Consider the following 98890-nt stretch of genomic DNA (forward strand, 5'->3'; position numbering starts at 1 on the left):
TGGAAAGCTCCGGATTTAGCAATGCTGTTGTCGGCAGTCTGCTTCATCAGTTTGGTGATGGTTTCTTTGGCTGCTTCTGTCTGAGAAGCTCTGTTGGCGGAGATAATGATTGCAGTGGTTTCATTGAAAGCAAGCAAATTTCCGTTCAGGGTAGTGAAGCTATATCCGTCTGCTTCGCTCACTGGTTGGCAGATTTGTTCTTTTGCCATTACGTCAAGCGATGCGTGCAAGTCATCTTCATTGCTGACTTTGGCAACGAATACGCCACCGGAAATCTGGGGAGAGCTAAAGATATAGATCGGTGCTTCCGGATCTAAACCGGATGCTCCCGGGTTGTTTATCACTTTCTCCAGTTGTTGGAAAGTTGCGGCATTCATTCCGCTCTTCAGTGCTTCCAGCAGTTTCTGTTTAGCAGCTTCATTCTCTTTGTCATTCATCCCCGCCTTATTGGCCAGCGATTTCAAATCAATAGAGGCAACAGCCGTAGCATCTGCCGGTATTACGTTCGTATATTCCGTTTGTTTGGAACATGCTGCCAAAAACACCATCAGTACTGCCAGTACCGAGAGCCGTGAAATCATTTTCTTTGCCATACTCATACTATTTAAAAGTTATTATTGATTCAATAAGTTGATTGTGTGGCAAGCCACCAACGCTGCTGTCTCTGTTCGAAGCCGTGATTTTCCCAAGCTAATGGGAGTGAATCCGCATTCGATAGCTTTTTTCACTTCCTCTTCACTGAAGTCTCCTTCGGGACCGATCAGAACGAGAGCGTCTTCTCCTGCTTTCAGTATATTTTTCAGCAGAGGTTTTTCACCTTCATAACAGTGTGCAATGAATTTCTGTCCTTTGAACTCTTGTGTGATGAATTTGTCGAAATCCGTCATTTCGTTGAGCTTAGGCAGGCGGGCCTTGAGCGACTGTTTGATGGCCGATATCAGAATCTTTTCGATTCGTTCGGCTTTAATCACTTTGCGTTCGGAGAAACGGCAGTTGAGAAATGTCAGTTCATCAAATCCGATTTCTGTAGCTTTCTCTGCAAACCATTCATTGCGATCCATATTTTTGGTTGGTGCCATAGCAATGTGCAGATGGCATGGCCAAAGCGGTTCCTGAAATATTGTTTCTTTGATGGCTACAAGGCAACGCTTGTTGGTTGCAACCGTGATTTCGGCTTGATAGAAATACCCCTTACCGTCAGTGAGAGTGATTTCGTCTCCGATACCCAACCGCAGTACACGGGTACAGTGTTGTGCTTCCTCTTCCGGAAGTTCGTTGCTTATCTGTATATCGGGAGTATAAAATACGTGCATAATTGATTACTGGTTTTGATTTCTGGAATTGATCCGGTCGCGTATTTTGGCGGCCAGTTCATAATTCTCGTCTTTTATCGCTTGCTCCAAGGCTTCTTCGAGTGACATGGAAGTGACGTTGCGAGGCAGGTTCCGCTTTTTTTCATCTTCCGGTTCTCCCTCATCGTCTTCATCGTCAAATTCCTCCGGGTGCCTTCTTTCTTCGTTTGAGATGTGCAGACATTCCTGTTCAAGAATAGACTCATAAATGAGGATTGGGCATTCGGCACGGACAGCCAGAGCTACAGCATCTGAGGTACGCGTGTCAATACGTATAATTTCTTCGTCTTTTTTTAAGTAGATGTAAGAGTAGAAAATACCATCTTTTGCCTTGTAAATCAATACGCGAAGCAAACTGGCTCCCAGCACACCAAGAGTTGTCATAAACAGATCGTGTGTCAGGGGGCGGGGAGTTTTAATTCTTTTCAGATACAAGGCGGTTGCCTGAGCTTCGGCGGGACCGATGATGATAGGCAATTGCCGTTCACCGTCCACTTCGCCCAACAGCATGGCAAAGGCACCTACTTGCGCTTGGCTATTTGTGATATTTAAAACTTGTAATTCTACTTTTTTGTCCATTGTTCTTTATTACTTAATTTACTTTACTCTCTCGTTGGTGTTTGTACTTGAATACCAGAGCAAACAGGATGCCGATCACCAGTGCATATGCTGCAAAGATAAACCAGATGTCCGGCCATTCACGACTTATCAGTTTACCATCAGCATATACTGAGAAAGCGTCTACGACAGCACCGCTGGCATATCCTCCGATGATAGCGCCCAGTCCGTTGGTCATCATAAAGAATAATCCCTGAGCACTGGCACGTATGGAGGAGCTGGTTTCTTGTTCAACAAACAACGAACCGGAAATGTTGAAGAAGTCGAACGCCATTCCATACACGATCATGGAAAGAATCAGCATCCACAGACCGGAGCCCGGATCACCGAAGCCGAACAGTCCGAAACGGAATACCCAGGCAAACATACTGATCAGCATCACTTGCTTGATACCAAAATGTCTCAGGAAGAATGGTATAGCGAGAATAAATAATGTTTCAGACATTTGTGAGATGGACAATAGGATCACCGAATGTTTCACTCCGAAGGAATCTGCAAACTCCGGAATATTGGCAAAACTGCCCAGGAAAAGGTCACCATATGTATTGGTGATTTGCAATGCTGCTCCTAAAAGCATGGAGAACAGGAAGAAAATAGCCATTTTCTTTCTTTTGAATAATACGAAAGCATCCAGCCCGAAGGAAGAGAGCAATGTTTTCTTTTCTGTTTTGGCAGGCTTGCATGCTGGCAGGGTAAAAGCATACAATCCCAGTAATAGTGCCGACGCACCGCCTACATAGAGTTGTGCGCTGGAGTTCTTGAATCCGGTAAGGTCTACTGCCCACATGGCGCAGATGAAACCGATGGTTCCCCATACGCGGATGGGAGGGAAGTCCTTGATCAGGTCACATTTATATTGTTCCAGTGCATTATACGAAACGGTATTAGCTAACGATAAGGTAGGCATATATACCAATAAGTTGAGCAGCATCGCCCAATACATCTGGTCGTAACTTGTAGCGGTGGAGGCGTAGAAAAGGCAGGCAGCCCCTGCGATGTGGCAAAGTCCGTATAAACGTTCAGCATTGAACCACTTATCGGCGATGATACCAATGATGCCGGGCATAACTAAAGAGGCAATACCCATGGTGGCGAAGATGGCACCGATCTGCCCTCCTTCGAAGTGGAGTTCTCGTCCCATGTAACCTCCCAGTGAAATTAACCATGAACCCCATACAAAGAATTGCAGGAAGTTCATAATAATCAAACGAACTTTTATACTCATGACTTTTCTAATTTGTGTTTCTCTTTTTCGTTAATAATAGATGCAAATATAATATTTTCGTTGATTGGGTGAGCAAGTTAATCGATAAAAAGGGGATAAAAAAGCCATAAATGCGAAGAATGATGAGGAATTGCCGGTAAAAAGTGGAAAGGGAGTAGGTATATAAAAAAAAGAAGGCTATCTATCCCAGACAGCCAATCTTTATTAACCTTAAATCTAATACCATGAAAAACACAGTGCAAATATAGAGCATTTTATGTTATAAAACATAATGAATTGCCGGAAATCTTCTATTTGTTAACTCTAATTAACTTTGAAGCTATTCTTTTTCTGTTATTCGCTCCTGAATAAGTAAGTTTCATGGCATTTATATCTGCATTACTCTACATAGAGTACCAGTCCCTTCAGGTATTCTCCTTCCGGGTGGTATATGTTAACCGGATGGTCGGCAGGTTGTGTGAGTTGGTGCAGGATACGTACGCTACGTCCTGACATGGCAGCGGCAGTAAATACTGCTGTGCGGAAATTGTCCTTGGTCACTACCTGTGAACAGGAGAATGTAAACAGGATGCCGCCCGGTTTGATTTTCTCGAATGCTTTGGCATTCAGTTTCCGGTAACCTTGCAAGGCATTCCGCAAAGCATCTTTATGCTTGGCAAATGCAGGAGGGTCGAGAATTATCAAATCATATTGGTCGCCCATACGGTCGAGATACTTGAAGGCATCTTCGGCAAAAGCTTCGTGGCGAAGATCACCGGGGAAGTTCAGCTCTACGTTCTTGTTAGTCAGATCGATTGCTTTGGCGGAGCTGTCCACGGAATGTACCAGTTTCGCGCCTCCACGCATGGCGTAGAAAGAAAAGCCACCGGTATAGCAGAACATATTCAGTACTGAACGGTCTTTAGCATAATGCTCCAGCAGTGAGCGGTTTTCGCGTTGGTCTACGAAGAATCCCGTTTTCTGCCCTTTCAGCCAGTCTACGTGGAATTTCAAACCATACTCTTGTGCGATATTATCACTGCTTCCTCCTTTAAGGAAACCGTTTTCGGGGAAAAGGTCTGCCTTGAAAGGTAGTGTGGTTTCTGATTTATAATAGATATTCTCAATCTTGTCACCCATTACTTCCGACAGGGCTTCGGCGATAGTCATGCGGTCTACATGCATTCCTGCGGAGTGCGCTTGCATGACGGCAGTCCGGGCATAAATGTCGATGACCAGTCCGGGCAGGTTATCTCCTTCACCATGTACGAGACGATAGGTGTTATTGGTCGGATTGACTGCGATACCGATACTGCAGCGCATCTCGTAGGCGATCTGTAGTTTACGTTTCCAGAAATCGTGGTCGATAGGTTCCTGACGGAAAGAAAGCACACGTACGGCAATACTTCCGATCTGAAAATGTCCTTCGGCTATAAATTCCTTTTTTGAAGTGTATACTTCTACAACTTCACCTTCTTCAGGTTCTCCATCGAAACGAGCGATTGCTCCGGAGAAAATCCAGGGGTGAAATCTTTTTAAAGACTCTTCTTTGCCGGGTTTGAGGTATACTTTATGCATGTTATTAAAATTTCAGTTTTCTCTCCGGTCCTCGAAAAAAAGGAGTGGAGATAGTGCTATTTGATCAGTTATTAATTACTCTTCTATCGGTTATTTATCAGCGATTGGCGAGGGAGCTTGCGTTAACCTCTTCTTCTGCAGGGAGGCTTTCGACCTCATAGTTGCCGGTTCGTTTCAGTTCCTGCAGCAGATTATAGATATTGAGGCAGGCCCAGGCGTCGGTCGCTGCATATTGTTTCTGTCCGTCACTTAGTACGTCTGCTTCCCAGTTGGACAGCCGTTGTGATTTGGAAATCTTTTCTTTAAACAGGATTGCGTAAATCTTTTGCAGGCTTTTGTCCTGTATGCCGAACTGGCGGACATAGTCCTGCAGTTCGATGCAGCTCTGTTGGGTGAAAGGCGCACGTTTGTGCAGCATCATAAAATCATCTTTGAGTGACAATCCTACTTTAATGACAGCCGGATTCTCCAGCAGGTCAACCAAAGGTTGGGTAAGTCCCGTCATGTTGAGGCGGAACAGGAAACAGCATTCGTCCGAGGAAATCTGGAGGAGTGCTACCTTATGACTTTGTCCTTTGGTGAAGGATGGACGCGTTTCGCTATCGATGCCCAGTATTGGTTGGGATTTCAGGTAGGCTACCGCTTTTTCTGTTTCCGCTTCCGACTGGATAACATGGATCCGTCCCGGAAAAACAGTTTTCGGGAGTTCCTTTAGTTCGTCTTTATTTATACTTCTTCTTACTATCATTTTCGTTTATTCGTCATCACGACAATGGTAGCCGTCGTCATGACAGTGGCATTCGTCGTCGTGGCGGTGACAACCGTCTTCGTGGTTGTGGTCGTGACAATGACATCCGTCTTCTTCACAACAATAGTCGTCATCGCTTAGTTCGTTATTCTCTTCTTCGTTGTCCTCTTCGTCATTCTCATCCTGCTGGTTATATTTCACATCGTGAAGGGCGCGCAGGGTGTTTACCAGTTTCTGTCCCCACAGCAGACCGAAGTTTTCCTGGCAGATGGCCAACGAGTCGTTCATGGTTTCGTTCAGTCCCAGTTGGAAGACGAAAATAAAATCTTTGATATCCTGATAGATATCTGCCAAATCTTCCGAGATGGATTTCTTGATAGGCTGGTCGCTATATACCATATCCTGTACGAAAACATCCAGATAATCATCCTTCTCCCCCATCAGTCCTGCCAGATTAATGCGTAGAATCTCATACGTTTCCTCCGTTACATACGTTTCGGGTGCCTCGTCTCCGATTGTTTCACACTTCGGAAGCAAGGATGCTTTGAGATAGAGCAGGGGAAGTATTTTTAAAGACGTGTCGACAAAAGCTTTGCGCTTCATGTGTTCGGCACGTTCGAGGAATGCGCAAAATTCGGCGGCTACCGTTACGAACTCGATCACATTCTTTTCAAATATCGTTTGGCTTTCTTTTTCCATAATCAGATTGATTTGAATCGCAAAGGTAAGAAAAAGGATTGAATGAGAGTAGCGCTCGTTATTTTTTTATTATTTTTGCGGCTTATAATACGGATTCCAATTTATTAAAGAATAAAGACTCATGGCAAAAAAGAAAATAGATAAGGAGGCTGAACGCACTCCGTCTTCTCCAGGAAAGATTGTATCAATTTTTAAGAATGAAACCATTCATTTCGTAATTGGATTGATGCTGGTGATCTTTTCTGTTTATCTTTTGTTGGCTTTTTCTTCCTTCTTCTTTACGGGGGCAGCCGACCAAAGTATTATCGACAGCGGCAATTCAGCAGACCTGGCAGCTGTTAATAACAATGTAAAAAACTATGCCGGATCTCGTGGCGCACAGTTAGCTAGTTATCTGATCAATGACTGCTTTGGCATATCTTCATTCTTTATCCTTGTCTTTCTGGCAGTGGCAGGATTGAAGTTGATGCGGGTACGCATTGTCCGCTTATGGAAATGGTTTATCGGTTGTACATTATTATTAGTGTGGTTCTCCGTGTTTTTCGGGTTCGCCCTGATGGATCATTATCAGGATTCTTTCATCTATCTGGGAGGTATGCACGGTTATAATGTAAGCCGTTGGTTGGTTTCGCAGGTAGGAGTTCCCGGTGTGTGGATGATTTTGCTGATAACGGCAGTCTGCTTCTTTATATATGTAAGTGCACGAACGGTTATCTGGCTGCGCAAGCTCTTTGCTTTGAGTTTCTTGAAACGTCAGAAGAAAGAAGAGGAAAAAGTGGCAGCGACAGAAGGAACGCAGGAATTTACAACCTCGCAACCGCAGGAAGTTGAATTCAATCTGAAACGTACTTATAAACAAACACCTCCTCCTGCTCCTGTGATGGACATACAGGCAGAGGAACCGAAAGAAGAATCTCCGGTGAACGAACCGGAACCGGACGAGGAACTTCCTTCTGCTGATGAAGGGGAAGGAGTGACTATGGTCTTTGAACCGACTGTGGCTGATACGGTTACTCCTGCGCCTCAGGACGAATTGCCGGGTGAGGATGAACCCGGGTTTCAGGTAGAGACGGCTGCGACCGAAGAAGAATATCAGGGACCGGAACAGGAACCTTATAATCCGATGAAGGATCTGGAAAACTATCGTTTCCCGACAATCGATCTGATGAAGCATTTTGAGAATGACGATCCGACGATTGATATGGACGAACAGAATGCGAATAAAGACCGTATCATTAATACTTTGCGCAGCTTTGGTATTGAAATCAGTACGATCAAGGCAACGGTAGGGCCTACGGTGACTCTGTATGAAATTACCCCCGAACAAGGAGTACGTATTTCGAAGATTCGTGGTCTGGAAGATGATATCGCGTTGAGTCTGTCGGCAGATGGCATTCGTATCATTGCTCCGATACCGGGTAAGGGAACCATCGGTATTGAAGTTCCGAACAAGAATCCGAAGATCGTATCCGGTCAAAGCGTGATCGGAAGCAAGAAGTTTCAGGAATCCAAGTTCGATTTGCCGATTGTACTGGGTAAGACGATTACAAACGAAGTCTTTATGTTCGATCTTTGCAAGATGCCGCATGTATTGGTGGCAGGTGCTACCGGTCAGGGTAAGTCTGTTGGTTTGAATGCAATCATTACCTCCTTATTATATAAGAAGCATCCGGCTGAACTGAAATTTGTCCTGGTCGATCCGAAGAAGGTGGAGTTCAGCATTTACTCTGTCATTGAAAATCATTTCCTGGCCAAACTTCCCGATGGCGGTGAGCCGATTATTACAGACGTGACGAAGGTAGTGCAAACGCTGAATTCGGTTTGTGTGGAGATGGATACACGCTATGACCTCTTGAAGATGGCTCATGTGCGTAATGTCAAGGAATATAATGAGAAGTTTATCAATCGTCGCCTGAATCCGGAGAAAGGACATAAGTTTATGCCATATATCGTAGTGGTAATTGACGAGTTCGGAGATTTGATTATGACTGCCGGTAAGGAAGTCGAACTTCCGATTGCACGTATCGCTCAGTTAGCACGTGCGGTCGGCATTCACATGATCATCGCTACGCAGCGTCCGACGACGAATATCATTACGGGTACGATCAAGGCGAACTTCCCGGCACGTATTGCGTTCCGTGTATCTGCCATGATGGATTCCCGTACGATTCTTGACCGTCCGGGTGCGAACCGCCTGATTGGTAAGGGCGATATGCTCTTCCTGCAAGGTGCCGATCCGGTGCGTGTGCAGTGTGCCTTTATCGATACACCGGAAGTGGAGGAGATCACGAAGTTTATTGCCCGTCAGCAGAGCTATCCTACTCCGTTCTTCCTGCCCGAATATGTGACCGAAGACAGTGGCAGTGAAGTGGGGGATATTGATATGGGACGTCTCGACCCGTTGTTTGAAGATGCGGCTCGTCTGGTGGTCATCCATCAGCAAGGTTCCACTTCGTTAATTCAACGTAAATTTGCTATCGGCTACAATCGCGCCGGACGTATCATGGATCAGCTTGAAAAAGCCGGAATTGTCGGGCCTACCCAGGGGAGCAAGGCGCGTGATGTACTGTGTATCGACGAGAATGACCTCGAAATGCGTTTGAACAATTTACAATAACAGATCGTTTATTAATCAAATGAGAAAATACATTTTTAGTGTTTTAATAGCTTTACTGTCACTGCCTGTGATTGCTCAACAACAGCAGTCGCAGGCTAAAGCTGTTCTTGAGAAGACAGCCGAAGCATTTAAGAAAGCCGGTGGTGTTAGAGCTGATTTTACATTGAAGGCACTCAATGATGGTCGTCTGGAAGGACGGGAGAACGGTGTTATCCAGTTGAAAGGCGAGAAATTCATGTTGAAGACTTCCGAAACGACCACTTGGTTTGATGGAAAAACGCAGTGGAGTTATATGGTAAGGAATGATGAAGTGAATGTCAGTACCCCTACTCAGGAAGAGTTGCAGCAGATCAATCCGTATACATTTCTTTATATGTATCAGAAAGGATTCTCTTATAAGCTGGGAACAGTGAAGACGTTTCAGGGAAAAGCTGTCTGGGAAGTGGTTCTGACTGCTAATGATAAGAAGCAAGAGTTGGAAAGTATTACTCTTTATGTGACGAAGAATGCGTATGAACCTGTTTGCATCCAACTTCAGCAACGTGGCCAGAAGACACGTAATGAGATTACCGTGACGGCTTATCAGACCGGACTGGATTATGCAGACGATGTTTTCACTTTCGACAGAAAAGCGTATCCGACTGCGGAAGTGATAGACTTGAGATAATATGTTTTTTGAACAGGAGATAAGATATCTGGAATAATAAAACGATAATATAACAATAAAATGGCAGAAATAGAAAAAGTAAAATGCCTGATTATAGGCTCGGGACCTGCCGGCTATACGGCAGCGATCTATGCAGGACGTGCTAACCTTTGTCCGGTGCTTTATGAAGGATTGCAGCCCGGCGGTCAGTTGACAACTACTACGGACGTGGAGAACTTCCCCGGTTATCCGGAAGGAATCAGTGGTCCGCAGTTGATGGAAGATTTGCGTGCACAAGCCAGCCGTTTCGGAACAGATGTTCGTTTTGGTATTGCGACGGCGGCAGATTTAAGCAAAGCTCCTTATAAAATAACGATTGATGGTGACAAGGTGATTGAGACAGAAGCATTGATCATCTCCACCGGCGCTACGGCTAAATATCTGGGACTGGAAGATGAAAAGAAATATGCCGGCATGGGAGTCAGTGCTTGTGCTACGTGTGACGGATTTTTCTATCGTAAGAAAGTCGTTGCAGTCGTTGGCGGTGGCGATACAGCTTGTGAGGAAGCTATTTATCTGGCCGGTCTGGCATCCAAAGTTTATCTGGTGGTCCGCAAACCTTATTTGCGCGCATCGAAGATTATGCAGGAACGTGTGCAGAAGCACGAAAAGATTGAAGTACTTTTCGAACATAATGTAGTCGGCCTGTTTGGTGACAATGGAGTGGAAGGTATGAATGTTGTGAAGCGCTGGGGTGAAGCGGACGAAGAACGTTACAGTTTGCCTATCGACGGATTCTTCCTGGCTATTGGGCACAAACCGAATTCAGATATATTCAAAGAATACATTGATACCGATGAGGTAGGTTACATTATTACGGACGGCGACAGCCCCCGTACAAAAGTTCCCGGAGTATTTGCTGCGGGAGATGTGGCTGATCCGCATTATCGTCAGGCTATTACAGCGGCAGGAAGTGGCTGTAAGGCTGCTATTGAAGCAGAACGTTATCTTTCTGCAAAAGGAATCATCTAAAGATATCACAGGCGGAACGCGGAATGCGTTGCACTGTATAAATAAGCACTGAATAAATAAAAAAACGGTGGACATTAGCAATAAGCTGAATGTCCACCGTTTTTTTATATCATTTTATATCACAAGCATTAATATGCTTCGATTTCATCTATCCACAATTCGGCAGGGATAACTTCCGGACCGTTGTTCTTTTCGAAATTGACGCCATTGCGTAACGTACCGCCATTCTTGATCTTTACTTTCAGGAAAGTGGCTTGTGCCGGTTCAAATTCAATAGAGTCGGTGAATGCGATTCTTCCTGTTTCCGGACAATCATGTTTCAAGGTCTTTTCTGCTATTTGTGTATATTGCTGGCCGTCGGCAGATACTTCTACAGCGATTCCTCCGGCAGGGAGCATTCTCATGGCAGGATTGAACAAAGAACCGAAGATGACTTTGCTTACCTCTGTCGGCTTGTCCAGATTGACGATAAATTCAAGGTCTTTTCCTTCGACGATAGCAAAGCTGGACCAAGGAGTATAAGAGGCATTGTTCCCTCTTTTTCCATTCGTCAGACCGAAAGTGGTCGGGTCGGCTCCTAATACATCGTTTTCGCCGAATATATCTCCCGTCCATCCCATTGCATAATTAACGGTAAATGGTTTTCCAGCCAGCAGATTGCCATACAATGGTTTGTGGGTTACTTTGCCCAACATCTTGCCGTCTTTGAAGGCAGCGGCTTTCAAGTCAATGTTTCCTTCAAGCACGAAAGGCTGTTCATACAGTGCAGAGCCGTTTGTCGGTTCGCTGCCGTCTGTGGTATATCTGATTTCCGCATTCGGATAGAATGTTTCCAGCAATACCATCAGAGGACCGTTTTTATCCGCATGTGTATTTACGTTTACATCGAAAAAGTTGAGACAAGGCTTGGTATCCATTACTTCCAGACGTTCAAACTCCGTGACCATACGTTCGCAGAAGCTCTTCCAGTTTTTGTTGGCATCCAGTGTCCATCCTGTCTCTGCGATAGCCATTGCACGTGGGAATGCCTGGTAATCTACACGGTCCGAGGTCTTCATGTATTCTCTCCAGAGGTTACCTTGCATACCGATGATATGCTTCTTTACCAGTTCGTCGGCATCATCCGGAACCGGATTGTAGCTATAAGTCTTTTTCAGCGTAGTGTATCCGCCGATAGTAGTCGGGGCGATTTCCGGGTCTTCCTGATAGAAGTCCAGATAAGCATAAGGCATAGGGGCCATGATTGCATTGTGTCCTGCTTTGGCAGCATTCATTCCGCCTTCCACACCACGCCATGACAAAACGGTGGCGTTCGGTGCCAGACCACCTTCCAGAATTTCATCCCAGCCGATGATATTTCGTCCTTTACCGTTCAGGTATTTCTCCATCCGGGTGACGAAGTAACTTTGCAGTTTATCTTCTTTGCTGTGTTTCACTCCATCCACTTTGCTGGGAGTCACATCATCTTTCAATCCCAACTGGCGAATCAGCTGCTGGCAGAAAGCACTGTTCTTCCAAGCCGTCTTGGGGCATTCGTCCCCTCCGATATGAATGTACTCACTTGGGAATAATTCGACTACCTCATCCATTACTCCTTCGAAGAATTTGAAAGTAGTCTCGCTCGGACAGAATACCTGTTCGAACACGCCCCATGTAGGACATACCTTGTAGGTCTGTGTAGAGTCGCATGACAATTCCGGATAAGCAGCGAGAGCTGCCAGTGCATGTCCCGGCATTTCTATTTCGGGAATTACATTGATATATTTGTTGGCCGCATAAGCTACGACCTCTTTAATCTGCTCCTGTGTATAATACCCTCCATGCTCTATACCGTCAAATACTTGCGGGTAGTTTACATAATAATAGTCTACCAGCGTCTTTTCCCGCTTGGAGCCGATTTCTGTCAGTTTCGGATATTTCTTGATTTCGATTCTCCATCCCTGATCGTCCGTCAGATGCCAGTGGAAGACGTTCATTTTGTTCATAGCCAACAGGTCGATAAACTTGTAGATATATTCTATCGGTGCGTAATGACGGCAGACGTCCAGCATCAGTCCGCGGTGTACAAAGCGCGGGGCGTCTTCGATTTCTACAGCAGGGACAGACCAGTCGGCCTTCTTGTTCAGTTTCTTTCCGTAGACGGCAGGAGGAAGAAGCTGATAAATAGTCTGCACACCATAGAAAAAGCCATTTGGCTGTGAAGCGGTGACCGTAATGAGGGTAGGGGTGACCGAAAGCCTGTAAGCTTCTTTGGGCATATCTTCCTGTACTACAAAGCTGATGGCAGGCTTTCCGTCTGCACTTTCCGCTTCCGTCAGAGAGATTCCGGCAGTCTGTTTCAACTGTTCGGCAAAACCGTCAGCTACCTTTTTCACTTCCGGGGCATCGGACGGTGTGACCAGCCGGACTTGCTTGTTCAGCTCAAAACGGCCTTCCTTGGGGACAAGCTGATTGGGTTGCGGAATGATGTTGTACTCGTTCGTGATTTCTTTTGGCTTCTGACAACTGGGGGCAATCATGAGTAAGGATAAAAGAAGAAGGGAAATGCTTTTCTTCATGGTCTGAAATTTGTGTTAAGTTATTAATATATTGACAGGGCAAATGTACTTGTTTAATTGATAAGTTCCAATAATATATAAATAAAAAAGCCGGTGTGATGAACGCCGGCTTCCAGTTAAAGTTTCAGATAACTTTTATTATCGTATCAGGTTTGTTTTATCCTATTTTGCTTATTTTCTTGAGCTTTTCTTCTTCGATGATTTTGATTTTTCTTCCGTCGATGGTGATCAGGCGTTCTGTTGCAAACTGTGACAAGGTACGGATGGCGTTTGAGGTAGTCATGTTCGACAGATTGGCAAGGTCTTCACGGGAAAGATAAATACTCAGTGTCGATCCGTCTTCTTCCAGGCCATAGCTTTCTTTGAGGAAAATCAGTGATTCTGCCAGGCGTCCGCGGATATGTTTCTGTGTCAGGCTGACGGTACGTTCGTCGGAGATGCCCAGATCAATAGAAAGCTGGCGGATAAAAAACATGGCTAAATCATTGTTCTGAGCGACTAGCGTGGTAATGGCAGTCATGGGGATGAGACAGACAACAGAGGGTTCAAAAGCGGCGGCGGCAGTGACGAAGTCTTCCTTTGCGAAGTAGGCACGGTACGCAAAGTACTCCCGCTGTTTGATCATGCGGATAATCTGGCTTCTACCTCCTACACCATCTTTGAAAATTTTGACTTTGCCGGTAATGAGGCACATCAAATGAGAGGGAGTTTCCCCTTCGCAATAAATGGTTTCGTTCTTTTTGTAGGTCTGTATCGTATAATTGTTCATCAGAAACTCCCTTTGTTCATTATTCAAAGGAGCTAACAGATCGGATAACGGTTCCGAAATATCGATGTCTGACATGTTCATTTTTACCATGGGTGCTACAAAACTGTGTTATACAGCACAAAAGTAGAAAGAAAAAATGAGAAAATGAACGAAACTATAAAAAGATTGCACAAAAGCAGGTTCTTTCGTGCAATCTTGAGGACTTTTTTATTTGGTGAACAATAGTTCTCTGTACTTAGGCAGCGGCCATATTTCGTCATCTACTTCCATTTCCAGATGATCGATGTGATCGCGGATTTTATCAAGGTAAGGACGTACCTTTTCTTCGTATTCGAATGCCCTTTCTTTGTAGTTGTCTTTGTGGTTGGCTACTTTCCGGGCTTCGGTCATTTCTCGTACCAGTACTTTGATAGAAGTCACACGGTGCGAGATTTCGCGGATCAGTTCTTTGCGGTCGGCGCTCAGTACTTCAAATTCTTCGGGAGAGAAGATTTCTTTCATTTTGCACAGATTTTCGAGCAGCCGGTTCTGGTAGGTGACAGCAGTCGGTACGATGTGGTTGATGGCAAGGTCGCCCAATACACGTCCCTCGATTTGTACCTTCATGGTGTATTTTTCCAATTCCACTTCCAGTCGGCTGTTGAGTTCGGTTTCGTTGAAGATACGTTCGCCGATCAGTACAGATTTCGATTGGTTGTCTACGTAGTGCATCAAGGCTTCCGGCACGTGGCAGATGTTGGTCAGTCCGCGACGGGCGGCTTCCTGTTTCCATTCTTCGGAGTAGCCGTCGCCCTCAAAGCGGATGGCTTCGGAGGCGATGATCGTTTCTTTCAGCAGGCGGAAGATAGCCTCGTCTTTTCCTACCCCTTCTTCCATCAGTTTCTCTACTGATGCGCGGAATTCGTTCAGCTGGTTTGCCATGGCAGCGTTGATGGCGATCATGGCTGCGGCACAGTTGGAGGAAGAGCCGGCGGCACGGAACTCAAAGCGGTTTCCGGTGAAGGCAAAAGGAGAAGTACGGTTACGGTCGGTGGTATCGAGCAGAATTTCCGGGATACGTCCGATTCCCAGTTTCAGCGTTGTCTTTTCTTCCGGTGTCATCTTCTCGTTGCCTACCTGACGCACGATTTCGTCGAGTGTTGCTGAGAGTTGTGAGCCCAAGAAGCAGGAAAGGATGGCGGGAGGAGCTTCGTTGGCTCCCAGGCGGTAGCTGTTGCTGGCGCTCATGATGGAGGCGCGAAGTAAATCTTGGTTCTTATATACCATCATCAGTACATTCACCAGGAAGGTGAGGAACAGCATGTTTCCTTTCGGGTTCTTTCCGGGAGCAAACAGGTTGATGCCGGTGTCTGTGCAGAGCGACCAGTTGTTATGTTTGCCTGAGCCGTTTACGCTGCTATAAGGCTTTTCGTGCAGTAGTACGTTGAAATGATGTTTGCGTGCGATACGCTTCATCAGATCCATGACAAGCTGGTTATGGTCGTTTGCCAGGTTACAGTTTTCGAAGATAGGGGCCAGTTCGAACTGGTTGGGAGCTACTTCGTTGTGACGGGTTTTGGCAGGAATACCCAGTTTGTGGCATTCGATTTCGAGTTCCTTCATGAATGCCGTGACCCGTGGAGGAATAGAGCCGAAATAGTGGTCTTCCAGCTGTTGGTCTTTGGCAGAAGAGTGTCCCATTAAAGTACGTCCGGTCAGGCAAAGGTCGGGACGTGCGTTATATAAGGAGGAGTCTACGAGAAAATATTCCTGTTCCCATCCTAAGTTGGTAAATACGCGTGTTACGTTCTTGTCGAATAGCTGGCAGACTTCCGTAGCGGCTTTGTCTACAGCGGCAAGTGCTTTCAGAAGCGGAGTTTTGTAGTCTAGTGCTTCGCCCGTATAAGAGATAAAAATCGTGGGAATACAAAGTGTGGTATCTACCACGAATGCCGGAGAAGAAACGTCCCATGCAGTGTATCCGCGAGCTTCGAAGGTATTACGGATACCGCCGTTAGGGAAAGAAGAGGCATCCGGTTCTTGCTGAATCAGCAGTTTTCCGGAGAATCGTTCGATCACTCCGCCGTCTTCGCCAAACTCGATAAATCCATCATGTTTTTCAGCTGTTCCGTCTGTCAGAGGCTGGAACCAGTGGGTGTAGTGTGTGACGTTGAGCGACTTAGCCCAGCTCTTCATGCCGTTGGCAATCAGGTCGGCTATTTCACGGCTGATCGGTGTACCTTTTTCGATCGCATCGGTAACTGCCTTATAGGCTTCTTTCGGAAGATACTCTTGCATCTTCTTGCGGTCGAATACATGGCTACCATAATAATCTGAGAGTTTGTTGGAAGGGGCACTGACTTCCAACGGCTTCCGGTTGGAAAGTTCTTGTAAAGCGTAAAATCTCATTTTTGACATAAATAGTCCTCTTTTTATCGGTTGATGGCGCAAAATTATATGTTTTTTCTGAAAGTACCCCTATATTTAAGGGGGTATTTTCAGAAAACAGACTGTTTTCTGAAAGACACCCCCTCTTTATTGGGTTGGTTTATCTCTGAATCACCTTTTGCTCATCACGGTTTTTTTGATTATGGCCCATTAAGGGATGGTTTTCATTATTTCTTGTTGTCCATTCTCCTTTTTCTGTCGTTCGATTTCTGTAGCCATCTGTTTGACTAAAATTTCTACCTGCATATAATGCTTGTTCATGTTTCTGTATAGTAGCTTCATTGCAGGACTGTCCATAGCCATTTGGGTGAGGAATTGTAAATGCTTTCCCATCGAGGCGTTCATTTGCATACGTGTTTTTTTGTTTAAGTCGTCTTGTAGGGAGTAAGCACCGCATGAGAGCAGGATTTCCGGTATACCATCATCCCAGGCATGCATGGTGAGGTGAGTGAGTGCTCCCACAATTTTTTTCAAGTCTTTCAGAAGAATGTTTAAGAGTTCGAATTCGGTACGGTTTGCGGAGCAGGAATTCGGGTTCAGAAGGAGGGCGAATTTGAGGTAGAAGTCCTTTAATTCTCCGTTAGGAACAACAAATGCATTTTGGGGAGTTTGTGCGATGCTTCCCACCGTTGGTTGAACGGCAACTTGTTCTGTTTCCATAATAATGATTATGAGTATGTGGTAGGCGAAGATTTTCTAAAATAATAAGAGCGGTTCCGCCTTTCCCGTTGCATTTCACCAGAAGGCAGTAGATGCATTAACATTCTACACGGGGGTACGGAACCGCCATATAGAATGAACGTAAACGGACATAAAAATGCCCGCCACGGAAATTGGCAGGTTTACCCGCCTTCTGGTATGAAATGCATTACAAAGGTACTATATTTTTCTTTTTTGGCAAGAATAAAGTGAAAAATAAGAGACAAGTAAGAGTAACTTTAATACAATGTAGTTCCAAGACTAGTTTCAACCGATGAAACAAAGTGTTTCATGCCTTGGAACAAAGTGTTTCAAGCAATGAAACAAAGTGTTTCGTACGGTGAAACAAAGTGTTTCAAGCGTTTGAAACTATTTGAAACACCTGTCGAAGTTCTCTGAAGCACCTATCTACCTGATTAACTTGACCATAGCTACTGTTTTGCTTAACCTGTTCTTTCAGGAAGTACTAAATCATTTTTCAGTCAAGAATACATGAGTCATCAGCTATTAACGCCTGATTTTTCGATTGTTAATAACTGACATGTCAATCATTAATAGTTGACACATCAAGCGTTAACATGCTGTCAATCAATAGATAATGTAAGAAACATGTTATAAAATGTGATGGTAGCAGAGTGAGAGCAACTGCTTGCTCTCACTCTGCTACCATCGGATCTCTCATAACTGAAATACCGATGAATAAAGGAATGTAGAGCGATAGTTAGAGCATGAGAGCAAAACTCATGTTAAATTGATTGGGAGAGAAATCTGATATTTTCTCCGCTAACTCTTTTTTGCAGCTTAATTCCCTTGCTTTTCGATATTCTTTTTTATATTTGCCTACAATAAACAGGAGATACGACGATTGAAATATAAGATATTGATAGGATGTATGTTGTGCTTGTTCTCTTTTATTCCGAAGGGGGCAGCTAATCTTGTTCTCAATCCTTATACCAGTCAGGAGATATCTGCTGATTCCATCATCGAACGTGTCATGACTTTTGCCCCTTCTTATGAAAGTATCGTGAGTGACTATCGCGCGAACCTATATATAAAGGGCAAGATGAATATTCAGAAGAAGAATTTCATTCTCCGGTATGTACCTTCGATGTTTCGCTTGCAGAAAGGAGTACGCGAGTATCTGCTTGAAACGTACAGCGACCTGCATTATACAGCCCCCAATATCTATGATCAGAAAGTAAAGGCGTCGCAAGGTACCGTGAGAGGGAACAGGGGCTTGCCGGGACTGCTCGAATATTTTAATGTCAATATCTATTCGTCCTCCCTCCTCAACGATGAACGCTTGCTGTCACCGCTTGCCAAAAACGGAAAGAAGTATTATAAATACCGGATTGACAGCGTGATGGGTGACCCTAATAATCTCGATTACCGGATACGCTTCATTCCCCGTACCAAGAGCGATCAGCTGGTGGGCGGCTATATGATTGTCAGCAGCAATGTATGGAGCGTGCGGGAAATACGCTTTTCGGGACGGTCGGAACTGATCACGTTCACTTGTTGGATCAAGATGGGGGAAGTGGGAAAGAAAGACGAGTTTCTTCCGGTGCGTTATGATGTCGAAGCCCTTTTTAAGTTTCTGGGAAACAAGGTAGACGGCAACTATACCGCTTCGCTGGACTATAAATCTATCGAACTGAAAGAAAGAAAAGTACGGAAGAAAGAAAAGAAGAAGTATAATCTGTCGGAGTCGTTTTCCCTGCAATGCGATACAAATGCTTATAAGACAGATGCTTCTACATTCGGAGTGTTGCGTCCCATCCCTTTGAGTGAGGGCGAAAAGCAACTTTATAAAGACTATACGTACAGACGCGATACCGTGTCGGTACAGCGGAAATCCAAGAGTCAGGCTTTCTGGGGAACAATGGGGGACCTGATGGTGGAAGATTATAAATTCAATCTGTCCAATATCGGGAGTGTCCGTTTCTCGCCGTTTATCAATCCGCTGTTGTTCAGTTATAGCGGAAGCAATGGATTATCTTACCGGCAAGACTTCCGTTACAACCGGATTTTCAGAGGAGACAAGTGGCTCCGTATCGTGCCCAAGCTGGGTTATAACTTTACACGGAAAGAATTCTACTGGTCGTTGAATGCCGACTTCGAATACTGGCCGCAGAAGCGGGGCTTCTTCCGGCTGAGTGTAGGTAATGGTAACCGCATCTATAGCAGTAAGATGCTGGATGAACTGAAAGCGATGCCGGATAGTATTTTTAATTTCGACCTCATTCATCTGGACTATTTCAAAGACTTGTATTTCAACTTCCGTCATAGTTTTGAAATAATCAACGGACTGGATATCAGTCTCGGTTTTTCGGCACATAAGAGAACAGCCGTCGAGAAGTCCCGCTTCGTGATTACGGGAGACTATCCGATGCCTCCTCCGGAATTTATGGAACGGTTCAGAAATACCTATATCAGTTTCGCCCCGCGCATCCGTGTAGAATGGACTCCGGCGCTTTATTACTATATGAACGGAAAACGTAAAATCAATCTGCGTTCTGACTATCCGACATTTTCGGTAGATTACGAACGGGGAATAGAGGGAGTATTCAAGAGTACCGGAGAGTATGAACGGGTGGAGTTCGACCTTCAACATAAGATTCAGCTGGGATTGATGCGAAATATTTATTACCGTTTCGGATTCGGAGCATTCACCAATCAGGATGAACTGTATTTTGTCGACTTTGCCAATTTTGCCCGGCACAACCTTCCTGTGGGGTGGAATGATGAAATCGGCGGTGTGTTTCAGGTGCTCGACGGACGCTGGTATAACTCCTCCCGCCGTTACGTACGCGGACACTTCACTTATGAAGCCCCTTTTCTGATTCTCCGCCATCTGATGAAATATACCCGCTATGTGCAGAACGAACGTCTTTATATCAGTGCGCTGTCTATGCCGCATCTCCAGCCCTATCTGGAAGTGGGGTATGGTATCGGTACGCATATCTTTGATGTAGGAGTTTTCGTCAGCAGTGAGAACTGGAAATTCAGCGGGATAGGATGTAAATTTACTTTCGAGTTGTTCAACCGATAGTTTTTCCTCTCAACTATTGCATAATGTGCAGAAAATACATATCTTTGTAAGGAAGAGGATGAGGAAAAATTTAGCAGAAAAGAGGTGTAGTCGCCTCGCAGGCACAGGTATTTTCCTGGAAAATAAATCTCTGGTATAAATACCTCTATTTATTTTAGTAAAATCTCATCCTCTTCCTCTCCTTTTTATATATGCAGCAACAAGATGGACGGACTTCTAATTACGATACTGATTGTGACCGGTTTTCTGGTTTATAAAATGATTTCTTCGAGCCGGAAACAGGAAGGATACAAGAGATGGAAAGCAACAGGCAGCGGTGATACTGCAAACGAAGAAACTGCCGGAAACAAATGGAAACATGGTGCATGGCTCAGGCATGCTTTGGGAGTAACCACTCCTAAAGCGAGAACGTATCCTGTATTTGATGAAGAGGCGGTGGTGTGGTGTGCCGGTTTGCTGGGAGTAGAGGCGGTGAGATTGAAGGAAATACTGCAAGATGTCTCTTCCCATTATCGGGAATTCTGGATAAGAAAGCGGAAAGGGGGATACCGTATGATCTCTGCTCCGGACAAAGAACTGAAATCTATTCAGGATACTATTTATCACCGTATATTGCTGCCCGTCAATGTGCATCCCGTCGCTACCGGATTCCGGCGTCAGCATTCCATTGTCGATAATGTCCGCCCCCATCTGGGGAAACGATGTGTCCTGAAGACGGATATTCACGATTTCTTTCTTTCTATACGCAGTCCGAGGGTGAAGCAAACCTTCGAAAATATAGGTTATCCTAAGAATATATCGAAGGTGTTGGGTGAGTTGTGCTGCAGGCGCCGGCATCTGCCGCAAGGAGCGTCCACCAGTCCGGCATTGAGTAATATCATTGCTTATGAGATGGATCGGAAACTGGCGGTGATGGCAGAGGAATTCGGGCTGGCTTATACTCGCTATGCCGACGACCTTACCTTTTCGGGCGATGTTTTTCCGAAAGAACAGGTGCTTGTCCGGGTCAAAGAAATCATCAGGGAAGAGAAGTTTGAGCCGAATCACGAGAAAACCCGTTTCCTGAATGAGTATGACAGGAAGATTATCACAGGTATCTCTGTCAGTTCGGGTGTGAAGCTGACCATCCCTAAAGCCAGAAAACGGGAGATTCGCAAGAATGTCTATTTCATTCTGACAAAAGGGCTGGCAGAACATCAGCGAAGAATCGGCTCTCATGATCCTGCCTATCTGAAGCGGTTGATAGGAACGCTTTGCTATTGGCGTTCCATAGAACCGGACAATACTTATGTATCCGATTCTATTGCTGCTTTGAAACGCTTGCAAAAGGGGGATTGACAGATGGCGACGATCGGTTGTGTTTCACATGCTGTGCTGTCTTAACCGATGATTGTTATCCGTCCGCTTTCCACTTTAGCGTACTTTCTTTTCACTGCCTCCTGAATGCCTCTTTGCATGGATGCTTCGATGTTTGATCCCATACGGGGGAATCCGAATAGTTTGGCACAGGCTTTGGCCAGGTCCGGAAGGGGCAGGCTGACGGAGTCGGTCAGTACGTATTTCACTGCATTTGCGATTTCTTCCGGGGGCAGGTCTGTAGCTGCACGATTGGAATCGGTACGAAACTGTGAATAAGTTCGGTACTGTGCTTCGTCCAGCCACAGGAAGTCGATCCCGTTATGTCTGCTACGGTAAAAGTTCAGCCTGCGTATAAGGGCATCCAGGTGAGAACCGGTTTGGGACATGCGTGATATTCCCCATGCAGCGTTTATCTTTTGGCAGATCAGGGATTGGCTGATCGGGGCTTCGTTTTCCATGATTCTTTTGATTTGAGAGAGGAGTATAGGGATACTTCTTTCAAAAAAGAAATCTGTTGCTTGGTATTGCCCTGCGGTTAATGCAGTTTCCTGATACACAACTTTTCGTTTTTTGTATCTGTCTTCTTTGATGGCGGCGGCAAGACTGAATGCGAGTTGTTTTTTGGAGATGGCAGGATATGCCGCTTTGAGAATCTCCGGTTTCGCCGTGTCTTTTTGTTCTTCCGTCCGGACAGTTTCTTCTTCGTTCTCCTGATTGCTGTCCGCATGCTGTGAGATTCTTCTTCGTAGGGTTGCAATTACTTCATCTGGTTTTTCCCACCAGTCCATCGTCCATATACGGCAGATGTCCCATCCAAGCGCTTTCAGTACATTGTTTTGAACAATTTCCCGGTCGCGCGCTGTTTTGGTACGTTTGTAGTTCTTTCCGTCACAAATGATACCTAACCGGTAACTGGACGGATTTTGAGGATCGACAATACCTATATCGATCTTATATCCGGAGCAACCTATATCCGTATGCACGGTATATCCTAAAGAACGCAGCTTGTCGGCAATAATCTTCTCGATGGAAGTCTCTTCATCCGGGAGATAGATATTGCTGGAGGTATTCAGCGGGTGTTTCATCCCTTTCTCCGCATATTCAAGAAAACGTTTTAGTCCGGCTACTCCGATGGAGGAGGTCCGGTTTAAATCAATCATATCCGATCTCAGTGTGGAGAAGATGATCATTTCATATCGGGCACGGGAGACGGCTACGTTCAGTCGTCTTTCACCTCCCGCCCGGTTCAACGGACCGAAGTTCATGCTGACGCGCCCTTCGGCATCCGGGCCATAACCGACAGAGAACAGTATTACATCCCGTTCGTCTCCCTGCACATTTTCGAGGTTTTTGATAAACAGAGGCTCTTCACATTCCAGTGCAAAGGTTTCCAGTTCGGGGTGGAAGATGAAGAGATCGGATAATAAATCTTCAATCAATGCCTGCTGGACTACGCTGAAAGTGACTACGCCTATACTCTTCTTTCTTAACTCTTCGCTTCTTAGCCTCCTTGCTATTTCGTCTACTACGGCTTGTGCTTCCGCTTGGTTCTGGCGTGATTTTCCTTTGTCATAATAACCGTCGACAGCAATCCTTCTTACTTTCGACTCGATATTGTCCGGAGACGGGAAAGTCATAAGTTTATTGTCGTAGTATTCGGAGTTACTGAAAGCAATCAGGCTTTCGTGTTTGCTCCGATAATGCCACAGCAGGTATTTGGAAGGGATTGACAGGGCGAGGCAGTCGTCAAGAATACTTTCCAGATCCTCCATCTCGATATTGTCTTCGTCAACGGTATTGACGGAGAAGAAGCTGGTGGGCGGCATCTGCTTGGGGTCGCCTACGATGACCACATTCTTTCCCCGGGCGATGGCGCCTACTGCTTCGTAAGTCGGCATCTGTGAAGCTTCGTCGAAGACGATCAGATCGAACTTCTCTGCATCGGTGTCAATATATTGGGCAACAGATATGGGACTCATCAACATGCAGGGACACATACGTGGCAATAAGGTCGGAATCTGGTCGAATAGTTTCCGGATGGATATGCCGCGCGCATTGTTGCGTATGTTCTTTTGCAATATTCCGACCTCTGAGCTCTGGATAGCTTCGTGGGTAAAGGATGGAATGTTGGACGCCAGTTTGGCAAACAACTCCTTCTTGGTAATGTTCTCAAAGTTGGCGGATACTTGTTTGTATTTGGCTATAATATCGTTGAATATCTTGCCGTTGAATAATTCCAGTGTCGGTTCTTTGCCAATGATATAGCGAGTGGCGGTTTGGTAGAAACTTTTGCGGAAGCCACTCAGGAGCAGGTTTGTAGGGATATTCTTTTCCTTATACTTTTCTGCGATAAATCCGAGGCCCAGTTCGTTCAGTTTGCCTGAAGCTTGCTGCCATTGATACCAGTCTTTGAGTTTATCCAGATTCTCTTTCCATGTTCCGGCTTTCTGCAAAGCGATGTTTGTCCAGTCGGCAGAGTTTGCGTAAAGTGACTCTGCGGCTATACCCAAAGTGCCGGAGAGCTGTTGCTCGGTGGCTGTAAGCGCTTCGGACAGCTGATACAATTCATTGAGGGAGTGGGAATGAATATCTTTGAATGTCCGGATACCTTCCGTCAGTTGCAACGCTAAGTTCTGTTTGATCCGGGATGTTTTTGCCACATCTTTCGAATAACTTAGCAACAGGGAATGGAGGGAAGACATTTCACAGATAATCTGATTGATCGTTTCCCATTCTTCGTCCCTCCCGAATCTTCCGAACAGAGAAGGTAGCTTGGCGACGTATTTGTCTGTAAATTCCAGTTCTTCCCGATAACGGATGACCTGATGGAGCAGAGGGTTGACGGCTTCCCGCTTTACCGGTCTCAGAGCATACGCACGAAGCTCCTTGATAATCTTCCTTTGTCCGAAATATCTAGGGAGGAACCATTGGGCGGATACACGATTCCATTCGGCCAACATAGGACCGGCATTTATTTTTAGGATATCTTTGGTGAATCCGTTTTCTATTGCTGCTTTGACTTCGTCGCGTTTCTTGCCGTGTTCCGCGACTTTCCGGTACTCTTCCAGTGTTTCATTCAATAAAGGAGTGGTCAGCAGTTCGGGCGTGAGTTCCGGAATATCGAGTATCTTTCGGATAATGGCGGCGATTATTTCGAAATCCTTGCGGGTAGGATGAATATCCGTGTCTTTCAGTAAAACGGAAAAGACGGATAGTTTCAATTGTATGGCAGTCAGCAAGCCGATGAAAGTCGTGAGCGTTTGTGCCGCTTCTTCTTTGAGGGCAGACGAATATTCGTGAATAGTGATTCCTGTCAGCGGATGAAGATACGGGTGTCCGCAGGCATTGGCAGTTCTTACCAAAGACTCGACGGCATCTTCCCAATGTGAGAATTTATCTTTATCCAATGTATTCAGATAAGATAATGGAATATGGAAGTAAGGCTCGGTATCTATGGACTGGTAATGGATGATAGCATCATACAGCGAAAGTCCGAAAGGATATTCCTTGTGTAAGGCTTCGATATACTTATTGAGTTCTGTCCGTAACAGAAGCAGACGTTCGGCCTCTTTCCGGAACTCTTCGGGAGCGGTTTGCCGGATGATTTCACTTGTTGCTTTGAGTTGCGAGATAACGGTGGACTTCTTCGTCTTGTTGGAGTGAATTTCCAGACAGAACGGGGCAAGTCCTATGGCTGCCAGCCTGTTTTGGACGACGGAGAGGGCTGCCATCTTTTCGGCAACAAACAATACGCGTTTCCCTTTATAAAGTGCATTGGCGATAATGTTCGTGATTGTCTGGGACTTTCCGGTTCCCGGAGGTCCGTGCAGGATAAAAGTCTTGTCGTGTACAGCCTCGTAGATTGCTTCCAGCTGAGACGAATCGGCAATGATGGGCAGTACGATATCTGCCGGAGATAACTGTCGGTCCAAGTAGGTGGCATCCATCTCCTCCGTGACTGCATCCCATTCGATCTTTCCGTTGATGAGGCTGGAGACGATTTTGTTTTGGACCAGTTTGGGAGCATTGTTGTGGATGTCGTTCCACATGATGAACTTGTTGAACGAGAAGATACCCAGAATAGCCTGTTCTTCCACATCCCATTTACGCTGATTCTTGATGCAATGCCGGATGATGGAGTAAATCAGCTTGACGTTGACTCCACTTTCGTCAGCCGGAAGCGGATCGAGTCCCGGCACGGAGATACCGAAGTTTTGGCGAAGCATTTCCAATAAGGTAATGTTCATCATCGTTTCCTCTTCCCGCGAACGAATCACATACCCTTTGGCGGCTGACTTGCGAATGATTTCAACCGGCAGCAGCAATATCGGTGCATAGCGGGGACGTTCGCTGGAGGGAGTTTCGTACCATTTCAGAAGACCGAGAGCCAGGTAAAGCGTGTTGGCCCCGTTCTCTTCGATAGAGGTACGGGACGAACGGTACAGGTGGGTCAGTGCCTTACCTAAATCATTCTCCGGTAAATAAAAACGTAACCTTTTCTGTGAAAGCTCCGAATTTACAAAATCGGTAATCGGATCAGATGCCGGTATGGATGAGTAGATGCCAAATTCCATTACCGGGTTTTCCCATTCGGCTGGACGGTGGAGGATACGAAATTCATCCCCTTCCGCTAACGCATCTTCCAGACAGGCAAGGTTTGCCGGAATCAGCTGAAGCGTGTTTTTGGTAATCCGGATGTTCAGCAAGTTGTTGCGCAAACTTAGATCCAGTAGACTTCTTTCCCAAAGCAGTTGCTTGGTGAGAACCGGTTGGGTTTCGCTGCCCGACAAGTCATACGGATTCACGCTTTGCGGGGTAGCATGCGTTGTATTCCTATAAAGATCCTCTTCCTTTTCTTCTTTTATTTCCCAGATTTGTCCGTTTAACACCCGCTGGGGGATAGGGCGGATTCCCGAATGTCTGGCTCTTCTGACATCGATTGCAAGGATGAAATTTCCCGAATCGCTTAGTTTGCCGTCGGCACTTTTCACAGCATTGTCGAAACCGGTATTGTACCCCATACTCATGCAGGTGGTTTCTACCAGAGTGATGTCATAGATTCCTTCGGCTGTCCGTTTAGTCAGTAAAGATACATCATCGATGGTAGCGTCCGGAAAGGTTTCCGACACCAGCCAGCCACCAGCAAAAGCATGTCCTTTGGTGATGACGATGAGAGCATTCAGTCCTATGGATTCGAGACAGGAAGCGTATAGCAATGCCATGTCGAGACAGGTTCCGAGCTTTTGTGACAGTATGGAATCTGTCAGGCGGACACGCTGCCCGTGTTCTTCAAAACTGGCAGGAACAGTACTGTAGATAATCTGCTGTTCGGTGAGGGCGGTGTAGATAGCTGCCATTTGCTTTCTCATACGGTCCGGGTTACGGCTTTGATATTCGTCCAGCGACGGTGTTCCGGTCCATTGTTCCAGAATGGCGGCGGCCCTTTTGATAACAGGAGCAAGCACGGCATGATTGGGCGTGATGAATGCAGCCAGCATTTCGGGGAATATATTGATTCCGCCCCATTGGTCGTATGCCAGTATGTCGATAGGATATGTCTGGGTAAAGATCAGTTCCGCTTCGGAGCGGATTTCTATTTTCAGGCTTCCGGACATACGCTCGGTCAGTTGGGCGAAATAATTGGCGGACAGGACAAGGCTGAATGACTGCAGGCACACGGAATCATTGGCAGGAATTGCTTCTACAGCCACAGGGGTGATATTGCCGAAGTCGGGTTCGGCAGTTATTAGCACCTGAATGTCTCTGAATGGCTCGGACGTCATGTTTTCAATCGAAAGCCGGTGGATGACCGATACTTTATTTTGCTGCATCGCGAAGTTTATAAGTGGCAGATAATCAAACTGCACCTTGATTTTGTCCAATGTTCCGTTCATGTCCGTAGTAATATAATGTTAGATTTGCAATATTACAAAAAATACGAATATGTTCCTCTTTTCTTTTGCTATTCTTTTGTCGGTCAAGAAAATATTTCTACCTTTGCGCCCGATTTATAGATAATATAATGTCTTATTCAATTAAAGTATTAAACAATTTATTTATTAATGGAAAACTTAAAGAACGTAGCTCCTATTGAAGACTTCAACTGGGATGCTTATGAAAACGGTGAAGCTGTAACAAGCGCAAGCCACGAAGAACTTGAAAAAGCTTACGACGGTACGCTTAACAAGGTGAACGACCGTGAGGTTGTTGACGGAACCGTAATCGCAATGAACAAGCGTGAAGTAGTTGTGAACATCGGTTACAAATCAGACGGTATCATTCCTTTGAATGAGTTCCGTTACAATCCGGATCTGAAGGTGGGTGATACTGTAGAAGTATACATCGAAAACCAGGAAGACAAAAAAGGACAACTCGTTCTGTCACACAGAAAAGCCCGCGCTACTCGTTCTTGGGATCGCGTTAACGCTGCTCTGGAAAATGAAGAAATTATCAAGGGATTCATCAAGTGCCGCACAAAGGGTGGTATGATCGTAGACGTATTCGGAATCGAAGCATTCTTGCCGGGTTCTCAGATCGACGTTAAACCGATCCGTGACTATGATGTATTCGTTGGCAAAACAATGGAATTCAAAGTGGTTAAGATCAACCAGGAATTCAAAAACGTTGTTGTATCTCACAAAGCTCTTATCGAAGCTGAACTGGAACAACAGAAGAAAGAAATTATCGGCAAGCTCGAAAAAGGACAGGTTCTTGAAGGAACTGTTAAGAATATCACCTCTTACGGTGTGTTCATCGACTTGGGTGGCGTAGACGGTTTGATCCACATCACAGACCTTTCCTGGGGCCGCGTTAGCGATCCGAAAGAAGTGGTTGAACTGGATCAGAAGCTCAACGTTGTTATCCTTGACTTCGATGACGAAAAGAAACGTATCGCTCTTGGCTTGAAGCAATTGACTCCGCACCCATGGGATGCACTTGACACTGACTTGAAGGTAGGTGACAAGGTGAAAGGTAAAGTTGTTGTGATGGCTGACTACGGTGCATTCATCGAAATTGCTCCAGGCGTAGAAGGTCTGATCCACGTATCAGAAATGTCTTGGAGCCAGCACCTGCGTTCTGCTCAGGACTTCATGAAGGTGGGCGACGAAGTAGAAGCTGTAGTCTTGACTTTGGACCGCGAAGAACGTAAGATGTCTTTGGGTATCAAACAACTGAAACAAGATCCATGGGAAACGATCGAAGAGAAGTATCCTGTAGGTTCCAAGCATACTGCAAAAGTACGTAACTTCACTAACTTCGGTGTATTCGTAGAAATCGAAGAAGGTGTTGACGGCTTGATCCACATCTCTGACCTTTCTTGGACTAAGAAAGTGAAACACCCGTCAGAATTTACTCAGATCGGTGCTGACATCGAAGTTCAGGTACTGGAAATCGACAAAGAAAACCGTCGTTTGAGCTTGGGTCACAAACAACTCGAAGAAAATCCTTGGGATGTATTCGAAACAGTATTCACTGTAGGCTCTGTACACGAAGGTACTATCATCGAAATGTTGGATAAGGGTGCTGTTGTAGCTCTTCCTTACGGTGTAGAAGGTTTCGCAACTCCGAAACACCTTGTAAAAGAAGACGGTTCACAAGCTCAGTTGGATGAGAAACTTGAATTCAAAGTAATCGAGTTCAACAAAGACGCTAAGAGAATCATCCTGTCTCACAGCCGTATCTTCGAAGATGTAGCTAAGGCTGAAGAAAGAGCAGAAAAGAAAGCTGCTTCTGGTGCTAAGAAGTCTTCTAACAAGAGAGAAGATGCTCCGATGATCCAGAACCAGGCTGCTTCAACTACGCTGGGCGACATCGACGCTTTGGCTGCTTTGAAGGAACAGTTGGAAGGAAAGAAATAATTCTTATTTCTATATAATGGAAAAGCGCTCCGGTGATCGGGGCGCTTTTTTTTGTTTGCCCCATGATAGCGCAAATATCAAAAAACTTGTGTACATTTGTGCCGCTATGGAGAAATTTGAACTACATATACTTGGATGCGGTTCTGCTTTGCCCACCACTCGCCATTTTGCGACATCGCAGGTTGTGAACTTGCGTGAAAAGCTTTTTATGATTGACTGTGGGGAAGGGGCTCAGATGCAGTTGCGCCGTTCTCGCCTGAAGTTTTCCCGTCTGAATCATATCTTTATTTCTCATCTTCATGGCGATCATTGTTTTGGTTTGCCGGGACTGATCTCTACCTTCGGACTGTTGGGACGAACGGCAGATTTACATATTCATTCACCTAAAGGACTGGAAGAACTGTTTGCCCCATTACTCTCTTTCTTTTGCAAAACACTGGCCTATAAAGTCTTTTTTCATGAGTTTGAGACAAAGCAACCGGCACTGATTTATGACGACCGTTCGGTGAGTGTGACTACCATCCCTCTGAAGCACCGCATTCCTTGTTGCGGCTTTCTTTTTGAGGAAAAGCAACGTCCCAATCATATAATCAGAGATATGGTAGACTTCTACAAGGTACCTGTCTACGAACTGAACCGAATTAAAAACGGAGCTGATTTTGTGACTCCCGAAGGAGAAGTCATTCCGAATCACCGCTTGACCCGTCCGTCTGCTCCCGCACGAAAATATGCGTATTGCTCCGACACAATTTACCGACCTGAGATTGTGGATCAGATAAAGGGGGTAGACCTTCTTTTTCACGAAGCAACTTTTGCGCAGACTGAGCAGGCACGGGCGAAGGAAACCCACCATACAACGGCTGCGCAAGCTGCACAGATGGCATTGAATGCCGAAGTGAAACAATTAGTAATCGGACATTTTTCCGCACGCTATGAGGATGAAACTGTGTTGTTGAATGAAGCAGCGGCCATCTTTCCCCAAACAATTTTAGCAAGAGAAAATATGTGTATTGAACTCGAAGGAGGAGCGGTACATGAGAAGTAAAAGAAAAACCATAAATAAACATACAGATACGAGAGATTATGACCCCTTATAACGAACGTGAAGTTCTGAAACTCCTTCAGGAGGAGAGTACGCAGCGGAAAGGATTTGAGTTGATTGTGGCGCAATACAGCGAGCAGTTATACTGGCAAATCCGCCGGATGGTACTATCGCATGAAGATGCGAACGATCTTCTGCAAAATACCTTCATTAAGGCATGGACGAATATTGATTATTTCCGTGCCGAGGCGAAGCTGTCTACGTGGCTCTACCGTATCGCGCTGAATGAATGTCTTACTTTTCTGAACAGGCAGCGTGCTACAACGATGGTGGCTATTGACGACCCCGAGGCAGTAGTTGTGCAGAAGCTGGAGAGTGATCCGTACTATTCGGGCGACCAGGTGCAGATGCTATTGCAGAAAGCATTGCTGACTTTGCCCGAGAAACAGCGGATGGTGTTCAACCTGAAGTATTATCAGGAAATGAAGTACGAGGATATGTCAGAGATCTTCGGGACTTCGGTCGGAGCCCTGAAAGCCTCCTATCACCATGCCGTGAAGAAAATAGAGAAGTTTTTGGAAGAAGTAGATTAAACCTTTTAAAGCAGACATTGTCTAATCAAAAGAGAGGAGAAAAACGTATGAAAGAAGAAGATACCCTATTGAAGAAAATCGGAAAGGAGCATTCCTTCAAAGTGCCCGACGGTTACTTTGAAAATCTGACTTCAGAGGTGATGAACAAACTTCCTGAAAAAGAGAAAGTCGTTTTCAAGGAAGAGCCTGTTTCGACATGGACGAGATTGAAACCATTATTCTATATGGCGGCTATGTTTGTAGGAGCTGCCCTGATTATCCGGGTGGCGTCGTCAGACCATAAACCGGCAGCAGATGATATAACGGTGGCAGTAACGGCTATGGAGACGGATACGGAACAAGTATCCGACGAGATGATTGATGTAGCGTTGGACCGTGCGATGTTGGATGATTATTCGTTATACGTCTATCTGAGTGACGCGAGTGTAGAATGATTTATTAAAACAGATTGAATAATAGAAAATGAGAAAACTAATCACTTTAATCGTTTTGTTATGTGGCTTTATGCCTGTTCTTTGGGCTGCCGATGGATGTGACCAGCATTTGTCCCGTGAGGAATTCCGGAATAAACAGAAAGCGTTTATTATTGGGCAGGCCGGATTAACAAAGGAAGAGGCTGCCAAATTCTTCCCGGTTTATTTTGAACTGCAGGAGAAGAAGAAGAAACTGAACGATGAATCGTGGAGTTTGATGCGTCAAGGTAAAGACGATAAAACAACAGAAGCCCAGTACGAAGAAATTGTAGCAAAGGTATGTGACAACCGTATCGCTGCCGACCGTCTTGATAAGTCTTATCTGGACCGGTTTAAAAAGATACTTTCCAACAAGAAGATATACCTCGTTCAACGTGCGGAGATGCGTTTCCATCGGGAAATGCTGAAAGGCATGAACCGCAATGACGGAGGAAATGACCCGAAAAGAAAGAAATAAAACGGAGGCTCTGTTGGGATGAAACAGACGCTCTGTCAGAGTAAATCAGAGGCTCTATTCTATGCGGATAGAGCCTCTGATTTTTGTTTCCGGATGAATTGTTAGCTTACCTTTGTTGTTTTACTAAAAGAATAGACTGCTGGAAGTGGGAATAACAGAGTTTGGACACGTATTATATCCGTTTCATAAGGAAGGAGGATGGGGTTACAGTCCTTTTTTCTTAGCTTCGTTCCAAATAGCGTCCATCTCCTCAAGAGACATATCTTTCAGGTTTTTCCCTTCTTTAATCGTATGTTCCTCCAGGTAGTTGAAACGGCGGATGAACTTTTGATTGGTTAGTTCCAAAGCATTGTCCGGATTGATTTTGTAGAGGCGTGCCGCATTGATGAGGCTGAACATGACGTCGCCGAATTCGGCTTCTGCTTTCTCTTTGTCCATATTGGCTACTTCTGCCTGGAATTCTCCGATTTCTTCTTTTACCTTATCCCATACCTGTTCCCGTTCTTCCCAGTCGAAACCTACATTGCGGGCTTTGTCCTGAATGCGGTAAGCCTTGATGAGTGAAGGGAGTGCAGCTGGAACACCGCTTAATACACTTTTGTTTCCGTCTTTTTCTTTCAGTTTCAGCTGTTCCCAGTTTTCGGATACCTGTCCGGCAGTCTCAGCTTTTACTTCTCCGAATACGTGAGGATGGCGGAAAATCAGTTTGTCGCACAACTTGTCACAGACATCTTTAATGTCGAAGTCACCTGTCTCCGAACCGATCTTTGCATAGAATGCTACGTGCAGCAGCACATCTCCCAACTCCTTGCAAATATCTTTTTTGTCATCCCTCATCAAGGCATCACAAAGTTCGTAAGTCTCTTCTATAGTGTTGGGGCGCAGACTTTCGTTCGTCTGCTTGCGGTCCCACGGACATTTGACCCGAAGCTCATCGAGGATGTCCAGAAAGCGGCCGAAGGCTTCCATCTGTTCTTCTCTTGTATGTATCATTCCTTTGATTTTTTTATAAATAATGTTGCAAAGATAATGCTTCCTTGTCTTTTATAGCCTTAATCGGTACGAAAACAAAAGCAAGGGAGTTAATAAAAGTCTTTTTATTGGTCTGATGCGGTTTTCGCTTTCCATACTTGATACGAAATCAACAGCCCGATCACTTCCGAATAGTTTTTTCTTCCGCTTTCTATTTTGTTTCCTTTCAGGTAGAGGTCGTATATCCAGTTTTGAACATCACCGATCAACGGACTGTATTTAGCCATCCAGTATTCCTGATTCTTTTTCGCCAGTTCTATAATCTCCGGTCGGATACGGTTGATTATATCGGCGTATTCTTTTTCACTCAGCAGCCGTCGGGCGTTCCCCAGTACATGATTCAGAATCGAGAAGTAGCCGCTGAAACGGATTCCCTTTATTTGTGAACGGGTACAAACCTGATAGGCATAAAAATTGGCCTCTGCCTCGCTCGAAATTCCCAGTAGATGAGCCAGTTCGTGAGTGTACGTTGCCGGATAGTTGATGGGGAGCAAGTCTCCGTTTAAAGTGAATTCGCAGAAGAAAGGCCCCATGCTTCCCGTCACTCCGACCATCGATATGAATGGGGTGAATATCATCGTCTTGACCCGTGGATTGGGAAATGGAGGGCGGTGTACTCCCAGGCTGTCGCTTAATTGATTGTAAAGTTTGACAGCTTCGTCACGTACCTGTTCCTCATGGATTCCTTTTACGGGAACAAACGAACTGTTCAGTGAGTCGATATAGTTATCCACAAACTCTTGAAAAATCTCCGGTGTGTAAGCTGTATAAGGAATATGCGTACGCTGGTAAAAGTTTGGCTGCGAATAGTTTAACCCCCACGCGAGGTAGAACCATACGTAAACCCATAACAGATATTCTCCGTCACGCAGCAGAATCCTCTTCCACGGCAGTTTCTTGCGGATACGGGCATAAAATGGATAAACGATGACTCCCGTGATACTCCCGAAAATAAATAAATCCCCTATGGCAAAAGGGAATAAGTTGGAGAAGAATGACAAAACGCGGGAGATGACAGGATAAACGGTTTGTGAATACAGGTTTCCCAAAGCGGGAATCGATTGTGTCATCCATACCAGAAGCAGCAGTACTCCCAGGGGTATATATCTAATTATCAGTTTCCGTTTCATCATCCGTGCAGATTTTAGTCAACAAAAATATGCATTAAATAAACGTCACGCGAAAAAATACCTCTATATTTGCAAAAAAACTGTTAAACGAAAGATGGCTACCGTAGAAGAAATTGAAAAGTATTGCCGGAATTGCGTGTCACGTGATTTCGTGAATGGGAAAGGGCTTGTTTGCAAACGTACCAGAGAGCTTCCTGACTTTGACGAAGAATGCGAAAACTTCGAGAAGGATGAAGAACTGTTGAAGATGGCTCCTCCCAAGCCCGACGACTTTCCGGTGTCAATGACGGAAGAAGAACTTCTCGCCGAAGAAAATCTTCCCAAAGGAGTGCTGTATGCATCCGTCGCGTGTATCTTGGGGGCGGTGGCATGGAGTCTCATCTCCGTTTCTACAGGTCTTCAGATGGGGTATATGGCTATCGGAGTCGGATTTCTGGTCGGTTTCGCCATGCGGCAGGGGAAGGGGATACGTCCCGTTTTCGGTATTTTGGGAGCGGTACTGGCATTGATCAGTTGTGTGTTGGGTGATTTCTTATCCATCATCGGCTTTGCTGCCAAGGATTATGATATGACGTTTTTCGAAGTGCTGGCGGGAGTCGATTATGGCGAAATCTTTTCTGTCATGGTGAAGAATGTGGTGTCGATGTCCGCCTTATTTTATGGAATTGCTGTTTATGAGGGATATAAATTATCTTTCCGGGCACAGAAACATCCTGTGGGTGGCAAGATTTGAATTAAAATTATTAATTTTGCAGCCGTTATTTTTTGAATATACATTATCATATACATAAAGAAACATGGAATTAGCAAGTAAGTACAATCCCGCTGACGTGGAGGGAAAGTGGTACCAGTATTGGCTGGAACACCGTTTATTCAGTTCGAAACCCGATGGTCGTGAACCTTACACCATCGTCATTCCGCCCCCGAACGTCACCGGTGTGTTGCACATGGGACACATGCTTAATAATACCATTCAGGATATTTTGGTTCGTCGTGCCCGTATGGAAGGCAAGAATGCCTGCTGGGTGCCGGGAACTGATCACGCTTCCATCGCTACCGAAGCAAAAGTTGTAAACAAACTCGCTGCCCAGGGCATCAAGAAGACAGACCTGACCCGTGATGAGTTCCTGAAACATGCCTGGGACTGGACAGAAGAGCATGGAGGCATTATCCTGAAGCAGCTCCGCAAACTGGGTGCATCCTGTGACTGGGACCGCACCGCCTTTACTATGGATGAGGAACGCAGCAAAAGCGTATTGAAAGTATTTGTAGACTTGTACAACAAAGGATTGATTTACCGTGGTGTCCGTATGGTAAACTGGGACCCGAAAGCGTTGACTGCCCTTTCTGACGAAGAAGTGATCTACAAGGAAGAGCACGGAAAACTGTTCTATCTCCGCTATAAGGTGGAAGGTGATCCGGAAGGCCGCTATGCAGTAGTAGCAACGACCCGTCCCGAAACAATCATGGGCGATACGGCAATGTGTATCAACCCCAACGACCCCAAGAATGCATGGCTGAAAGGAAAGAAAGTAATCGTTCCGTTGGTAAACCGTGTTATCCCTGTCATCGAGGACGATTATGTGGACATTGAGTTCGGTACCGGTTGTCTGAAAGTAACTCCGGCCCACGACGTAAATGACTATATGTTGGGTGAAAAGTATAATCTGCCCAGCATCGACATCTTCAATGATAACGGGACTTTGAGCGAAGCTGCCGGATTGTATATCGGTATGGATCGTTTCGACGTCCGCAAGCAGATTGAGAAAGACCTCGATGCTGCCGGATTGCTCGAAAAGACAGAAGCCTACACAAATAAAGTAGGTTACTCAGAGCGTACCAATGTAGTGATCGAACCGAAATTGTCTATGCAGTGGTTCCTCAAAATGCAGCATTTTGCCGATATGGCATTGCCTCCGGTAATGAACGATGAGTTGAAATTCTATCCTGCCAAATATAAGAATACATACCGGCACTGGATGGAGAACATCAAAGACTGGTGTATCAGCCGCCAGTTGTGGTGGGGACATCGTATTCCTGCTTACTTCCTGCCGGAAGGTGGCTATGTGGTAGCCGCCACTCCCGAAGAAGCGCTGGCTAAAGCCAAAGAGAAAACAGGAAACGCCGCTTTGACGATGGATGATCTTCGTCAGGACGAAGACTGTCTGGATACTTGGTTCTCTTCCTGGTTGTGGCCTATCTCCCTGTTTGACGGAATCAATCATCCGGGTAACGAGGAAATCAGCTATTACTATCCGACCAGCGACCTGGTGACCGGACCGGATATCATCTTCTTTTGGGTGGCACGTATGATCATGGCGGGTTACGAATATGAAGGAAAGATGCCGTTCAAGAACGTTTACTTTACAGGGATCGTTCGCGACAAACTGGGACGTAAGATGTCCAAGTCACTCGGCAACTCACCCGACCCGTTGGAACTGATCGACAAATATGGTGCTGACGGTGTCCGTATGGGAATGATGCTGGCAGCTCCCGCCGGAAACGATATTCTTTTTGACGACGCGCTCTGCGAACAGGGACGTAACTTCTGCAGTAAGATATGGAACGCCTTCCGTCTGATCAAGGGCTGGACGGTTGACGATAATATTCAGGCTCCGGATGCCGCTAAACTGGCTGTCCACTGGTTTGAATCCAAACAGAACGAGGTAGCTGCCGAAGTAGCGGACTTGTTCAGCAAATACCGTCTGAGCGAAGCATTGATGGCTGTTTATAAATTATTCTGGGATGAATTCTCTTCCTGGTATCTGGAAATGATTAAACCGGCTTACGGACAGGGAATTGACCGTACCACTTATGACGCTACTCTCTGCTTCCTCGATAACCTGTTGCATCTGCTTCATCCGTTTATGCCGTTCATCACAGAAGAATTGTGGCAACAGATGTACGAACGTAATGCGGAAGAAGGAGAAAGTCTGATGGTAAGTGCATTGAGCATGGATATTTATGTAGACACCGCATTCGTTGCACAGTTTGAAGTTGTCAAGGGAGTTATCAGTAATATCCGCAGCATCCGTCTGCAAAAGAACATAGCTCAGAAAGAACCGCTTGATTTGCAGGTGCTGGGTGAAAATCCGGTTGCAGAGTTCAATGCGGTGATCCAGAAGATGTGTAACCTTTCTTCTATCACAGTGGTAGAGAGCAAGGTGGAAGGTGCTTCTTCCTTCATGGTAGGAACTACCGAATACGCTGTGCCATTGGGCAACATGATTGATGTAGAAGCCGAAATCGCCCGTATGGAAGCTGAACTGAAACATAAGGAAGGATTCCTGCAAGGTGTATTGAAGAAACTCAGCAATGAGAAATTTGTCAATAATGCCCCCGCAGCCGTTCTCGAAATGGAACGTAAGAAGCAGGCCGATGCGGAAAGTATCATCAGTTCTTTGAAAGAAAGCATCGCAGCTTTAAAAAAGGCATAATGAACTGATACATAAAAATATGTAATGGAGAGGCATCCCGATAGATTTGGGATGCCTTTCTTTTTAAAAGATAAAAATAATACTATCTTTGCTTCCACTTTTAATCACACAGCAAAATGAAACAATTACTGCGAATATGCTTAACAGGTGCGTTCTTTCTTCTTTTCGAAGGACTCCTTTCCCCTATGTTGGCAGATAATGGGAAATCAGATAAAGAAATATTAGTTTTGAATTCTATTAACTTCAACCTTCCCTGGGCCAAAAACTTCTATTGGTATGTGCACGATGTTCTTCAGGAACAGGGAATAACCGCTAGAGCGGAATCATTGTCTGTCCCGGCCTTGCAGGATACGATGGAGGTAAATGCGGTCATCGAGCATCTGCGTCAGAAATATCCGCTTCCTCCTGCCGCTATTGTGATAATTGGCGATCCGGGCTGGATTGTCTGCCGTCCTTTATTTGACGACCTGTGGAAAGATGTTCCGGTGATCATAACGAACTCCCGTGACCGCCTGCCTGCTACCTTGGATATTCTGCTCTCTCATGCCCCGTTGAATGAGACCAACAGCGTCCCCGCCCAAGAGTGGAGAAAAGGCTACAACCTGACTACCCTGAAACAGCATTACTATGTGAAGGAAACCGTTGAACTGATCTATAGCCTGATACCTGATATGGATCGCCTGGCATTTATCTCGGACGACCGCTACATCAGTGAAGAAACCCGCGGAGACGTGAAAGAAGCTGTTGAAAAGCATTTCCCAAACCTGCCTTTAGAATTGCTTTCTACCACTCACTTGTCAACAGAAATGCTTCTGGACACCTTGCGCAGCTATAAAGCAAACACCGGAATTATTTATTATTCATGGTTTGAGTCGCATAATAAAGAAGATAATAATTATCTTTTTGATCATATTCAGGAGATTATCACCAATTTTACGTCCTCTCCCTTGTTCCTGCTTTCTTCCGAAGACTTGTCCAATAATACTTTTGCAGGAGGCTATTACGTTTCTGCAGAATCATTCGGCGATTCCTTGCTTGAAATTATTGGCCGTGTGCTGCATGGAGAACAGGCGGAGGACATTCCCGAAAGTATAGGAGGAAAGGCGAGTGCCTACCTCTGCTATCCGGTGCTGGAATCCTACAATATTCCCTATCACCTTTATCCCGAACGAGCTGTTTATGTCAACGAACCTAAAAGTATATTTCATCAATACTGCGTTGAAATCCTTTCCTGTTCCATTTTCCTTCTTATTTTGATAGCAGCGATCACCTATTATATACGTATTCTTCGCAAGGCATACACTCGTCTGAGTGAGGCAATGGAAAAGGCGGAGCAGGCGAATCAGTTGAAATCCGCCTTTCTGGCTAATATGAGTCATGAAATCCGCACTCCGTTGAATGCGATTGTCGGCTTCTCGAATATGTTGCCGGATATAGAAGATCGTAAGGAGATGCGCGAATATGCAGACATCATCGAAACAAATACCGACTTGCTTCTTCAACTGATCAATGATATTCTGGACATGTCCAAAATCGAAGCCGGCACTTTTGACTTCTGCCCTTCATTGATAGATGTCAATCAGACAATGGAAGAAATTGAACAGAGTATGAGGCTTCGCTTGAAAAAAGAAACTGTCACTCTTACTTTTATCGAACGTCTGCCGGAATGTACCCTTTATACAGATAAGAATCGTTTGATACAACTGATTTCCAATTTTGTCATCAATGCTATTAAATTTACTCAGACAGGTTCTATCAGAATGGGATATCGTCTGAAGGATGCCGATACAATTTGCTTTTATGTCTCGGATACAGGCTGCGGCATGTCGGAAGAGCAATGCAAGCATGTATTCGAAAGGTTTGTGAAATACAATCCTTTTGTTCAGGGAACAGGTTTGGGACTTTCCATTTGTCAGATGATTATCGATCGCTTAGGAGGGACGATTGGAGTTGAATCAGAGGAAAACAAAGGTTCTACTTTCTGGTTTACGCTGCCTTATCGGCAAGAATAGGATTGTATCTGTCTTCTTATCCTTTATGATTGTTTGTTTTATGTATTGCAGACTTCCAAGATTTTGGTCAGCTTATTACGATGAGACAATATTCTCAATCCAATGAGAAAAGATTCTCACTGCGATGAGAAAAAGTTCTCGCTGTGGTGAGAAAAAATTCTCATCATGATGAGAATGGTTGAGAATTTATGATCTGTATCAGCTTGTACTATAGATAAATACAGATTTACTACTTTCTGTTTTATAGCTTTAATTGATAGAGCAAAAAAGAACTTTACCTAAAAAGAGACCGTTTTTCTCTATTTAGTTAAAGGATGGTATAGGTTTAATAGGTACGAATCCAATTTATTGGAAGAAGTCACTTATATTAAGGAAATAGTAAAGGAAGCAGCAATGGCAGATAGTCTTTTAAATCGATGCGTAATTGTTTGAGTGCTTGCTGAATACGATAATCTACAGTCTTTGGAGACACTTCCAATGTTTCTGCAATTTCTTTGTAGCTCATATCCCGGAAACGATGCATAACAAATGCTTGCCGGTAATTTTCCGGTAATGCAGTAACCGCCTCTTCAATACGTTTGGTTAGCTCTTTAATTTGATAGAAGTCCATATCCTGTATCATCTCTTGCATTTCTTCATAGAAACGCGTATCAGCACGTTTGATGGCATCAATGTGTGCAAGCTTATTTAAAGCCTTGTGATGTACCATTTTAAAGAGATAAGAACTTAATGATGATTCAATAATTAGGTTTTCCCGGTTTTCCCATATCCATAGAAGGGAGTCTTGCACAATTTCTTCTGCATCGTGGAAGTCAACATATTTATGACCATAGGCACATAGCACTGCATAGTATTGCCTGAATAGCGTTTCAAAGGCTTTTAGGCCTCCACGCTGTATTTCAGATAATTGAGGGTCATTCCTCTTTATGTGTACTTCCTTCATTTATTAAATTCTAATTTACTGCAAATATAGCTTTTTTATAATAAAATAAAGATTTTCTGAAAAAAATAAGGTTTTCGTTTAGGAATGTCATGGTTTGGTCTTGTCATATAATAAAAGGTAGAATAAAGGATGAAAGAATTAGATAATAATAGAATAGAAGAATTGCTTCCTCGTTATTGTGAGGGGAGGCTGAGCGAGGAGGAACGTCTGGAAGTGGAAGCGTGGATAGATGAGTCGGAGGAGAATAAACGAGTTGCTACTCAGACTTTTGCCCTTTATTTGGCTGTGGACACGGTTCAGGTAATGAAGAAAGTTGATACGGAGAAAGCTTTACTGAAAGTAAAGGGAAAAATGTCGGACCGTGAAGTGAGAAGGACAGTGTGGTGGGAGTGGACACAACGTGCTGCTGCAATTCTGTTTATTCCGCTTCTTACCTTATTTATATGGCAGAACTGGAAAGGGGATACCGGTGAGGTAGCGGAGATGATGGAAGTTAAGACCAGTCCTGGAATGACAACTTCGTTGACATTACCCGATGGTACAATTGTTTATTTAAATTCGGAATCTTCTTTGTCTTATCCTTCTCGCTTTAATGGAGATTTCCGTAAAGTGACGTTGAGTGGTGAAGCATACTTTGAAGTGGCCAAAGATCCGGAAAAGAAATTTATCCTTTCTACTACACATCAATCACAGATAGAAGTATTGGGTACATGTTTCAATGTGGAAGCATATGAACAGAATACAGAGGTTATTACAACTTTGATTGAAGGAAAAGTAGATTTTATGTTCGAGAAAGATGCTGGGGTGAAACACGTGTTCTTATCTCCAAGAGAGAAGTTGGTGTATGATTCGGAGACTGATAAAGTCCGCCTTTATAAAACTTCGGGAAAATCAGAGTTGGCTTGGAAAGATGGAGAAGTTGTTCTTGATAATACACCTTTGGAAGAAGCTTTATGGATGTTGGAAAAAAGATATAGTGTGAAATTTGTTATTAAGAACGAAAAACTGAAGAATAGTTCGTTTACGGGAACCTTTACAAATCAACGTTTGGAGAAGATCCTGGAATATTTTAAAGTATCCTCCAAAATACGTTGGCAACATATCAATGATGATAAGGATGGAAGTGACAGAAAAAAAGAGATAATAGAAATTTATTGATTAACCTTTAACAATTTAATAGTATGAAAGCAAAACTTACCTAGAAAAAAGTATGGGAAGATTTTGGCAGATCTCCCCATACTAAAATGAATCAATTGAAAATGCTTGTTGGCAGACAAGCATAGTTAACTCATTTTCAACTTAAATCAATACAAAATTATGCAAAACAATTTTAGCATCCAAGTTTTAAGGGTGGTAAAGTCTTTTTGGCTAACCTCGAAAAAAATCCCACGTACTATGAGACTGGTTATTTTATTCTTATTTTGTTTTGTCGGATTAACTAATGCGACAGATAGTTATGCTCAATCTGCAAAGGTTACGATGAATGTACGTAATCAGACAGTTGAGGATGTATTAAGAGCGATAGAGAAGCAAACAGAATTTAGTTTCTTCTACAACAATGCTCATATAAATTTGAAACGGTTGGTGACAATCTCCGCTAACCGTAATGATATCTTTAAAGTTCTTGACGAAGTATTTAAAAATACGAGTGTAGAATATAAGGTAATAGATAAAAAGATCATTCTGTCCACGGAGTTGGCATCTGTCGAACAGGCGCATCAGGAAAAGGTAAAAGTAAGCGGACGAGTAGTGGATGCGGCAGGTGAACCGGTAATCGGTGCTAGTGTGATAGAAAAAGGCTCTACCAATGGCACGATCACTGATATGGACGGTAATTTTATCTTGAATGTTGGTTCAAAAGACGCCATTCTTGAAATCTCTTATATTGGTTATCAAGGACAGTCCCTGAAAGTAACTCCGGGAAAGACGCTGTCGGTAGTCTTGAAAGAAGACACACAGAGTCTGGACGAAGTGGTAGTAGTTGGTTTTGGCGTACAGAAGAAAGCGAACCTGACCGGCGCGGTATCTCAAGTAAAGATGGATGATGTACTGGGGAGCCGTCCTGTTGTCAATGCCATGAGTGCTTTGCAGGGTGCGATGCCGGGACTTCAGATTACTCCTAATAATGATGCTGCCGGTCCGGGACAGAGCAAATCATTCAATATTCGTGGTACGACTTCCATCAATGGCGGTGGTCCGTTGGTGTTGATAGATAATGTTCCGGGGGATATCGATATGTTGAATCCCGAAGATATCGAAAGTGTTTCTGTGTTGAAAGATGCCGCCTCGGCCGCTATCTATGGTGCGCGTGCCGCTTTCGGTGTAATACTTGTGACTACAAAGAAGGCGAAGAAAGGCGACGGGTTTCATGTCAATTATAATAATAATTTTGGTTTTCAGAGTTCTATCAATCGTCCGGAACAGGCTGACGGGCTGGAGTGGATGCAGGCTTACCTGGACGGCGAGTTCAATGCCGGTAAATACTACACCGGGCAAGATATCAAAACTTGGATGAACTACCTGACCGAATATCGTAAGAATCCGGGTAAATTCCAGACTACCGGAGACGGAGTATATGTAGACCCGGAAACAGGATTGAATTATTACCTGAATGAGAAAGACCTGTATGCCAATATGCTTGATGATTACGGTTTTCTGCAAGCACATAATGTGTCATTGAGCGGTGGTACTGATAAGCTGGCTTATCGTCTGTCCCTTGGCTATAATAGCGAGCAAGGTATTTTGATCACCGATAAAGACCGCTACAAACGTTTGTCGGGTAGTGCCTATATTTCTGCCGAAATCACCTCGTGGCTGACTCAGTCTGTAGATATACGCTATGCTCAGAGTGACAAGAATATGCCTGTAACTTCGGATAAGACCGGATTGTATGATATGCGTTTGCCGGTTGTATATCCCGAAGGTTCCCTGACTTTGCCTGACGGCACCAGCCTGATGACGAATACGCCTTCCAACGTTTTGAGAATGGCAACGGATAACAATACAATCAGAGACAATGCCCGTATCCTGTCAAAAACGGTATTGAAACCATTGAAAGGGCTTGAAGTGGCATTCGAATATACATTTGACAAGACATGGAGTAATCAGAATGTGAATAAGGCTTCCATTGATTATACAACGGTTGAGCTGGCAAAAATACAGACTGCCACTACTTCTTCTCTGGAGACGACTCACCAAAGTACTGATTATAATGCCATCAACCTGTATGCTAATTATAGATATTCATGGAATGACACGCATAACTTGTCATTAATGGGCGGCTTCAACCAGGAATCCAGTGACTGGAAGAAATTGTATACTTATTCTTATGATATGATTAACGAGAAGTATCCGTCACATAGTACGGCTACCGGTGAGAATAAGGTTATTACAGATGATCATCGCGTGTATACCGTGCGTGGTGCTTTCTATCGTGTTAATTATGATTATAAAGGCAAATATTTGTTTGAGACCAATGGTCGTTATGACGGCTCGTCTAAATTCCCGAAGAAAAATCGTTTCGGTTTCTTCCCTTCTGTATCTGTGGGTTGGAACATTGCCCGCGAGAACTTTATGAAACCGGTTGCAGGTGACTGGCTAAGCGATCTGAAACTTCGCGGAACCTGGGGACAAATAGGTAATCAAGGCATTGACCCTTATAAATTTGTTCCGACCATGTCGCAAGTGGAAAAGAAGGATGTGGCATGGCTGGTGAATGGAGCGAAGCCGCTGACTTTGAATGCTCCGGGACTGGTCAGTGATAGTTTTACTTGGGAAACGGTAGAAACATTGGACTTTGGTTTTGATATAACTGCCTTGAACGGACGTCTGCAAAGTACTTTCGACTGGTATCGCCGTGATACGAAAGATATGCTTGCTCCGGGAGCTGAGTTGCCGTCAGTGGTAGGTGCTTCCGCACCTTTGCAGAATACCGCCGACTTGCGTACGAAAGGCTGGGAATTGTCATTGACCTGGAGAGATAGAATCGGTGCATGGGGCTATAATGTAGGCTTCAATCTTTATGACTCTAAAACAGTCGTTACCAAATACCATAATGAATCCAAGATTATCCTGAAAAGTGATGGCACGAATAATTATTATGAAGGATATGAAATCGGTTCTATCTGGGGTTATGTAACGGATGGTTACTATACAGCCGATGACTTTGAAGATACAAATACCTGGAAATTGAAAGAAGGAGTGGTGACAGTGGATGGAGTAAGTCCGCGTCCCGGTGACATCAAGTACCAGAATTTGCGTGATGATGAATCGAGTACGAATCGTATTGATACGGGAGACGGAACCTTTGACAATCCGGGAGACCGCAAGATAATCGGTAATAACTCTTTGCGTTTGCAGTATGGTATAAATCTGGGAGTCAATTACAAAGGATTTGATCTGAGTGTTTTGCTGCAAGGAGTAGGTAAACGTGATGTATGGATCAGTGATGCACGCCGCTGGCCGTTTAATTCCGGACAGTTTGGTTCACTCTTTAAAGACCAGCTGGATTATTGGAAACCGGTAGATTCTGCCAATGGTGACTGGACGGCAGCCAATCCGAATGCGGAATATTTCCGTATTTACGGGCAAGGAAACAACTCCGGTTACAATACACGTGCGCAAACGAAGTATCTGATGAATGGCTCTTATCTGCGTGTCAAGAATGTGACTTTGAGTTATAATTTCCCGAAGAGCTGGTTAGCACCTATTACATTAACGAGTTTGAAAGCGTTCGTAAGTTGTGAGAACCTTCACACATTTACTAAGCTGATGAAGGGTTATGACCCGGAACGCCTGTCTTGGGGATATCCTTTCTATCGTACGATTTCTTTTGGTTTTAATGTTACTCTTTAATTTATAATTGGTTATGAAAAAAATAATATATACTATGCTTGCGGCAGCAGCTATCGGGTTTACTTCATGCAACGATAGTTTTATGGAACGCTATCCGGATACTTCGTTGACGGAGCAGACAGTGTTCAGTAATTATAATACTTTCAAGACCTATGCCTGGGGATTATATGGAGTATTTACAAATACTAATATCCTGCGTATTCCCGGAACAAACGGAGCCTATGCCAGTGCCACATCCTATACAAGCGATATTTATGCAGGTTATCTGATGCGTCGTCAGGGTGACGGTAATCCGTATGCTTTTCAGAATGTATCCAGTTCGTCATCGGGCAATGGATGGGCATTCAGTTTCGTCTATCGGGTCAATGTCATGTTGGCAAATATCGATAACTCAGGGATGACGGATGCGGACAAGGCGCATTGGCGTTCGGTGGGATATTTTTTCCGTGCCTATTATTATTCGGAACTGATAGCTCGTTTTGGTGATGTGCCTTGGGTAGATCGTGTACTGGGTGATTCGGATAAGGAAATAGCATATGGTCCCCGTACACCTCGCAAAGAAGTTGCCGATCATGTATTGAACGATTTGATATACGCTGAAGAGCATATAAAAGAAGAAGGTGACGGTGAAAATACGATCAATGTGCATGTTGTCCGTGCTCTTCTTTCCCGTTTCTGCCTTTTTGAAGGTACATGGCGTAAATATCATGCTTTGGGGGACGAAGATAAGTACTTTGATGCTTGTATCACTTATTCCAAGAAACTGATGGATTCTTATCCCGAACTGAACAGTGATTGGGGAGAGATGCTGACATCTGACCTGAAAGGAATGAAAGGCATCATTCTGTATAAGGAATATGTAGAAAAAGAACTGACAAATTATGTACTGACGCATGTTGAACGGACATCCACCCATAATGTGGAAATGCCGCAACACATCATCGACATGTATCTTTGTAAAGATGGTAAAACGATTCATAACAGCTCGGAATATGAATGGTCGCAGGACGGGGATAATAGTATGAATGCTACTTTCCGCAATCGTGACCTTCGTCTGCTGGAGACTGTAGCTCCCCCTTATAAGGTGATCCCAAGTGCCGATAATACCAGTTGGGAGTATACTTCTGATCCCAAGGACCGTGAGTTTATGGATATCATGGGCATTACCCGTTACACAGGTTTCGGGGGCGGAAATGGGGAAGCCGGTAAACATAAAGTGTTCCCATTGATGAACTGGTCTGCTGCTATATTGAAAGGAATGCCTCACTTCTTCACCAACAATGGCGGACAAGGTTTCCTCGTAGCCCGTAGCGGTAACTATGTGTACAGATACTATAATGTATGGGACAATTCGAAAGAGAATGAAGGGACCTCAGATGTACCTTTGTTCAAGATTGATGAAGTGATGTTGAATTATGCCGAGGCTAAATTTGAAAAAGGTGGTACAGGTGCCGAAGGCTTCAATCAGACTGTTGCTGATCTTACTATCAATAAGTTACGCGATCGGGTGGGAGTTGCCCATATGAAAGTGGCCGAGATAAATGCCGGATTTGATCCGAAGCGCGACCAGACCGTAGACCCTGTATTGTGGGAGATTCGTCGCGAGCGCATAGTAGAATTGATGGGCGAAGGATTTGGATTCTACGATGTGCGCCGTTGGAAAAAAGCACCTTGGTTTATCAATAAGATACAGTATGGTCAATGGGCTACTAAAGAGCAGATTGGCGATTCCGGACAGTTTGTTGATCTTGAAAAAGGATACGCCGATACAACAGGAAAGAAAGAAGGTTTTATCTATATGTATAATGATCCTTTGGTAGCAGGTAAAGGTTGGTTAGATAAGTATTATCTGTATCAGGTGCCTACTAATGAAATCGCATTAAACCCAGAACTGGCCCCCAATAATCCGGGATGGGAGTAATAATTAACTGAAACACAAATTGAAAGAAGATGTGCAAATAACTGTTTGCCACATCTTCTTTCTTTATTAGAGCCAATGCTATATCTTTCCGACTTTTCATATATTGGAGGTTATTTTATGTGTATCAGTATAAAAGAACTATATTTTATTTTCAGTAATCGGAAATTTGAAATATATTTAGGGGTTCAAATGCTCAAACACATTTGATGACCCTTAAAAAAATAATGACTATGAACATGCGTCTTCTATTACTTTTATTATTTGGTTCTGTTGTTATGTATACAAGTTGCCGATCTACGTCTGCTCCAATCGATTCATTGGCAGCACGTGTGACGGAGAATACGTCGAAAGATCAAATCCTTTTCCGGTTGGTTATTGATGAAGCCGATCCGGCAAAGGACTACTTTGAGATAGACTCCAAGGATGACAAAGTACTGATAACCGGGAACTCTGATCTCTCACTGGCTACAGGCTTGAATTGGTACCTGAAATATGTGGCAGGTATTCATCTTTCGTGGAATAATCCCTCGCAGAAATTGCCGGAAGTACTGCCTCTGCCTCAAAAGAAAATCCGACAGACAACGGCTATGAAGAATCGATATTACCTGAATTACTGTACCTATTCCTACTCCATGGCTTTCTGGGACTGGGAACGCTGGGAGAAAGAAATAGACTGGATGGCGATGCACGGCATCAATATGCCTTTGAGTATAACAGGGATGGAGGTTGTCTGGTATAATTTGCTGAAGCGTATCGGATATACGACGGAGGAGGTCAATGAGTTTATTTCCGGTCCTGCCTTTATGGCATGGTGGCAGATGAATAATCTGGAAGGATGGGGCGGCCCGAATCCCGACAGTTGGTATCGGCAACAGGAAGCACTGCAAAAGAAGATCATTGCCCGAATGAGGGAGCTGGGCATTGAACCGGTATTCCCCGGATATGCAGGAATGGTCCCCCGTAATATCGGAGAGAAACTGGGATATCAGATTGCCGATCCCGGTAAATGGTGCGGTTTCCCTCGTCCGGCTTTTCTTTCTACGGAAGATGAACATTTCGATTCATTTGCTGCCATGTATTATGAGGAGTTGGAGAAACTGTACGGAAAAGCAAAGTATTACAGTATGGACCCCTTTCATGAAGGAGGAAATACGGAAGGAGTAGACTTGGCAAAGGCGGGAACTTCTATTATGGGTGCTATGAAGAAAGCGAATCCGGAGGCTGTGTGGGTGATGCAGGCATGGCAGGCGAATCCGCGGGAAGCGATGGTCAACACGCTCGATTCCGGTGATTTGCTGGTACTGGATTTGTATAGTGAAAAGCTACCGCAATGGGGTGATCCGGAGTCGATGTGGTATCGGGAGAAAGGCTTTGGAAAACATGACTGGCTTTATTGTATGCTGCTTAACTTTGGCGGTAATGTCGGTCTGCACGGACGGATGGAGCAGTTGGTGAATGGATATTATAACGCCTGTGCACATATCAACGGGAAAACATTGCGGGGGGTAGGAGCTACCCCGGAAGGAATAGAGAACAATCCGATGATGTTTGAATTGCTGTATGAGCTTCCCTGGCGGGAAGAACGATTCTCACCGGACATATGGTTGCAAGGATATCTGAAGGCGCGTTATGGAGATGATTTGTCGCCGGAAGTAACAGAAGCGTGGCGTGCGTTGGAGCATACTGTTTATAATGCTCCGAAGAATTATCAGGGAGAAGGTACAGTCGAATCTCTGTTATGTGCCCGTCCGGGATTTCATTTGGACAGAACATCAACCTGGGGATATGCCAAGTTATTCTATTCACCTGACTCAACAGCGAAAGCAGCTCAGCTACTACTTTCTGTCGCAGATCGGTATAAAGGAAATAATAACTTTGAATATGATCTGGTGGACATCGTACGTCAGAGTCTGGCAGATAAGGCGAATGTATTGCTTGAAGAAATCTCCCAAAGTTATGACCGGAAAGACAAGGATAGCTTCAGAAAGCAGACACAACAATTTTTAGGATTGATATTATCTCAAGACAGTTTACTGTCCACCCGAAAAGAGTTCTCTGTATCTTCATGGTTATCTGCTGCCCGTTCCTTGGGAACTACAGAAGAAGAAAAGAAACTTTATGAATGGAATGCTTCTGCACTGATCACCGTTTGGGGTGACAGTATAGCTGCCAATCAAGGAGGTCTGCATGATTATTCCCATCGGGAATGGAGTGGTCTTTTGAAAGACTTGTACTATCAACGTTGGAATACCTTCTTTGAACAGAAACAGCAGGAACTGGACGGTAAACTCGATAAATCTACGGCAGAACCGATCCACTTCTATGGCATGGAGAAAGCATGGGCGGAGAAAAGTAAAACTGTCGATGTATCCGGCAAGAACGGACCATCTGTGATTGAGACGGCAAAGACCGTGTATCGGTCAGCAGTTGAATGAGCCGCCTCCTGTAGAGCTCTTACATATAACTTTAAATAAATAATCGGAAGTAAAAGGGATTGCCTGTTTACTTCCGATTATTCTTATATGGTTATGATTATTTATTTCTCCAGCAAATTCTTTAGAAACTCATCCAACTCTTTGTCCAGCCCTTTCAGTAATTCATCATCCACCAGTATCGTATCATCATCTACCAACAACAATTCGGCAACAGTTTCCTTGTCTTCATCTACCAATACGAATGAATATGGTTTCAGTATCGTTATTTTTTCAAAGTCGCCCGCCTCTTTCATTCGGCATAGGATACTTTTCAGGCTTGGCTCCACATTCTCCATGAAATCATCCCCATCGTAAGTCGCCCACTCTTCAATCATCACATTTGCCAGTTCCTCATCATCGTCGTTAAAAATAGTGAGTTGTCCCGATGTTTGGTCCGGTTGTAAATGAATATCGGTTACGGCTGTCTGGTCGCAGCCACATACATATTTGCCGACTGCCTTTTGGATAGCCGATTCGATGGTAGATAGAGATTGTTGGCTCAGTTTCATAGCTTCTTCCTTTTTGTTACCTCAAAGGTATAAAAAAAATAATAATCAATGCATGATTTCCTTAAAAATCATCATTAAATCGTTCCATTTGCATTTTTAGCTTGGGTAATTGGCTGTTACGCTCCTTCAATTCGTTTGCATAAAGGGTTGTCATATAGTAATTCGGCACATCATCAATGGTAGCATACGTAGCATTTTCGGCAATGTTTTTCTTGTCTACTTTTTGAGCAAGTTGCTGTGCTTTGACTGCCCATTCTTCTGCCTGTGCGAGGCTGTCCTTCATCTCGTAATATACTGCGATGTTAAGTGCGGCTTTCATCTTTTTTTTGTCCTTCTTGGTTCCGTCGTACACCTGTTTCCAGAGCTCGTAGGCTCTGTCCCATGAGTTTTCGCGTACAAAGATGGCTGCGTCACGCATCTGTACCGAACCGCCCGTGTACAGGTATCGTTTGCTCGTCTTCCAGAGAGGCAGCAGTTGTTTGACGGGAATAGTTCCTGCAAATTCAGAAGCTTCCCGCAACATCTGCGCGTCCGGAATCATGTGTGCAAATGTTTCTGTTACCGTTTCTCCGTATTCTTCCCAGAAGATACTGTCGGTCGGATGCAGCGTAGTCATCGGTTTGCTGCGTGAAGGCAGATATACTTTGACCGTCGGGTAGGCTTTTACATCCACTGTACCCAGATAGCAGTTAAAATCACGGATGTAACGCACCGTTTTAGTCGCTTTGAATTGCAGGTTCTCCATGGCGATGATACAGTCCACTCCCAAGTCTGATGCCAGCTGTTGGACTTCCTCCTGACTCAACGTACTTTCGCGTGGAAACTTATCATTAGCCCGTAAGGCGGAATCACAGATCACCACTACATCGAAATAGTTCTGATGAGCGATTTCTTCAGCCAGTGATTCGGCCGCAATCTTAACATTGCCATTCGCATAGGCTGTGGCATGACTGATTTCGGGGACATTTTCCTTAGGCTTTTCGGTTTGTGTGATCAGCTTGTTATCCGGTTCGGTGCTGGTGTTATTCACGATAGCCACTTTGCGGAGCTGAGAAGGAAAAGTCATGTCTCCGGGCTGCATGTAGTCAATAGAAATCTGCTCCAGGCTCTGACAGCTGCCGAGCGCTAACAATAGCAGAGAAACCAATGCCAGTGAATAGAATTTTGCCATAGTCTTGATATCTTTAGTAGTTTAAGCAAAAGTAGTATTTTGAATGAATAAAAGAAAGCCTCAAACAGTTTTTAACCGTTTGAGGCTTTCTTTTAGATTATAATCTTACACCGGACTGCTGTCAAGCATTCTGTCCGTGGCAGTTTTTATACTTCTTACCGCTTCCGCATGGACAAGGATCATTACGTCCTACTGTCTTTTCCGCACGGATCGGTTCGCGTCTTTGTTGCTCGCGAGTATCCTGACTGGCAGCAGCCTGTTGGTTCGGATCGCTCAGATCTTGCTTCTGCTCACGATACTTGCTCATATCCTGACGCTGCTCGGGAGCTGCCTGACGTACTTCTACACGGCGTGGGGCCTGTTGCTCGTCTGCCGGAGCTTCCTGTACAGGGATCTGTCCACGCATCAGAATAGAGATAGTCTGGTTGTTGATCTTGTTCACCATAGCGTCAAACAACGTTACGGATTCCAGCTTGTAGATCAACAGCGGGTCTTTCTGTTCGTAGCTTGCGTTCTGTACAGAGTGTTTCAACTCATCGAGTTCACGCAGGTTTTCTTTCCATGCTTCGTCGATAACGTGCAGCAGGATTGATTTCTCGAACGATTTCACCACTTCTTTTGATTCGGACTCGTAAGCAGCTTTCAGATTACAAGAGATATTGTACATCCGTTTTCCGTCTGTGATAGGAATCAGAATGTTTTCGTACATATGTCCCTGGTTTTCGTATACTTGCTTGATGACCGGATTAGCGATTTGTGCCAGACGTTCCGTTTTGCGTTTGAAGTTCTCCATGGCAATGTTGAATGTCTTTTCTGCCAGAGTATCCTTCTTTTCATTGCGGAATTCTTCTTCAGTGAACGGAGTTTCCATAGCCAATGTCTGGAGCAGTTCCATCTGACAACCTTCGTAGTCGTTATTCTCGATTGCATTCGCGCAACGGTCCCAGATCATATTTACGATATCCATACCGATACGTTCGCCCATCAGAGCGTGGCGACGCTTGGTGTAAACAACGGTACGTTGCTTGTTCATCACGTCATCGTATTCCAACAGACGTTTACGGATACCGAAGTTGTTTTCTTCCACCTTCTTCTGTGCACGTTCGATAGAGTTGGAGATCATCTTGTGCTCGATCATTTCGCCTTCCTGGAAACCGAGTTTGTCCATTACGCTGGCAATACGGTCGGAAGAGAACAGACGCATCAGGTCATCTTCCAGTGACACGAAGAATACAGAAGAACCGGGGTCACCCTGACGTCCTGCACGACCACGCAACTGGCGGTCTACACGACGGGATTCGTGACGTTCCGTACCGATAATGGCCAAACCGCCCGCGGCTTTTACTTCCGGGCTCAGCTTGATGTCGGTACCACGACCTGCCATGTTGGTAGCGATAGTTACTGCGCAACTGAAACCGGCTTTTGCTACGATCTCAGCTTCTTTCTGGTGCAGCTTCGCATTCAATACGCTGTGCTCGATCTTACGCATGGTAAGCATTTTGCTCAGCATTTCGGAGATTTCTACCGAAGTCGTACCCACCAGTACCGGACGTCCTGCCTGTACCAGTTTTTCGATTTCTTCGATAACGGCTTTATACTTTTCGCGTTTGGTCTTGTACACGCGGTCGTTCATATCTTTACGTGCGATCGGGCGGTTAGTCGGGATAACGACTACATCCAGCTTGTAGATGTCCCAGAGTTCGCCTGCTTCCGTTTCGGCAGTACCGGTCATACCGGACAGCTTGTGATACATACGGAAGTAGTTCTGCAAAGTGATCGTGGCGAAAGTCTGTGTGGCAGCTTCTACTTTCACACGTTCTTTTGCTTCGATTGCCTGGTGCAATCCGTCGGAGTAGCGGCGACCTTCCATGATACGTCCGGTCTGTTCGTCTACAATTTTCACCTGTCCGTCGATAACAACGTATTCGTCATCTTTTTCGAACATCGTGTAAGCCTTCAGCAACTGGTTGATGGTATGTACGCGTTCCGATTTGATAGCGTAGTTGGTCAGCAGCTCATCTTTCTTTTCCAACAGTTGTTCGTTGGTCAGATTTTGATTTTCCAGTTCGGAAAGTTGTGCGGCAATATCCGGAAGAACAAACAGCGTCGGGTCTTCAGAGTTACCGGTGATCAGGTCGATACCTTTATCTGTCAGGTCTACACTGTTCAGTTTTTCTTCGATGACGAAGTACAACGGCTCAGTCACTTCGTGCATACGCTTGTTGTTCTGCTCCATGTAGATCTCTTCGGTCTTCAGCATACCGGCTTTGATACCTTGTTCACTGAGGAACTTGATCAATGCCTTGTTCTTCGGCAGACACTTGTGGCTACGATAAAGAGCAAGGAATCCTTCTTCCACTTCCTTCTTGTCGTTGGAGGCGATCAGGCGTTTTGCTTCGGACAGGTATTTGGTAGCAAGCACTTTTTGAGCTTCCACCAAGCGTTCTACCAGCGGGCGAAGTTGTTCGAACAGTTGGTCGTCACCTTTCGGTACCGGACCGGAAATAATCAACGGAGTACGGGCGTCGTCAATCAATACGGAGTCAACCTCATCGACGATGGCATAGTTGTGTGGGCGTTGTACAAGGTCTTTCGGGCTGATTGCCATGTTGTCACGCAGGTAGTCGAAACCAAATTCATTGTTTGTACCGAATGTGATATCAGCCAGATATGCCTGTCGACGAGCATCGGAGTTCGGCTGATGGCGGTCGATACAATCTACGCTGAGGCCGTGGAACATATAAAGCGGGCCCATCCATTCGGAGTCACGTTTGGCGAGGTAATCGTTCACGGTTACCACATGCACGCCGTTTCCGGTCAATGCGTTCAGGAATACCGGGAGGGTAGCTACCAGTGTTTTACCTTCACCTGTTGCCATTTCCGCAATCTTACCTTTGTGCAGAACGACACCACCGAACAGCTGTACATCGTAATGAACCATGTTCCATGTCATATCGTTACCACCCGCTATCCAGTGATTCTGGTAGATGGCTTTATCGCCTTCGATACGTACAAAATCTTTTGTAGCAGCCAGATGGCGGTCGAATTCAGTCGCAGTTACTACGATTTCTTCGTTTTCTGCAAATCGTTTGGCAGTTGCCTTGACGATAGAGAAAGCTACGGGCAACACTTCGTCCAGTGCTTTCTCGTATTTTTCGAGAATTTCTTTCTCTATCTTATCTATTTGTGCAAAGATGTCTTCGCGGTCTTCCAGTTCTGTGTTTTCAACGCTCGCTTTGAGTTCTTCCACTTTTGCGCGTTCGTTAGCCGCCGACTCATAGATATATTTTTTGAGTTCTTCCGTTTTGGCACGGAGGGCGTCGTTGTCCAGTGCTTCAATCTCCGGATAGGCAGCTTTGATCTTTTCTACCCAGGGCTTGATTTCTTTCATGTCTCGCGTGGATTTGTTTCCGAAAATCGAGCTTAAAATTTCATTAAATCCCATGTTATATTATTTAGTTTATTATTATTTCTTGATTGTCTGCACGGCATTTTTTTCACTTTCCGGGAAAGAGGAACGGCATAAACCTGTTGCCAAGCTGTGCAGAGTGATTATAAAATCCGCGCAAAGTTACATTAAAATGCTGATTTATTTATGTTTTGCGCATGGTTTTTGTGAGGAATCTTTTACCGAAGATCGGTAATAGGGGCAGAAGAAGAGGCATTGGGAGCCCGGATGCGCATGAAATGAGCCAGTGTAGGCGCAATATGGTCAATGGTTACAGGGGTCTGAATAATGGCCGGTTTCACGGAATGTCCCATGAAGATCAGCGGTGCGGGGATATAGGAGTGGCGTACCACCTTGTTTTCATTGCCGTTTTCGCTGACAATGGTCCATCCCGGCAATACATCGATTACGAGGTCGCCGGAACGTTTGCGGTGATAGCCGTTACGTATTCTGTATATTTCCGGAGTCCATGAACCCAGGAGAAGCCGATAGGCGGAATATGCCTCGTTTACTCCACTGAACTGCATCAGGAAGTCGGCGGACTTTTCCTGCACTTCTGTCAGGTTCAGTTGCTTTTGTTCCAGTAGTTTATGGTTCAGGTATATTTGCTGGTCATGATAGGCTTCTACATATTTCCCTTCTCCGTAAGTAGCCATCAGAAACATGTTCAGCAATGCGGTGCAGCGGTTGAGATGGAACTCTCCGGTCGGTATTTTGTACAATCCCGAATCGGTTGATTCGCTGTCCGTATATCCGGTGGAAGTGACAAAAATAAGTACATTTTGCAGGCCTACTTTCTTGTCGAGCAGGTCAAGCAGGTTGGCAATGCTGCGGTCGAGGCGTACATACGTATCCTGAATTTCCATGGCGCACTCTTGTACGGACTTGTGTGCATAGTTGCCGGCATAGTAAGTAAGTGCTAATAAGTCAGTAATGTCATCCATGCCGACCGAACCTTTTCCGATTGCTTCTTCGGCGAGGGCGTTTACTTCATCGTTGACGAATGGGCTGGTGATGAAGCGGCGGAACTTATTGTTACGGTCGTCATCAAATTTATATTTGAATACCACATCCCGCCAATCTGGCAGAAAAGTGTACATGCCACGTGGAAAAACAGGTTCCCATGTGACACTGGAGATGCGGGAGTCGATGGCTTGGCGGTCGTTATATTGGCTTGCCCACCAGGGGAATTCGCCATAATAGGTCGTTCCGCTCCATTTGCCGGTTGTGGGGTTGATCCAGAATGCTCCGTTTCCTGCATGTCCGGCAGCGAAGATGGCTGCGTCGCAGTAAGGGGCGATGGCGTATACGAGACCTTTGCCTTGTGTCGCTATTTTCAGCTCGTCGGCAATGGTAGAGGTTAATAATTTCGTCGGGGCACAGGTCTGATCGGTATAATATCCCATGAAGGCCGGGTCGTCCGTACTGTTGACAGTGCGCAGGGTGGAGACGTCCATCCATCGGTTCGAGATAATTCCATTGACGGAAGGGGTCGATCCGCTGTAGATGGCTGCCATGGCAGAGGCACGGTCTACGCCGCTGAATGTATATTCTGCATTGTGGAATACTCTTCCCTCTTTCCAGAGCCGTTTGAAGCCTCTTTCGCCGTAGAGTGACGAGAAGGCTTCCAGATAGTCCGTACGCAGTTGGTCAATCGTGAGCCCTACCACAAGTTTAGGGGCAGTAGGCAACGACTGAGCTTGTAGCCCGGTGAAGGTCAATACGGTAATCAGGGAAGTGAGTAGTCCTTTCATTATTTCTTTTTAGAGGTCAAAATCAAATTGCTCGCTGAACGTATCAGCAAACAGAGTGCCAAAGGTACAACAGCAAAGTCAAATCTTTGCGGAATTAGTGGAAAAAGCACTATAAAAAGTGTTAAAACGATCAAATTCAATGTCAGATACCAGCATTTCTTCCCTTTTCGGACACAATAAATGATGTATGGAAGAAAAAGAAGCTGTCCCGGATGGAAGACCAGTAACAGGAAATTGGAACTGACAGCGGGGTGTTCGGAGAACAGTGCCAGAAAAGCCAGCACACAACCTACGATGCCTGCGGTGCCGAACAACACCAGATCGACTCCCCACAGTCCCGTTCTTTTGCGGAGACTGTAAATGGTTGCCGCTGCGGTAAGTATGAAAAGAAGGAGAGAGCATTGCAGTGGGGTGGGCATCCAGCCGCCTTCTTCTTCATCGGAGACAGCGTCTACGATCAGTGCTTTATCGGATACGAGCGGACGCTGAATGGAGTCATTGGCAATCTGGGCACCTGCGAAAGCATCCATCAGATAAAAGGGGGCAAACATCATTTGACGCTGCGTGATAGGCCGGTCTGCTTCGCTTCCGATGCAGAGGTCGATGCCGAAGCGGGCCCACGGGTGCTCTTTGCAATATTGATGCACGATGTCCCGGAAGGAGCGTGAGCCGTCTTGGGGCTCAGACGGATAAATCACCTTTCCGATGATGCTTTCCTCTATCTTATCGCGCGGTCGGGTAGCACAGTTGTCGTAGAAGAAGTTATAACGGTATATCCGGTTTTCGGGGCGGTAATTTTCTTGTAGCAATCGGATCAGTTCTGCTTTTTCTTCCTTGCTCAGGTTGAGTGTTTGTTGCCAGACACTGCGCCCGTCAAAAGCATATTCGGCGGCAAAGTGGGCGTAATCGGTGGCTCCGAGCTGGTAGTCTGTCTCGCCTAATGAAAAACGGAATATGAAATTCGGGGTGTTGAAACTGAATAACCCGTAGTTGAATACGGCGTCGATTCCGTTGGCTGGATCTTCGTAGCGGATGGCAGTATGACCGAACAGGGAGTATATTTCTTCTCCGGGGGCGCAAGTCAGCAGACTGAGTCGGATAGAGTCGTTACCGTTGGCAGTTGTTTGTCCAAAGGGCAGGAGCAACAGGAAAAAAAGTAAAAGTATATATAAATTAGGCCGTTTCATGAAAGGACTTGTTTTATTTTGGCAGCGAATATACGAAGAATAGTTGGATTCGAAAAATAGAGCCTTCGTTTTGTCTGAACAGAGGCTCTGACCGGGGCAAATGGAGCCTCTGTTTGGGTGAAATGGAGGCTCTGTTTTCTGGTGGATAGCACGAGGAAAAGCCGCCCATACAACCGCCCCATTTTCAGCCTTTGTAACTAGTTGTATGATAGTGGATTATTGGCTTCTGAAAAATGATGCCGCCCATACACCCGCCCATATATTATTAATAAATATAATTATCTATATTAATATTGTTCGGACGACTCACTTTTTTTGTGTTGCCAAAAGGAAAATAAACAGATAATTCATCCTACATGCAGATACTTTTCTTTTTTTACTTTACCTTTGCGCCCGCAATTGATAAAAGAGAACATTGAATTTAATTATTGACATAGGAAATACGACTGCAAAAGTAGCTCTCTTTGATGGCAATGAGATGGTGGAGGTTGTGACCGACTCCAATCAATCGTTAGATTGCTTGAAAGCTCTTTGTTCCAAATACCCGGTTGAACAAGGTATCGTGGCTACTGTCATTGATTTGAGCGAACGGATACTGGCCGATCTGGCTGCTTTGCCGTTCCCTTTGTTATGGCTCAATCATCAGACTCCGTTGCCGGTAGCCAATTTGTACGAAACTCCCGATACATTGGGGTATGACCGGATGGCAGCGGTAGTAGGGGCTAATGAGCGTTTTCCCCATAATGATATATTGGTCATTGATGCGGGCACTTGCATCACTTATGAGTTTATCGACTCGAAGGGGCAGTATCACGGTGGTAATATTTCTCCCGGCATGCAGATGCGCTTCAAGGCACTTCATCAGTTTACCGGGCGTTTGCCACAGATAGATGCCAACGGGCGGAAACTCCCGATGGGAAAGGATACGGAAACGGCCATCCGTGCCGGAGTGCTGAAAGGGATGGAATATGAAATTTCAGGCTATATTGAGGCTATGAAGCATAAATATCCTGAACTTTTGGTTTTTTTAACGGGCGGAGATGATTTTTCTTTTGATAGCAGCGTAAAAAGTGTCATCTTTGCAGATAGATTTTTAGTGTTGAAAGGATTAAATAGAATTTTAAACTATAATAATGGTAGGATTTAAACACACGATTTGGGCGCTATTGCTCATGATGGTTACCGGAACGGCAATCGCTCAAAATAATACAAACTCTCCTTACACACGATATGGCTATGGCGACTTATCCGATCAAAGTTTCGGAAATAGCAAGGCGATGGGTGGAATTGCTTTCGGACTCCGGGATGGGGCGCAGATCAATCCAACGAATCCTGCTTCATATACGGCCATTGACTCATTGACGTTCCTGTTCGAGGGAGGTGTCAGTTTACAGAATATGAATATTAGTAATGGCGGTGTGAAGATGAACGCCAAGAATGCCAGCTTCGATTATCTCGCTATGCAGTTTCGGTTAGCTCCGTGGATGGGAATGAGTGTCGGATTGCTGCCATATTCTAATATCGGATATAGTGTGTCGGATAGCCAGACTGGGAATGACGGTTTGGTTACCAGCAGAAGTTTTACCGGAGATGGTGGCTTGCATCAAATGTACGCAGGTATTGGTGTAAAAGTGCTTAAGAATTTGTCTATTGGTGTGAATGCTTCTTACTTTTGGGGAGATCTAACCCGCGGAAGAGCAGTGTACTATCCGGGAGAATCTTCCTCTTATTCTTATCAACGGACAATGGTAGCTTCAATATCGGACTATAAGTTGGATTTGGGTGCACAATATACACAGGCTTTGAATAAAAAGAGTTCTTTGACGGTTGGTGCAGTATATTCTCCTAAACATAAGTTGAATAACGATTATTCATCAACTGTCCTAATGGCTGCACAGACTAGCAATCAGGCCTCATATCAGGACAATTTGGATGCTACGTTAGAGTTGCCCAATACTTTTGGAATCGGCTTTACCTACAATTATGATAAACGTCTGACAGTCGGTGCCGATTACAGCTTGCAGCAGTGGTCAAAAACAAAGTTTGGAGTAGTAACCAATGATGAAAATGTGCGTCAGGACTTTAATGAAACATTCGATTATTGTGATCGTACAAAAATATCAGTCGGTGCGGAATACATTCCTAATTTGATAGGACGTTCCTATTTCGCCCACATAAAATACCGTTTAGGAGCTTATTATACGACTCCGTATTATAAGATTGATGGGAAAAAGGCTTCACGTGAATATGGTGTAACTGCCGGTTTCGGTCTGCCTGTTCCCCGTTCGCGTTCCATTCTTAGTATCAGCGGACAGTTTGTTCGTGTGAAAGGACTGGAGACGAACATGGTGAATGAAAATATCTTCCGTGTGAGTATCGGACTTACGTTCAACGAACGTTGGTTCTTCAAACGTAGGGTAGAATAATAAAGTGAGAGAGAATAGACGATATTATATAAACAACTAAAATTTAGATACAATGAAAATTAAAACGCTTGTGGCTATGTTGTTCCTTTCGGCTGGAGCAACCACTGTGGTAGCACAGGATGCGACTAACTGTAATTCGAACAGTAGTATCTCGCATGAGGCTGTGCGTGCAGGAAATTTTAAAGATGCGTATACTCCTTGGAAAGCTGTGTTGGATAATTGCCCGACATTGCGTTTCTACACTTTTACTGACGGATATAAAATCCTTAAAGGGCTGATGGCACAGATTAAGGATAAAAATAGTCCCGAATATAAGAAGTATTTTGATGAATTAATGAATACGCACGACCTGCGTATGAAATACACAGAAGAATTCCTTTCAAAAGGAACAAAGGTTTCTTCTGCCGACGAAGCACTGGGAATTAAGGCTGTAGACTATATCGCTTTAGCTCCGAAAGTGGATGCTAATCAGGCTTATCAATGGTTGAGCCAGTCTGTAAATGCGGTGAAAGGTGAATCTGCTGGAGCTACTTTGTTCTATTTTCTTCAGATGTCATTGGACAAATTGAAAGCAGATCCTAATCATAAAGAACAATTTATCCAGGATTATCTGCTCGCTTCAGAATATGCGGATGATGCTATTGCTGCGGAAACTAGCGAAGCAAAGAAGAAAAACCTGATGGGTATAAAAGATAATCTCGTTGCTTTGTTTGTGAATAGTGGTACTGCTGACTGTGAATCACTGCAAGGTATCTATGGTCCGAAAGTAGAATCTAACCAGACAGACTTGGCTTATCTGAAAAAAGTAATCGATATCATGAAAATGATGAGATGTACGGAAAGTGAAGCTTATCTGCAAGCATCTTTCTATGCTTATAAGATGGAGCCGACTGCTGAAGCTGCTACCGGATGTGCTTATCAGGCATTCAAGAAAGGTGATATTGACGGTGCAGTGAAGTTCTTTGACGAAGCAATCCAACTGGAAACAGACAACGTGAAGAAGGCTGAAAAGGCATACGCTGCCGCAGCTGTATTGGCTTCTGCCAAGAAGTTGTCTCAAGCCAGATCATATTGCCAGAAAGCAATTAGTTTCAACGAGAACTACGGTGCTCCTTATATTCTGATTGCCAACCTGTATGCAATGAGTCCTAACTGGAGTGATGAGTCTGCATTGAACAAATGTACTTACTTTGCTGTAATAGATAAGCTGCAACGTGCAAAAGCAGTGGATCCAAGTGTAGCTGAAGAAGCAAACAAATTGATTGGCACTTATTCCGGTCATACTCCGCAGGCGAAAGACCTCTTTATGTTAGGTTATAAAGCAGGCGACCGTATTACTATCGGTGGCTGGATCGGAGAGTCTACAACGATTAGATAAAATTTATGTTGCGAAAACGAAGTAACCGTTTGTTGCATAAAAGCATAAGCATAACAATTGCCTTCGGGGCAATTGTTATGCTTCTTTCATTTTCTTCCTGCGGCGGCAAGAAGAATGCGCTGGGCGACGCTATAACTGAACGTGATTCATTGCCGGTGATGAATACACTGGGAGTAACGACCCTTATATCCGATTCGGGAGTGACACGCTACCGGGTAAACACGGAAGAGTGGACGGTATACGACCGCAAGAAACCTTCTTATTGGGCGTTCGAGAAAGGAGTGTATCTGGAACAGTTTGATTCTATCTTTAATATCGAGGCCAGCATTAAAGCAGATACCGCTTATTATTATGATAAGCAGAAGCTCTGGAAACTGATAGGAAACGTTGATATACAAAACCGGAAAGGGGAGCGTTTTAATACCGAGTTACTTTATTGGAACGAATCTACTCAGAAAGTATATTCCGATAAGTTTATACGCATCCAGCAGCCGGACCGGGTGATTACCGGACACGGCTTTGACTCTAATCAACAAATGACCGTTTATGTCATTCAGAATATTGAAGGTATTTTCTATGTAGACGAAAACGAGGGAACCGCTCAGCCGGAAGTAAAAACATTGCCACCGGATTCTACGAAAAAAGATTCTGTGAAATAAACTATGAATATTTATATCTCTTTACTCATCACGATGGCTTTCTCCGCTTTCTTCTCAGGAATGGAGATCGCGTTTGTCTCAGTGGATAAGTTACGCTTTGAAATGGAACGTAAGGGAAGAGTCACATCCCGTATCCTTTCTGTTTTTTTCAAGCACCCGAACGAATTTATCTCTACCATGCTGGTAGGAAACAATATAGCATTGGTTATCTATGGTATATTGATGGCACAGATTATCGGCGATAATCTGTTGGCCGGATTTATTGATAGCCACTTTCTGATGGTACTGGCTCAGACCGTCATTTCCACTCTGATTATTTTGGTGACTGGAGAGTTCCTTCCTAAAACATTGTTTAAGATCAATCCCAATCTGGTATTGAATGTTGCCGCTATTCCGCTTTTTATCTGTTATATCGTCTTATATCCTATATCCAAGTTCGCTTCCGGAGTATCCTGCCTGTTTCTTCGTATTTTTGGAATGAAGGTAAACAAGGAAGCTTCGGATATCGCTTTCGGAAAAGTCGATTTGGACTACTTTATACAGAGTAGCATCGATAATGCCGAAAATGAAGAAGAACTGGACACGGAAGTGAAGATCTTTCAGAATGCACTCGACTTTTCGAGCATAAAGATACGTGACTGTATCGTTCCACGTACCGAAGTGGTGGCTGTTGATCTCACAACCTCACTGGATGAGCTCAAGAACCGTTTTATAGAATCCGGCATCTCGAAGATTATTGTGTATGACGGAAATATAGATAATGTGGTCGGTTATATCCATTCGTCGGAAATGTTTCGTGCTCCGAAAGATTGGCACGATAACGTGAAAGATGTGCCCATTGTGCCCGAAACAATGTCCGCTCACAAACTGATGAAACTGTTCATGCTGCAAAAGAAGACGATTGCGGTAGTGGTAGACGAGTTTGGTGGTACGTCCGGCATTGTATCATTGGAAGATTTGGTAGAAGAGATTTTTGGTGATATAGAAGATGAACATGATAATACTTCATATATCAGCAAGAAGATTGATGAAAATGAATATGTTTTGTCCGCCCGCCTGGAAATAGAAAAGGTCAATGAAATGTTCGGACTTGACCTGCCCGAATCGGACGACTACCTGACAGTTGGCGGATTGATACTGAGCCAATATCAGAGTTTCCCGAAACTACATGAATTGGTCCGTGTCGGTCGTTATGAGTTTAAAATAATCAAGGTGACAGCGACAAAAATAGAACTTGTACGCTTAAAAGTCATGGAATAATGGCGATAACCGTGAAATTTTTAGCTAATAAATAGAAGCATATTAGCATTTTTTGTATCTTCGTGCGCTAAAATGACAATGGAAAGAAATAATAATAAACATAAATCGTATTAATCAAAATGGCAACATTACAAAACATTAGGTCGAAAGGACCTCTATTGGTGATTGTTATCGGTTTGGCGCTGTTTGCTTTCATCGCGGGTGACGCGTGGAAGGTAATGCAACCGCACCAGGCACATGACGTAGGTGAGGTGAACGGAGATGCTCTTTCCGCTCAGGAGTATCAGAATTTGGTAGAAGAATATACCGAGGTGATAAAGCTCTCTCGTGGAGTGACTGCACTGAACGACGAACAGACCAATCAGGTGCGCGACGAAGTATGGCGTTCCTACGTAAATAACAAACTGGTTGAGAAAGAAGCAAAAGCATTGGGATTGACAGTCTCTGCTGCTGAAATTCAGGATATCCTGAAAGCAGGCGTGCATCCTTTGTTGCAACAGACTCCTTTCCGCAACCCGCAGACCGGTGCTTTCGATAAGGATATGCTGAATAAGTTCCTGGTAGATTATGCCAAGATGAGCGAATCTCAGATGCCTGCTCAGTATGCCGAACAGTATAACAACATGTACAAATACTGGTCATTCATCCAGAAAACATTGGTTCAGAGCCGTCTGGCTGAGAAATATCAGGCATTGGTATCTAAAGCACTTCTTTCCAATCCGGTAGAAGCACAGGATGCTTTCGATGCAAGGGTGAATCAATACGACCTGTTGATGGCTGCCGTTCCTTATTCTTCTGTAGTAGACTCTACAATCGTAGTGAAAGAATCGGAACTGAAAGACCTTTATAACAAGAAGAAAGAACAGTTCAAGCAATATCAGGAAAGCCGTGATATCAAGTACATCGATGTTCAGGTGACTGCAAGTGCCGAAGACAGAGCTGCTATCCAGAAGGAAGTAGACGAAGCTACCGAACAGTTGGCTAACACAACAGACGATTATACTTCTTTTATCCGTTCTGTAGGTTCGGAGGCTCCTTATGTAGACTTGTTCTACAACAAGACAGCTTTCCCGGCTGATGTAGTTGCCCGTCTGGATTCTGCTTCTATAGGTTCAGTTTATGGTCCTTACTATAATGGTGCCGACAATACTATCAATTCATTCAAAGTAGTTGCCAAGACTGCCGCTGCCGACTCTATCGAGTTCCGTCAGATCCAGGTATTTGCAGAAGATGCATTGAAGACAAAAACCTTGGCAGACAGTATCTATACTGCTATCAAAGGAGGTGCTAACTTCGCGGATCTGGCTAAAAAATATGGTCAGACAGGTGAAAGCAACTGGATGAGCTCTGCACAATATGAAGGAGCGCAGATCGATGGTGACAACCTGAAGTTTATCTCTGCTATCAACAATACAGGTGTGAACGAAGTAGTGAACCTGCCGTTAGGTCAGGCTAATGTAATCCTCCAGGTGACTAACAAGAAAGCCGTGAAGGATAAATATAAAGTAGCTGTTGTGAAACGTGAAGTTGAGTTCAGCAAAGAAACATATAACCGTGCTTACAATGACTTCAGCCAGTTCATCGCTGCTAATCCTACTGCAGAAAAGATGGCCGCTAATGCTGAAGAAGCCGGATACAGACTGTTGGACAGAAAAGACTTGTATAGCTCAGAACATACGATCGGTGGTGTAAGAGGCACTAAAGAAGCATTAAGATGGGCATTCTCCGCTAAACCGGGTGATGTTTCCGGTTTGTACGAATGTGGCGAAAGCGATCACATGGTTGCAGTGGCTTTGGTAGGTGTTACTCCGGAAGGATATCGTCCTTTGAAAGCTGTACAGGATCAGTTGAGAGCTGAAATTGTTAAAGATAAGAAAGCTGAAAAGATTATGGCTGACATGAAAGCCGCTAACGCGACTTCTCTCGACCAGTACAAAGCGATGTCCGGTGCAGTAAGCGATTCTTTGAAGTTGGTTACATTTGCCGCTCCTGCCTATGTGTCAGCATTGCGTAGCAGCGAACCGTTGGTAGGTGCTTATGCTTCTGTTGCCGAAATGAACAAGCTGAGTGCTCCGATCAAAGGTAATGCAGGCGTATTTGTACTGCAGATGTATGGCAAAGACAAACTGAGCGATACCTTCAACGCTAAAGATGAAGAAGCTACACTGGCCAACATGCATGCACGCTTCGCAAGCCGTCTGATGAACGACCTGTATCTGAAAGGAAATGTAAAGGATACACGTTACCTGTTCTTCTAAGATCAGTCGTAAAAACGATAACTGCAAAAGGTCGTTCCTCTTTCGGGAACGACCTTTTTTGCTAACTTTTACATCCTCGCTATACGGAAATCGACTTTATTTCCTTACATTTGCAAATATAAACCATGAACAGAAAGAATGATGTCTAAATATCCTCTCTTAGGAATGACGCTGGTAGAGCTGCAATCGCTGGTAAAACGTCTGGGTATGCCCGGCTTTGCCGCCAAGCAGATCGCATCCTGGCTTTACGATAAGAAGGTGACCTCGATTGATGAAATGACTAATTTGTCGTTGAAACACCGGGAGTTGCTCATGCAGAACTATGAGGTCGGTGCGGAAGCCCCGGTGGATGAAATGCGCTCTGTAGACGGTACGGTGAAATACTTGTACCCTGTAGGCGGGAATCATTTCGTAGAGTCGGTATATATTCCGGACGATGAACGGGCGACCTTATGTGTCTCCTCACAGGTAGGTTGCAAAATGAATTGTAAGTTCTGTATGACAGGGAAACAAGGCTACACCGCCAACCTGACCGCTCAGCAGATTATCAACCAGATTCATTCATTGCCCGAACGGGATAAACTGACGAATGTGGTCATGATGGGAATGGGCGAACCACTCGACAATCTGGATGAAGTACTGAAAGCATTGGATATACTGACTGCTTCTTATGGCTACGCATGGAGCCCGAAACGGATAACAGTTTCTACGGTCGGATTGCGGAAAGGATTGCAGCGCTTTATCGAAGAGAGTGACTGCCATCTGGCTGTCAGCCTGCATTCTCCGGTGCCGCCCCAACGTGCGGAACTGATGCCGGCGGAGAAAGCCTTTTCAATGACAGAAATGGTAGAACTGTTAAAAAACTATGATTTTAGTAAACAGCGTCGACTTTCGTTTGAGTATATTGTTTTTAAGGGGCTGAATGATTCGCAAATTTATGCCAGGGAGCTGTTGAAGCTGCTTCGCGGATTGGATTGCCGGATCAATCTGATCCGCTTCCATGCCATTCCGGGAGTAAACCTTGAAGGGGCCGATATGGATACAATGACCCGTTTTCGTGACTATCTGACCACGCACGGGCTTTTCACTACCATTCGTGCCTCACGGGGAGAAGACATCTTTGCGGCATGCGGCATGCTGTCGACTGCGAAACAGGAGGAAAATAATAAAAGTTAATATATAAAATCGAACATCATGAAAAAGTACTTCTTTTATTTAAGCATGGCTTTAGTAGCTTTGGTCGTTGCTTCTTGTGGACTGAAAGGGAATCATACCTCTAGTGGCCGTCCGTATGAACTGCTGGTAGTAGTGGATGCGGGTGTATGGGACCGTGCCGCCGGAAGGGCCTTGCATGATGTGCTTGATTCTGACATGCCGGGATTGCCCCAGTCGGAACCTTCTTTCCGGATTATGTATACTTCACCGAAAGATTACGACTCTACCCTGAAGCTGATCCGCAACATTATCATAGTAGATATAAAAGATATTTATACGAAAGGTACTTTCAAATATGCGAAAGACGTTTATGCTTCTCCACAGTTGATACTGACTATTCAGGCTCCGGACGAAGAAGTGTTTGAGAAGTTCGTGGAAGAGAACAAACAAACGATTATCGACTTCTTTACTCGTGCCGAGATGAACCGTCAGATTACGTTGCTGGAAGAAAAACACAGTAATTTTATCTCTCAGAAGATAGATAGCTTGTTTGGCTGTGATATCTGGATACCTTCGGAACTGAACAATTCGAAGACAGGTGAGGATTTCTTTTGGGCTTCTACCAATACAGGTTCTGCTGATCGTAATTTCGTGATGTATTCTTATCCTTATACGGATAAAGATACATTTACTAAAGAATACTTTGTTCATAAACGCGACTCTGTGATGCAGGTCAATATCCCCGGATTCAAAGAGGGCGTTTATATGTCGACGGATTCGTTGCTGACTGACGTCCGTCCGATCAGCGTACACAATGACTACACGATGGAAGCACGTGGATTGTGGCGCATGAAGGGAGACTTCATGGGTGGTCCGTTTGTTTCCCACACTCGTCTGGATCAGAAAAACCAACGTATCATTACAGCAGAAATATTTGTATACTCACCTGATAAAATGAAACGCAACTTAGTTCGTCAGATGGAATCATCTCTTTATACGCTGAGACTTCCGCAAGAAGCTCCGCAGAGCCAGATTCCTTTGGGAGTGACCAAAGAAGCGGAACCAACTAAAAAATAAAAACATGGAAGAAAACAAAATAAGAATCGGCATTACCCAGGGAGACATCAACGGGGTAGGCTATGAAGTGATCTTGAAGACATTCTCAGACCCTACTATGCTTGAACTATGTACTCCGATCATCTACGGTTCACCTAAAGTGGCGGCCTACCATCGTAAAGCGCTGGATGTGCAGGCTAATTTCAGCATTGTCAATACAGCTTCCGAAGCCGGATACAATCGTCTGAGTGTAGTGAACTGTACCGATGATGAAGTGAAAGTAGAGTTCTCCAAACCCGATCCCGAAGCAGGTAAAGCTGCACTGGGCGCTTTGGAACGTGCTATTGAAGAATATCGTGAGGGGCTGATCGACGTTATTGTGACCGCTCCGATCAACAAACATACCATCCAGTCGGAAGAGTTCTCTTTCCCCGGTCATACAGAGTATATTGAAGAACGGCTGGGCAATGGAAACAAGTCGCTGATGATTCTCATGAAGAATGATTTCCGTGTGGCTTTGGTGACAACACATATTCCGGTAAGGGAGATTGCTACAACGATCACAAAGGAACTGATTCAGGAGAAACTGGCTATTTTCCATCACTGCCTGAAACAGGATTTCGGTATTGGTGCTCCGCGTATTGCCGTGCTCTCACTCAATCCCCATGCCGGAGACGGCGGATTGCTGGGTATGGAAGAACAGGAAGTGATTATTCCTGCCATGAAAGAAATGGAAGAGAAAGGCATCATCTGTTACGGTCCTTATGCGGCAGACGGTTTTATGGGATCGGGCAATTATACTCATTTCGACGGAATATTGGCTATGTATCATGATCAGGGACTGGCACCGTTCAAAGCTCTTGCTATGGAAGATGGTGTGAACTATACTGCCGGACTTCCGGTGGTACGTACCTCTCCGGCTCATGGAACAGCCTATGATATCGCCGGTAAAGGACTTGCCAGCGAAGATTCTTTCCGTCAGGCCATTTATGTAGCGATTGATGTATTCCGTAACCGCCAGCGCGAGAAAGCGGCACGGGTAAATCCGCTGCGGAAGCAGTATTACGAGAAACGGGATGATAGTGATAAACTAAAACTGGATACAGTAGACGAAGATTAAGAAGCAATGACAAAAGCGGAAATACAACAAGTGAAACAGCGCTTCGGCATTATTGGTAATACCGAAGCGTTGTCACGTGCCATAGATGTTGCCATTCAGGTAGCGCCTACCGACTTGTCTGTGCTGATTACCGGAGAAAGTGGCGTCGGAAAAGAAAGTTTTCCACAGATCATTCATCAATATAGCCGGAGAAAGCACGGACAGTATATTGCTGTCAACTGCGGTGCGATACCGGAAGGTACGATCGATTCCGAGCTTTTCGGACATGAGAAGGGAGCATTTACCGGTGCTATTGGTGAGCGGAAAGGATATTTTGGAGAAGCTGACGGTGGTACTATCTTTCTTGATGAAGTAGGAGAGTTGCCGTTGCCTACACAGGCGCGTCTGCTCCGTGTGCTCGAAAGCGGTGAATTTATCAAGGTAGGTTCATCCAAAGTGCAAAAGACGGATGTGCGTATTGTAGCGGCTACCAACGTGAACCTGACACAAGCTATTGCCGAAGGACGCTTCCGGGAAGATTTATATTATCGCTTGAATACGGTGCCTATTCAGATACCGCCTTTGCGTGAGCGGGGAGACGATGTGTGGTTGCTGTTCCGTAAGTTTGCCGCCGACTTTGCCGAGAAGTACCGGATGCCGGCTATCCAGCTGACTGAAGATGCCAAGAAGGAATTGGTAGCTTATCCGTGGCCGGGAAACGTTCGTCAGTTGAAGAATATCACAGAGCAGATTTCGATTATAGAAACGAACCGTGAGATTACGGCTGCTATTCTGCGGACCTATCTTCCGGTACAGAATACCCAACGCCTTCCGGCACTGTTCGGAACACGTGAGAGCAAAGGATTCGAGAGCGAACGCGAGATACTTTATTCCGTCCTGTTCGATATGCGTCAGGAAGTGGCGGAACTGAAAAAGATGGTGCACAATATGATGGCCGAACGTGCGGGACAAGTCGGACAGATGGGGCAAGTGGTAGCTACTCCGGTAGTGACGACTACACATCAGCCTTCCGTACCTGCTATCATCCATGCGGTACAACCGTCTGTCTGTCCCAAAGAAGATGATGACGATATTCAGGATACGGAGGAATATGTGGAAGAAACCCTTTCGCTTGATGAAGTAGAAAAAGAAATGATACGCAAAGCACTTGAGAGGCATCATGGCAAGCGGAAAAGTGCGGCGAAGGATCTGAATATCTCCGAGCGTACCCTTTACAGAAAAATAAAAGAATATGAATTGGATTAAGAAAATAGCACGACCGCTGATACTGATCGTTTTGCCGGCAGTCATCATTGCTTGTAGTGTGTCCTATAAGTTTAATGGCTCTTCTATCAATTATGATAAGGTGAAGACCATTTCGATTGCCGACTTTCCGATTAAGTCGGAGTATGTGTATGCTCCGTTGGCTACTAAATTTAATGAAGACCTGAAGGATATCTTCATTAGACAGACCCGCCTGCAACTGCTGAAGCCGAACCAGAATGCGGATTTGCAGATTGACGGAGAAATCACAGGCTACAACCAGTACAACCAGGCAGTGTCTGCCGATGGATACTCTTCGGAAACGAAACTGACCATTACGGTCAATGTACGTTTTGTCAACAACACTAATCACGCCGAAGACTTCGAGCAGCAATTCTCAGCTTTCCGTACCTATGATTCCAGTCAGTTGCTGACAGCCGTACAAGATGGATTGATTGCGGAAATGAGTAAAGAGATAACCGACCAAATATTTAATGCAACTGTAGCGAACTGGTAATTTAATGACTTCTGTTAACTTGCAACAATGGATTCAGCATCCTGAGACGCTGAATAGAGATACTTTGTACGAACTGCGCAACCAGCTCGCGAGGTATCCGTATTTTCAGTCGCTCCGGTTGTTGTATCTCAAGAACCTATATATTCTCCACGACATCAATTTCGGCGCAGAGCTGCGGAAAGCCGTTCTGTATATTGCCGACCGACGGAAACTGTTTCACCTGATCGAAGGCGAACGGTTTGCTGTCGAAACCCGGAAGAAAGACCTGCCTCTCACTGAAGTATTGGAAGATGAGCCTACCGTCGACCGGACACTGGCTTTGATCGATGCCTTTCTTTCTACAGCTCCCGAAGAAGTGACCAGTCAGACAAGCTTTGATTATTCTATGGACTATACTTCATACTTACTCGAAGAGACTCCCGTTGCAGACGAGCCGGCAGAGGCTATGCCCAAGCTGAAAGGACATGAACTTATTGACAACTTTATAGAAAAAAGTGAGAGTGACGCTGTCGTGTATCTGAAACCCTTGAGAGAAGAAGAGCGAACAATGACCGCTTCTTCGACTGAAACCAACGAAACAGGCAGAACGACCGAAACGACCGAAACAAACACTGAAGAAGAGGAAGATGACAGTTGTTTCACCGAAACTTTAGCCAAAATCTACGTAAAACAGCAACGATATTCGAAAGCTCTTGAAATAATTAAAAAATTAAGTTTGAAATATCCAAAAAAAAATGCTTACTTTGCAGACCAAATCAGATTTTTGGAGAAATTGATTATTAACGCTAATTCAAAATAACTAAAAATGTACTTATTATTCGTTATCTTAATGGTTATTGCAGCCTTGCTGATGTGCTTCATCGTGCTGATTCAGAACTCAAAAGGAGGCGGACTTGCTTCCGGTTTCTCTTCATCAAACGCTATTATGGGCGTGCGCAAGACTACAGACTTTCTGGAAAAAGCAACTTGGGGCTTAGCTATCTTCATGGTTGTAATGAGCATTGCTACCGCTTATGTTGTTCCTACTTCTTCTGCAGCTAAAGATGTATTGTTGGAACAAGCACAGAAAGAACAACAAACCAACCCGTATAACATGCCTACCGGTACTGCTGCTCCTAATACAGACGCTACTGCTCCTGCAGAGTCTGCACCTGCAACAGAAGCTCCGGCTACTGAAACTCCTGCTCCTGCAGCAGAATAGTTCAGTGATAGGATATTCGGTTTAAACTTATTGTGTGAGGGTATCATCGGCAAACTTCTGATTCGTCCTCACCGTTACAGGCGCGAATGACGCGAGTTACTGGGATTCTAACGGAATCTGTGTAATACGTGTGATTCGCGCCTGTCTTTATTATTTTGTGTTGTCTGCCTGTCTCCATGCAGGAATATCTTGTCAGTTAACCTTTTTCTCATAAAATATGCCTCTTTTTTAGTAAAACAAATGATAATTAGTTAACTTTGTTGCCCGTAACGAGATTATTAACTCCTTTTAAATATTACAATGACAGAACAATTGAAACAAAAGCTGAATGACTCCGCAGTGTTGCGTTGGAGTGTTCTAGCATTAGTCGCTTTTACAATGTTGTGCGGCTATTTCCTCACAGACGTCATGTCTCCCCTGAAACCCATGCTTGAGAAAGAACTTCTTTGGGACAGTTTAGATTACGGTTTCTTTACTAGTGCTTATGGCTGGTTTAATGTATTCCTGCTGATGCTTATCTTTGGTGGTATCATCCTGGATAAAATGGGAGTTCGCTTCACCGGAATGGGAGCCTGTTTGTTGATGGTGTTCGGTTGCGGATTGAAATATTATGCTATTTCTACTACTTTCCCGGAAGGTGCAATGCTTTTCGGATTCAAGATGCAGGTCACACTGGCTGCCTTGGGATATGCTATTTTTGGTGTAGGAGTCGAGATTGCGGGTATCACTGTTTCGAAGATTATTGTAAAGTGGTTTAAGGGTAAGGAAATGGCTCTTGCTATGGGACTGGAAATGGCTACTGCACGTATTGGAACTACTTTAGCGATGGTGCTTACTGTTCCTTTGGCCGACTTTTTCGGATATACAGATGAGGGCGGTGCATTCCATACCAATATTCCTGCTCCGATTCTGTTCTGTCTCGTCATGTTGTGTGTAGGTACGATTGCATTCTTTATCTATACTTTCTATGATAAGAAGCTGGATGCCTCTCTGGATGCAGAAGGACTGGAACCGGAAGAGCCGTTCCGCATGAAAGATATTGTATATATCATTACCAACAAAGGATTCTGGTTGATCGCATTACTGTGTGTATTGTTCTATTCGGCTGTATTCCCATTCATTAAGTATGCGGCTGACCTGATGGTGCAGAAGTATCATGTAGATCCGAAACTGGCAGGAACCATTCCCGGATTGTTGCCGATTGGTGCGATCATCTTGACACCGTTGTTCGGTTCTTTGTATGACCGTATCGGTAAGGGAGCTACGTTGATGGTAATCGGGTCGGTGATGCTGATTTTCGTACACTCCATGTTCGCTCTTCCTATTCTGAATGTATGGTGGTTTGCTACCGTTATCATGATTGTGCTGGGATTTGCTTTCTCACTGGTTCCTTCGGCTATGTGGCCTTCAGTTCCAAAGATTATTCCGGAGAAACAGTTGGGTACGGCTTATGCACTGATCTTTTGGGTACAGAACTGGGGATTGATGGGAGTACCTTTGCTGATCGGATGGGTATTGAATTCTTATTGCAAGGGCCCGGTAGTAGACGGTGCGCAGACCTATGATTATACATTGCCGATGACTATTTTTGCTATGTTCGGTGTATTGGCCTTGATTGTTGCTTTGATGCTGAAAGCAGAGAACAAGAAGAAAGGCTACGGACTGGAAGAAGCAAATATTCAGAAATAATCAGATCCTATCAGGAATAAAGATATAAAAGAGAAAAGATATGGCTACGAAAGAGAAAATAAACCTCTTGGAGGTTATCCCTTGTCGTAACGAACATATTAAAGCTGAACGGGAAGGGGAGACTATTGTGCTCTCCTTTCCTCGTTTTAAGCGTTCGTGGATGAGTCGTTACTTATTGCCGAAAGGAATGTCAAAGGATATTCATGTGCGTCTGGAGGAACACGGAACGGCTGTATGGGAATTGATAGACGGTCAGCGGACGGTGCGTGAAATCATAGAAAAACTCGCAGACCACTTTCAGCGTGAAGCAGGCTACGAGTCTCGTATATCAACCTATCTTACCCAATTACAGAAAGACGGATTTATTAAATGGATAATGAATAATTGATAATGGATAGTGAATGCTTAGTATAAGATAATATCCGGTTGGCTCAACCTCATTGTCCATTATCAATTAAATAAAGCCCATAGAAGGACAGCGCATCCTATTAGGACGCCCATAATGATAAGCGTTCCCCATACGAAATAGTTGTTGTCTTTTTCTTTTTTCTTTTCCGAATCTTTAATGATGCGTTCCATTTCTTCCGGAGTCGTGTTCGGTAAGAGATAGGGATCATTGTTTCTTCTGAGTCTTCCTAGTTTGTCATTTCTCCGTTCCCGGCGTAAGCGGGAAGCTTCTTTGCCGTCTTTTAGCCGGCGTATCATGTCGAGCATGTGTCCTTCTCCACCCATGATTTTTACTATTAAAGAGTTTTATTTACCTTCTTCTCTATCTACTTTAAGTAGTCCACCGGTCACCGGATCAAAGTAAACTTTGATGGTTGAGTTCTTGTTGAATAATACAGGAGCCAGATACTCGATGATACCAAATTGAGTAACAGGTATTTCTCCTTCGTATAATTTCTTTTTGCCGTCGGTCAGCGTAATCATTGCCTGTCCCGGTACGTTATAGGCAATTCCATCCATATCTTTCTTCTTTTTTCCGTCCTCTTGCGGAATCTTCACCGTTTTCAGGTCTTTCAGGCTGATGTAGAATGGAGTGCCTGCCAAATCGTTGTTAGCAACTACGCCCAGCTTCTTTGAAAAGCGGAAAGCGACCTCATTGTCAAACTCTTTATCCGGAGTGAGGCGGACAGTGAATGTCTTTTCTTCCTTGTCGCGGGTTCCTGAGAACATTTCGGTCATAGCTTCTTCCTGAAGATTCAAGTTGTCGAGCATGATCTTGAGCTGTGCGCCGTCCGAAGGCATGTTATCGGCTTGTCCGCGCAACAATGCATTCTTGCTTTCGCGGATGTTATAGATTTCCTTTGCTACCAGTTCGGCCATTTTAGCAGTGGAGCTTGCCATCAGAATCTCTTCTGTGAGGAAGTCGCGCGGGTTGGCTTTCCTTTGTGAAGCAGGAGTGTTGGTTGCTGCTTTGGTGGTATTGTTACCACTGTAAGGTACGTTGATTGATTTGATGAGTCCGTCTTCAGTCAGTTCCATGAGAGGAGCTACCGTTTTGTCTTTCAGTTTGACGAAGTAGGTAGCTTCGCTGTTGGGTACTCCTACCGGCTTCACTTTCACGCTGCTCAGTTCCCAATATTCTTCGGGTTCGGCAGAGATATTGGTCAGTCTCAAATAGCGGTCGGCATACTTGCTGAATTCTCCCGGCTTATAGTTGACTTTGTTCGCTTTTATCTCTATTTCTATTTGAGTCTTGGGAAGGGCGTACACTACTCCGTAATCTTTTCCTCGTGTCACTCCTGTCAGCACTTCTGTTTGTGCGTGGGCAGAAGTGGCCATTAGTAGTCCTGTTGCTATGATTAACTTTTTCATATTCGGTTCTTTTTAGCTGATTTTGAAAAACAAAGTTAATGAAGTTATTGAATAAACTGTAAGTTCTTAACTTTTATTCGCTTACAAGCCTCCATGCTGCTGGCAGACAGGTTACGATATCACTTGCGATAAGTCCGATCATGCCCTGTTTTTTCTGGGCGATGTCTCCGGCTAATCCGTGAATATAGGTACCTATTTTAGCAGCGTCTTCGGCAGGATAGCCTTGTGCAAGTAGTGCCAGAATCACTCCTGTCAATACGTCTCCGCTACCTCCTGTCGCCATACCGGGATTGCCAGTCGGATTGAAGTAACATTTGCCTTCGGGAGTGATAATGGTGGAGTAAGCTCCTTTCAAAATAATATGCACTTTAGCGGTGTGAGCCAGTTCGCAGGCTTTCATCAGGCGTTCGTAAGAGTCTTGGCATTTGCCGATCAGGCGCTCCAGTTCTTTGGGGTGAGGGGTGAGGATGGAACCTTTCGGCAGATGGGTGAGTGTATGCCGGTGATTTGCCAGAATGTTGAGCGCATCGGCATCTACTACCGTCGGAGTCTGGCAGTGTTCCAGTTGTTCTATCAGGGCAGCTTCCGTTTCTTCACTGCGACCGAGTCCGGGACCGACGCCGACAGCTTGATAATCATCGGTATCGGTAGGTACGGCAAAGCATGTTTCGCTTGCATCTGTTTCTACCATTGCTTCGGGCGCGGAAGTTTGCAGGATATCATTGTTGCATAACGGTGCATGTATGGTCAGCAGACCTACCCCCGAACGCAGACAGGCGCGGGCGGCTAATACCGATGCCCCTGCCATTCCTTTCGAACCGGCTATCAGCAGGGCATGGCCGAAGTTTCCTTTATGAGCGAATTGCCGGCGTGGCTTAATCAGTGAGCGGATTTCTGCGATTTCCAGCATTTCGTAATTGGTTTCTGTTTCTTCGATTCCTTCTTCGCTCAGTTGAATGTCCAGCAGTTCCCATTCACCGACGAATTCTGTGTTTTCGGCAAAGAGGAAAGCAAGCTTCGGAAGTTGCAGGCTGAAAGTGACGTCCGCACGGATAATATTACTTTTTACATTGAATGTATTTTCTTCTCCCATCAGTCCGGAAGGGATATCGATGGAGACTACCATGGCAGGAGAAGCATTGATATATTTCACTACAGCAGCAAAACCTCCGCTCAACGGTTTGTTCAGTCCCGAACCGAACAGACCGTCAATAACGAGATGCTCGGGCGTCAGCGTAGGCGGAACGAACTGGGTACTGATTTCATGAAAAGTTACTTCTTCCATCATCTCTACCAGTTCTTTATTCGTCTGGCAGTCGGGAGAAAGTTCTCCTTTTGTATTGAAGAGATATACTTCGATCTTGTATCCTTTTTCTGCCATCATGCGGGCAACGGCAAGGGCATCTCCGCCATTGTTTCCCGGTCCGGCAAAAATGGTGACAGGAGTTTCCGGATTCCATCTGTTGGTAATGGCTTTGGTCAGTGCCTGTGCGGCACGTTCCATTAAATCTATTGATGCAATTGGTTCATGTTCAATGGTATAAGCATCTAACTTCTTAATGCTGCTGCTTGGAAATATTTTCATTGCAATATTCTTTTAGTTTTTCGACCTACAAACTTACGCAAAAACTCTGAATTAATGCTTTATTCCGGTCGGACTTTTATCGGAGTATGCGTCTGCAAACTTATAAAAAGAATTGAATCGTTTCTTTAATTTGTACCATTTTTAGCAGGAATCGGGGAATTTGGCCGGAATATAACTGATTGTAGTAGCTACTCTGTTGATTATTTGATTATTTCGAAGAAAATGTTATCTTTGTAGTACATAATGTGCTTTGCATTATTTCCTGTGCTCACAACAATTAGATTATAGTTAACGGATTGTTTAATCTTTTAAAGTTTGCATGATGGAAAATACGAGAATTGGCTTAAATGCCGGAAAAGTATGGCGTATCTTAAATGAGAAAGGTGAATTGTCAATGTTTGAACTCTGCCGCGAGTTAGGTTTGACATTTGAAGAAGTAGCTGTTGCTATTGGCTGGCTCGCCAGAGAAAACAAAATTTCTTTCAGAGAAAAAGACAACATGCTCTTTGTCAAGATCGACGATGTTGAATTTAGTTTTGGCTAAATGATGACCGATTAACATTTAAGGTGAACATCCACTGAATTAATTACATGGTTGAAAACTTAATCAAGTGGATGCTGGAGATGTTTTGCACTTAATTCTATACCCTTCTATTCTATAAGAACTTTCCTATCTTGAAGCATTTTAAACTACTTTTTCGTACCTTTGTACCCCATAAACTACTAAACACATAAATTCATGAGTGCATTGAAGGGGCATCCGAAAGGCCTTTATCTGATTTTCGCGACAAGCACGGCGGAACGTTTCAGTTATTACGGAATGCGTGCGATTTTTATTCTCTTCCTGACGCAGGCATTGCTTTTCGATAAGGAGGCAGCGGCATCTATCTACGGTAGTTATACCGGACTGGTTTATCTGACCCCTTTGATTGGCGGATATATCGCTGATAAATATTGGGGAATCCGTCGTTCCGTGTTCTGGGGAGCGGTGATGATGGCTGTCGGACAGTTCCTGATGTTTATGAGTGCTTCCACATTGAATAATACGGACCTTGCACACTGGTTGATGTATGGCGGACTCGGATTTCTGATTTTAGGTAACGGCTGTTTCAAACCTACCGTTTCTTCTCTGGTCGGACAACTTTATGAGCCGGGTGACAGACGTCTGGATGCTGCATACACCATTTTCTATATGGGAGTGAATGTCGGTTCTTTCGCAGCACCTTTGATTTGCGGTTATTTGGGTGATACCGGAGATCCGAACGACTTTAAGTGGGGATTCCTCGCTGCTGGTATCATGACACTGTTTACAGTCGTTCTTTTCGAAACCCAAAAGAACAAATACCTGTTCTCACCTTCCGGTGAACCTATCGGCATTATTCCTGACGCCAAACGTGAAAAGAAGGAAGATAAAGCAGAACATATCGTACATCCTAAAATGGATAAGGGGACAAAAATACGCAATACGGTCATTATCACTGTTCTTACCATTGCCTTATTGGTCTTTTTCAGTTATGCCTTTAGTGGCGACTGGGTGAGTATCGGTATTTTTACTGCATGTATTGTTTTCCCTGTACTCATTTTGCTGGATGGTTCGCTCACGAAGATAGAACGCAGCCGGATTTTTGTCATCTATATTGTTGCTTTCTTCGTTATCTTCTTCTGGGCAGCTTATGAACAGGCGGGTGCTTCCTTAACGCTTTTCGCAGCCGAACAGACGAACCGTGATATTCTCGGCTGGGAAATGCCGGCATCCTGGTTCCAGTCTTTCAATCCGCTTTTCGTTGTCATCCTTGCCTACATTATGCCGGGAATATGGAGCTTCCTGAACAAACGGAAGATGGAACCGGCTTCTCCTACCAAACAGGCTATCGGCTTGCTGCTTCTTTCACTGGGATATCTTTTTATCTGTTTCGGAGTGAAAGATGCTGTTCCCGGAGTGAAGGTCAGCATGATTTGGCTGACGGGACTCTACTTTATCCACACTATGGGTGAAATCGCTTTGTCTCCTATCGGGCTTTCGATGGTAAACAAACTAAGCCCATTGCGTTTTGCTTCTTTAATGATGGGTATCTGGTATCTTTCTACCGCTACTGCCAATAAATTTGCAGGTATGTTGAGCGGTTTGTATCCCGAAGACGGAAAAGTGAAATCACTCTTTGGCTATCAGATCGCTACCATGTACGATTTCTTCATGGTATTCGTCGTAATGTCGGGTGTTGCTTCACTGATTCTGTTCCTTCTCTCGAAGAAATTACAGAAGATGATGCACGGGGTAGAATAAAAAATCGTATTTTTGCGACAACTTTTTTAAAATGACCGGTTATGGATACCATACAGATAAAAGACAAGCAGTTTACTGTTTCCATCAAGGAACAGGATATTCAGAAAGAAGTGATTCGCGTAGCGAACGAAATTAATCGCGATTTGGCAGGTAAAAATCCGCTTTTCCTCAGTGTGTTGAACGGTTCGTTCATGTTTACCGCCGATTTGTTGAAGCATATCACGATTCCTTGCGAAATCTCATTCGTGAAGCTGGCTTCTTATCAGGGAGTGACCTCCACCGGAGTCATAAAGGAAGTGATCGGACTGAACGAAGACATTGCCGGACGTACGGTGGTGATCGTAGAGGATATTGTAGATACCGGACTGACGATGCAACGCCTGCTGGATACATTGGGGACCCGCAATCCCGAAGCTATACATATCGCCTCTTTGCTGGTGAAGCCGGAAAAGTTGAAAGTAGATCTGAACATAGAATACGTAGCGATGGAAATTCCGAACGATTTTATTGTTGGCTACGGATTGGATTATGACGGCTTCGGACGTAATTATCCCGACATTTATACGGTAGTGGACTAAGATATATTATATATAAAAAAGAATAGGGCCAGTTTTTAAATGGTAAATTGTAAATCATTAAATTGTAAATGACAAAATGTTGAACATTGTAATTTTCGGTGCTCCGGGTTCAGGAAAAGGAACACAGAGCGAACGTATTGTAGAAAAGTATGGAATCAACCACATCTCTACAGGAGATGTATTGCGTGCAGAAATCAAGAACGGCACAGAACTGGGCAAAACAGCTAAGGGATACATCGACCAGGGTCAGTTGATTCCGGATGAATTGATGATTGATATTCTGGCAAGCGTATTCGACAGCTTCAAAGACAGCAAAGGTGTTATTTTCGACGGTTTCCCAAGAACAATTGCACAGGCGGAAGCATTAAAGAAGATGTTGGCGGAAAGAGGACAGGATGTTACAGTGATGGTAGATCTGGAAGTTCCGGAAGATGAACTGATGACCCGTCTGATCAAACGTGGCAAAGACTCCGGTCGTGCTGACGACAACGAAGAAACAATCAAAAAACGTCTGCATGTATATCATTCACAGACAGCACCGCTGATCGACTGGTACAAGAACGAGAAGAAGTACCAACACATCAACGGCTTGGGTACTATGGATGGTATCTTCGCTGATATCTGCGAAGCAGTAGACAAATTATAATAAATAAAAAGTATGGCTGAATCGAATTTTGTTGATTACGTAAAGATATACTGTCGCTCAGGTAAGGGCGGAAGAGGCTCTACGCACATGAGGCGCGAGAAATATTGTCCTAACGGAGGTCCCGATGGGGGCGATGGTGGAAGAGGAGGCCATATTATCTTGCGCGGTAACCGTAATTACTGGACATTGCTTCACCTCAAATATGACCGCCACGCGATGGCAGGACATGGCGAATCGGGAAGCAAGAACCGTAGTTTCGGAAAAGACGGCGCAGATAAAGTGATCGAAGTTCCCTGCGGTACGGTAGTATATAATGCCGAAACCGGAGAGTACCTTTGTGATGTGACGGATGACGGACAGGAAGTGATCTTGCTGAAAGGCGGTCGTGGTGGTCAGGGCAACAGTCATTTCAAGACAGCTACCCGTCAGGCTCCGCGTTTTGCGCAGCCGGGCGAGCCGATGCAGGAAATGACGGTGATCATGGAGCTGAAGCTGTTGGCAGATGTCGGTTTGGTAGGCTTCCCGAATGCAGGAAAGTCTACGTTGCTTTCTGCTATTTCAGCGGCAAAACCGAAGATTGCTGATTATCCGTTTACCACACTCGAACCGAATCTGGGAATTGTTTCCTATCGCGATGGAAAGTCATTCGTGATGGCGGACATACCGGGAATCATCGAGGGAGCAAGTCAGGGAAAAGGATTGGGACTGCGCTTTTTGCGTCATATCGAGCGTAACTCATTATTATTGTTCATGGTTCCGGCGGACAGCGACGATATCCGCAAGGAGTATGAAGTATTGCTGAATGAATTGCGTACCTTCAATCCCGAAATGTTGGACAAACAGCGCGTATTGGCTATCACAAAGAGCGATATGCTCGATCAGGAACTGATGGACGAGATTGAACCGACATTGCCCGAAGGCATTCCTCATATATTCATTTCTTCTGTTTCCGGTTTGGGAATCTCAGTGTTGAAAGACATTTTGTGGGAGGAACTGAATAAGGAAAGTAACAAGATAGAAGACATCGTTCACCGTCCGAAAGACGTGACCCGTCTGCAGCAGGAACTCAAAGACATGGGTGAGGACGAAGACCTCGAATATGAATATGAAGAAGAGGCTGACGACGAAGACGATGATCTTGACTACGAATACGAAGAAGAGGATTGGGAGGAAAAATGATTTCAATCACAAGAGATAAAAGAATGTTGGGGTATGAGTCGTTAAGCTCATACTCCAACATTTCTCATTTTGTAACTGCCCGGCAGGGAGGATGCAGTGAGGGAGCTTATGCGTCGTTCAACTGCACGCCTTACAGTGGTGATGAGGCGGAGAAAGTGCGACGGAATCAAAGTCTGCTGATGGAAGGTATGTCGCAAATGCCCAGAGAACTGGTTATTCCTTTGCAGACTCATGACACGAACTGCCTGCTGATTGGGGATGTTTATTTGTCTGCTTCGCCTCGGCAAAAACAGGATATGCTGTGTGGAGTAGATGCGCTAATTACCCGCGAGCCGGGATATTGTCTTTGCATATCGACGGCGGACTGCGTGCCTGTACTGGTATATGACACGAAGCATTGCGCAGTGGCTGCCATCCATGCCGGATGGAGGGGGACGGTAGCGTATATTGTACGTGATACCTTGTTGCGGATGGAAAAAGAGTTTGGCACAAGTGGAGAAGATGTGGTTGCCTGTATCGGTCCGAGTATTTCATTGACTTCTTTTGAAGTGGGTGAAGAGGTGTACGAAGCATTTCAAAAGAATGGTTTTGACATGCCCCGTATTTCTATCAGGAAAGAGGAAACCGGAAAGCATCATATCGATTTATGGGAAGCGAACCGATTGCAACTGCTTGCTTTCGGAGTACCTCCCGGACAGGTGGAACTTGCGCAGATATGTACGTATATTCATCACGACGATTTCTTCTCGGCAAGGCGTCTGGGCATTAAGTCCGGACGGATTCTGTCGGGGATCATGATTCATGAATAATACTTTCCATATAAGTGGATATAAATTTGAATGTAGGTTGACATAAACTTGAATAAAAGAATGTTTGAAATAAAAGTATCTCAGGAGCTAAAGAATGCCTGCCCTTTTTTTGCCGGGGCAGCCGTATATGCTGCAGTGAAAAATACCGCTTTCTGCGAGGGGCTTTGGAAAGAAATAAATGCTTTCACAGAAGATTTGACTACCACTACTCAAATGGAAGACATCAAGCGGCAACCTGTGATTGCTGCTACCCGTGAGGCTTACAAGCGTTGTGGTAAAGATCCGGGGCGCTATCGTCCGTCGGCAGAAGCATTGCGCCGCCGTCTGATGCGTGGAATTCCTTTGTATCAGATCGATACCTTGGTAGACCTTATCAATCTGGTTTCTCTTCGTACCGGACATTCTATTGGTGGTTTCGATGCGGACAAGATACAGGGTAACCGTCTTGAACTCGGTATCGGCAAAGCGGAAGAACCCTTTGAAGGTATCGGACGGGGGGTGCTGAACATAGAAGGACTGCCTGTGTACAGAGATTCTTTGGGAGGAATCGGAACGCCGACAAGTGATCATGAACGTACAAAGATGGATATCGGGACCAGTCATATTCTTGCAATAGTCAACGGATATAACGGAAAAGAAGGACTTAAGGAAGCTGCTGAAATGATTCAATCCTTATTGAAGGATTATGCTGGATCGGATGGCGGTGAACTTATCTATTTTGAATAACAAGGGGAAAAATACATGAAAAACATACTGATATTATTGACAGTCTTAGCTTTGCCGGCTATGGCTCATGCGCAAAGTAAATCTTCCTTCTCTTCTATGGAGGTGAACCATGTACGGGTTGCTACTCCCGGACTGTTTGCGAAAAGCAATCATATATATTTGCATTTGGATTCTTTGAAGGAACATGAGTATGCATTTCCGTTACCGGGAGCTAAAGTCATTTCGGCTTATGGATCTCGCGGAGGGCATTCGGGAGCAGATATAAAAACGTGTGCAAAAGATACCATTCGTGCTGCTTTTGATGGGGTGGTACGTATGTCCAAGCCATATTATGCTTACGGAAATCTGGTAGTAGTCCGTCACCCGAGCGGATTGGAAACGATTTATAGCCATAACTTCAAGAATCTGGTGCAGAGCGGAGATACAGTGAAAGCGGGGCAACCTGTCGGACTGACCGGACGTACCGGTCGTGCGACTACGGAGCATGTGCATTTTGAAACCCGTATTAACGGTCAGCATTTCAATCCGAATCTTATTTTCAATCTGAAAGAAGGTATGTTGCGGAAAGAATGTATCAAATGTACGAAGAATGGAAATGGAATTGTAGTGAGGTCGCAGGCAACCGGTAATCGCATGGCTCAAAATAAAAAATAAATGGAACAGCCTTGTTAGCAAGGTTTATAGACAAAGGCTTCATGGTCCGGTCGACGCATAAAGCCTTTGTTTCTTTTATTCAAAGCCTTTTGGCTTATTTCATAATATGTTTGCCATAATCCCATCCTTTGAGATCGTACAACTCTGCATCCTTGCGAATCCGTTCTTTAAAATCTTCGTAATTTCTTTTTTCCTGTGGGGTCCATCCAGCTTCGGCAACGGCAGCGAGACGTGGTAACATCAGGTATTCGAGCACTGAGGGCTCAGTGACCCATTCGGTCCAGAAGTTAGCTTGTACACCTTTATAATAAGGTTGCAAGTCGGCATCCACATCTTTAAGCGGCTGATAGTTGTATACGGCCTCCACTGTTTCAGTTCCATGTCCCTGTGACATCGGTTCTGTGGAAAGCTTCGACTGTTTTCTATTGATATAGTAAGGAATTTGTGGACTTAAAATAGCGTTCATACCTTGTTTGGCTGCTTGTTTAGCGGCAGCATTCGCTCCGATCCATGCCATGACGGTGATGTCATTGCCTAAAATGCGGGTATTTCCGTGAAGCACTTCATTCCAGAATATCAGTTGGCGTTGCTGGCTGGCAGGTTTCGTGGCAATGTAATCTTTCAGTTGTTTATAGAAATAAATCTGCAAGTCCCTGAAATTGGTAGAACCTATTTCGCTTAGCAAGTTCTTGCATTCTTCATTCTTTTGCCATTTGTTGATGGGACATTCATCGCCTCCCAGATGAATATAGTTGAATGGAAACAATTCGGTGAGTTCATCTATCACGTCTTTGGCGAATTGCATAGCCTGAGGATTGGCCACATTGATTACATCCGTAGAGATTCCCTGTTGCAACCATACTTCATGTTTATTTTCCGGGTCGCATGCCAGAAATTCCGGATAAGTAGCGACAGCAGCCTGTGAATGTCCGGGGATATCGATCTCGGGAACGATTTCTATAAATTTCTTTTTCGCATAAGCTACAATCTCTTTGATGTCTTTCTGAGTATAAAAGCCGCCGTAACGTTCGCCGTCAGGTTTTACGTCACCATACGCCAGCACTTTGCTATTCCTCCATGCACCGGTTTCCGTCAGTTTGGGGTACTTCTTTATTTCGATTCTCCAGCCTTGGTCTTCTGTCAGATGCCAATGGAATCGATTCATTTTGTAAGTAGCCATCATGTCGATCACTCGTTTTATTTCATCTTTACCGAAGAAATGTCTGCCTTCGTCCAGCATAAAACCTCTCCATTCAAAACGGGGAGCGTCTTCAATCTCAACAGATGGGATGCTCCATTCTTGATGGCCGGACGGTGCTACGCCTGCCATTACGTTGCGAGGCATCAGCTGCTTTAGTGTTTGCAGCGCATAATAGAAACCTGCAGGGCGGGCGGCTTCAATCCGGATTTGTTCTTTTGAAACGTTCAGTTTATAAGCTTCGGGCGGAAGTTGCTGATTCAAATTCAGAATAATGGCGGCTTTGGCTTCTTTTTGAGTAGAAGAGACTTTGATGCCGGTTACTTTCTGAAACTCCTTTTTGAATGATTCGAAGACCATGTGGACACTGTCTCCCTGATAGGGAGTGACTTTGGCTTTCAGTTGGTTGCCAAATTCGAAACGTCCGTCTTTTACCGTAAGGTGAGCCGGTTGTGGGATGATGGCAATTTCTTGCGCTGTTGACATTTGCTTGCTAAGAACTAGCAATAGCAGGGGTAAAAAGTGTTTAATTTTCATGGTAATTGGGGGTATTTGAATAAAAAGTATAACAGCGGACGAAGATAGAAATAATAAATTAGAAAAGTGTGTCTTTCTGATTGTTTTGTTTGCTCTTTTTGATTTGTTTGATCAACGTTCCCTATAAATTTGCGTAATTTGATAATTTAGTGTTTCTTTGTACGATAATATAAGTCATGATAACTAACCCCCATTATTACAACTTATGAAAAACAACAAGATCTGTCTATTGGGAGCTTGCCTCCTGTGTGCTGTAACTGTCTTTGCGCAGAATGTAAGTCTGCAACCCCCTCCTCAACAACTTATTGTTCAAAACAAGACCATTGATCTGCCTGCTGTCTATCAGCTAAATGGTGAGAAAGAAGCGAATCCGCATGCCGTAAAGGTACTGAAAGAATTGCTTTCCGGTAAGCAAAGCAGTAAGCAGGGAATACTTATTTCCATTGGTGAGAAAGGCGACAAGAGCGTACGCAAATATAGCCGCCGGATTCCTAACCGTGAGGAAGGCTATTATCTCTCTGTGAATGAAAAAGAAATCGTACTGGCCGGAAATGACGAACGAGGTACCTATTATGCCTTGCAAACTTTCGCGCAGTTACTGAAAGACGGGAAACTGCCCGAAGTAGAAATCAAAGATTATCCTTCCGTACGATATCGGGGGGTAGTAGAAGGTTTCTACGGAACTCCGTGGAGCCATCAGGCACGCCTCAGTCAGCTGAAGTTTTATGGTAAAAACAAGATGAACACTTATATATACGGTCCGAAAGACGATCCGTATCATAGTGCACCCAACTGGCGCCTGCCATATCCCGACAAAGAAGCTGCCCAACTGCAAGAATTGGTGGCAGTAGCCAATGAGAACGAAGTTGACTTTGTATGGGCAATCCATCCGGGACAGGATATCAAATGGAATCAGGAAGACCGCGACCTTCTGCTTTCCAAATTTGAGAAGATGTACCAGCTCGGCGTTCGTTCGTTTGCCGTATTCTTCGATGATATTTCCGGTGAAGGTACCAATCCTCAGAAGCAGGCGGAGCTGCTGAACTATATTGATGAGAATTTTGCGCAGACGAAGCCTGATGTCAATCAACTTGTCATGTGTCCTACGGAATATAATAAAAGCTGGTCGAATCCTAACGGCAATTATCTGACTACGCTGGGTGAAAAGCTCAACCCTTCCGTTCAGATTATGTGGACGGGAGACCGTGTCATTTCTGACATTACCCGTGATGGCATGGCGTGGATTAATGAACGGATCAAACGTCCGGCTTACATCTGGTGGAATTTTCCGGTGTCCGATTATGTGCGCGACCATTTGCTCCTCGGTCCTGTGTATGGTAACGATACGACGATTGCCAAAGAAATGTCAGGTTTCGTAACGAACCCGATGGAACATGCCGAGTCATCTAAAATTGCTATCTATAGTGTGGCAAGCTATGCCTGGAATCCTGCCAAGTATGATACTTGGCAAACGTGGAAGGATGCGATTCGTACCATTCTGCCAAGTGCGTCGGGTGAACTCGAATGCTTTGCTATCCATAATTCCGACTTAGGACCTAACGGACATGGCTACCGTCGTGAAGAATCTCAGGACATTCAGCCTGCCGCCGATCGTTTCCTTAAAAGTTTTAAAGAAGACGGCAGCTATGATAAGGCGGATTTCGAAGCCCTCCGGAATACTTTCGAGCGTATGAAAGAGTCCGCTGATATACTGCTGACCAATACGGAAAACAAACCGTTGATTGCCGAAATTACTCCTTGGTTGCGTCAGTTTAAACTGATGGCTGAAACAGGAGAAGAAGTGCTGCAAATGGTAGAAGGTCGGAATGAATCTTATTTTCTGCGGAAATACAATCATGTGAAAGCTTTGCAGCAACAGATGTTTTATATTGACCAGACATCTAATCAGAACCCTTATCAGCCGGGAGTAAAGACGGCCACACGAGTGATAAAACCATTGATTGACCAGACTTTCGCTGCTGCTGTGAGTTACTACAATAAAAAGTATAATGCCCGTCTGGATGCTGTTACCGACTATATGCCACATAAGATAATCAGTAGTGTGGAGCAAATAAAGAACTTGCCTTTGCAGGTGAAAGCCAATCGTATACTTATCTCTCCTGCTAATGAGGTCGTGAAATGGGCACCCGGAAACAGTGTTGAAATAGAACTGGATGCGATCTGTCCGGGAGAGAATATTCAGATAAACTTTGGTAAGGATGCTCCTTGTACATGGGGACGTCTTGAAATCTCTGCGGATGGCAAAGAATGGAAAACGATCGATATGAAGCAGAAAGAAAGCAGGTTGTCGGCTGATTTGCAGAAAACTCCGTTGAAGTTTGTCCGGTTCACCAATGTGAGCAATGAAGAACAGCAAGTATATCTGCGTCAGTTTGTTCTGACTATAGAGAAAAAGTAAACCGTTTTACGCGGTTCAGCCTTGATGACTTATAAGAAGACAAGAAAGGGTAGGAGAAGTTCCTACCCTTTTTTTGATTTGCGATACTCCCTTGGTGACATTCCCATGATTTTGCTGAACAGGCGGGAAAAATAATAAGTATCTTCAATACCGATTTTATAGCATATCTGGTTGATTTTCATATCAGTGGTATCTAGCAGCAGGCAAGCTTGTTGTATTTTCAGCAGATTGAAGTACGTGAGCGGGCTATGTCCCGTCTGCTTTTTAAACAGCATTGAGAAGTGCGACGGAGAATATCCGATTTGCGTCGAGATTTCTTCAAGACTCAGATGTTTCTCCATATTTTCTTTCATATAGTGGATAGCAACGTCCACTATCCCTTCATCCTCCACCTGGTTGGTGCCTGCATTGCGATATTGCTGGATATAGCGTAATGTTCCCAGATAAAAGTGGAACATCGAAAACGCGTAACGCAGATTCTCATTGCTGTAGCCGTTCTTCAGTGTGTTGAATATCTCTTCAAACAGATTGATCCGTGTACTGATGCGCGAATGTCGTTCGGGTTTGATGTCCATCGGACGGCCGGCATCCTTGGCATAGAATGGAGCTGCTGTTCCTTTGAAGTGAATCCAGTAAATAGTCCATGGAGTGGAAGGGTTGGAGGCGTATGAATGCGGGACACCTGCCGGAAGGATGAAATACTGGTTGGCAGAGACGTTATATTCCTGATCTTCGATCCGGTAAGAACCGGCCCCGTCTATACAATAGATAAAGACGAACTGATTGATGGGTTCTTTTCGTTCCCGAAAATGATACTTGGCTTTCGGATAATATCCGATGTCGGTGATATGCAGCATGGAGGTCAGCGGGTCTTCTTCCATCTTGTCAACGATCATACGGGGCAGGACTAGGGCTCTTTCCCCGGTAAATCCATCTTTTAGTTTTACCATAGCATATAATTGGTTATTCTGCACAAATATATAATAATGTATGGTATCTGTCAAATAATACATTAAAAATAAGATTGTCCATCTTTATAAAATGAAATTCTATTTTTTGTACCTGGGATGTCCCCTATCTTTGCAACACCAATTAATCAATCTTCTAGTGGTATGAAAAGTTATAATAAAAAGTTTGTCTATTCTATTTGTCTGGTTTCCGCGATGGGCGGTCTTCTGTTCGGATATGACTGGGTGGTCATCGGTGGAGCGAAACCTTTCTATGAACTCTATTTCGATATTGCCGATTCACCGACGATGCAGGGATTGGCGATGAGTGTAGCCTTGCTTGGCTGTCTGATCGGTGCGATGGTAGCCGGTATGATGGCAGACCGTTACGGGCGAAAGCCTCTTTTACTGATTTCCGCATTTATCTTTTTATCTTCTGCATACGCTACCGGAGCTTTTTCCGTATTTAGCTGGTTTCTGGTGGCCCGTTTTCTGGGAGGTATCGGTATCGGCATCGCTTCGGGATTGTCTCCGATGTATATTGCCGAGGTAGCACCGACTTCTATCAGAGGAAAACTCGTTTCACTCAATCAGCTGACTATTGTACTGGGTATTCTCGGTGCGCAGATAGCCAACTGGCTGATAGCCGAGCCTATTCCTGCCGACTTTACTCCTGCCGATATCTGTGCTTCATGGAATGGACAGATGGGATGGCGCTGGATGTTTTGGGGAGCAGCGTTTCCGGCGGCAGTATTCTTGTTGCTTGCTTGTTTTATTCCTGAGAGTCCCCGTTGGCTGGCTATGAAAGGAAAGAGGGAGAGGGCATGGAATGTGCTCAGCAAGATAGGCGGAAACCATTATGCGGAACAGGAACTTCAGATGGTGGAGCAAACCGGTTCTTCCAAATCAGAAGGCGGATTGAAATTGCTTTTCAGTCGTCCGTTCCGAAAAGTGCTGGTACTCGGTATCATAGTGGCTGTGTTTCAGCAGTGGTGCGGCACGAATGTGATCTTTAATTATGCACAGGAAATATTCCAGTCGGCAGGTTATTCGCTGGGAGATGTGCTCTTTAATATTGTGGTGACCGGTGTGGCAAATGTGATCTTCACGTTTGTGGCTATCTACACAGTCGAACGTCTGGGACGCCGTGTACTGATGCTTTTGGGAGCAGGCGGATTGGCCGGCATTTATCTGGTTCTCGGCACTTGTTATTTTTTCCAGGTGAGCGGATTCTTTATGGTCGTACTGGTGGTGTTGGCAATAGCCTGTTATGCCATGTCACTGGGACCTATCACATGGGTATTGCTGGCTGAGATATTCCCTAACCGTGTGCGTGGTGTCGCTATGGCAACCTGTACTTTCGCTTTGTGGGTAGGTAGTTTCACGCTGACATACACGTTCCCTTTGCTGAACAGCGCACTGGGTAGTTACGGTACATTCTGGATTTATTCAGCTATTTGTCTCGTAGGCTTTGTCTTCTTCCGTCGGGCATTACCCGAAACCAAAGGAAAGTCACTGGAGACGTTGGAGAAAGATTTAATAAAATAAAACTAATTATATCATGGTAAAAGCGTGGAAAGAAAAGGTTGTAATCCCTACGTATGAGGTAGGTAAGCCTGAGAAGAATCCTATTTTCCTGGAGAAGCGTGTGTATCAGGGAAGTAGCGGGGTGGTTTATCCTTATCCTGTCATCGAGTCAATGTCCGATGAAAAGGTGGATAAGGAATACGATGCCATCTTTATTGAAAATGAATATATCAAAGTGATGATTCTTCCCGAGTTGGGTGGTCGTGTGCAAATGGCTTATGACAAAATCAAGCAACGTCACTTTATCTATTATAATCATGTGATTAAACCTGCGCTGGTAGGACTGGCAGGCCCCTGGATTTCGGGAGGCATCGAGTTCAACTGGCCCCAGCATCACCGTCCCAGTACCTACATGCCCGTAGATACGGCGATTGAAGAAAATGCAGACGGCAGCGTAACTGTGTGGGTCAATGAAATGGAACGTATGTTTCATCAGAAAGGGATGGCAGGTTTCACTCTTCGTCCGGGACATGCTTTTCTCGAAATCAAGGGAGTACTCTACAACCGTACCGAAGTACCGCAAACTTTCCTGTGGTGGGCAAATCCTGCCGTAGCGGTGAACGACCATTATCAGAGTGTATTCCCACCCGATATTAATGCGGTGTTCGATCATGGAAAGCGGGCCGTTTCCAGCTTCCCTATTGCCACGGGCACTTATTACAAAATGGACTATTCTGCCGGAGTAGACATCTCTAACTATAAAAATATCAAAGTACCTACTTCGTACATGGCTGTCAATTCCCGGTATAATTTCGAAGGTGGATATGAGAACGATACGCATGCAGGTATGCTTCACGTAGCCAATCACCATATTTCTCCGGGTAAGAAGCAGTGGACATGGGGAAACGGTGATTTCGGTCGTGCCTGGGATCGTAATCTGACTGATGAAGACGGCCCATACATCGAACTGATGGCAGGTGTCTACACCGAGAATCAACCGGACTTTACCTGGTTGCAGCCTTACGAGGAAAAGAGCTTCGTGCAATATTTCCTGCCTTATCGTGAACTGGGAGTAGTTAAGAATGCAAGCAAAGACCTCTTGATGAACATAGAACCGGAGGGTGAAGATAAGGTGCGTTTCAAGATATTCGCCACTTCCGAGCAAACGGTTAAGGTAGTATTGAAAGGGGAGGACGGCACAGTATATTACAGCAAACAAGTAGTCATCACTCCGGAAGAATTGCTGGATGAAACGGTTGATGTGGCAGGTGAGAAGTTTAATAAACTGAGCCTCGAAATCACAGCAAACGGTAAGGAACTGCTTTACTGGCATGCCGAGCCGGAAGAGGTAAAACCGATTCCCGATGCTGCCGAAGCAGCCCTGTTGCCGGAAGAAATAAAGACAACCGAGCAACTCTATCTGACGGGCTTACACTTGGAGCAATACAGACATGCTACTTACAATCCGGTAGATTATTACGAAGAAGCCTTGCGTCGTGATCCGATTGACGTACGCAATAATAATGCGCTTGGACTGTGGTATATCCGTAAGGGGCGTTTCCGGAAAGCCGAACAATATCTGCTTACAGCAGTGAAGACCTTGCAGAAACGCAATCCGAATCCTTATGACGGAGAACCTCTCTACAATCTCGGACTTGCCTTGAAGTATCAGGGACGATATAATGAAGCATACGATCGTTTCTATAAATCATGCTGGAATGCAGCATGGCAGGATGCAGGCTATTTTGCCTGTGCTCAGATTGCTACTATGCAAGGTCGCTTGGAAGATGCTTTGGATGAAGTGGACCGCTCGCTTATCCGCAACTGGCATCATCACAAGGCACGTGCACTGAGAACTGCTATTCTTCGTCAGATGGGGAAAGCGAAAGAAGCTTTGCAGGTCATTGAAGACTCATTGGCTATTGATCAGTTCAACTTTGGTTGCCGTTATGAAAAGTATCTGATAACTCATGCCGCTGAGGACTTGCTGACTTTGCGGACAATGATGCGTGGCGAAGCCCACAACTATGATGAAATAGCACTCGATTATTGTAGTGCCGGTTGCTGGTCGGAAGCTGCCGGCTTATGGAATGTGGCGATTACTGAGGGTAGTGTGACTCCGATGACTTATTATTATCTGGGATGGTGTTTGACCCAAGGGAAACTTTCCGGTGCAGAGCAAGCACTTGCCGATGCAGCCCAAGCATGTTCCGACTACTGTTTCCCTAATCGCCTGGAAGCAATACTTGCCTTGCAGTGTGCTATGGAGCAAAATCCGAATGATGCGAAAGCTCCTTATTACCTGGGCAATTTGTATTACGACAAGCGCCAGTACGACTTGGCACTTGAAGCATGGGAAACTTCGGCTAAACTGGATGACAAGTTTCCGACGATATGGCGCAACCTGGCTTTGGCCAACTTTAACAAGAAGAACGAAGAAGCAAGAGCCATCGAGTATATGGAGCGTGCTTTCCGGCTCGATAAGACTGACGCGCGTGTGTTGATGGAATTAGATCAGCTTTACAAGCGTGTCCGCCGTTCACATGCCGAACGTTTGGCGTTCTTACAGCAATATCCCGAACTGATAGCACAACGTGACGATCTGGTATTGGAAGAAATCACTTTGTTGAATCAGACAGGAGAGTACGAAAAAGCGAAAACATTGCTTGATGCACACATCTTCCATCCGTGGGAAGGTGGAGAAGGAAAAGTGCCGGGACAGTATTAGTTTGCCCGCGTAGAACTGGCGAAGAAAGCACTTGAAGCCGGTAATTACAGTCAGGCTATCCCGCTTCTGGAAGAATGTCTGGAATATCCGCACCACTTGGGTGAAGGCAAACTATATGGTGCGCAGGAGAATGACTTCTATTACTTTATGGGTTGCGCTTATGAAGGTCTGGGGCAGAGTGACAAAGCGGCGGAATGTTGGGAACAAGCCATTGTCGGTCCTACCGAACCGGCTGCAGCTATGTACTACAACGATGCAAAACCTGATAAGATATTCTATCAGGGACTGGCATTACTGAAACTCGGTCGTATGGATGAGGCTAACGGACGCTTTCATAAACTGACTTCTTATGGTGAAAAGCATTTGTTTGACAAGATTAAGATGGATTACTTTGCAGTATCACTACCCGATTTATTAATTTGGGAAGATGATCTGACAATACGTAATGTCATCCATTGCAAATATATGATGGCATTGGGTTACTGGGGATTGAATCAAAAAGAAAAATCTGTTCGCTTGCTGGGTGAGGTGGAGAAATTGGATATCAATCATCAGGGCATTCAGGCTTTCCGTAGCCTGATAGGTTAAGAGTTCCGGTTTGGTACTGACCAAGTTTTGCTTCCTGCTTTGCAAACTTCTTTTGTTCCCATAGCAAAGTTGGTTTTGTCCTGAAGCAAACTATAAACGCAAGTTTCATTTTTATAATTGCAAGCTTTGATTATAAAAATGGAACTTGCGTTTTTACAATCAAAGCTTGCAATTATAGTTTATATCCGATAAAAGATAAGTTTGCATAGGGAGAAAAGGAAGTTTTCCCCTTATACAGCATAACTTTGCCGGGCTTATTCAAGGCAGCAGGCAACAAGTGTTCATGTAAGAGCCTGTAAGATATCGTTTCACGGGATAAACTTCACGCACACGGGCTTATCTACTTTTATATTTTGATGTATGTCTGTCAGCAATCCCGTGTCTGCATCTCTTTTATAGACCTGAATCATATTGCTGTCCCGACAGGCGACTAACAGGTATTTTCCGTTGGGAGTAATAATAAAGTTGCGTGGATGAATCCCTGTCAGCTGATAACCGGCCTTTGTCAGCATGCCGTTTTCCGGATGAATGCTGAAGATCGCTATTCCGTCCGCTTTCAGGCGATTGCTTGCATACAGGAATTTACCATCCGGGCTGATGTGGATATCCCCGCTTCCTTTGGCTCCTGCTGTGTCAGCAGCTATTGTCTGGATTTCTTTTAGGTTTCCGTCGTTATATTCAAATGCGATTACTGTCCCCGACAGTTCGTTAATGAGATACGCATAGTGTCCGTTCGGTGCGAAAGTCAGGTGGCGGGGACCCGACCCTGCTTCTACTTTATAAGAAGCCGGATTTCCTTCTTTCAGGAGGATCTCTTCATTATCAGGTTTGGCGTTCGGATGGATGATAAACTTATGTATCTGATCCGTACCCAGATCGTCGGCAAACAAGTATTTACCGTCCGGTGTGATGCGGACACAATGCAGGTGCGGTTTCTCCTGACGCTCCTTGTCTGCTCCCGAGCCTTTGAACTTCACTACCGTAGAAGCGGGGAGGAGCGAACCGTCTTTATCAATCGGAAAAACAGAAATGCTTCCTCCGCTGTAATTGGCAGTGATCACATTACTGCCGTTGGTGATGATGTAGCAAGGATCTTCGCCTTCGGTTTTCTGCGTGTTCAGTAGCCGGAAAGTGCCCTCTTCCTTATTGAAAGCAAATGCGTTGGCAGCAGCTTGATCATTGCTGAACTCACTGACTGCATAAATAAACTTTCCGTCGGCAGACGGTACAAGATAAGATGGGTTTTCTACTTCCGCCTCGCTGAGCGCAGTTGCCGTTCCGTTTTCTTCGTTGAACCGGAAACTGTAAAGGCCCTTACTGTCTCCCGAAGTGTAAGTACCGACAATCATTGTCAGTTCCGGTTCTGCTTCATGGGAACTTTCGGTTCGGGAAGCTTTTTTTGATGTACAACTAGATGTGGCCATACCGATAATACAGATTGTTGCAAGAATTTTTAGCATATATAGATTCTTTTCAGTTTGATTGCTATTTCTTTAACTGCGGCAATTTCACTTCTGTGATCCCGATTCGGTCGTCACCCAGCACAATGCGTAAATCACTGGCAGTTGTCCCTTTGAAATGAAAATCCAAGAGCTTGTTATACTCTTTTACGATACCGGAATAGACGGTGAGGAACTGTCCTCCACCACTGGATAGTTGTATCTCGAAATTAGTATCCAGTCCATTTTCGCGGCTGAAAGCTATGGATACACCGTCTACTTTGGCTCCGTTCTGTAAGGCAAAGGTAATGTAATCTCCTTTATTACCCTCCCAGGAAGTAGTTAAATTATTGTCTATTACATTATTTGCTGTTTCGGCGTTGGTACTGGCGCTTACCGGACTACTGTCTTTATCAGCTTCGGTGGTAGGTATACGACCGGGTTCCACTACCGTCAGTGTGCCGTTCAGACGGATATCGGTAGAGGAAGCTCCGACCATCAGCGTGAAATCTCCCGGTTCTACTACCCAGTGCATATCGGCATTGAGCAATTCCAGTGCTTTGCGGTCAATAGGGAAAGTTACTTCCTTCGTTTCACCCGGTTGCAGGTGAACTCGTTCGAATCCGGCAAGGTTCTTTTCGTAAGTAGTGACGCTGCTTAGTACATCGCGTACGTAAAGCTGCACTACTTCGTCTCCCGCCCGTTTGCCTGTGTTTGTCACTTTGCAGGTGACGAATGTTTGCTGGTTAGGAGTGATGATGGCGGGAGAGATTTTCAAATCACTATATTCAAAAGTGGTGTAACTCAGTCCGTATCCGAACGGATATAATGCACCGTTGGCACGAGACATATTGCCTTCCATTCCCGGATTCTTGCCTCCGTCTATTTGTGAAGAGGGCTTGCAGGGGAAGTTGAAAGGTATCTGGCCTACCGTTTTCGGGAAAGTGACGGTCAGTTTTCCACCGGGATTGTACTCTCCGAAAAGTACATCTGCTACCGCCTTTCCACCTTTCGAACCTGGATACCATGCTTCGACTATGGCAGGAACAAACTTATCTGCCCAGTTGATAGAAAGCGGACGACCATTGATAAGAACGAGTACAACCGGCTTTCCCGTAGCTGCTACTGCTTTCAGCAAATCGAGCTGACGACCGGGAAGATCGAGGCTGCTGCGGGATTTGTTCTCTCCGCAAGTGCGTTGCCCACCTCCCAAAACGACTACAGCTACATCCGCCTGTTTCGTTTGGTCGACAGCTTTTTCTATTTCTTTCTGCTCTTCATCGGTCAGAGGATAATCAATCAGTTCCGATTCCGGCCAGTTGGCATCTACCAGATCACAGCCCTTTGTGTAGAGTACTTCTGCCTTTCCTTTCATCTTTTCCTGAATACCTTTCAGTACGGAAGTGACCTCCACAGCCAGTGGACCGTAATGAGTCAGTGCATACGAATGTTCGTCTGCGTTCGGACCGCAGACTGCTATTTTTTGAATGCCCGAAGCATCTAACGGCAATATGTTTTTATCATTTTTCAGTAGTACGATAGATTCCCGGGAAGCCTGCAAAGCTATTTCCTCATTGGCTGCCTTCTCCACTTCTTCATCAGCCCCTTTCAAATCAATCTGGTAAGGATGATCGAATAATCCGACGAGGAACTTGACTCTCAGAATATCCCGTACACGGTCGTTGATGACCTCCTCGCTCAGTCCTCCTTCTTTGACCAGCTCCCTTAGTGGTAATACATACGAATCCGGTGAGCGGAAAGTACAGCGCACATTCAGTCCGGCTTCCACGCTTTGGCGTACCGCTTCTTTCATGTCCTTGGCTGTTCCGTGTTTGGTATAAAGGTATTCTACCGCATCACTGTCCGAAACCACATATCCACGGAAACCCATTTCTCCGCGCAGACGGGTGGTAAGCCAGTAATAACTGCTTTGAATCGGGAATCCGTCATAGTCATTGTATGAGCTCATGACTCCCAATAATCCGGCTTCGCGGATAACCCGCTTGAAAGGATAGACATGGGTCATTTCCACTTCACGTGGCGACATTTGCGGGTCGACACGTGCCATGCCTTCGCGTGCTCCTTTATTATTACTATAGGCGATAAAGTGCTTTCCGGTTGCTGCTATCTGATGGTTGTGTTGCATACCACGTACCATTTCTATACCCAGTTCGGCAACCAGATAAGGAGACTCGCCGTATACTTCTTCGTAGCGTCCCCAGCGTTGGTCGCGACCTACGTCCAATATAGGTGCATACACATTGGTATATCCCAACATGCGTGCTTCCCGTCCGGTGATCAGCCCTACTTGGTGAATCAGCCGGCGATTCCAGGTATGTCCCAGCCCCAGTTGGGTAGGGAAGTTGGTAGCTTTATAACTTTCCACTCCGCGAATCCCTTCATTGGTGAAGTCGGTGGGAATGCCGAGTCTTGTTTCTTCTATAAAAAATCGCTGGACTTCATTCAATGCCCAGGCATGGCGGGAGGCGGGCCATATGTTTTCATTGTCGGAGGGAGGAAGTCCCCATTGCTGAAAACCATTCAGATGTTCGTCAATAGCTCCGATTCCGTCTTTCCACAGTTGGTTTTTCCATTCGGGAGTAGGCAGATCATCCTTTAATACTCTTTTGTATCCATAAAGCGTCACCATCTGACATGTTTTTTCTTCCAGTGTCATTTGGCTGAGCAGGTCTTCTATACGTGCGTCGATTGTGGCAGTCGGATCTTCGTACACGTCTTTGATTCCATTCTTATTAAGGTCAATCCATCCTTTCTTATACATTTCTGTGCGGACAGGTTTATAAACAGCAGGTGTTTTAGTTGCCTTCTGTGCAGATAACAATGTGCTGCTTCCCAGAAAGAGTGCGGTGAATAAAAGTTTCTTCATGGTATATGATATCTTGTTTTTGATTTCTGCCTGTAAAGATAATGCCACTTATCGGAAAATAACAGCAATTTTCGTACAAATTGCCTGCACTGGAAGTCCATACAAGTGAGGTGAATATAATATTTGCTAATGAAAAGCCGGGAATAGGAAAACATTTCTTATCTTTGCAGCGTATTTAAAATTTCAGACCGTTACAAAGTCATGGGGTTGACTGGATTTGACAGCGGGCAGAAATGGTAGGTAAGCATGCAGTGGGTCGGTAATTTCCACTTAAATCTCAGTTATCAAAACTTTATCTGGCGAAACTAATTACGCTCTTGCTGCTTAATCGAATCACAGTAGATTAGCTTAATCCAGACACTAGGTGTCAGGACGAGACATCACTCGGAAGCTGTTGCTCCGAAGCATTCCGGTTCAGTGGTGCAGTAATATCGGGGATAGTCAGAAGCGGCCTCGCGTTTTTGATGAAACTTTAGAGGATAAGGCAGGAATTGATGGCTTTGGTTCTGCTCCTGCACGAAAATTTAGGCAAAGATAAGCATGTAGAAAGCTTATGATTTCCTCGTTTGGACGAGGGTTCGATTCCCTCCAGCTCCACGATTTAGAAAGGGGCTGTGTCAAAACTAAGGCACATCCCCTTCTTTTTTTAATATAAAATAGTCGTTCCTCTTTTTTGTCTATGCGACTATTTTTTCAGTAATTAGGTAATAAGGCTTAATATTCGTC

The 98890-nt window shown here is 44.8% G+C and carries 69 protein-coding genes, 1 other RNA gene and 1 pseudogene (1 of these 71 running past the window's edge); 44 read left to right on the top strand and 27 right to left on the bottom strand.

What is annotated here, in order from left to right; translation table 11 throughout:
• From BLW31_RS13315 to BLW31_RS13345, 7 genes are all read right to left on the bottom strand, one after another.
• Positions 1–593, bottom strand: partial view of a DUF4836 family protein gene (locus tag BLW31_RS13315; RefSeq protein WP_029425354.1) — the start only. 955 nt of this gene lie to the left of the window's left edge; 593 of the gene's 1548 nt are visible here — the first part of the coding sequence; its start codon is at positions 591–593; the stop codon falls past the left edge of the window.
• A 21-nt stretch (positions 594–614) separates the two neighbouring features.
• Positions 615–1313 (bottom strand): 16S rRNA (uracil(1498)-N(3))-methyltransferase, encoded by a 699-nt coding sequence (locus BLW31_RS13320; protein ID WP_010536924.1) that lies wholly within the window; start codon positions 1311–1313, stop codon positions 615–617.
• Between the two features lie 6 nt (positions 1314–1319).
• Complete coding sequence (locus BLW31_RS13325; RefSeq protein ID WP_010536925.1) at positions 1320–1931, bottom strand: bifunctional nuclease family protein; 612 nt, start codon at positions 1929–1931, stop codon at positions 1320–1322.
• Between the two features lie 13 nt (positions 1932–1944).
• The gene (locus BLW31_RS13330) at positions 1945–3195 is read right to left on the bottom strand and encodes a nucleoside permease (RefSeq protein ID WP_010536926.1); all 1251 of its coding nucleotides are present in this window, start codon (positions 3193–3195) and stop codon (positions 1945–1947) included.
• Positions 3196–3573: 378 nt separating this feature from the next.
• Complete coding sequence (locus BLW31_RS13335; RefSeq protein WP_010536927.1) at positions 3574–4752, bottom strand: class I SAM-dependent rRNA methyltransferase; 1179 nt, start codon at positions 4750–4752, stop codon at positions 3574–3576.
• Between the two features lie 97 nt (positions 4753–4849).
• Entirely contained in the window at positions 4850–5500 is a 651-nt protein-coding gene (locus BLW31_RS13340) for a 3'-5' exonuclease (protein ID WP_010536928.1), read from the bottom strand.
• A gap of 6 nt (positions 5501–5506) precedes the next feature.
• Entirely contained in the window at positions 5507–6199 is a 693-nt protein-coding gene (locus BLW31_RS13345; RefSeq protein WP_010536929.1) for a DUF5063 domain-containing protein, read from the bottom strand.
• Between the two features lie 121 nt (positions 6200–6320).
• Here BLW31_RS13345 and BLW31_RS13350 point away from each other — a divergent pair, with 121 nt between their 5' ends.
• The 3 genes from BLW31_RS13350 to trxB are packed head-to-tail and all read left to right on the top strand — an operon-like array spanning position 6321 to position 10494.
• Positions 6321–8816, top strand: a complete 2496-nt coding sequence (locus tag BLW31_RS13350; RefSeq protein ID WP_010536930.1) for a DNA translocase FtsK — start codon at positions 6321–6323, stop codon at positions 8814–8816.
• Between the two features lie 19 nt (positions 8817–8835).
• Entirely contained in the window at positions 8836–9483 is a 648-nt protein-coding gene (gene lolA1, locus BLW31_RS13355; protein WP_010536931.1) for an outer membrane lipoprotein periplasmic chaperone LolA1, read from the top strand.
• A gap of 60 nt (positions 9484–9543) precedes the next feature.
• On the top strand, positions 9544–10494 hold the full coding sequence (gene trxB / locus BLW31_RS13360; RefSeq protein WP_010536932.1) for a thioredoxin-disulfide reductase: 951 nt from the start codon (positions 9544–9546) through the stop codon (positions 10492–10494).
• Between the two features lie 128 nt (positions 10495–10622).
• Here the strand turns inward: trxB and BLW31_RS13365 are convergent, their stop codons facing one another.
• The 4 genes from BLW31_RS13365 to BLW31_RS24475 all read right to left on the bottom strand — a co-directional run bounded on the left by BLW31_RS13365 (position 10623) and on the right by BLW31_RS24475 (position 16908).
• A complete protein-coding gene (locus tag BLW31_RS13365) occupies positions 10623–13052 on the bottom strand; it encodes a beta-N-acetylhexosaminidase (RefSeq protein ID WP_010536933.1) in 2430 nt (809 codons plus the stop codon).
• 157 nt (positions 13053–13209) lie between these two features.
• Positions 13210–13911 (bottom strand): Crp/Fnr family transcriptional regulator, encoded by a 702-nt coding sequence (locus BLW31_RS13370; protein ID WP_010536934.1) that lies wholly within the window; start codon positions 13909–13911, stop codon positions 13210–13212.
• A 117-nt stretch (positions 13912–14028) separates the two neighbouring features.
• On the bottom strand, positions 14029–16218 hold the full coding sequence (locus BLW31_RS13375) for a glutamine synthetase III family protein (RefSeq protein WP_010536935.1): 2190 nt from the start codon (positions 16216–16218) through the stop codon (positions 14029–14031).
• A 180-nt stretch (positions 16219–16398) separates the two neighbouring features.
• A complete protein-coding gene (locus BLW31_RS24475; protein ID WP_010536936.1) occupies positions 16399–16908 on the bottom strand; it encodes a hypothetical protein in 510 nt (169 codons plus the stop codon).
• A 931-nt stretch (positions 16909–17839) separates the two neighbouring features.
• Between BLW31_RS24475 and BLW31_RS13385 the strand changes: the two genes are divergently transcribed.
• Positions 17840–19999 (top strand): DUF5686 family protein, encoded by a 2160-nt coding sequence (locus BLW31_RS13385; RefSeq protein WP_010536937.1) that lies wholly within the window; start codon positions 17840–17842, stop codon positions 19997–19999.
• A gap of 204 nt (positions 20000–20203) precedes the next feature.
• Positions 20204–21337 (top strand): retron St85 family RNA-directed DNA polymerase, encoded by a 1134-nt coding sequence (locus tag BLW31_RS13390; RefSeq protein ID WP_010536938.1) that lies wholly within the window; start codon positions 20204–20206, stop codon positions 21335–21337.
• 41 nt (positions 21338–21378) lie between these two features.
• Here the strand turns inward: BLW31_RS13390 and proA are convergent, their stop codons facing one another.
• Positions 21379–27252, bottom strand: a complete 5874-nt coding sequence (proA, locus tag BLW31_RS13395) for an anti-phage protein ProA (RefSeq protein ID WP_010536939.1) — start codon at positions 27250–27252, stop codon at positions 21379–21381.
• 168 nt (positions 27253–27420) lie between these two features.
• Here proA and rpsA point away from each other — a divergent pair, with 168 nt between their 5' ends.
• From rpsA to BLW31_RS13420, 5 genes are all read left to right on the top strand, one after another.
• Positions 27421–29217, top strand: a complete 1797-nt coding sequence (gene rpsA / locus BLW31_RS13400; protein WP_010536940.1) for a 30S ribosomal protein S1 — start codon at positions 27421–27423, stop codon at positions 29215–29217.
• A gap of 106 nt (positions 29218–29323) precedes the next feature.
• The gene (locus tag BLW31_RS13405) at positions 29324–30262 is read left to right on the top strand and encodes a ribonuclease Z (RefSeq protein WP_029425355.1); all 939 of its coding nucleotides are present in this window, start codon (positions 29324–29326) and stop codon (positions 30260–30262) included.
• A 38-nt stretch (positions 30263–30300) separates the two neighbouring features.
• Positions 30301–30852, top strand: a complete 552-nt coding sequence (locus BLW31_RS13410; protein WP_010536942.1) for an RNA polymerase sigma factor — start codon at positions 30301–30303, stop codon at positions 30850–30852.
• Between the two features lie 47 nt (positions 30853–30899).
• A complete protein-coding gene (locus tag BLW31_RS13415; RefSeq protein ID WP_029425356.1) occupies positions 30900–31286 on the top strand; it encodes a hypothetical protein in 387 nt (128 codons plus the stop codon).
• Between the two features lie 28 nt (positions 31287–31314).
• Positions 31315–31782 (top strand): hypothetical protein, encoded by a 468-nt coding sequence (locus BLW31_RS13420; protein ID WP_029425358.1) that lies wholly within the window; start codon positions 31315–31317, stop codon positions 31780–31782.
• A gap of 204 nt (positions 31783–31986) precedes the next feature.
• Here the strand turns inward: BLW31_RS13420 and mazG are convergent, their stop codons facing one another.
• Together mazG and BLW31_RS13430 are read right to left on the bottom strand one after the other, a co-directional pair.
• On the bottom strand, positions 31987–32775 hold the full coding sequence (mazG, locus tag BLW31_RS13425) for a nucleoside triphosphate pyrophosphohydrolase (protein WP_008764515.1): 789 nt from the start codon (positions 32773–32775) through the stop codon (positions 31987–31989).
• Positions 32776–32879: 104 nt separating this feature from the next.
• Positions 32880–33947, bottom strand: coding sequence for a DUF3810 domain-containing protein (locus BLW31_RS13430; protein ID WP_010536945.1), 1068 nt, complete (start codon positions 33945–33947; stop codon positions 32880–32882).
• Between the two features lie 91 nt (positions 33948–34038).
• Between BLW31_RS13430 and BLW31_RS13435 the strand changes: the two genes are divergently transcribed.
• From BLW31_RS13435 to BLW31_RS13445, 3 genes are all read left to right on the top strand, one after another.
• On the top strand, positions 34039–34677 hold the full coding sequence (locus BLW31_RS13435) for a hypothetical protein (protein ID WP_010536946.1): 639 nt from the start codon (positions 34039–34041) through the stop codon (positions 34675–34677).
• Between the two features lie 64 nt (positions 34678–34741).
• Positions 34742–37381 carry a valine--tRNA ligase gene (locus BLW31_RS13440; protein WP_010536947.1) on the top strand — a complete coding sequence of 880 codons (2640 nt, stop codon included), beginning with the start codon at positions 34742–34744 and terminating at the stop codon, positions 37379–37381.
• A 116-nt stretch (positions 37382–37497) separates the two neighbouring features.
• A complete protein-coding gene (locus BLW31_RS13445) occupies positions 37498–39393 on the top strand; it encodes a sensor histidine kinase (protein WP_029425359.1) in 1896 nt (631 codons plus the stop codon).
• A gap of 367 nt (positions 39394–39760) precedes the next feature.
• Here BLW31_RS13445 and BLW31_RS13450 read toward each other — a convergent pair whose 3' ends face one another.
• Positions 39761–40336, bottom strand: a complete 576-nt coding sequence (locus tag BLW31_RS13450; protein ID WP_010536949.1) for an RNA polymerase sigma-70 factor — start codon at positions 40334–40336, stop codon at positions 39761–39763.
• 129 nt (positions 40337–40465) lie between these two features.
• Between BLW31_RS13450 and BLW31_RS13455 the strand changes: the two genes are divergently transcribed.
• The 4 genes from BLW31_RS13455 to BLW31_RS13470 all read left to right on the top strand — a co-directional run bounded on the left by BLW31_RS13455 (position 40466) and on the right by BLW31_RS13470 (position 49546).
• Positions 40466–41494, top strand: coding sequence for a FecR family protein (locus BLW31_RS13455; RefSeq protein ID WP_010536950.1), 1029 nt, complete (start codon positions 40466–40468; stop codon positions 41492–41494).
• A gap of 237 nt (positions 41495–41731) precedes the next feature.
• Positions 41732–45190 (top strand): TonB-dependent receptor, encoded by a 3459-nt coding sequence (locus BLW31_RS13460; protein WP_010536951.1) that lies wholly within the window; start codon positions 41732–41734, stop codon positions 45188–45190.
• Between the two features lie 13 nt (positions 45191–45203).
• Entirely contained in the window at positions 45204–47111 is a 1908-nt protein-coding gene (locus tag BLW31_RS13465; RefSeq protein WP_032836788.1) for a RagB/SusD family nutrient uptake outer membrane protein, read from the top strand.
• A gap of 230 nt (positions 47112–47341) precedes the next feature.
• Complete coding sequence (locus BLW31_RS13470; RefSeq protein WP_029425362.1) at positions 47342–49546, top strand: alpha-N-acetylglucosaminidase; 2205 nt, start codon at positions 47342–47344, stop codon at positions 49544–49546.
• A 101-nt stretch (positions 49547–49647) separates the two neighbouring features.
• Here the strand turns inward: BLW31_RS13470 and BLW31_RS13475 are convergent, their stop codons facing one another.
• From BLW31_RS13475 to lnb, 5 genes are all read right to left on the bottom strand, one after another.
• The gene (locus BLW31_RS13475; RefSeq protein ID WP_010536954.1) at positions 49648–50094 is read right to left on the bottom strand and encodes a hypothetical protein; all 447 of its coding nucleotides are present in this window, start codon (positions 50092–50094) and stop codon (positions 49648–49650) included.
• A 61-nt stretch (positions 50095–50155) separates the two neighbouring features.
• Positions 50156–51265, bottom strand: coding sequence for a DUF6340 family protein (locus BLW31_RS13480; RefSeq protein WP_010536955.1), 1110 nt, complete (start codon positions 51263–51265; stop codon positions 50156–50158).
• A gap of 121 nt (positions 51266–51386) precedes the next feature.
• On the bottom strand, positions 51387–54710 hold the full coding sequence (gene secA, locus BLW31_RS13485) for a preprotein translocase subunit SecA (protein ID WP_010536956.1): 3324 nt from the start codon (positions 54708–54710) through the stop codon (positions 51387–51389).
• A 182-nt stretch (positions 54711–54892) separates the two neighbouring features.
• Complete coding sequence (locus tag BLW31_RS13490) at positions 54893–56467, bottom strand: alkaline phosphatase family protein (protein WP_010536957.1); 1575 nt, start codon at positions 56465–56467, stop codon at positions 54893–54895.
• Positions 56467–57654, bottom strand: a complete 1188-nt coding sequence (gene lnb / locus BLW31_RS13495) for a lipoprotein N-acyltransferase Lnb (RefSeq protein WP_010536958.1) — start codon at positions 57652–57654, stop codon at positions 56467–56469. Before lnb ends, BLW31_RS13490 begins: the two co-directional genes overlap by 1 nt.
• Before the next feature lie 415 nt (positions 57655–58069).
• On the opposite strand from lnb, the gene BLW31_RS13500 reads away from it, so the two are divergent.
• From BLW31_RS13500 to BLW31_RS13570, 15 genes are all read left to right on the top strand, one after another.
• The gene (locus BLW31_RS13500; RefSeq protein ID WP_010536959.1) at positions 58070–58801 is read left to right on the top strand and encodes a type III pantothenate kinase; all 732 of its coding nucleotides are present in this window, start codon (positions 58070–58072) and stop codon (positions 58799–58801) included.
• Positions 58788–60080, top strand: coding sequence for a BamG family beta-barrel-assembly machinery protein (gene bamG, locus BLW31_RS13505; protein WP_010536960.1), 1293 nt, complete (start codon positions 58788–58790; stop codon positions 60078–60080). The genes BLW31_RS13500 and bamG overlap by 14 nt, the downstream gene beginning before the upstream one ends.
• A 52-nt stretch (positions 60081–60132) precedes the next feature.
• Positions 60133–61458 carry a hypothetical protein gene (locus BLW31_RS13510; protein WP_010536961.1) on the top strand — a complete coding sequence of 442 codons (1326 nt, stop codon included), beginning with the start codon at positions 60133–60135 and terminating at the stop codon, positions 61456–61458.
• Positions 61459–61463: 5 nt separating this feature from the next.
• A complete protein-coding gene (lptC, locus tag BLW31_RS13515; RefSeq protein WP_010536962.1) occupies positions 61464–62117 on the top strand; it encodes an LPS export ABC transporter periplasmic protein LptC in 654 nt (217 codons plus the stop codon).
• A 3-nt stretch (positions 62118–62120) separates the two neighbouring features.
• A complete protein-coding gene (locus tag BLW31_RS13520) occupies positions 62121–63377 on the top strand; it encodes a hemolysin family protein (RefSeq protein WP_010536963.1) in 1257 nt (418 codons plus the stop codon).
• 119 nt (positions 63378–63496) lie between these two features.
• The gene (locus BLW31_RS13525; RefSeq protein ID WP_010536964.1) at positions 63497–65635 is read left to right on the top strand and encodes a peptidylprolyl isomerase; all 2139 of its coding nucleotides are present in this window, start codon (positions 63497–63499) and stop codon (positions 65633–65635) included.
• 141 nt (positions 65636–65776) lie between these two features.
• Positions 65777–66811 (top strand): dual-specificity RNA methyltransferase RlmN, encoded by a 1035-nt coding sequence (gene rlmN / locus BLW31_RS13530; RefSeq protein WP_010536965.1) that lies wholly within the window; start codon positions 65777–65779, stop codon positions 66809–66811.
• Positions 66812–66829: 18 nt separating this feature from the next.
• Positions 66830–67867 carry a DUF4837 family protein gene (locus tag BLW31_RS13535; RefSeq protein ID WP_022301220.1) on the top strand — a complete coding sequence of 346 codons (1038 nt, stop codon included), beginning with the start codon at positions 66830–66832 and terminating at the stop codon, positions 67865–67867.
• Positions 67868–67871: 4 nt separating this feature from the next.
• Positions 67872–68966, top strand: coding sequence for a 4-hydroxythreonine-4-phosphate dehydrogenase PdxA (pdxA, locus tag BLW31_RS13540; RefSeq protein ID WP_010536967.1), 1095 nt, complete (start codon positions 67872–67874; stop codon positions 68964–68966).
• A 6-nt stretch (positions 68967–68972) separates the two neighbouring features.
• Positions 68973–70211 carry a sigma-54 interaction domain-containing protein gene (locus BLW31_RS13545; RefSeq protein WP_010536968.1) on the top strand — a complete coding sequence of 413 codons (1239 nt, stop codon included), beginning with the start codon at positions 68973–68975 and terminating at the stop codon, positions 70209–70211.
• On the top strand, positions 70198–70725 hold the full coding sequence (lptE, locus tag BLW31_RS13550) for an LPS assembly lipoprotein LptE (protein WP_008764536.1): 528 nt from the start codon (positions 70198–70200) through the stop codon (positions 70723–70725). The genes BLW31_RS13545 and lptE overlap by 14 nt, the downstream gene beginning before the upstream one ends.
• 4 nt (positions 70726–70729) lie before the next feature.
• A complete protein-coding gene (locus BLW31_RS13555; RefSeq protein ID WP_010536969.1) occupies positions 70730–71524 on the top strand; it encodes a DUF8458 domain-containing protein in 795 nt (264 codons plus the stop codon).
• A 6-nt stretch (positions 71525–71530) separates the two neighbouring features.
• On the top strand, positions 71531–71926 hold the full coding sequence (gene secG, locus BLW31_RS13560) for a preprotein translocase subunit SecG (protein ID WP_010536970.1): 396 nt from the start codon (positions 71531–71533) through the stop codon (positions 71924–71926).
• A 300-nt stretch (positions 71927–72226) separates the two neighbouring features.
• Positions 72227–73615 carry an MFS transporter gene (locus BLW31_RS13565; protein ID WP_010536971.1) on the top strand — a complete coding sequence of 463 codons (1389 nt, stop codon included), beginning with the start codon at positions 72227–72229 and terminating at the stop codon, positions 73613–73615.
• A 40-nt stretch (positions 73616–73655) separates the two neighbouring features.
• The gene (locus tag BLW31_RS13570; RefSeq protein WP_010536972.1) at positions 73656–74003 is read left to right on the top strand and encodes a PqqD family protein; all 348 of its coding nucleotides are present in this window, start codon (positions 73656–73658) and stop codon (positions 74001–74003) included.
• Between the two features lie 62 nt (positions 74004–74065).
• Here the strand turns inward: BLW31_RS13570 and BLW31_RS13575 are convergent, their stop codons facing one another.
• From BLW31_RS13575 to BLW31_RS13585, 3 genes are all read right to left on the bottom strand, one after another.
• Positions 74066–74347, bottom strand: coding sequence for a basic helix-loop-helix domain-containing protein (locus tag BLW31_RS13575; protein WP_010536973.1), 282 nt, complete (start codon positions 74345–74347; stop codon positions 74066–74068).
• 21 nt (positions 74348–74368) lie between these two features.
• On the bottom strand, positions 74369–75433 hold the full coding sequence (locus BLW31_RS13580; protein ID WP_010536974.1) for a DUF4831 family protein: 1065 nt from the start codon (positions 75431–75433) through the stop codon (positions 74369–74371).
• A gap of 73 nt (positions 75434–75506) precedes the next feature.
• A complete protein-coding gene (locus BLW31_RS13585) occupies positions 75507–77018 on the bottom strand; it encodes a bifunctional ADP-dependent NAD(P)H-hydrate dehydratase/NAD(P)H-hydrate epimerase (RefSeq protein ID WP_010536975.1) in 1512 nt (503 codons plus the stop codon).
• Positions 77019–77337: 319 nt separating this feature from the next.
• On the opposite strand from BLW31_RS13585, the gene BLW31_RS13590 reads away from it, so the two are divergent.
• The 8 genes from BLW31_RS13590 (at position 77338) to BLW31_RS13625 (ending at position 83894) form a co-directional block, all read left to right on the top strand.
• Positions 77338–77562 (top strand): winged helix-turn-helix domain-containing protein, encoded by a 225-nt coding sequence (locus BLW31_RS13590; protein WP_010536976.1) that lies wholly within the window; start codon positions 77338–77340, stop codon positions 77560–77562.
• 195 nt (positions 77563–77757) lie between these two features.
• Positions 77758–79302 carry a peptide MFS transporter gene (locus tag BLW31_RS13595; protein WP_010536977.1) on the top strand — a complete coding sequence of 515 codons (1545 nt, stop codon included), beginning with the start codon at positions 77758–77760 and terminating at the stop codon, positions 79300–79302.
• Between the two features lie 41 nt (positions 79303–79343).
• Positions 79344–79880, top strand: a complete 537-nt coding sequence (gene hpt, locus BLW31_RS13600) for a hypoxanthine phosphoribosyltransferase (protein WP_010536978.1) — start codon at positions 79344–79346, stop codon at positions 79878–79880.
• 76 nt (positions 79881–79956) lie between these two features.
• Positions 79957–80526 (top strand): adenylate kinase, encoded by a 570-nt coding sequence (locus BLW31_RS13605; protein WP_010536979.1) that lies wholly within the window; start codon positions 79957–79959, stop codon positions 80524–80526.
• Positions 80527–80538: 12 nt separating this feature from the next.
• Positions 80539–81705, top strand: a complete 1167-nt coding sequence (obgE, locus tag BLW31_RS13610; RefSeq protein WP_022301219.1) for a GTPase ObgE — start codon at positions 80539–80541, stop codon at positions 81703–81705.
• On the top strand, positions 81702–82514 hold the full coding sequence (gene pgeF / locus BLW31_RS13615; protein WP_010536981.1) for a peptidoglycan editing factor PgeF: 813 nt from the start codon (positions 81702–81704) through the stop codon (positions 82512–82514). The genes obgE and pgeF overlap by 4 nt, the downstream gene beginning before the upstream one ends.
• Positions 82515–82574: 60 nt before the next feature.
• Complete coding sequence (locus BLW31_RS13620) at positions 82575–83240, top strand: B3/B4 domain-containing protein (RefSeq protein ID WP_010536982.1); 666 nt, start codon at positions 82575–82577, stop codon at positions 83238–83240.
• A gap of 15 nt (positions 83241–83255) precedes the next feature.
• Positions 83256–83894, top strand: coding sequence for a M23 family metallopeptidase (locus BLW31_RS13625; protein WP_010536983.1), 639 nt, complete (start codon positions 83256–83258; stop codon positions 83892–83894).
• Positions 83895–83988: 94 nt separating this feature from the next.
• Here the strand turns inward: BLW31_RS13625 and BLW31_RS13630 are convergent, their stop codons facing one another.
• Positions 83989–85578: a beta-N-acetylhexosaminidase gene (locus tag BLW31_RS13630; protein ID WP_010536984.1), complete on the bottom strand. Its 1590-nt coding sequence runs from the start codon at positions 85576–85578 to the stop codon at positions 83989–83991.
• A 256-nt stretch (positions 85579–85834) separates the two neighbouring features.
• Between BLW31_RS13630 and BLW31_RS13635 the strand changes: the two genes are divergently transcribed.
• Positions 85835–88048 carry a beta-N-acetylglucosaminidase gene (locus BLW31_RS13635; protein ID WP_029425365.1) on the top strand — a complete coding sequence of 738 codons (2214 nt, stop codon included), beginning with the start codon at positions 85835–85837 and terminating at the stop codon, positions 88046–88048.
• 62 nt (positions 88049–88110) lie between these two features.
• Here the strand turns inward: BLW31_RS13635 and BLW31_RS13640 are convergent, their stop codons facing one another.
• Positions 88111–88998, bottom strand: a complete 888-nt coding sequence (locus BLW31_RS13640; RefSeq protein ID WP_022301215.1) for an AraC family transcriptional regulator — start codon at positions 88996–88998, stop codon at positions 88111–88113.
• 162 nt (positions 88999–89160) lie between these two features.
• Here BLW31_RS13640 and BLW31_RS13645 point away from each other — a divergent pair, with 162 nt between their 5' ends.
• Together BLW31_RS13645 and BLW31_RS13650 are read left to right on the top strand one after the other, a co-directional pair.
• Positions 89161–90543: a sugar porter family MFS transporter gene (locus BLW31_RS13645; RefSeq protein ID WP_010536987.1), complete on the top strand. Its 1383-nt coding sequence runs from the start codon at positions 89161–89163 to the stop codon at positions 90541–90543.
• A 13-nt stretch (positions 90544–90556) separates the two neighbouring features.
• Positions 90557–93838 (top strand): annotated as a pseudogene (locus tag BLW31_RS13650) (DUF5107 domain-containing protein).
• 308 nt (positions 93839–94146) lie between these two features.
• Here BLW31_RS13650 and BLW31_RS13655 read toward each other — a convergent pair.
• Together BLW31_RS13655 and BLW31_RS13660 are read right to left on the bottom strand one after the other, a co-directional pair.
• The gene (locus BLW31_RS13655; RefSeq protein WP_010536988.1) at positions 94147–95298 is read right to left on the bottom strand and encodes a lactonase family protein; all 1152 of its coding nucleotides are present in this window, start codon (positions 95296–95298) and stop codon (positions 94147–94149) included.
• A gap of 25 nt (positions 95299–95323) precedes the next feature.
• Positions 95324–98164: a beta-glucosidase gene (locus tag BLW31_RS13660; RefSeq protein WP_010536989.1), complete on the bottom strand. Its 2841-nt coding sequence runs from the start codon at positions 98162–98164 to the stop codon at positions 95324–95326.
• Positions 98165–98367: 203 nt separating this feature from the next.
• Between BLW31_RS13660 and ssrA the strand changes: the two genes are divergently transcribed.
• Positions 98368–98764: a transfer-messenger RNA gene (gene ssrA / locus BLW31_RS13665) on the top strand.
• The last annotated feature ends 126 nt before the right edge of the window (positions 98765–98890 follow it).

The organism is Bacteroides faecis MAJ27 (assembly GCF_900106755.1).
In the GTDB taxonomy this organism is placed as follows: Bacteria; Bacteroidota; Bacteroidia; order Bacteroidales; family Bacteroidaceae; genus Bacteroides; species Bacteroides faecis.

Excerpts from the sequence above, each read along its gene's own strand:
- BLW31_RS13365 (WP_010536933.1), bottom strand. The coding sequence starts at position 13,052 with ATGAAGAAAAGCATTTCCCTTCTTCTTTTATCCTTACTCATGATTGCC.
- BLW31_RS13390 (WP_010536938.1), top strand. The coding sequence starts at position 20,204 with ATGGACGGACTTCTAATTACGATACTGATTGTGACCGGTTTTCTGGTT.
- BLW31_RS13575 (WP_010536973.1), bottom strand. The coding sequence starts at position 74,347 with ATGGGTGGAGAAGGACACATGCTCGACATGATACGCCGGCTAAAAGAC.
- BLW31_RS13510 (WP_010536961.1), top strand. The coding sequence starts at position 60,133 with ATGAAAATTAAAACGCTTGTGGCTATGTTGTTCCTTTCGGCTGGAGCA.
- BLW31_RS13570 (WP_010536972.1), top strand. The coding sequence starts at position 73,656 with ATGGCTACGAAAGAGAAAATAAACCTCTTGGAGGTTATCCCTTGTCGT.
- secG (WP_010536970.1), top strand. The coding sequence starts at position 71,531 with ATGTACTTATTATTCGTTATCTTAATGGTTATTGCAGCCTTGCTGATG.
- rpsA (WP_010536940.1), top strand. The coding sequence starts at position 27,421 with ATGGAAAACTTAAAGAACGTAGCTCCTATTGAAGACTTCAACTGGGAT.
- BLW31_RS13535 (WP_022301220.1), top strand. The coding sequence starts at position 66,830 with ATGAAAAAGTACTTCTTTTATTTAAGCATGGCTTTAGTAGCTTTGGTC.
- BLW31_RS13520 (WP_010536963.1), top strand. The coding sequence starts at position 62,121 with ATGAATATTTATATCTCTTTACTCATCACGATGGCTTTCTCCGCTTTC.
- BLW31_RS13455 (WP_010536950.1), top strand. The coding sequence starts at position 40,466 with ATGAAAGAATTAGATAATAATAGAATAGAAGAATTGCTTCCTCGTTAT.
- BLW31_RS24475 (WP_010536936.1), bottom strand. The coding sequence starts at position 16,908 with ATGGAAACAGAACAAGTTGCCGTTCAACCAACGGTGGGAAGCATCGCA.
- BLW31_RS13335 (WP_010536927.1), bottom strand. The coding sequence starts at position 4,752 with ATGCATAAAGTATACCTCAAACCCGGCAAAGAAGAGTCTTTAAAAAGA.
- BLW31_RS13625 (WP_010536983.1), top strand. The coding sequence starts at position 83,256 with ATGAAAAACATACTGATATTATTGACAGTCTTAGCTTTGCCGGCTATG.
- BLW31_RS13450 (WP_010536949.1), bottom strand. The coding sequence starts at position 40,336 with ATGAAGGAAGTACACATAAAGAGGAATGACCCTCAATTATCTGAAATA.
- BLW31_RS13370 (WP_010536934.1), bottom strand. The coding sequence starts at position 13,911 with ATGGTAAAAATGAACATGTCAGACATCGATATTTCGGAACCGTTATCC.
- lolA1 (WP_010536931.1), top strand. The coding sequence starts at position 8,836 with ATGAGAAAATACATTTTTAGTGTTTTAATAGCTTTACTGTCACTGCCT.
- secA (WP_010536956.1), bottom strand. The coding sequence starts at position 54,710 with ATGGGATTTAATGAAATTTTAAGCTCGATTTTCGGAAACAAATCCACG.
- BLW31_RS13565 (WP_010536971.1), top strand. The coding sequence starts at position 72,227 with ATGACAGAACAATTGAAACAAAAGCTGAATGACTCCGCAGTGTTGCGT.
- BLW31_RS13345 (WP_010536929.1), bottom strand. The coding sequence starts at position 6,199 with ATGGAAAAAGAAAGCCAAACGATATTTGAAAAGAATGTGATCGAGTTC.
- BLW31_RS13430 (WP_010536945.1), bottom strand. The coding sequence starts at position 33,947 with ATGATGAAACGGAAACTGATAATTAGATATATACCCCTGGGAGTACTG.
- BLW31_RS13655 (WP_010536988.1), bottom strand. The coding sequence starts at position 95,298 with ATGCTAAAAATTCTTGCAACAATCTGTATTATCGGTATGGCCACATCT.
- lnb (WP_010536958.1), bottom strand. The coding sequence starts at position 57,654 with ATGAAACGGCCTAATTTATATATACTTTTACTTTTTTTCCTGTTGCTC.
- obgE (WP_022301219.1), top strand. The coding sequence starts at position 80,539 with ATGGCTGAATCGAATTTTGTTGATTACGTAAAGATATACTGTCGCTCA.
- rlmN (WP_010536965.1), top strand. The coding sequence starts at position 65,777 with ATGTCTAAATATCCTCTCTTAGGAATGACGCTGGTAGAGCTGCAATCG.
- BLW31_RS13660 (WP_010536989.1), bottom strand. The coding sequence starts at position 98,164 with ATGAAGAAACTTTTATTCACCGCACTCTTTCTGGGAAGCAGCACATTG.
- BLW31_RS13325 (WP_010536925.1), bottom strand. The coding sequence starts at position 1,931 with ATGGACAAAAAAGTAGAATTACAAGTTTTAAATATCACAAATAGCCAA.
- lptE (WP_008764536.1), top strand. The coding sequence starts at position 70,198 with ATGAATTGGATTAAGAAAATAGCACGACCGCTGATACTGATCGTTTTG.
- BLW31_RS13620 (WP_010536982.1), top strand. The coding sequence starts at position 82,575 with ATGTTTGAAATAAAAGTATCTCAGGAGCTAAAGAATGCCTGCCCTTTT.
- BLW31_RS13375 (WP_010536935.1), bottom strand. The coding sequence starts at position 16,218 with ATGTCAAAAATGAGATTTTACGCTTTACAAGAACTTTCCAACCGGAAG.
- BLW31_RS13435 (WP_010536946.1), top strand. The coding sequence starts at position 34,039 with ATGGCTACCGTAGAAGAAATTGAAAAGTATTGCCGGAATTGCGTGTCA.
- BLW31_RS13475 (WP_010536954.1), bottom strand. The coding sequence starts at position 50,094 with ATGAAACTGAGCCAACAATCTCTATCTACCATCGAATCGGCTATCCAA.
- BLW31_RS13525 (WP_010536964.1), top strand. The coding sequence starts at position 63,497 with ATGGCAACATTACAAAACATTAGGTCGAAAGGACCTCTATTGGTGATT.
- BLW31_RS13465 (WP_032836788.1), top strand. The coding sequence starts at position 45,204 with ATGAAAAAAATAATATATACTATGCTTGCGGCAGCAGCTATCGGGTTT.
- BLW31_RS13410 (WP_010536942.1), top strand. The coding sequence starts at position 30,301 with ATGACCCCTTATAACGAACGTGAAGTTCTGAAACTCCTTCAGGAGGAG.
- BLW31_RS13585 (WP_010536975.1), bottom strand. The coding sequence starts at position 77,018 with ATGAAAATATTTCCAAGCAGCAGCATTAAGAAGTTAGATGCTTATACC.
- BLW31_RS13640 (WP_022301215.1), bottom strand. The coding sequence starts at position 88,998 with ATGGTAAAACTAAAAGATGGATTTACCGGGGAAAGAGCCCTAGTCCTG.
- BLW31_RS13630 (WP_010536984.1), bottom strand. The coding sequence starts at position 85,578 with ATGTCAACAGCGCAAGAAATTGCCATCATCCCACAACCGGCTCACCTT.
- BLW31_RS13320 (WP_010536924.1), bottom strand. The coding sequence starts at position 1,313 with ATGCACGTATTTTATACTCCCGATATACAGATAAGCAACGAACTTCCG.
- BLW31_RS13595 (WP_010536977.1), top strand. The coding sequence starts at position 77,758 with ATGAGTGCATTGAAGGGGCATCCGAAAGGCCTTTATCTGATTTTCGCG.
- BLW31_RS13385 (WP_010536937.1), top strand. The coding sequence starts at position 17,840 with ATGTTGTGCTTGTTCTCTTTTATTCCGAAGGGGGCAGCTAATCTTGTT.
- trxB (WP_010536932.1), top strand. The coding sequence starts at position 9,544 with ATGGCAGAAATAGAAAAAGTAAAATGCCTGATTATAGGCTCGGGACCT.
- pdxA (WP_010536967.1), top strand. The coding sequence starts at position 67,872 with ATGGAAGAAAACAAAATAAGAATCGGCATTACCCAGGGAGACATCAAC.
- BLW31_RS13440 (WP_010536947.1), top strand. The coding sequence starts at position 34,742 with ATGGAATTAGCAAGTAAGTACAATCCCGCTGACGTGGAGGGAAAGTGG.
- BLW31_RS13340 (WP_010536928.1), bottom strand. The coding sequence starts at position 5,500 with ATGATAGTAAGAAGAAGTATAAATAAAGACGAACTAAAGGAACTCCCG.
- BLW31_RS13545 (WP_010536968.1), top strand. The coding sequence starts at position 68,973 with ATGACAAAAGCGGAAATACAACAAGTGAAACAGCGCTTCGGCATTATT.
- BLW31_RS13330 (WP_010536926.1), bottom strand. The coding sequence starts at position 3,195 with ATGAGTATAAAAGTTCGTTTGATTATTATGAACTTCCTGCAATTCTTT.
- BLW31_RS13645 (WP_010536987.1), top strand. The coding sequence starts at position 89,161 with ATGAAAAGTTATAATAAAAAGTTTGTCTATTCTATTTGTCTGGTTTCC.
- BLW31_RS13350 (WP_010536930.1), top strand. The coding sequence starts at position 6,321 with ATGGCAAAAAAGAAAATAGATAAGGAGGCTGAACGCACTCCGTCTTCT.
- hpt (WP_010536978.1), top strand. The coding sequence starts at position 79,344 with ATGGATACCATACAGATAAAAGACAAGCAGTTTACTGTTTCCATCAAG.
- mazG (WP_008764515.1), bottom strand. The coding sequence starts at position 32,775 with ATGATACATACAAGAGAAGAACAGATGGAAGCCTTCGGCCGCTTTCTG.
- BLW31_RS13405 (WP_029425355.1), top strand. The coding sequence starts at position 29,324 with ATGGAGAAATTTGAACTACATATACTTGGATGCGGTTCTGCTTTGCCC.
- BLW31_RS13460 (WP_010536951.1), top strand. The coding sequence starts at position 41,732 with ATGAGACTGGTTATTTTATTCTTATTTTGTTTTGTCGGATTAACTAAT.
- BLW31_RS13635 (WP_029425365.1), top strand. The coding sequence starts at position 85,835 with ATGAAAAACAACAAGATCTGTCTATTGGGAGCTTGCCTCCTGTGTGCT.
- lptC (WP_010536962.1), top strand. The coding sequence starts at position 61,464 with ATGTTGCGAAAACGAAGTAACCGTTTGTTGCATAAAAGCATAAGCATA.
- BLW31_RS13420 (WP_029425358.1), top strand. The coding sequence starts at position 31,315 with ATGAGAAAACTAATCACTTTAATCGTTTTGTTATGTGGCTTTATGCCT.
- BLW31_RS13470 (WP_029425362.1), top strand. The coding sequence starts at position 47,342 with ATGAACATGCGTCTTCTATTACTTTTATTATTTGGTTCTGTTGTTATG.
- BLW31_RS13480 (WP_010536955.1), bottom strand. The coding sequence starts at position 51,265 with ATGGCAAAATTCTATTCACTGGCATTGGTTTCTCTGCTATTGTTAGCG.
- BLW31_RS13590 (WP_010536976.1), top strand. The coding sequence starts at position 77,338 with ATGATGGAAAATACGAGAATTGGCTTAAATGCCGGAAAAGTATGGCGT.
- BLW31_RS13490 (WP_010536957.1), bottom strand. The coding sequence starts at position 56,467 with ATGAAAGGACTACTCACTTCCCTGATTACCGTATTGACCTTCACCGGG.
- bamG (WP_010536960.1), top strand. The coding sequence starts at position 58,788 with ATGGTAGGATTTAAACACACGATTTGGGCGCTATTGCTCATGATGGTT.
- BLW31_RS13555 (WP_010536969.1), top strand. The coding sequence starts at position 70,730 with ATGACTTCTGTTAACTTGCAACAATGGATTCAGCATCCTGAGACGCTG.
- pgeF (WP_010536981.1), top strand. The coding sequence starts at position 81,702 with ATGATTTCAATCACAAGAGATAAAAGAATGTTGGGGTATGAGTCGTTA.
- BLW31_RS13415 (WP_029425356.1), top strand. The coding sequence starts at position 30,900 with ATGAAAGAAGAAGATACCCTATTGAAGAAAATCGGAAAGGAGCATTCC.
- proA (WP_010536939.1), bottom strand. The coding sequence starts at position 27,252 with ATGAACGGAACATTGGACAAAATCAAGGTGCAGTTTGATTATCTGCCA.
- BLW31_RS13605 (WP_010536979.1), top strand. The coding sequence starts at position 79,957 with ATGTTGAACATTGTAATTTTCGGTGCTCCGGGTTCAGGAAAAGGAACA.
- BLW31_RS13445 (WP_029425359.1), top strand. The coding sequence starts at position 37,498 with ATGAAACAATTACTGCGAATATGCTTAACAGGTGCGTTCTTTCTTCTT.
- BLW31_RS13580 (WP_010536974.1), bottom strand. The coding sequence starts at position 75,433 with ATGAAAAAGTTAATCATAGCAACAGGACTACTAATGGCCACTTCTGCC.